Here is an 84579-nt window from a genome sequence, read left to right on the forward strand (position 1 = left end):
AGAGGCCAACGATGCCGAAATCGGGCAGTTTGCGGCTCTGATAGCCGCCGATCCGACTTTTTGAGCCGGAAATCCACTGATGCCTGTGGAAAACTGGCTCGTGGGCTCGTTTTTCAGCAAACTCCTAAGGATCAAACCCCCCGGTGACAATTGCCCCGTTGGCATACGGTCATGTGCCGGTCTGGTCCGTTTTTGCAACCGGGGCGACCGCACAATGGCGGCTGAGCGATCCGCCGCCATGACATCCGATGCCGCCGCTGCTCAGACCTCTGTGGCTCCGGCCGCTGCCGACTGGGTGACGATCCCGGTCGCCGCCTCAGCTGACGTCGCTGCCACCGAGCTGCGTTGCTGGTGGGAACCGGCCCGCGGCGGGTTCTGCCGGGGTGGTGTGCTGGTGCTGCCGGAGGTGTTTGGCGTGAATGGCTGGGTGCGCGGCATGGCCGGGCGCCTGGCGGCCGAGAGCTATGCCGCCCTGGCGATGCCCCTGTTCTCGCGCACGGCGCCGGAACTGGATCTCCCCTACGACGCCGCCAGCCTGGCGGAGGGGAGGCACCACAAGGACCAGACCACCACCGCACAGATCCTTGCTGATGCAGCGGCGGCCGCCGCCTGGCTGACTGGGCAGCTGGAGGCCATGGGCCTCGAGCTGGAGGCCATGGGCCTCGGCGAGGGCTCCAGCGGGGGCCTCAGTGAGTCTGAGGGGCGGTCCGTGGGCCTGGGCTGCCTGGGCTTCTGCTTCGGCGGCCATGCCGCCCTGCTGAGCGCAACGTTGCCGGCCATCGCCGCCACAGCGGATTTCTATGGTGCCGGCGTGGCCAGCGGCCGCCCCGGTGGTGGTCCCCCCAGCCTCAGGGAGGTGGACCGGATTCCTGGCCGGTTGCTCTGCGTCTGTGGGCGCCAGGATCCCCTGATCCCACAGGCCGATGCTGCAGCGATCCGCTCAGCCCTGGAGGCGGCCAACCGGATCAGGGCTGATGGCCCCCCTGAAGCCCGGCACCGCTATCTGGAGGTGGAGGCCGGCCACGGTTTCCTGTGCGATGCCCGCGACGACTACAACTCCACAGCGGCAGCCCTCGGCTGGGCTGCCCTGCTGGAGTTTTTCGCCGAAACCCTCTGAGTCAGGGGCCCTCGGCCCGAACGCCACCAGCTGGTCTTGCAGACGGCCGTGCTTCAGCCGGCGGTGGCTTGCACCCTGGATTCAATCACCCTGGTTTCCGTCTTTTCGGGCTTGCTGATCTCCGCCTTCGGCCTGGGGCTGGCGCTGCCTCCGCCACCGCCGGACTTGGCGACGGCCTGCTTACGTGGCGTCAGGAACATGATCATGTTGCGGCCTTCCCGCTTGGGAGACTGCTGGATCTCGGCCATCTCCTCCAGGTCTTTGGCCATCCGGAACAGCAACTGCTCCGCCAGGGCGGTGTGCTGGATCTCGCGGCCGCGGAAGATCACCGTGCACTTGACCTTGTCGCCGGACTTGAGAAAGCGCAGGGCCTGGCCGATCCGCACCTGGTAGTCGTGCGAATCGATCTTGTAGCGCATCTTGACCTCCTTGACTTCGGTCTGATGCGATTTCTTCTTGGCTTCCTTGGCCTTTTTTTCCTGCTCGAACTTGAACTTGCCGTAGTCCATGATCCGGCAGACCGGAGGATCGGCCTTCTCGCTCACCAGCACCAGATCCAGCTCCCGATCCACAGCCACCGCCAGGGCCGCCTCCCGCGTGATCACCCCCAGCTGACTGCCGTCGGCATCGACCACCCTCAGATTGGGGTAATTGATCCGGTCGTTGATGTTGGGCAGCTCCCGGACGGGAGCACGGCGGTCAAAACGGGGACGGGGAGGCATTCAGAGGGGCGAAGGTTTGCTGGCTTGGACACCTGAGGGACTGCCCAGGGTCTGCAGGCCTTCACCTTAGAACGGCCGCGATCGTCTGTCTGGCCTGTTGCGGGAGATCACCAGCCTGGTCGGCCTGCCCCAGCCAGTGGGGCTGGTGCTGGCGCCGGAACCAGGTGCGCTGCCGCTTGGCGAACTGACGGGTGCGTTGCTCGGTGAGGGCGCGGGCCTCCGCCTCGCTCAGGCTGCCCTGCAGCAGGCTGCGCGCCTCGCCATAGCCGATCGTGTCCAGCAGGGGCAGCGTGCTGCCGTAGCGACCGATCAGCCGTTCGGTTTCGGCCACCAGGCCGGCGTCGTAGAGCAGGCCGGTGCGGCGGGCGATGCGCTGGTGCAGGTCGGCCGGATTGAGGCCCAGTTCCAGCACGCGCCAGGGCGGTGGGTTGCGGCTCTGCTGGCTGGAGAGGGGTTGGCCGCTGGCGTAGAGCACCTCCAGGGCGCGCTGGGTGCGCACCGCGTCGGCCGGGGCGATGCGGGCGGCAGCCTCGGGATCGGCCTGGCTCAGCAGCTGGTGGCAGGTGGGCTGGCCCAGGGCGGTGAGCTGGGCCCGCAGGGCCGGCTGGGGCGGCACCCGCGGTGGTTCCAGCCCCTGGATGAGGGCCTGGAGATAGAGGCCGCTGCCCCCCACCAGCAGGGCCACGCCGCGGCGGGCGTGCTCCCGGGCGATTGCTTCTGAGGCCAGGATGCGGAACTCCTGCAGGTTGATCGGCTGGTCGGGGCGCCGCAGATCCAGCAGCTCATGGCGCACCCGCCGTCGCTGCTCCGGCGTGGGCTTGGCGGTGCCCAGGTCCATCTCGGCATAGAGCTGCCGCGAATCCACCGACAGCACGGCCAGATCGAAGTGTTCGGCCAGCTCAATCCCCAGATCCGTCTTGCCGCTGGCGGTGGGGCCAAGCAGCACGATCACCAGGGGGCGTGGGTCCCCGGCGGTGGCGGCACCGGCGGGCGCGAGGGGCACGGCGGAAAGGGGGCAACCAGGGGCACTCTGCATCCCTGGTTCAAACGGGGCCGCAGAAGCGGCTGAGAGCGCCTGCAGGAAGCCGGTGATAGATTGCCCGCCGCGGCAAGGCCTGAGCAGGGCTTCCGCGCCTTTCTGCCCCGGGATCTCGCCGTCCTGTGCCCACTCCCTGGGGACACCCAACCGCATGAGCGACGCCACCAAAGTCCAGGCCGCCTACGGCGCCGAGCAGATCCAGGTGCTGGAAGGCCTGGAGCCGGTGCGCAAGCGACCCGGCATGTACATCGGTACCACCGGTCCGCGGGGCCTGCACCACCTTGTGTATGAGGTGGTGGATAACTCAGTCGATGAGGCCCTGGCAGGGCACTGCACCGAGATTCTGGTGGTGCTGCACGAGGATGGCTCCTGTGCGGTGACCGATAACGGCCGCGGCATCCCCACCGACATCCATCCCCGCACCGGCAAGAGTGCCCTGGAAACGGTGCTCACCGTGCTCCACGCCGGCGGCAAGTTCGGCTCCGGCGGCTACAAGGTGTCCGGCGGCCTGCACGGCGTGGGTGTGTCGGTGGTGAACGCCCTGAGTGAATGGGTGGAGGTGACCGTCTACCGCCAGAACCAGGAGCACCGCCAACGCTTCGAGCGCGGGAACCCGATCGGTTCGCTCCGGTCCGAGCCCGGCGAGGAAGGCCGTACCGGCACCTCGGTGCGTTTTCTGCCCGACCTGCAGATCTTCTCCACCGGCATCGTCTTCGACTACGCCACCCTGTCGGCCCGCCTGCGGGAGCTGGCCTACCTCAACGGCGGCGTGCGCATCGTCTTCCGAGACGAGCGTGCCGCAGCCCGGGACGCAGATGATGCCGCCCATGAGGAAATCTATTTCTACGAGGGCGGCATCAAGGAGTACGTCGCCTACATGAATGCCGGCAAGGATCCACTCCATCCCGACATCATTTACGTCAACGCTGAAAAGGAAGGCGTTCAGGTTGAGGCGGCCCTGCAGTGGTGCGTGGATGCCTACTCCGACAGCATCCTCGGCTTTGCCAACAACATCCGCACCGTCGATGGGGGCACCCACATCGAGGGCCTCAAGACGGTGCTGACCCGCACCCTCAACACCTTTGCCAAGAAGCGCGGCAAACGCAAGGATGCCGACGCCAACCTCGCCGGCGAGAACATCCGTGAGGGACTCACGGCCGTGTTGTCGGTGAAGGTGCCCGACCCCGAATTCGAGGGCCAGACCAAGACCAAACTCGGCAACACCGAGGTGCGCGGCATTGTCGACTCGCTGGTGGGCGAGTCGCTGAGCCAATACCTGGAATTTCATCCTGCCGTGATCGACCTGATCCTGGAGAAGGCGATCCAGGCCTTCAATGCCGCCGAGGCGGCCCGGCGGGCCCGCGAGCTGGTGCGGCGCAAGAGCGTGCTGGAGAGTTCCACCTTGCCCGGCAAGCTGGCCGACTGCTCCACCCGCGATCCGAGCGAATCGGAGATCTACATCGTTGAGGGGGATTCTGCCGGTGGCTCGGCCAAGCAGGGCCGCGACCGCCGCTTCCAAGCGATCCTGCCGCTGCGGGGAAAGATCCTCAACATCGAGAAGACCGACGACGCCAAGATCTACAAAAACACTGAGATCCAGGCCCTGATCACGGCTCTGGGACTTGGCATCAAAGGCGAAGACTTCGACGAAAAGAATCTGCGCTACCACCGGATTGTGATCATGACCGACGCCGATGTGGACGGCGCCCACATCCGCACCCTGCTGCTCACCTTCTTCTATCGCTATCAGAAGGCGCTGGTGGAGGGCGGTTACATCTACATCGCCTGCCCGCCGCTCTACAAGGTGGAACGCGGCAAGAAGCATTCCTACTGTTACAACGAAACCGACCTCAAGAAGACCCTTGACGGTTTCGGTGAGAAGGCTAATTACACCATTCAGCGCTTCAAGGGTCTCGGCGAGATGATGCCCAAGCAGCTCTGGGAGACCACCATGGATCCAACCACCCGCACGATGAAGCGGGTGGAGGTTGAAGATGCTCTCGAAGCCGATCGCATCTTCACCACTCTGATGGGCGACAAGGTGGCCCCGCGCCGTGAATTCATCGAAAAGAACAGTGCTGAGCTGGATCTTGCCCAGCTCGATATCTGATGGGCGCTGACATCATCAACCCCCCTGCCTCTTCGGGTTGGCGCTGGTCCGTGTTGCTGGGCTTTGCCCTGATTGCCCCTGTCGGTTTGCCGGCCGGAGGAGCTGAGCGCAGTGTGCCCGCCGTGCGACGGCGTCAGCTGGATGAGCCTCTGTTGTCGTCTGGGGTGCTCACGCTCCGCATTGCCCCTGAGCGCAGCGCGCCGGCTCTGGCAACGGTGGCCGTGGGTGAACCCTTGCACGTGCTGCGGATCTGGTCGGGCTTCGGTGGTCGGCGATGGTTGCGCGTCAGGAGCGGATCGGCCTGCGGCTGGTTGGCAGATCTGGGTTGCGGTGAACGAGCCTGAGCCGCCTGCTGATGCGAGATGCCCTGCTGGTTGCCCTCGGGGCGGTGCCCGGAGCCTGGCTGCGTTTCCGGCTGGTGAACCACTTCCAGCCCCTGGTGCCGCGACGTCACTGGGGAACCTTCGGGGTCAATGTGGTGGCCTGCTTTGTGCTCGGTCTGCTCAGCGCCCTGGACGCGCGCTGCGGACCGGCGGCGCCACGGCTGGCTCTGCTGTTGGCCGTGGGATTTCTGGGAAGCCTCAGCACCTTTTCCAGCTTCTGCGTTGAACTGCTGCAGGCGCTGCAATCCGGCCAGGAGCAGCAGGCGTGGCAGCTGGCGGCCGCCTCGCTGCTGGCCGGCCTGGCAGCGGTGGCCCTGGGGCTGGTGATCGGTGGCTGATCCCGATCTGCTGCGCCGCCGCCGGCTTCGCTTCGCCCTGCGAGAGCTGGCGCTGGTGGGGCTGGGCGCCGTGCCCGGAGCCTGGTTGCGCTGGCAGGCCGGGTTGCAGCTGGGCCCGTGGCTGGGGGGGACGGCCTGGACCAACTTTCTGGTCAACCTGGTGGGCTCCTTCCTGCTGGGCCTGCTGAGCGGACCGATCCCGCGGCGCACCACTCTGCTGCTGGCTCTGGGGGTGGGCTTCTGCGGCGCCCTCACCACCTTCAGCAGCTGGATGCTCGACCTGGTGCGCCTGCTGCAGACGGACCAGCCCAAGCTCGCCCTGCTGCTGCTGCTCGGCAGCCTGGCCGGCGGCGTGGCGGCCGCCGCTCTGGGGCTGGCCACCAGCCGCCGCCTCTGGCGTGCCTGACTCAGGCCGCCAGGGCCGCCTCGATCGCGGCGGTGAGTTCAGCGCCATCGGGCTCCACGTTGCTCTTGAAGCGGGCCAGCACTGTGCCGTCCTTGCCGATCAGGAACTTCTCGAAGTTCCAGGCCACATCACCGGCAGGTTCGGCCTGGGTGAGGGTGGTGAAGGGCTCGGTCTTGGCGCCGGTGGCGTGCACCTTGTCGAACAGCTCGAAGCTGGCGCCGTAGGTGGTGGAGCAGAACTGCTGGATCTCCGGCAGGGTTCCGGGCTCCTGGGCGCCAAAGTCATTGCAGGGGAATCCCAGTACGGCAAATCCCTGAGCCCCGTACTGATCCTGTAGCTTCTGCAGACCGGCGTATTGGCGCGTGAAACCGCAGCGGCTGGCCACGTTCACGATCAACAGCACCTGACCATTGCGTTCGCCAAGATCGAGTTCAGAGCCACTGGCTGTTCTGACCTTCACCCCACTGATGTTAATACTCATGCTTTCTGATTCCGTCAGGCCACGCAAGCCTATCCCAGGGCATCGCAGACTGGCACATAAAGGCAACGCACAGACCGGCCTGCTCAATGAATGCTCGGAGCCAAGGGCTACTCGGTTAGCTGTACAAACTGCCGAGGAGTTCATAGTCTTCACACAGGATATGCATGAGTCGACGCACTGCTATCTCGCTGATATCCTGCTTACGCAACTTTGGCCCATCTGTTTTCAGCCGCGGGAATTCCAGCGTCATCCCTGCCCTTGAGTTGATATAGTCTATCGCTGAAGCGAGTTCCTCAACCCTAAAAACCTTGTCATAGTAGCTCAGGTCATTTCCTAGGAAGAACCGCTGAGTCCTTGTGTGGTGAGCTATTTCTGGAATGCTTTGATAGTCATTTAAGTTTGCAAGGAAGGTTTCAAGGTCTGGCTTCGCTGGGAGCCCCATTGATTTGCAGCGCTGAGCGTGACTGGGATTGCGCCAGCGCGAATCCAGTACTCTGTTGGCATAGGCAGAGAGAAAGCGAGAGATCGGATCACGCACCATAGTAATTCTTTCAAAACCTTTCAGCTCGGCTACGGGCTCAAAACGGGTTGGCTGGCCATAGATCATGAAGAGCTCAACCTTGACACCATTGATCAGCATCGGCTCATAGGGTCTGCCGTTGTCGATCCGGAAGAGATGCTGGCGCATGGAAGAGCCTGCATTCTTGGGGGCGGGATGATAGATTACTTTGGCATTGACGCACTTGGCATACCCCATCCTATTCGGCTGGCTATTGCGATGATTTCCGGCAGGATAGCGCATCTGTAACTGCCAGCTCTGGCTTGACTCATTCTTCAGCGATGAAGCCATTGCGGCCCTGCCGCCCGTGCACTCAACCTGCAGTCCGCTGTGATTCAGTACACAGCGCAGCTTCGGGAGCCGGCATCTCGCAGATAGACTTTGCTGACGCTGAGGTTGGCACTGGCTTGTCATCGCTGGTTCGCCCCTTATCAAGAGGTGTGGCGACGATGCCTTCTGGGTGCTTGCAGCAACTGGAGTGTTTGCAACAACCTGTCAGAGCTGGAAAGCTTCCAGGCTGAATCGGAAGACCTCTGTACAGGCCGGATTCACCGGGGCGCTTTGCATGGAGGGTCGTTGTTATGCTGAGTCGCCGTACAAGCCTCTTATAAATCTTGAAAATCCTATGTGTCTGGGAAATGGGTGGCGGACTGGGCCATCTCACACGGCTGAAACCATTTGTTCAATCGGCGCTGGAGGCAGGGCATGAGGTCAGCCTTGTCGTCAAAGAGCTGGCCAATATTCGGGCTGTCTATGAAACGATGCCTCACCACGTGTTCCAGGCGCCATACGAGACAACGCCGGGGTGTGCCATCACGCCGATTTCATGGCCAGAGACGCTGATGGTGAGGTATGGCAGATCCAAAAAACTAAGCTGCTTTCTTGAGGCATGGTATTCCATTCTTGATTTGGTCAATCCCGATCTTGTCATCTACGATGCCTCTCCAACAGCGCTCCTTGCGAGCCTGGAATACTCCTGCATGAAGTGGACCGTGGGAGGGCCGTTCTTCATGCCCAGGACAGATATGCCATTCGTGGGCATCATGCCAAATACCAGTGGGACTCCAGACGTCAAAAAGCGCCTACACGATTCTGAAAGGACATTTTTGGATGTTGTCAATCAGGCGCTGATTCAGACCGGGAGATCAGCAATCGCCAATGTCAAAGATATTATCGACCAAATGGACAAGCAGCTTCTGACTACGATTCCAGAGCTTGATTATTTTGGAGCCAGATCCATAGGAGACTATGTTGGCATGCCGCCATCTGATGTTCCCGGCATTGCGCTGCCTCCCTGGCCTGCAGCGGCAAGGCTCAAAGTCTTTGCGTACCTGAAGATTTTTCCTGGTTGGGAGACATTTCTTGAGGATATGGAAGCGATCGGCCTGCCTGCGCTGATTTATACACGTGATGCCAGCAATGCCTTGAAGGGCAAACTCAAGCGCCATATTTTTCTTGAAAGCCCAGCATCGATGGATGAAGTTTGCAGCCAAGCAGATCTCGTCGTGCATATGGCTGGCAGCCAGACTGTTGCACGATGCCTCCATGCAGGCGTTCCGCAGCTCATGATAGGAACGGGGCTTGAGCAGATCTTCACGGCAAGAGCCGCTGAAAAGATTGGCGCTGGCCTTGTACTCAAACCATCGAAATCTGGCTACGGAGAGCAACTCGAAGCTGCTATTGCCTTGGCGAAGAAGGGTCGGATCAAGTTTCCCGAAGAGCGCAGAGAAATGCTGGACGGAGCCTACTTCAACTCTCACGTCAAAGCTTTCATGCAAGAGCTTTCCCTTTAGCGGCCCCTATCTTCTCGCTGCAGCCGTAGAAAGACGATGCATCTTCATTCGATTTTCAGGTCTTGCTGTGGATGCTTTGACATCTAAGCTCAATCTGTCGTGGCCCATGCCCCCTTTACCAGATGCGTGAGGTCAACGGGGCACCAACTGCCATCGGTCCTTCCACCCCTCTGGCTGGTGCTGGGGGTACGACCAACGGCACCCCACTGGCTGATGTGGTGTCGCAGCAGCTGCTGCGCCTGCTGGAGGCCGGCAACTACGACGCCGTGAAGTTGCTGCTGCAGCCGGTGCAGGAGGTGGATGCAGCTGAGGCGATCGGCCTGCTGCCTCAGACCCTGCAGGCCCTGGCCTTTCGCCTGCTCCCCAAGGATGAAGCGATTGAGGTGTACGAGTACCTCGATCCGAGCGTGCAGCAGAGCCTGCTGGAGCGTCTGCGCTCCAGCGAGGTGCTGGAACTGGTGGAGGAGATGTCGCCCGATGATCGGGTGCGGCTGTTCGACGAACTGCCGGCCAAGGTGGTGCGCCGCCTGCTGGTGGAGCTGAGTCCGGCTGAACGGCGTGTCACCGCGCAGCTGCTGGGCTACGAACCTGAGACGGCCGGTCGTCTGATGACGACCGAGTTCATCGATCTCAAGGAATTCCACAGTGCCGCCCAGGCCCTCAACATCGTGCGTCGCCGGGCCCGCGACACCGAGACCGTCTACAGCCTCTACGTGACCGACGCCTCCCGGCACCTCACGGGGATCCTCTCGCTGCGGGATCTGGTGACGGCCGATCCCGAGGACCGCATCGGTGATGTGATGACCCGCGACGTGGTGAGCGTGTCCACCGAAACCGACCAGGAGGAGGTGGCCCGGGCGATCCAGCGCTACGACTTTCTGGCGGTGCCGGTGGTGGACCGCGAACAGAGGCTTGTGGGGATCGTCACGGTCGACGATGTGATCGACGTGATCCAGCAGGAGGCCACCCGGGACCTCTACGCCGCCGGCGCCGTGCAGGCCGGCGATGAGGACGACTACTTCCAGAGCAACCTGTTCACGGTGGCCCGCCGGCGCGTGGTGTGGTTGTCAGTGCTGGTGGTGGCCAATGGCTTCACCTCCGAAGTGATCGCCATGCAGGAGAAGGTGCTCAGCCAGGTGGTTGTCCTGGCGGCCTTCATCCCCCTGCTGATCGGCACCGGCGGCAACGTGGGGGCCCAGAGCTCCACCGTGGTGATCCGCGGCCTCAGTACCCAGCGCATCCAGGCTCTGGGTCCCTGGCGCACGATTGTCCGTGAAGGCGTGGCCGGTGCCCTGCTTGGCCTGCTGATGCTGCTGGTGGTGGTGCCCTGGGCCTGGTGGCGGGGCGAGGGACCGCTGGTGGGGCTCTCCGTGGGAATCAGCCTGCTGGCGATCACCACCCTGGCCGCGACGGCGGGTGCGGCCCTGCCGCTGCTGTTCGATCGGCTGAAGCTGGATCCGGCCCTGATGTCAGCCCCTTTCATCACCACCGCAACCGACGTGGCCGGGGTGTTCATCTACCTGCAGACCGCCTCCTGGCTGCTGAGCTGGATGGGCCAGGGCTGAGCTGGCTGCTGCCCCGATCCAGCCGGAGCCCCCGTCGCGGCGAATTCTGAGAGGAGTTCACAGTTCTTCAGGTTATGCTGACAGGAACGTGAAGTTCTGTGCCGTGTCCGTAGCCCTCTCGCTCGAAAACGCCCCGACTTCCAGGGTGGTGCCTCTGTCCGGCGGTCGTCCCTCCTCTCGCCCCGCTCCGGTCGATGGCGATCTGGTGCGCTCTTACCTGCGTGACATCGGTCGGGTGCCACTGCTCACCCACGAGCAGGAGATCACCTTCGGCCGCCAGGTGCAGGAGCTGATGGCGCTTGAGGAGCTCGAAACCGATCTGGAGGGCAACCTCGGCAGCAAGCCCAGCCAGTTGCAGCTCGCCGAGGCGGCGGGTCTGGATCCGGCCGTCCTGAAGCGGCGGCTGCACAACGGCCGCCGCGCCAAGGAGCGGATGGTGGCCGCCAACCTGCGCCTGGTGGTGAGTGTGGCGAAGAAGTACACCAAGCGGAACATGGAACTGCTGGATCTGATCCAGGAGGGCACGATCGGCCTGGTGCGGGGCGTGGAGAAATTCGATCCCACCCGCGGCTACAAGTTCTCCACCTACGCCTACTGGTGGATCCGCCAGGGGATCACCCGGGCGATCGCCGAAAAGAGCCGCACGATCCGCCTGCCGATCCACATCACCGAGACACTCAACAAGCTTAAGAAGGGGCAACGGGAGCTCAGCCAGGAGCTGGGCCGCACCCCCACCGTCACCGAGCTGGCGGTGTTTGTCGAACTGCCGGAAGACGAGGTCAAGGAGCTGCTCTGCCGGGCCCGCCAGCCGGTCAGCCTGGAAACCAAGGTGGGCGACGGCGATGACACCGAACTGCTCGACCTGCTGGCCGGTGATGGCGTGTTGCCCGAAGAGCTGGTGGATGGCGAATGCCTGCGCGGCGATCTGCGGGCCCTGATCGAACGCCTGCCCGTGATCCAGGGTCGGGTGCTGAAGATGCGCTATGGCATTGATGTGGAGGAGCCGATGAGCCTCACCGGCATCGGTCGGGTCCTGGGCATCAGCCGCGACCGGGTCCGCAATCTCGAACGCGATGCCCTGGCCGGGCTGCGCCGCCTCAGTGAGGCGGTGGAGGACTACGTGGCCTGCTGAGCTCAGGCCTGGATCGGCGGCCACCAGCAGGTGGTGGCGATCAGGTCCGCTTCCGAGAGATTGGCACTGCGGCGCAGCTCCGCCTCGCGGCTTTCGATCACGGTGTGATGCAGGGCTTCTCCCATCACACCGGCAAGCAGGTCGTCACGGCGTAGGTGCTCCACGGCTTCGCTCAGCTGGCGAGGCAGCCGGGCCGGTGCGGCCGGATTCTCACCGGTGTCAGCCAACCCCAGGCGGGCGGGGTCGCCGACCACCGGCGGCGGCAGGGGGCTCGGATGGTCGATGCCATGGACCATGACCGCCATCAGAGCGCCCAGCAGCAGATACGGGTTGGCGGCGGCATCCACCACCTTCAGCTCCAGGTGGCTGCTTTCCTCAGGGCCGCCCGGGATCAGCCGCAGGGCCGCTTCCCGGTTTTCCACCCCCCAGATCTGGAAGGGAGCTGCCCAACGCCCCGGCACCAGACGCCGGTAGGAGACCGCCAGCGGGGTGGCGATCGCCAGCAAGGCTGGCAGCCGCTCCAGCAGCGCGGCCAGAGCGCCCTGGCCGGGGGTGGTGAGACCTCCCGGACCGTTGCCACCGCCGAACAGGGGCACTCCGTCGCGTTCAAGACTGAGATGCACATGGCCACCGTTTCCGACCCGCTCCGATGACACCATCGGGCTGAAGGAGGCCCGCCAGCCGAAGCGGAGACTCACCCGCTGGATGATCAGCCGGGCGCACACCAGCTGGTCGGCGGCCTGGAGCGGATCGGCAGCCGCCAGGGACAGTTCGAACTGGCTGGCACCGTATTCCGGGTGGATCTGGAGCCAGGGAAGGCCGGCGGCGTCCAGAGCGGCGGTGATCGCGCTGAGGTAGTCGAGCCCCTCGATCAGGCGGTCGGCGCCATAGGGGCTGCCGCCAATGGTGGGGCTGAGATAGCCGCCCACACCGCTGGGACTGCCCACCACCCATTCGATCTCGAAGCCGGCGTTCACCGTCAGGCCCGCCATTGCCGCCGCATCGCCCTGGAGGCGGCAGAAGCTGCGCTGGTCAGCCGCGTAAGGACTGCCGTCCTGCTCGAAGCGATCACCGGCCAGCCAGCCCCAGCCCGACGCGACATCCAGCAGCACCAGGCTGTCGAGATCCGGGATCAGCCGCAGATCCCCGTCCGGGCGGGCCAGGGACTGGAGGCCATCGATGCCGCCGGTGGCACCGAAGCCATCAGACACCGGTGAGAAACCCACCCCACTGGCGGCCACCTGGGGCAGGCGGGCCAGGGGGATCCCTTTGACCAGGGGCAGGCCGCCGTGGTTCACGAAGGTGATCGCCAGCTGGCGCAGGCCGCGCTGCTGCAGCTCCGGCAGCAGGAGCCTGGCGCGGGCCTCCGCTCGCTGGGCGAGGCTCGGGTGACGGCTCCCGGGAATAGCCATGGGCGGGCGGGCTGGAACGTTCAGGATGGCGCCGCCGCCCTGCGCTCGTCAGCCTGGGCGGAGCCGCAACGCCCGTGATGGCCCCCTCGCCCCTGAACTCCAGGCCGCCGGTTCCTGACCGCGCACTCAGGGCCGGCCAGCGGGCCCTGCTGCTGGTCGATCTCCAGAACGGCACCTGCGGTCCCGAGCTGATGGAGCGGCGACCGGCCTTCCTGGAGCGCTTCCAGGCCAGAACGCTGCCATGCCTGGAGCGGACCCTGGCCCTGGCCCGGAACCAGGGCATCGAGGTGATTCACACGGTGATCGCCAACCTCACCCGCGATGGCCGCGACCGCAGCCTTGATTACCAGCGCTGCGGCATGGGCTTTGCGCCAGGTTCCAGGGAGGCACAAGTGATCAGGCCTCTCACCCCTGATCCTGACGAGATCGTGCTGCCGAAAAGCTCCTCCTCCCCCTTCTCCTCCACGGTGCTCGACTATCTGCTGCGCAACCTCGGCGTGCGCGAGCTGATCGTGGCCGGTCTGCTCACCGATCAGTGCATTGACCACACCGTCAAGGACGCGGCCGATCGCGGCTACCAGGTGATCTGTCTGACCGATGCCTGCCAGGCGGAAACACCCGAACGCCATGAGGCCGCCCTGGCCTGTTTCCAGGGCTACGGCCGCCAGTGCAGCGTGGCGGAGTGGGCGGTGTCGCTGGGGGAGGCTTGAAGCCAGAGTGAGGCGACCACGGACGCTTGGTTCTGGCTTCCTCCGTCTCCACCCCCCGGCCGCCGCTGCACCGCAGGGCCTGGTTCTGGTGGCTCACCCTTCTGGCGATCTGGCTGTTGGCCACCCTGTGGGATCGCAGCTGGCTCGCGGCCGATCATTCCATCCCCGACTGGGACGAGGCCGACTACCTCAACAGCGCAGTGGACCACGGCCGGGCCCTCGGGTTGTTGCCTGGCGGTGGCTGGCCGGGCTGGGATGGGCTACTGGATCTCTCCCCCAAGATTCCACCCCTGGCCTCCCTGGTGAACGGCAGCGTCATGGCCCTGGTGGGGGATCGGCCGGATCAGGCGGTCGGCGGCCTGGCGGTGTGGCACGGCCTGTTGCTGGTGGTGGTGGCCTGCTGGGGGCGGCAGCTGGTGTCGCCCGGCTTCGGGTTGCTGGCCGCGGCCCTCACCGCCCTGCTGCCCGGCCTGGCTGAGTTGCGCCTGGTCTTCACCCTCGATCTGTCCCTGGCCGCCACCACGACTTTGGCGCTGTGGCTGCTGGGTCGCTGGCAGGCGCCCCAGGGGGGGCTGTGGCGCCAGAGCCTGCTGGCGGCCTTGGCGGTGGCCGCGGCAGTGCTGGTCAAGCAGAGCGCCCTGCTGGTGCTGCTCGGGCCCTGCTGCTGGGCGGCGTTGCGCGGACTGGGCCAGCCCGGACGGCGGCTCCAGGCGCTGGCGGCGCTGGCGGTGGTGCTGGCGGTCTGTCTCCCCTGGCTGCACCACAACTGGATCACCACGATCGGTGGCACCAACCGGGCCGTGATCGAGTCGGCGGCGGCGGAGGGGGATCCGGCCGTCTTCAGCCTGACAAGCCTGCTCTGGTATCCGCGGCTCTGGCCCCAGCAGCTGGGACTGCCCGTGCTGGCCATCGCCCTGATCGGTGGGCTGATCGGCCTGCTGCCGGTGCTGCGCGATCCCCAGCGCCGTTGGGCCCCCCTTCAGGCTCTGCGGCGACCCGTGCTCCAACTGCCGACGGGATGGCCCTGGCTGATCGGCTGCAGCCTGTCTGGCTGGGTGCTGATCACCCTCAGCCCCAACAAGGATCCCCGCTACATCGCGCCACTGCTGCCGCTGCTGGCCCTGCTGCTGGCCCGTGGCTGGTGGGGCTTCGGCCTGGCCCTGAGACAGCGGGGCGGCCCGCGGCTGGCGGCCGCGGCTCTGGTCGCCGGCCTCGGCTCCACCGCCGCCGCCGTTGCTCAGCCGCGGGCAGACGCGATCGCCCGGCGCCAGGTGTCGCCGTTGCCGCAGGTGATGGCCACGCTCAACCGGATCCAGCCGGGGCAGCCGCTCACCCTGCTGGTGCTGCCGGGCGTGAGCGATCTCAACGACCACACCGCCACCTTCTACGGCCGTCTGCAGGGAGGCCAGGTGCTGGCCCGCAGCCTCGGCCGCAACCCCGCCGACCATGCGCTGGTGCTGCAGCGGGCCGAGTGGCTGCTGCTGGCCACGGGCGATCAGGGTCACCGCCGCGGCGTGGTGCGTCAGCTCAGCAGGCAGGTGCGTCAGGACGGTCGCTTCGAGCGGGTGGCCCAGTGGCCCTGGAGCAAGGGGCGCCAGGTTGAGCTGTGGCGCCGAACCCCCAGCGCACCGCCGGTGCCGCCCTTCGATCGCAGCTTCATCGCGATGGCGTCGGGACTCGCCGATGGCCCGCAGGGGCTGGCGCAGGTGTTCGACGCGATCGGGCCCCAGCACCAGCTCGATGCCCATTTCCTCTACCAGCGCCGGGTCGAAGACTGGGCCCGCCAGCGCCTTGGCCGCGATCCCAACGACATCGAGGCCCTCTGGAGCCTCACCCTGCTCGCGATCCTGCAGGAGCGGCCGCAGCAGGCGGAGCAGTGGCTGGCGCGGCTGGCGCGGCTGCTGCCGGACAACCCCTGGCCCGCCGCCTACCGCAGTGCCGTGTTGCTGATCAACTGGAAGCCCTGGCCGGCGGGCCAGGTGGCCCGCACCCATTCCCGCCACGGCCAGGAGCCGGTGCTGCAGGGCCTCGCAGACCTGGCGGCTGTAGTGGGTGGCGATCTCACGGCGATCGGCTCGGCCCGCCGCACGCTGCCGCAGGCCTATGCCCGCATTGATCAGGCTCTCAAGGCCCCCCCAGGCAAGGCTCAATCGGCCGACGCACCCCCTGGCCAGAAGCCATGAGCGTGTTCGAGGGCTTTGCTGCTGCTGCCGGCCGTGACGCTGGGGGCCTGGGTGGTGTTCGCGGCGGTGATGGTGGCCGGATCCGCCTCTGCCATGGCCTGCTGCTGCTCTGGGGTGTGGCGGTGCTGCTGGCCCTGGTGGGCCTGGGCAACCTGCCCTTGCGCGACTGGGACGAGGGCATCGTGGCCCGGGTGGCCCTGGAGCTGAGCCAGGCCCCCCGCTACGGCGATCTGTTGCCCACCTACTGGGGCGAGCCCTATGCCAACAAGGCCCCGGGGCTGCATCTGCTGATCGCCCAGGCGGTGCAGCTCTGGCGCCTGTTGCCTGGCCAGGCTGCGGTCTCCGGTCTGCCCCCCGAATGGGTGGTGCGGCTGGTACCGGCCCTGCTGTCCACCCTGGTGGTGCCCCTGGCGGGCCTGATCCAGTGGGAGTTGCGGCCGGGCCAGCGCCGCACCGCCCTGGCCACGGCCCTGATCCTGCTGTGCCTGTTGCCGGTGGCGCGCCATGGCCGCCTCGCCATGCTTGATGGCAGCCAGCTCTCGGCCACGGCGCTGCTGTGGTGGAGTCTGCTGAAGGTGCGGGCGCCGCAGCAGCAGCTCTGGCGCTGGAGCGCCATCACCGGCCTGGCCGGCAGCGCCCAGCTGCTGCTCAAGGCGCCGCTGCTGCTGCCGGTGCTGGCGGTGGGTCTCCTGGCCCTGGCCTGCGATGGGGCGATGGACTGGCGCCGCTGGCGGCGGCTCGGCGCCGGCCTGCTGCTGGGGCTGCTGCCTGGGCTGGGCTGGCATCTCTGGCATACCGTGGCCCAGGGCAGCGTCGCCGCCTGGATGTGGTTCGGCGACGGGGCAGGGCGGGTGCTGCTCTCGGCCGGTGAAGGCAGCGATCTGGGCTGGCGTGTTCCCCTGACCGAGGTGCTCGAGGGCGGCTGGCCCTGGTTGCCGCTCTGGCCCTTCGCCATGGGGCTGGCCTGGCGCGAGCGACACCGCGCCGCCGGCCGCTGGTTGCTGGTGCTGCAGCTGGGAATGGCGGCCACCGTGCTGCCCCTGCGCACCCAGCTGCCCTGGTACAGCCATCCCCTCTGGCTGCCCTTCGCCCTGGTCTGCGGGCCGCTGCTGGCCTGGTTGATCGATCCGGCCAGTCAGCCCGTGGCGCCGCCGCTGCGCAGCGTGGTGCTCCGCATCCCCCTGTTCTGGATGGTGCTGGGGATTGCCGGCCTGCTGCTGGCCCTGGCCTCGGCCATCCCCCCGGCCCTGCTGCCACCAGGCTGGCCTTCGGCGGAAGCGCTGGCGCCCCAGCGGATGATTCTGCTGGCCATGGGTGGGGGCTGGAGCCTGGGTGGCGCTCTGCTGCTGCGGGCCCGTGCTCCTGGGGGCCGCAGCCGGGGTGTCGCCGTGGTCGGGGCCGGGTCTGTGCTGGCCCTGCTGGCCCTGTTCTGCAGCCCGTTCTGGTTATGGGAACTGAATGAAACCTGGCCGGTACGGCCGGTGGCGGCGCTGTTGCAGAGCCATCAGGTTGAGGCCGCCGGGATGTGGCGCCAGGATGCGCGACCAAGCCTCAACTGGTACGCGGGCCTGCCGGTCCGCCGCCTGGCGAAGGCCCGGGATCTGCAGGCGGCCGGGCCCGGCGGTGGCGCCTGGGTGCTCAGCCAGGACGGCACCGCTTCGCCCGCCTGGGCCTGCCGGCCTGTCGACGCAGCCGGCGGCTGGCAGTTGCTGCGCTGCCGATCCACCGACGACGCTGACAAGGGTCGGCGCCACCGCCAGCGGGCCGGAGGCCAGGGGCATGGCCGTTAGGGTCCGTTCAGCTGACCAGGGCCGGGTGGCCAACGACCTGTCGATGGAGGTGCAGAGCCTCTTCCCCCGCTATCTGCTCAAGGGCCACCTGGCCGATGCCCAGCTCACCGGCCTGCTGCAGTTGGCTGAGCAGGTGCTGGCCGATCCGCGCGGCACCACCGATGCCTCGGTGAAGCTGGCCGGTCAGCTGGCCCTGCAGCGCGAGCTGGGTCCCCACTTCCCGGCTGTGGCTGGGCTCTGCGCCGATGTGATCCTGCCTGCCTGCGACCGCTGGATCAGCCATGTGATGGAGCAGCAGCCACCCCAGGGCCGCGGGCCCTGGATCCCTGGGCGTTACGGGCTGCAGATGATCGACGTGTGGCTGAACGTGCAGCGTGCCGGCGACTACAACCCCACCCACACCCACGGGGGCAGCTTCTCGGGGGTGCTCTTCCTGAAGGTTCCTCCCCAGATCACCGGCGACCGCTTCGACGGTCAGCTCTGCTTCCACGGTCCGGAGGAGTGGCACATCCAGAGCTTCCGCACCGGCATGGCCCACTACGTGCTGCCTGTACCCGGCGAGTTCTATGTGTTTCCCGCCTGGCAGCCCCATTCGGTCGCCCCTTTCCGCGGCGAGGGGGAGCGCTGGTCCATGGCTTTCAACGTGGCAGCGGTGCCCCGGCCGGTGAATCAGCCTGCTGCCGCCGGATTGGCTGTCGCTCCGCCAGGCAGGGCTGACCAGGCGCCGCCAGCGAATGTGTCGCTCTCGATCGCCCGACCCCGGCCCGGTGGTTTCGGCTGACGCCTCCAGCGCTCCGGTGTGGGTGGAGGTCGATGCCGTTGAGCTGCGCCGCTCCCTGCTGGCCTGGTGGGAGATCCACGGCCGCCATGCCATGCCCTGGAAGCTCAGCTCCGAGGGCCTGCCGCTGGCCGATGGCGAGGAGGGTTGTGCCCTGCGCGCCTGGGTGGCCGAGGTGATGCTGCAGCAGACGCAGCTGCGCGTCGTGCTGCCCTACTGGCACCGCTGGATGGCGGCGTTCCCCACCCTGGAGGCCCTGGCCGCCGCCGAGGAGCACGACGTGCTGCTGCTCTGGCAGGGGCTCGGCTACTACTCCCGCGCCCGCCGGTTGCACCAGGGCGCACGGCAGCTGCTGGCCGCTGACGCCGATGGCGGTGGCGGTGGCGGTGGCGGCGGCAGCGGTACTGGTCGTGACGAAGGCGGTGACGGGCTTCAGCCCGACCCCTTCCCCCGCACGCTCGAGGGCTGGTTGGCGCTGCCGGGGATCGGCCGCAGCACCGCCGGCAGCATCCTGTCGTCGGCTTTTGATCAGCCCTTCGCGATCCTTGATGGCAATGTCAAGCGGGTGCTGGCGCGACTGCTGGCCAGTCCGCGGCCACCGGCGCGGCAGCTGGCCGGGTTCTGGCGGCTCAGTGAGGCCCTGCTCGATCCGCGGCGGCCCCGGGCGTTCAACCAGGCTCTGATGGATCTCGGCGCCACCGTCTGTACGCCCCGTCAACCGAGCTGCGGCGTCTGTCCCTGGCAGGGGAACTGCGCTGCCTACGCTGCCGGCGACCCCGCCCGCTACCCCGTGAAGGATGCCGCCAGACCCCTGCCGTTCCAGGTGATCGGCGTGGGGGTGGTGCTCGACCCCGCCGGCCGGGTGCTGATCGATCAGCGGCTTAACGAGGGCCTGCTGGGGGGGCTGTGGGAATTCCCCGGCGGCAAGCAGGAGCCTGGGGAGGCGATCGCCTCCACCATTGCCCGCGAACTGATCGAGGAACTGGCGATCACGGTGGAGGTGGGCGAGGAGCTGATCACCCTCGAGCACGCCTACAGCCACAAGCGGCTGCGCTTCGTGGTGCATCTCTGCCGCTGGCTGAGGGGCGAGCCGCAGCCGCTGGCCTCCCAGCAGGTGCGCTGGGTGCAGCCGGCCGAGCTGAAGGACTACCCCTTTCCCGCGGCCAATGCCCGCATCATTGCGGCACTGCTGGAACGGTTGGGCTTGGTCGCCGCCTGACGGATCCGCGCTGGAGGAGCACGCTGAAGGGATCGCCGTGCCGTTGATCGATGGATTCCCTGCCCCAGGTGCTCTGTTTCGGGGAGGCCCTGGTGGATCGGCTGGGGCCGCCGGGTGGGGACCCCGCCACCGATCCAGACTGTGATGACCGGCTCGGCGGGGCACCGGCCAATGTGGCCTGTGCCCTGGCCCGGCTGGGCACGCCGGTGGCGTTTCTGGGCCGGCTGGGCCGTGATCAGATCGGTGAGGCCTTCGCGAGTCTGCTGGCCGAACGGGGCGTGAATCGGGCGGCGCTGCAGTGGGATCCGCAGCGGCCCAGCCGCATCGTGCTGGTGCGTCGCGATCTCTCCGGTGAACGCAGTTTCGGCGGTTTCGCCGGGGATCGGGGCGAGGGTTTCGCTGATCAGGCGATCGCGGCGGCCGAGCTCGAGCTGGCCCTGGATCAGCTGGTGGAGCCTGGCTCGGCAGCGGGCCCGGCCTGGTTGCTGATCGGCACCATCCCCCTGGCCAGCCCCTTGGCGGCCGCTGCCCTGGGGTGCGCCCTGGCGCGGGCGGAGGCCCGCGGCCTGCGGGTCGCCCTGGATGTGAACTGGCGGCCCACCTTCTGGGGTGCGGCGGCGGACGACCCTCCGTCTCCCCGTGCCTTGGAGCGGATCCGGCCGCTGCTGGCCCGGGCCGATCTGCTCAAGCTGGCGGCAGAGGAAGCCGAGGGGCTGTTCGGGACCCGCGATCCGGCGGCGATCGCCGCGTCCTTGCCCCAGGCCCCGGCGGTGGTGGTCACCGATGGCGGCGCCCCGCTGCGCTGGCACTGCGCTGGCGTCTCCGGCAGCCTCGCCCCCTACGGGGTGGCGGTGGTGGACAGCACCGGGGCCGGTGACGCGTTCCTGGCGGGGCTGCTCCATGGCCTCTGCCTTCAGCCCGACCTGCTCGACAGCCCCTCGGCTGACACCCTCACGGCAGCGATGCGCTTTGCCAGCGCCTGTGGCGCGCTGGTGTGCGGCGGCGCCGGTGCGATCGACCCGCAGCCCTCAACCGAGGCGGTGCAGCGCTTTCTGGAGGCGTGGGCCTAAGGCGCGATCAGCCGGGCGATCCGCCCCTGCTCGGGATCGGCTGGATCAGCCAGTTCCAGCTGCAGCCGCCAGGCCTCGGCCGGCAGCTGGCTGAGCCGTTCCGGCCATTCCACCGCCAGCAGGGCCCCCAGGGAGCGGGCCTCCTCCTCCTCCTGGGCAAACAGTTCATCGGCCGCCGCCGGCGGCTCCAGCCGGTAGAGATCCAGATGCACCAGGGCCGTGGCACCGGCTTCCCCCTGGCCGGCGTAGTGCTGCGCCAGGGCGAAGCTGGGGCTGGTGATCGGCTCGCTGATGCCGAGCCCTTCGGCCAGGCCCTGCACCAGGGAGGTCTTGCCGGCCCCCAGCTCCCCCTGCAGCAGCAGGATCGGTGCGGGGGCAGCCAGCTGCCGGACCAGGGCGCGGCCGAGGGCACGGGTGGCGGCCAGATCACGCAGCAGAACCGGGTCGGGCATGGCAGGGGGCCTGGGCTCTCGAGAGCCTTGAGGACCCCTGTAGATTCGCGTCTTCGCGAGCCCGAAGCCTCGGCGTCTCCGCAGATATTTCCAACCCACGCCCTCCCAGCCGGGAGTGAGCTGTTTTCAGGAGAACAACCCATGGTGGCAACGCCCACGGCAGCTGTGCTGCAGTCCACGTCGACCTACGTGATCGCCGATATCGGCCTGGCCGATTTCGGTCGCAAGGAGATCGCGATCGCCGAAACCGAGATGCCGGGCCTGATGGCTCTGCGCGCCAGGTTCGGCGCCGAGCAGCCCCTGGCGGGTGCCCGCATCGCGGGATCCCTGCACATGACGATCCAGACGGCCGTTCTGATCGAAACCCTGGTGGCCCTTGGCGCCGAGGTGCGCTGGGCCAGCTGCAACATCTTCTCCACCCAGGATCACGCCGCCGCCGCCATTGCGGCCTCCGGTGTGCCGGTGTTCGCCTACAAGGGCGAGACCCTCGATGAGTACTGGGCCTTCACCCACCGCATCCTCGAGTGGGGCGATGGCGGCACCCCCAACATGATCCTCGATGACGGTGGTGACGCCACCGGTCTGGTGGTGCTCGGCACCAAGGCCGAACAGGATCCCTCTGTTCTCGATCACCCTTCCAACGAAGAGGAGACGGCCCTCTTCAACAGCATCCGCCAGAAGCTGGCCGCCCAGCCCGGCTTCTACTCCCGCATCTACGCCAACATCCAGGGCGTGACCGAGGAGACCACCACCGGTGTGGCCCGCCTCTACCAGATGCAGAAGAGCGGTGAGCTGCCCTTCCCGGCGATCAACGTCAACGATTCGGTCACCAAGAGCAAGTTCGACAACCTCTACGGCTGCCGCGAGTCGCTGGTGGATTCCATCAAGCGCGCCACCGATGTGATGGTGGCCGGCAAGGTGGCCCTGGTGCTCGGCTACGGCGATGTGGGCAAGGGTTCGGCCCAGTCGCTGCGGGGCCTCGGTGCCACGGTGATGATCGCCGAGATCGACCCGATCTGCGCCCTGCAGGCGGCGATGGAGGGCTACCGCGTCGTGCGGCTCAACGACGTGGTGCGCGATGTGGACATCTTCGTGACGGCCACCGGCAACTTCCAGGTGATCCGGCACGAGCACCTGATTCAGATGAAGGATCAGGCGATCGTGTGCAACATCGGCCATTTCGACAACGAGATCGATGTCGCCTCGCTGAAGCAGTACCCCTGGGACAACATCAAGCCCCAGGTGGATCACATCGTGCTGCCCAGCGGCAACAGGATCATCCTGCTGGCCGAGGGCCGTCTGGTGAATCTGGGCTGCGCCACCGGCCACCCCAGCTTCGTGATGAGTAACTCCTTCACCAACCAGGTGCTGGCCCAGATCGAGCTGTTCACCAAGGGTGAGCAGTACGGCAAGGAAGTCTATGTGCTGCCCAAGCATCTCGATGAGATGGTGGCTCGCCTCCACCTCGAGAAGATCGGCGCCAAGCTCACCGAGCTCACCGCCGAGCAGGCCGCCTACATCAACGTGCCGGTGGAAGGCCCCTACAAGCTCGAGCACTACCGCTACTGAGCACTGGCCTGTGGCGGCCAGGGGGAGACGATCGTCTCCCCCGCTCGAGCTCAGTTCAGAAGGGCACTTCCTCCTCACTGGGAGCACCGCCGCCATAGTTGCCGCCGCCACTGAAGCCACCGGCCTCGGCATCGCGCTTGGAGCCGAGCAGCTCGAGCCGGTCGACGCGCACCACCGGCTTGCTCCGCTCTTCGCCGGTGGCCTTGTCAGTCCAGCGGTCGAGCTTGAAGCTGCCGATGATGCCGAGCAGGGATCCCTTGCGGACGTAATCGGCCGCCACCTGGGCCTGCTTACCCCAGATCTCGAGGTTGAACCAGTCGGGTTCATCGTCGCGGCTGCGGCGGTTCACCGCCAGGGTGAGGTTGGCGACGACGGTGCCGGATTCGAAGTAGCGCACTTCGGGATCGCGGCCTGCCCGGCCGACGAGGGTGATGGAATTGACGCTCATGGCGCTGCTCCTGCTGGATCGTGTTGGGTCAATGATGCGGCACCCCTCGGTCAGGCTCCGGGGCCTCCGCTTCCGTTCAGTGCCACCCCCGTCTCATCGGACCATGGCGGGTTCCCGCTGGGGGCCATCAAACGGCCCACCTATGATTTTTTGACGCCCCTGACCCCGCCCGTGTTTTTCCGACGTTTCCAGTTCTCCCGCGATATCGGCATCGATCTGGGAACGGCCAACACCCTCATGTACGTGTCCGGCAAGGGCATCGTGCTGCAGGAACCCTCCGTGGTGGCGCTTGATCTGGAGCGCAACGTGCCCCTGGCCGTGGGAAACGAAGCCAAGTTGATGCTGGGTCGCACCCCTGGCAACATCCGTGCCGTCAGGCCCCTGCGGGATGGCGTGATTGCGGACTTCGACGCCGCCGAGCAGATGATCAAGACCTTCATCCAGAAGGGCAATGAAGGCCGCGGCATCGTGGCGCCCCGTCTGGTGATCGGCATCCCCAGTGGCGTCACCGGTGTGGAGCGCCGTGCCGTGCGCGAAGCCGGCCTGGCCGGTGCCCGGGAAGTGCACCTGATTGACGAGCCCGTGGCGGCCGCGATCGGTGCCGGCCTGCCGGTGACCGAGCCCGTCGGCACCATGATGGTGGACATCGGCGGTGGCACCACCGAAGTGGCGGTGCTGAGCCTCGGCGGCACGGTGCTGAGCGAGTCGGTGCGGGTGGCCGGCGATGAACTCAGCGATGCGATCGGCACCTACCTCAAGAAGGTGCACAACCTGGTGGTGGGCGAGCGCACCGCTGAAGACATCAAGATCCGGATCGGCTCCGCCTTCCCCGACGACGAGCACGACGAAACTTCCATGGATGTGCGGGGTCTGCACCTGCTCTCCGGCCTGCCTCGCACCATCAACGTGCGTGCCGGCGACATCCGCGAGGCCATGGCCGAGCCGCTCAACGTGATCGTCGAGGCGGTGAAGCGCACCCTGGAGCGCACACCCCCTGAGCTGGCCGCCGACATCGTCGATCGCGGCATCATGCTGGCCGGCGGTGGTGCCCTGGTGCGGGGCATCAGCGAGCTGATCAGCCACGAGACCGGCATCCTCACCCACGTGGCCGAGGAGCCCCTGCTGTGTGTGGTCAATGGCTGCGGTATGGTTCTGGAGGACTACAAACGGCTGGAGCGGGTGCTCGACACCCCTGACTTCGCCCGCGCCACGGTCTGATGCCGATGCCGGCCCTGCGCTGGCCCCGGCTTCCCTCGCTCCGCCTGATTCAGCAAGCCGCCCCCTGGTTGCTGCTGTTTCTGGCCCTCGGTGCGATCCGGTTCAGCAAGGGGGCCTTCCTCAACGATCTCTATGCCCTGCTCAGCCGCCCCTTCTGGCCCGGTACGGCCCAGGAGGAGTGGCTCCGTTCGGCTCAGCAACTGGATGACCAGGCGCGGCTGGGTCAGCTGGAGCAGGACAACAGGAGGCTGCGGGGCCTGCTGGATCTCCAGCGAAGCGCTGAGCAGCGCATCACCGCGCCGGTGATCTCCCGCGAAGCGGCGGGCTGGTGGCAGCAGCTGCTGCTGGGCCGCGGTTCCCTGGCGGGCCTCCAGGCCGGCGATGCGGTGCTGGCGCCCGGTGGGCTGATCGGCCGCATCACCCAGGTCACCCCCACCACTGCCAACGTCACCCTGCTCACCGATCCTCACAGCCACCTGGGCGTCTGGGTGGGCCGCACCCAGCGCCACGGGCTGCTCACCGGGGTCGGCACCAGCCGCCCGGTGCTGCGCTTCCTCGAGAAGGACCCTCAGGTGCGCCCCGGCGATGTCGTGGTGTCGTCCCCCGCCAGCACCCTGGTGCCGCCCAACCTCACGGTGGGGGTGATCCAGTCGGTCGACGACAAGGCGGTGCCTGCCCCTGAGGCGGTGGTGCAGCTCAGCGCCCCGGTGGATGCGGTGGACTGGGTGCAGGTGCTGACCCGCTCGCCCTGATGGCCCGTCTTCATCAACAGCGTTGGTGTGTGGCCACGGCTCTGCTGGTGCCCTGGCTCAGTCTCGCGTCGCCCAGCCTGGTGAAGGTCGCGGGCGTGTCCCCGAGCTGGGCCGTGCTCTGGCTGTTGCCCTGGGCCCTGGTGGACGGTCCGGTGTCCGGAGCGTTGGCGGGTCTGGGCCTGGCACTGCTGCTCGATGGACTTCACCCCGGCCCGCTCACCCAGATACCTGCCCTTGTGTTGCTGGGCTGGTGGTGGGGGCGGATCGGTCGCCGCGGCCGGCCGATCGAGCGCAGCTTCAATCTCGGCCTGCTGGCCCTGCTGGGCTGCCTGGCCCTGAATCTCACCCTCTGGCTTCAGCTCGCCCTGCTGGCCTGGCGTGGCGGCCGGACTTCCGGGTTGGCCGGAGACTCTGCCCCCACCCAGGTCGCCGCCGGGGTGGAGGCTGGCGCCGACCTCGGGGTCGATCCCCGTCTGTTCGCCACCCCGGGCTGGCATCTGAGCGACCTGCTGGGGGCCGGGCTGCATACGCTGCTGAGCCAGACCCTGATCACCGCGTTGCTGGCCCCCATGCTGTGTTCGCTGTTGCTGCTGCTCTGGCGGCAGCAGTCCTCTTCCCTGAGGAGCTGAGTTGATCGAGATGCCCGCTGCACCCCGCCCCGAGCCGATGCCTCCATCGGCGCCGCGCCCAAGCCGGCGCTGGGGTCGGCGGGCGCTGCTGCGCCGCCTCAGCCTGGGAGCGAGCCTCGCCCTTGCTGCCGCCCTGGGGCTGGCCGCCTGCAGGCCCGCCCAACCGCCCGAGCCGGAGATCCAGTTCTGGACCCTGGATCTGGCGCCCCGCTTCAACGACTACATCCGTGGGGTGATCGCCGCCTGGGAACAGCGGAATCCAGGTGTGCGAGTGCGCTGGACCGACCTGCCCTGGAGTTCGGTGGAGCGCAAGCTCCTCGCGGCGGTGTTCGCCCGCACCGCGCCGGACGTGGTGAACCTCAATCCGCTCTTCGCCGCCAACCTGGCCAGCAAGGGGGGCCTGCTGCCCCTCGATCCCCTGCTGCCGCCTGATGCGGCCCAGACCTATCTGCCCAAGGTCTGGAAGGCCGGCCAGCTGCCCGGCCCCGGCGGCCCGCCCAGCCAGTTCGCCGTGCCCTGGTATCTGACGGCCCGGATCACCCTGGCCAACCGGGATCTGCTCGCCAAGGCCGGCTACAGCCGCCCGCCCCTGCGCTGGCAGGAGGTGCCTGCCTACGCCGAGGCGGTGAAACGCCGCACCGGTCGCTACGCCCTGTTCGTGACCGTGGTGCCGGACGACTCAGCTGAGTTGCTCGAATCCCTGGTGCAGATGGATGTGCGACTGCTGGACGGACGTCAGCGGGCGGCCTTCAACAGCCCGGAGGGCCGCCGCGCCTTCGCCTTCTGGACCGACCTCTACCGCCGCGGCCTGCTGCCACGGGAGGTGGTGAGCCAGGGCTACCGCCGGGCGATCGAGCTCTACCAGAGCGGGGAGCTGGCCCAGGTGGCCAGCGGCGCCGAGTTCCTGCGCAGCATCCAGACCAACGCCCCCGGCATCGCGGCGGTCACGGCCCCGTTCCCACCACTCACCGGTGCCGGCGGCGAGGCCAATGTGGCGGTGATGAACCTGGCGGTGCCGCGTCAGAGCCGGTTGCCGAAGGAGGCCCTCAGCTTCGCCCTGTTCCTCACGGACGCCACCAACCAGCTGGCCTTCGCCGAGCAGGCACGGGTGCTGCCCTCGGCGACGGGCGCGCTGGACCAGCTGGAGGCGGCATTGGCGCAGGAGCGGCCCCAGGGTCGGCCTGACCAGCTGGTGCGGCAGGCCCGCATGCTCTCCGCCGAAACGCTGGGCCAGGCGCGGGTGCTGGTGCCGGCCAGCCCGGGCGTCAAGCGGCTCCAGGCGATCCTCTACACCCAGCTGCAGCGGGCGATGCTGGGGCAGATGGACAGCGATCAGGCCCTGGCGGCAGCGGAGCAGGAGTGGAACCGCTACGCCGAGGCCCGCTGGCCCTGAGACGCCGTCGAATCCCCCCAGGCGAAGTTCCGCAGAAATCCTTAAGCCTCAACCGAATCACCGGGCTGGCCGGCTGGGTTGGCGGCAGAGGGGGAAAGTGAGCAGGTAGGGTTGCGATTCTTCACTTTGATCGTGGCCCATGCCCGTGGAGCTTCAGCCTCAGCAGCGACCGCAGCAGGCTGAAGGCTTGCCTGGGGGGAGTTTCGATCAGGAGATGCCATCGGATCCCAGGGCCACCCTTCTGGTGGTCGACGATGAAGCTGCCGTGCGGCGGGTGCTGGTGATGCGGCTGCAGATCGCCGGCTATCGGGTGGTCTGCGCCGAGGACGGCGAGGAGGCCCTGGCCCTGTTCCACCAGGAGCAGCCCGATCTGGTGGTGCTCGATGTGATGCTGCCCAAGCTGGATGGCTTCGCGGTCTGCCGCCGGCTCCGGGCGGAATCCTGCGTGCCGATCATCTTTCTTTCGGCTCTCGATGCCATCGCCGAGCGGGTCGCCGGTCTCGATCTGGGGGCCGACGATTACCTGCCCAAGCCCTTCAGCCCCAAGGAGCTCGAGGCCCGCATCGCCACGATCCTGCGCCGGGTAGGCCGCGGTTCGGCCGGCAGTGAACCCCGCGATGTGCCGGTGGGCAGCGGTGTGATGCGCCTGGGTGATCTGGTGGTGGACACCAATCGACGCCAGGTGACCCGCGACGGCGAGCGCATTGCCCTCACCTACACCGAATTCAGCCTGCTGGAACTGCTGTTCCGCGAGCCTGGCCGAGTGGTGCCACGGGCCCAGATCCTCGAGCAGCTCTGGGGCTACCCGCCGCGCCGCGCCGCCGATCTGCGCGTTGTGGATGTCTACGTGGCCCGGCTGCGGGGCAAGCTGGAGCCCGATCCGCGCAACCCTGAGCTGATCCTCACCGTGCGGGGCACCGGATACGCCTCCCAGCGGATGGGTGACGCCAGCCTGGCGGCTGCTGGCTGACCCGGAAGATCGAGGCCTCTGAAGACCCAGACCCCGAGAGATCCAGGTCATCGCCTGACCTTCGATCCTGCAGGATGGGGCGCCATCAGATAGTCGTCAGACCCTTGTCGGAGCTGCGCGAGACCCGCCTGGAGAAAGCCCGGACCCTCGCTGCGCTGGGCCAGGGTCCCTATGCCCTGCGTTTCGAGCCCAGCCACAGCACCGCTGAGCTCCAGGCCGCCCATGCCGATCTGCCCAAGGGCGAGGAGCGTGACCTCAGCGTTGCAATCGCAGGTCGGGTGATGACCCGTCGGGTGATGGGCAAGCTCGCCTTCTTCACCCTGGCCGATCAGAGCGGCCCGATCCAGCTCTTCATCGACAAGGCCACCCTGGCCGCCTCCCTGCCGGAGGACCCTGAGGCCTTTGCCCACCTCACGTCCCTGGTCGATGCCGGTGACCTGATCGGTGTGGAGGGCAGCCTGCGCCGCACCGACCGGGGCGAGCTCTCGGTGAAGGTGAAGCGCTGGTCGATGTTGAGCAAGAGTCTGCAGCCGCTGCCGGACAAGTGGCACGGCCTGGCCGATGTGGAGAAGCGCTACCGGCAGCGCTACCTCGATCTGATCGTGTCGCCCCACACCCGCGAGACCTTCCGGCGTCGTGCCCTGGCGGTGAGTGCCATGCGCCGCTGGCTGGATGAGCGGGATTTCCTGGAGATCGAGACACCGGTGCTGCAGAGCCAGCCCGGCGGTGCCGATGCCCGGCCGTTCGAGACCCACCACAACACCCTCGATCTGCCCCTGACCCTGCGCATCGCCACCGAGCTGCACCTCAAACGGCTGGTGGTGGGCGGCTTCGAGCGGGTCTATGAGCTGGGCCGCATCTTCCGTAACGAGGGGGTGAGCACCCGCCACAACCCCGAGTTCACGTCCGTGGAGGTCTACCAGGCCTACGCCGACTACACCGACATGATGGAGCTCACCGAGCAGCTGATCGCCCACGTCTGTCAGCAGGTGTGCGGCACCACCGCGATCACCTACCAGGGCACCGCGATTGATCTGACGCCGCCCTGGCGTCGCGCCACCATGCAGGAATTGGTGCAGGACGCCACCGGGCTCGACTTCACCACCTTCTCCACGCGGCAGCAGGCCGCCGACGCCATGGAAAGCCAGGGTCTCGTGGCGCCGGCCCTGGCCGATTCCGTCGGCCGCCTGCTGGTGGAGGCCTTCGAGCAGCGGGTGGAGGAGAGCCTGATCCAGCCCACCTTCGTGCTCGATTACCCGGTGGAGAATTCACCCCTGGCGCGGGCCCACCGCAGCAAGCCCGGGATGGTGGAGCGGTTTGAGCTGTTCATCGTGGGGCGCGAAACCGCCAACGCCTTCAGCGAACTGATCGACCCGGTGGATCAGCGCCAGCGCCTGGAGGCCCAGCAGGAGCGCAAGGCGGCCGGCGACCTGGAGGCCCAGGGTGTGGATGAGGATTTCCTGCAGGCCCTCGAGGTGGGCATGCCCCCCACCGGCGGTCTTGGTATCGGCATCGACCGGCTGGTGATGCTGCTCACCGACAGCCCCTCGATCCGCGACGTGATCGCCTTTCCGTTGCTGCGGCCGGAGCAGCGGGCGGAGACCCGCCCCGAGCAGGGCGGTGAGGCCTGAGGGGCGCAATGGGATAATCACTTCGGTAGGCAATCTCCCCCAACGGGGGCAGCGATTCCATGAGTGGCGAGCGCGTCGGTTTCCGCTTCCAGCACGCAGATGCGGTCGTGAAGCGCAACCCCCAGGGTCGTTCGCGCCGGGGATGGGTGATGGAGCCGGTGGAGCAGACCACCAGCCGTGGCACCAAGATGCCGGCCTATCGGATCCGCTGGCGCGACAGCGAACGTCCTGAGATCGTGCTGCAGCACATGTTGATCGCCGATCCCGACCCCACCCCGCCGCCCGAGGGCGTCAGCCTGGTGCCCCCTGCTCCCAAGAAGTGAGCCCGGGCCGGTTCAGCTCCAGCCCTTGAGCCGGTAGACCAGCAGCCCCAGGTGTTCCTTGAGCGTCTGGCTGGTGAGCAGCAGAGCACCGGCATCGGGAGCCAGATCCAGCACCACACTGGCGGCCGTTGGCCTGCCGTAGTTCCTGCGGCTGGTCAGCTGGAAATCGCAGGCCACCGGAATCACCTCCAGGCCGCTGCGGCGCCGGAAGGTGGCCAGCGAGCGCGGCATGTGGGTGGCACTAGTCACCAGCAGGATGCGTGTCCAGCCCCGCTGGCGGCCCAGCTGGCCGATGTCGCGGGCCTCTTCGGCGGTGGTGCGCGAGCCCGGGTTGGTGAGGATCGCCGCGGGGGGAGCCCCCAGATCGATCGCCAGCTGGCGGGCGACCTCCGCCTCGGCGGGGGCAGGGTCGCCGCTGGCGAAGTGCACCTTGGCGCCGCTGGTGAGCAGCACCGGTGCCTTGCCCTGCCGCAGCAACCGCAGGCCGGTGAGCAGCCGGTCGCCCGCCTCGTTGACCTCCACCTGGCGCCGCGGCGCCAGGGCGGGTCTGAGGCCGCTGCCCAGCACCACCACCGCATCGGCGCGGGGGATCACGGCAGGGGTGAGGGCCGCCGCCGGTTCCTCCAGCCCCCAGACCAGCTGACGGCTGGTGTACGGCATCGCCGCGATCCAGAGCAGCAGCACCCCACCGCCCGACAGCCACGGTCCCCAGCGCCGCCGCCGGCCCGCCAGGCCGACCAGTTGCAGCACCAGGGCCAGGCCGAGGGGGTAGAGCCCCAGCGGCAGCAGCTTGCTCAGCAGAAATCCCATCAGGCCGGGCGCCTCCTCAGGTGGTATGGCCCTGGCGGCGCTTGAGGGCCTCCAGCTCCTGCCGGGTCTCGAAGGCGGCCCAGGCGGCCTCCAGGTTGTCGCCGCCGGACGTTGGCGCTGCGGCTTGGGCCGGCTCCACTGGCGCGCCCGCCGCGGGACTGCCGGTGGTCTGCTGGCGGGGCTGTTGGCTTGGGCGGCTCTGGCGTGCGCGCGCGGTCAGCTCCTCGAGGGCGGCCTCGGTGGCGGCAAAGCTCTGGCCCAGGTCCGCCAGCTCCTGCCAGGCGCGGCGCCCCTGCTCCATCAAGGCCTCGCAGCGGGCGGCGGCCTGTTCGGCCAGCTCGGTGGCGCCGGCAGCGCGGGCCCGCGTGATCCGCTCCTGCCACTGGCGAATCTCACCGGCCAGCCGCAGCAGCTCCTGGCGCCGCTGCTCAGCCTGAGCCTGCAGGCTGCGCCGCCGCTTCTGCAGCTCAAGCTGGCGGTCGCGGGCCTCCTGCTCGGCCAGCAGGGCGTCCTGCTCGGGGTTGGCCTGCAGGAAAGCCTCCAGCTGCTGCTCCAGCCGTGCCTCCAGCTCTTCGAACCAGCTGCTAGCCATGCGTCTGGTCTCAGGCCTCGGTGGGTTCGGCAGCGGCTGCCGGGGGTGACTCCCCGGGGGCGCGGGTGATCAAGGGCGCCTCGATTTCCTCCTGCAGCGGCGTGATCGCCGCTTCCCGGGAGCGGAGCAGCAGCTGGGTGAGCCGCGCCACGGCCCCCTCCCCCAGCTCGACGCGGCCGATCCGATCGAAGGCCTGGTGGTAAAGCCCCTCCAGTTCTTCGATCAGCCCTTCGCGCACCTGGCGCATCGCCGCCCGTTGTTCGTCCCGGCTCATGGCTGCTCCTGGAGGCTCATCGCCCCACCGTTGTCGCTGGTTCCGAGTCTGCCTGCACCAGCAGGTGCAGGGACAGGTCGTTGGCCGGATCGCTCCAACGGCGGGTGCCCCGCCAGCCGGCGTCGGCCGCCAGCGCCGCGAACGCCTCAGGCGTGTACTTGTGGCTGTATTCGGTGATCAGCGGCTCCCCGGCAGCGAACGGCCAGCTGGATCCGGCCAGCTGCACCATCTGCTCCCGCCGGCTCACCAGCGCCATGGCGATGCGGCTGTGCTGCGGCTGCCAGCGGGCCTGGTAGCGGAACTGGGTGGGGTCGAAGCTGCCCTGCAGATCCCGATTGAGCCGGGCCAGCAAGTTGAAGGCGAAGGCGGCCGAGACCCCCGCCGCGTCGTCGTAGGCGGCCTCCAGCCGCTGCGGTGCCTTGGGCTGATCGATGCCGATCAGCAGGCGACCGCTCGGGCCCAGCAGCCGGGCGAACTGGCGCAGCAGGGCGCGGGCCTCCTCCGGATCGAAGTTGCCCAGGGAGCTACCCGGGTAGAAGCCCAGCAACGGCTGACCTTCCAGCAGGGGATGGGCGGGCAGCTGCTCCAGCTGGCTGTAGTCGCAGCAGATGCCCAGCACCGGCACGGGCGGATGGCGCCGTTGCAGGGCGTCGCAGGCGTCGGCCAGGTGGTCGGCGCTGATGTCGAGGGCCACGTAGGCGGCCGGCCGCAGAGCGTTCAGCAACGGACCCACCTTGCGGGCGTTACCGGCGCCGAATTCCACCAGCACGCCGGCGCCCAGGGCCGCCGCCAGCTGCGGCGCCATGTCTTCCAGAAGGGCTGTCTCGGTGCGGGTAAGGCTGTATTCCGGCTGGGCGCCGATCGCCTCGAACAGCCGCGAACCCTCGGCGTCGTAGAGCAGCCAGGCGGGCAGCTGCCGCGGCTTGCGGGCCATGCCCTGGCGCACCAGGCGGGCCATGTCGGCCTGCTGCGGATGGAGGTCGATGAAGCGGCGGCTGCAGTCCGGCTGACGCTGCTCGAGGTGGGCCCTCATGCCGCCTCCCCGGCCCGCATGGCGCCATCGCGGGCCAGCCGCAGTCCGGCCGCCATCCAGCGACTGGCGGGTGGATAGAAGTTCCGGTAGGTAAGCCGCTGGTGATCCGGTGGCGTCAGGAAACCGCTGCCGCGCAACACCATCTGGGAGCTCATGAATTTGCCGTTGTATTCGCCCACGGCGCCGGCCGCGGGCTGGAAGCCCGGGTACGGCCGGTAGGGACTGGCGGTCCACTGCCAGAGCAGGCCGAAAGCCTGGGGCAGGCGGCCGCTGGCGGCCGCCACTTCCCACTCGGCTTCGCTGGGCAGCCGCGCCCCGGCCCAGCGGGCGTAGGCATCGGCCTCAAACCAGCTGAGGTGCCGCACCGGGGCCTGGGGATCCCGCGGCTGCCGGCCCGCGAGCGTGAATTCGTCGTCGCCGCGCCAGTAGCGGGGAGCCCGCCAGCCGCGGTCGCGGGCCACCGCCCAGCCTTCGCTCATCCACCACTCGGGCTGCTCGTAACCCCCAGCGGCGATGAAGGCGGCCATCTCGGCGTTGGTCACAAGCCGCTCGGCGATCTGGAAGCCCTCCAACCAGACGCGGTGACGGGGGCCCTCGTGATCGAAGGCGAACCCGCCGGGCGAACCCTCGGGGCCGCCGCTGCCCGGCAGGTGGCCGATCGCCACCAGGCCCTCAGCGAAGCTCAGCCAGCCAGCCAGCCCACTGCCGCCGCCTGCAGCGGCGCCTTCGTGGCCAGGGCCGTCGTGCGCGCGCGCCAGGGCGCGGAAGCGGCCTTCGGGGTCGTCGTGCCAGGCGGGCACGGCCACCGCGCTGTTGTCGAGGCCATCGCTGATCAGTGCAGCGGCTGTCTTGGGCCGGTCACGGCCACCAGTGCCGCGGTAGGCCGGCTCCAGGGGATTGCGGCTGAACCCGTCGAGCAGGTCCATCAGCAGCAGCTCCTGATGCTGCTGCTCGTGTTGCAACCCCAGTTCGAGCAGCGCCAGCGTGGGGCGCGCCCGTTCCTCGGGCCAGACCTCCACTCGGTCGAGCAGGAGCTCGAGGGCCTGATCCACCTGCTGCCGCCAGGCCAGCACCGCGTCGATCGGTGGTCGGCTGAGCAGACCCCGCTGCGGCCGCGGATGGCGCGCTCCCACGGCGTCGTAGTAGCTGTTGAACAGATAACGCCACAGCTCCGGGGCCGCTGCGCCGCTGGTCTGTGCCGGCCGCAGCAGGAATTCCTCGAAGAACCAGGTGGTGTGGCCCAGGTGCCACTTGGGCGGACTGGCGTCGGCCATGCCCTGCAGGCAGAGGTCTTCCGGTTCCAGCGGAGCGATCAGGCGCTCGCTGATCTGGCGCACCTGCCGCAGCCGCTGCCGCAGGGTCACCAGCGATGGCCGTCCACTCGCCGTGCCCGTCCGGGGAACCATCACTGCCGTGCCCTCTGGGCTGACCCTAGGGAGTTGCCTACGATCCGCCCACAGCAACGTTGTTCGAGAAGGCCAGCGCGATGGGCGGTACGACTGAGGGGTTTGTCGGCGCAGTCGGCCACACCCCCCTGATCCGCCTGGCGGCCCTGAGCGCCCTCACCGGTTGCGACATCCTCGGCAAGGCCGAGTTCATGAACCCCGGCGGCTCCGTCAAGGATCGGGCCGCCCTCGGCATCCTGCTGGAAGCGGAGGAGCAGGGGCTGTTGCAGCCCGGCGGCACAGTGGTGGAGGGCACGGCGGGCAACACCGGCATCGGTCTGACCCACCTCTGCAATGCCCGCGGTTACAGGGCCCTGATCGTGATTCCGGACACCCAGTCGGCCGAGAAGATCGGCCTGCTGCGCAGCCTCGGCGCCGAAGTGCGCACCGTGCCGGCGGTGCCCTACCGCGACCCGAACAACTACGTGAGACTCTCGGGCCGCATCGCCGCCGAAACCCCCGGAGCCGTCTGGGCCAACCAGTTCGACAATCTGGCCAATCGCCGCGCCCACTACAACAGCACCGCTCCGGAAATCTGGGAGCAGACCGAAGGTCGGGTGGATGCCTGGGTGGCCGCCACCGGCACGGGGGGCACCTACGCCGGCGTGGCCCTTTATCTCAAGGAGAAGAATCCGGCGGTGCGCTGCGTGCTGGCCGATCCCCACGGCAGCGCCCTCTACAGCTGGGCCAGGACCGGCGCACTGCAGGCCGAGGGCCGCTCGATCACCGAGGGCATCGGCAACAGCCGCGTCACCGCCAACCTGGAAGGGGCGCCGATCGATGACGCCGTGCGCATCGACGATCAGGCCGCCCTCGACACGATCTACCAGCTGCTCTGGCAGGAGGGTCTTTTTCTGGGCGGCTCGGTGGGCATCAACGTGGCCGCGGCCGTGGAAACGGCCCGCCGCCTCGGGCCTGGCCATCGCATCGTGACCGTGCTGTGCGATAGCGGTGACCGCTACCGTTCGCGGCTCTACGACCGCGCTTGGCTGGAGAGCCGCGGTCTGCATCAGCCCGACCGCGACGGCGCTCAATCCCCGTCCTGATGGCGACCCCTTCCGATCCCAGCCCCGCCGAGGCGCCTGCTCCGCCGGAGGTTGGCCATCTGATCGGCGAGCGCTACCAGCTGGAGCAGTGCCTCAGTGCCCCCAGCGATGACGCCGCCCCGGTTCAGGGGCGGTTATGGCGGGCCAGTGACCAGCTGGCTGGCGGGGCCTTGATGGCCCTGCGCCAGCTGGGTCCTGCGGCGGATCAGGAGGGTGCTCGGCGCCGCTGGAGCCAGCTGCAGACGGTGCTCCATCCGCAGGTGCCGCGTTTCGGTGGCGCGATCACCGCTGGCGATGACCTCTGGCTGGTGCGGGAGTGGCAGGACGGGCGCACCTACCAGGAGCTGCTCGAGGCCCGCGCCGAGCGCCAGCTTGTGTTCGGCGGGGGGGAGCTGCTGCTGCTGCTTCGCCAGCTGCTGCCGGTGCTGGTGGCCCTGCACAGCCAGGAGCTGGTCCACGGCGATCTCTGTCCGGCCAATCTGCTGCGCCGCGATCGGGATGGCCAGCCGGTGCTGCTGGATTTCGGCCTGGTGGGCGGCGGCGTCGTGGCCACAGCGGGCTATGCGCCCCCGGAGCTGGCCCAGGGCGGCGCAGCTCAGCCCTGGATGGATCTGCATGCCCTCGGCGTCACGGCCCTGGTGCTGCTGAGCGGCGAGCCGCCGGCCTCCCTGCTCGATCCGGTCAGCCTGGTCTGGCGCTGGCCGGCGACCCTCGACGCCGAACCAGAGCTGCGCCTCCAGCTGGAGCGACTGCTGCAGCGGGATCCGGCCAGCCGGTTCGCCAGCGCCGCCCAGGCTCTGGCCGCACTGCAGGCTCTCCCCATGCCGGACAGCACCGGCCCGGTGCCCCGCGCGGATCGCACGCTGGTGCTGGTGGCGCCTGCACCGTCACCGCTGCCTGGTCCCGTCGCGCCGGAACTGCCCCTTGTCGGCCTGGCCGAGAGCCAGCCGCTGCCCGCCATGGGGGCGGCGGCCCCGCGGCGCAGCCGCCAGGAGGCCAAGGAGGAGGAGGCCGAGAACGGCGTCTGGCCGGTGGTGCTGGCCCTGGTGTTCTCGGCCATCGTGGGCACGGCCGGCGGTTGGTGGTGGCTGAGCCGCGGCCGCACGGCCGCCCCCAGGATCCCGGAGGCGAGTCTGGCCGCCGGCGAGAGCCTGCCCCCCGAGGAGGTGGACCAACGTCAGCAGCTGCTCAATCGGTTGCGGGCCATGCAGGTGGATCGGCCCTGGTTCCTGCGGCTCGTGGATGCCAGCCTGCTGGCCCAGTTCCCGGAGCGGCGCGGACGGCTGCCCAGCGATTCCAGCGAAGACGCGCCGCTGCGCAAGGTGTGGAACGAACTGGCCGAAGAATGGCTGGCACGGGTAGAGCAGTTGCCACTGGCGGTGCGTCGCCGCCTCGGCACCTACAGCCAGGCCGACTGGGAGCAGCGGCAGCAGGCTCTGGTGGGGCAGGGCCTCAGTTCCGCCGTGCTGCGCCAGCTCGTCTCCGGCAGCGCCCAGAACCTGCTGCCCGGTCGCATCGGCACCGAGATTCCGCCGGAGCCCTTCCGCCAGCTCTGGTACGCCGCTGCGGAGCAGGGCCTGGCCGGCATGCGGATCGAGCCGATCAAGACCCGATCCCAGGACGTTCAGGCCCTCTCGGCCGATGTGGACGCCGGTGGTGCCCGTCTGTTTCCGATCCAGCTCCCCGCCAACCACCGCCTGGTGCTTGGCGTGAACGGCTCACCCCTGATGCAGATGGCCGTATTCGCCGCCGATGGCAGTGTGCTCGAGGCCAGTGGTCCTTTGCGCGTGGTGAGTCTGCCGGCGCAGGCCCGCTCGCCCGTGCAGTTGCTGGTCACGAACGAGGGGCTGGCGCCGGCCCAGATCACCCTGTCGCTGCGAGCTGATCCGCCACCCCCCCAGGAGCCGGAACCAGAGCCCCAGAACGCCGTTCCCGAGGCCGAGCCACCCGAGACGCGCATCCCTGGCGCGCCTCAGGAGCAGAGCTCCACCCCATCCCCGACACCCGGCTCTGCGGCCCCCATCCGTCCCACGGTTCCATCCACAGCCCCGATCCAGCCACCACCGCCGCCCACCGACACCCCCTGAGCCCAGGGGCTGGTGCTGATCAGAGGCGGGCGATGGCCGCCCGGGCCTCTTTGGCCTCCTGCTTGCTCTTCTCTTCGTGGCGCTTGTCGTGCAGCTTGCGGCCCTTGCCGAGGCCGAGGGTCACCTTGATCCATGAGCCCTTCAGATGCAAATTAAGAGGGATCAGGGTGAGGCCCTTCTGGTCGAGGGCACTGCGCAGCTTGTCGATTTCGCGCCGGTGGGCCAGCAGCCGCCGCACCCGCAACGGTTCGTGGTTGAAGTAGCGGCCGGCGTGGCTATGGGGCGAGATGTGGACGTTGTGCAGCTGGATCTCGCCGCTGCGGATCAGGCAGAAGCCATCGCGCAGATTCGCCTGGCCCGCCCGCACCGATTTCACCTCGGTGCCCAGCAGCTCGATGCCGCATTCGAGGGTTTCGAGGATCTCGTACTGGTGCCGGGCAAAGCGGTTGTCGGCCAGCAGCCGGTTGGCGGCATCGCGCCGTGCCTTGGCGGCTTTCTTTCCTCCGCCCTTCGCCATCTCCCTGCCGCCTGTCCGTTGGGTATCGCCTACCCCCCGACCCTAGGCAGCGGCCGGTACCCTCCAACCATGGCGATCGTCTCCTCCGGCGCAGGTGCGGCTCCCCGCCGGGGCAGTGTCGCCGCCCGGCTGGTCGATCCAGCCGCCCCCGACACGGGTGAACAGACCGCTCCAGTGCTGCGGGAAGACGGGCTGCGGCCGAAACGCCTGGCCGATTACATCGGCCAGCACGAACTCAAGCAGGTGCTCGGCATCGCGGTGGAGGCCACCCGCAGCCGCCAGGAGGCCCTCGATCACGTGCTGCTGCATGGCCCGCCGGGCCTGGGCAAGACCACCATGGCCCTGGTGCTGGCCGAGGAATTGGGCGTGCGCTGCCGGATCACCAGCGCCCCTGCCCTGGAGCGCCCGCGCGACATCGTGGGGCTGCTGGTCAACCTTCAGCCCCACGATCTGCTGTTCATCGACGAAATCCACCGGCTCAACCGGGTGGCGGAGGAAATCCTCTACCCGGCGATGGAAGACTTCCGCCTGGATCTCACCGTGGGCAAGGGCGCCATGGCCCGCACCCGCAGCCTGCCGGTGGCGCCGTTCACCCTGGTGGGGGCCACCACCAGAGCCGGCGCCCTGAGTTCACCCCTGCGGGACCGTTTCGGCCTGATCCAGCGGCTCGAGTTCTACGACCTGCCCGATCTGCAGGCGATCGTGCAGCGGGCGGCGGGGCTGCTGGCGATCGCGCTGGAGCCGGAAGCCGCGCTCGAGGTGGCGCGTCGCTGCAGGGGCACGCCCCGCATCGCCAACCGGCTGCTGCGCCGTGTGCGCGACGTGGCGGAGGTGGCGGGTCATGGCCGCATCAACGCGACCCTGGTGGATCAGGCTCTGCGGCTGCATCGGGTCGATGGGCGCGGTCTCGATGCCAGCGACCGGCGCCTGCTCGGCCTGCTGCTGGAGGGGTATGGAGGCGGGCCGGTGGGGCTCGACACCCTGGCGGCGGGCCTCGGTGAAGACCCCACCACCCTGGAAGCGGTGGTGGAGCCCTACCTGCTGCAGCTGGGTTTTCTGCAGCGCACCCCACGGGGTCGGGTGGTGACCGAGGCGGGTCGTGCCCATCTCGCCGCGGCCGGCTCTGGCCCTGGCGCGGCCCAGCTCGGCGCGGAGGGGCCGCGATGACTGACGCCACTGTGGCCACCGACGCCACGGACACCACCGACTCCGCCATGCCGTCACCGGCGACCCCGGGCGGGGCTGGGCGTCATCTGGCCGCGGCTCTGCTGATCCTGGCGGTGGCGCTGGCCCTGATCCTGCTGCTACCCCTGCCGGCCCTCGCTGCCGCTCCGATCTCAGCCAGGCCTGGCGTGAGCCTGCCCGAGCAGTTCGAGCAGGCCCTGGCCGCCAGCCGCGACGGCCGCTTCAGCGAAGCCCTGATTCTCTGGGATGGTGTGCTGGAACAGGACCCCAGCCAGGCCGCGGCCTGGAGCAACCGCGGCAATGTGCGGCTGGCCCTGGGCGACCCCGAGGGCGCCATCGAAGACCAGGGCCGCGCCATGGCGCTCGATCCGCTCAACCCCGATCCCCACCTCAACCGGGGAACGGCCGAGGAGGCACTGCAGCGCTGGCAGGCCGCCGCCGCCGACTACACCTGGATCCTGGAGCGGGATCCCGCTGACGCCTCGGCGCTCTACAACCTCGGCAACGTGCGCGGCTCCCAGGGCGACTGGACCGAGGCGCGACGCTGCTATGACGCGGCTGACCTGGCCCGTCCCGGTTTCGCCATGGCTCGCTCCAGTGCTGCCCTGGCCGCTTTCCAGCTGGGGGATCTCGAGGCCGCCGAACGCCAGTTCCGCCAGCTGATCCGCCGTTACCCCCTGTTCGCCGATGCCCGCGCCGGTCTCACCGCCCTGCTCTGGCGGCAGGGGGCTCAGGGGGAAGCCGAGAGCAACTGGGCGGCGGCCTCCGGTCTCGATCCGCGCTATCGCCAGGAAGAATGGCTGTTGCGGATACGGCGCTGGCCACCCGTGCCCGTGCAGGCTCTGGCCCAGTTCCTGGCTCTGGCCTCCTGACAATCCCCTCGATGCCCCTGCCCCTCGCCACCGGATCCGACACCCCCCGAGCCGCGGCGCCCGGTTGCGGTGCCCATCCGCTGGCCGACTGGCAGCGTCTCGGCCTCGAGGCCAGCCTGGCCGAGGTCTTGCCGGAGCTGATTCAGCTGCGCCGCCACATCCACCGCCATCCCGAGCTCAGCGGCCATGAGCAGCAGACCGCTGCCCTGGTGGCCGGCGAGCTGCGTCGCTGGGGCTGGCGGGTACGTGAGGGGGTGGGCCGCACCGGCGTGCTGGCCGAACTGGGGCCTGAGGGGCCGGACGTGCCCCTGGTGGCCCTGCGGGTCGACATGGATGCCCTGCCGGTGGAGGAGCGCACCGGCCTCGACTACGCCTCCACCCGCCAGGGGCTGATGCATGCCTGCGGCCACGATCTGCACACCGCCGTGGGACTGGGGGTGGCGCACGTGCTGGCTCCCCTTGCCGGGCTGCTGACGGCGCGGGTGCGGCTGCTGTTCCAGCCCGCCGAAGAGACGGCCCAGGGTGCAGCCTGGATGCGGGCCGATGGCGCCATGGAGGGGGTACAGGCCCTGTTCGGTGTGCACGTGTTCCCCAGCCTGGCGGTGGGTTCGATCGGGGTGCGCTGCGGCAGCCTCACCGCCGCAGCCGGCGAGCTGGAGGTGGAGGTGCTCGGCGAAGGAGGTCATGGCGCCCGCCCGCACCAGTCCACCGATGCCATCTGGATCGCGGCGCGGGTGGTGAGTGGTCTGCAGGAGGCGATCAGCCGGCGGCTCGATGCACTCCATCCCGTGGTGGTGAGCTTCGGCCGGATCGAGGGGGGCAAGGCCTTCAACGTGATCGCCGATCACGTGCGTCTGCTCGGCACCGTGCGCTGCCTGGATCTGGAGCTCCATTCCCAGCTGCCTGGCTGGATCGAGGACACGGTCCAGGCCCTCTGCCGGGGCCATGGCGGCGAAGCCCGGGTGCGCTACCGCTGCATCTCACCGCCGGTGCACAACGATCCGGAACTCACCGAGCTTGTGGCGGAGGCCGCCACCGAACTGCTGGGACGCGATCAGGTGCGCTGGCTGGAGCAGCCCTCGCTGGGGGCGGAGGATTTTGCCGAGCTGCAGCAGGGCACCCGCGGCACCATGTTCCGCCTCGGGGTGGCCGGTGCCACGGGTTGCACGCCCCTGCACAGCAACACCTTCGCGCCGGATGAAGCAGCCCTGGCTGTCGGGGTGAAGGTGCTCACCCTCAGCCTGCTGCGCTGGATGGAGCGCCAGGCCAGTGCCGGCCCGTTGGCATGACGCTTCCTCCCGCCGGCTCGCCGGCTCGAACAGTCCGCCCGTTGCTGGCGCTGTCGTCGCTTCTGCTGATCCTGCTGGCCCTGGTGGCGCTGCTGCTGCGCCAGGGGGCAGACCGGTTGCAGGCGATTCCGGCCCTGTTGATCGGGGTGGGGCTGCAGGCCTCCAGCCTGGTGGGCCGCCGCCGACGTCGCGCCCAGCTCCTGGGTGACCTAAGACAGGACAATGGCTGAGTCGATCGATCTTGATGCCCTGCGCCAGGCAATCGCCTCCGGCGACCCCAGCCGGGCCATGCCCGCACTGGCGGGACTGAGGCAGGTGCCGGCGGAGCAGGCCATTCCCCTGCTGCTGCTGGGTCTGGAACAGACCACCTTCATGATCCGCTCGCTCAGTTGCGCCGGCCTGGGGATCAAACGCAGCGATGCCGCCCGCCAGGCCCTGGTGCAGGCCCTTCAGCACGATGAGGACGCCAACGTGCGCGCCGAAGCCGCCAATTCCCTGGTGAGCTATGGCCATGTTGAGGCCTGGCCTCTGGTGCGCCAGGCTTTTGTGGTGGATCACCAGTGGCTGGTGCGCTGCAGCATCCTTTCGGCCCTGGCCGAACATCCGGAGATGCCGGATGCCTGGCTGCTCGATCTTGCCCAGCTGGCGATCGCCGATGGCGACGGCACCGTACGGGTGGGGGGTGCCGAGATCCTCGGACGGCTGGTACAGAAGCCGGGTCTGCCATCGTCCCTGGCACCGGCCTCCGCAGCGGCACCGTCCAGCGACGTCGCCCGTCGTCTGCTGGTGGAACTGCAGCAGGACCCCGACCATCGCGTCGTCGCGGCGGCTCTCAACGGTCTGCAGGGCAGCTGATCAGCCTCCTCTTCGTTTCAGCCTTGCTAGGTTTCCAAAGTCACTAGGGGTGCCCGGCAAACGCCTTCCCGGCTGTCTGCCCAGGGCTGAGATCACACCCTCCGAACCTGATCCGGGTCATGCCGGCGCAGGGAAGTGAGAACGAACTCCAGCTGCGCCCCAATCCGTCCGTGTCCGTTGTTCTGCATCGGTCCGCTGGGATGTTGTCCACCTTTGCCCGCCCCCTCATGCGCAGCGCCTGGATTGAGAAGCGTCGTGGTCACGCCAATGTGAGCCAGATGCACTACGCCCGTCAGGGTGTGGTTACCGAGGAAATGGCCTTTGTGGCCCAGCGGGAAAACCTGCCCGAATCACTGGTGATGGAGGAGGTGGCGCGGGGTCGCATGATCATCCCCGCCAACATCAACCACGAGAATCTGGAGCCGATGGCGATCGGCATCGCCAGCAAGTGCAAGGTGAACGCCAACATCGGTGCTTCCCCCAATGCCAGTGATGTGAGCGAAGAGCTGAAGAAGCTCGAGCTGGCGGTGAAGTATGGCGCCGATACCGTGATGGATCTCTCCACCGGTGGCGTCAACCTGGATGAGGTGCGCACGGCGATTATCCAGGCGTCGCCGGTGCCGATCGGCACGGTGCCCGTCTATCAGGCTCTCGAGAGTGTGCACGGCTCGATCGAGAAGCTCTCGGAAGATGATTTCCTCCACATCATTGAAAAGCACTGCCAGCAGGGGGTTGACTATCAGACCATCCACGCCGGTCTGCTGATTGAGCATCTGCCCAAGGTGAAGGGACGCCTCACCGGCATCGTGAGCCGCGGTGGTGGCATCCTGGCCCAGTGGATGCTTTACCACCACAAGCAGAATCCGCTGTTCACCCGCTTCGACGACATCTGCGAGATCTTCAAACGCTACGACTGCAGCTTCTCGCTCGGTGATTCCCTGCGGCCCGGCTGCCTGCACGATGCCTCCGATGAGGCCCAGCTGGCCGAACTCAAGACCCTCGGAGAACTCACCCGCCGCGCCTGGGCCCACGACATCCAGGTGATGGTGGAGGGTCCGGGTCATGTGCCCATGGACCAGATCGAGTTCAACGTCCGCAAGCAGATGGAGGACTGTTCCGAGGCACCCTTTTACGTGCTCGGTCCCTTGGTGACCGATATCGCCCCTGGTTACGACCACATCACCAGCGCCATCGGCGCGGCCATGGCCGGCTGGTATGGCACGGCCATGCTCTGCTACGTGACGCCCAAGGAGCACCTGGGTCTGCCCAACCCGGAAGACGTGCGCAATGGCCTGATCGCCTACAAGATCGCCGCCCACGCCGCCGATATCGCCCGCCATCGCCCCGGTGCCCGCGACCGCGACGACGAACTCAGCCGGGCCCGCTACGCCTTCGACTGGAACAGGCAGTTCGATCTTTCGCTGGATCCGGAACGGGCCCGCGAGTACCACGACGAAACCCTGCCGGCCGATATCTACAAGCAGGCCGAGTTCTGCTCGATGTGTGGACCCAAGCATTGCCCGATGCAGACCAAGATCACCGATGCGGATCTTGAGGGTCTGGCTGAGGTGCTGGCTGAACAACAGTCTGAGCAGCAGAATCAGGCCGGGATCACCGTTTCGGTCTGAGTCGCTCTTCAACGGCTGACTGGTTCGCTCGCGTGGGGCTGCCTGCTTGGCTGTGTGACGCCTGCATCGATCACCGTCCAAGGACGCAGGTCACGCTCGCGGCTGCAGGCACCGAGCCTGGTGTCGCTGAGGTCTTTCTCCAGTTGCACAGGCTCGTCGCGGGCGCGAGCCCGTGCCGAGAGACTGGTCAGCCTGGCAGAAAGCAGGAGCATATGTACGCCATTGTTTTTCTGTCCAAGACCAGAACACATTTTCGATGATTGCCAATCTCTAACCCTCCAATACATGCGCTAATCTCCTATCGATGGCAACCAGCCATGAATCACGTCGTCTACCAAAGTGACAGGTGAATCAGTCTGCCGCGCAGCATCCAGTGCAGCTTCCACGCGTGAGTCTCTGCACGGTCACGCATGGTCCTGCCGGACTGCTGCCACTCTTGCAGCAGCAGATCTTGACACAGACCTATCCTCGCGAACTGCTGGAATGGGTGATCGTAGACAACAGCGACGACAGCACACAAGCTTTTCAGCCGGATCCCCACCAGGGTCTCACGATTCGCTATGAGCGCCTGAAGCAGAGGCTGCCGTTGGGCCAGGTGCGCAATCTCAGCCATGGATTCTGCAGCGGCGAGATCATCGTGGTGATGGACGATACTGATTATTACCCGACCGGCCGGGTGGCCCATGCGGTGCAACGACTCAGCGGAGGCGATGGCTTGATGGCGGGCTGCAATCAGCTGCCAGTGCTGTTCCTGCCGGAGCGAGAGCTGTGGCTGGCTGGCCCGTTTGGCAGCAACCAGGCTACGGCGGCCACCTGGGCCTTCAAGCGGGAACTATTGCTGCAAACGCGCTGCTCCGACAGTGTCACCTCCGGCGAGGAAAAAAGTTTCCTGAAGGACTTCACGCTACCACTGGTACTGCTAGATCCAGATCACACGATTCTTTGCATCTCTCACAATAATCATCGGCCTGATTTTCGAACGCTCAAAGCCGCTGGCGATACCGATCAGCTCCGGCCAGTTGGCGCTGCACTGCAAGCCAATGTGATAAGACACCTGAGATCTATATTATCGCGCTACGAGCAAGCCATTGCCGGTGCCAATCGGGCTGACGGCGAAAGAAATACTCCCAAAGGCAAGTCTGTCTCTCCATGGCAGAGGCTAGGATTACAGCATGCTTGGTGCATTTCGATTGAAGGAAATTCTCAGCGCCAAGAGATCATCAATGCAAGACTTGCGCAGGCGGGGCTTGACTGCTTTTTCTTCAAAGCAATCACGCCTGAGACACTGCCACAAGTTAGCACTGACATGCCTGTATATAATCGCCCAGCTCAACTCGCGTGTCTGTCCAGTCATTTGATGCTGTTTAAACTTCTTGCCAGCGAAAGCGGTCCAAACAACCAAGTCTTTCTTGTGCTTGAAGATGACGCCATTCTTCGTGATGACTTTAATTCGGCTGCTTTCCTCAAGCAACTTCCCGCGGACTGGGAGATCATTCAGCTTGGAACAAATAACCCAAGCTTCCTAACACGCCTGCTTGAGCTGGCTGACCATGACATCCCTTTCATCCGTTGGGAGCACGAATTCTGGGGGACCTATGGCTATCTAATCAAGAAGAAGATTGCTCGACGATTGGCCAATCGCTTTCTGCGCGACTCTACTTGTCTTGATCTAAAGAAGTTGTATCGGCCAACTCGGTGCGTTGCCGACTTTTTAATTTACGAAGAGGCGATAACTTACACGGCCTGTGATCCGGTCGTAAGCTTTGACTGCAAATTTTCCAGCACTGTCAATGATAGCGATGTCGTGGCCTCCCTAACGGCGCAAGCACACAAGATGACCTCTCAACGTTGGAGCAGTCACTGAGGACACTCTTCTATTCACGGCCAATAGCAATACGATGTGGCCATATGCTCTCTGTGGTGACAGCAGAAGATCATCAACCGACTGGCATGGCAGCATATTGCACATAGCTAGTTTCGCAGCAGTTTCCATAGTGCTGGCGTAGCTGCCTATCGGCACAGCAGATTCAAGTCATTGGATTTCAGCCAATCACACTGATGCCAATCTCAAGATAGAATCCCGACAGATCAAGCTGGCTCATGTCGAAAAGTGTTCACCTATTTCTTGACGAAAGATCATCCGGCAATGTGCTGAGAAGAGATCTCACAATCGAGTGCTTCGATAACAACAGATCCATCTCAAGGGATTCCATCTACTACGAATTTTTCGGCCATTCTAAGTCGACTGCAAATTTAGACTTTGCAATAGTGGCCGTTCTTTTTGCATCCATGAAGACCGGCAGAGACATTTATGTTCATGGAAGCGCAAGCCAATCCCTGATGCGTAATCTCGAAGAGTTTCAACATGTTTTTTGCTCATGGTTTCCCAATCTATATCAATGCGTGGATATCAATGCAGACCACATTGACAAGAAAGTAGTGGTTGACACTGGCCAGTCAGCAGTTCTTCTCTTCTCAGGAGGGGTGGATAGCTGTTTCAGCCTCTTCAAGCACGTTAATCGATCCCCTGGAAAATATCACGTAAACATTGATGCTGCCGTTCTCGTGCATGGATTTGACATTCGTCTTGAGGCTCAGGCAGCTTTTGACCAAGCCGCCAAAAGTTGCCGCAAGATTCTTGCGGCAACAAATATTCCTCTCGTCTGCGTCAAGACCAACGCAAGGCTGGCGCTGCCCGACTGGGAGCAGAACTTTGCAGCCGCTTTCGCTGGTGTATTACATCAATTCAATGGCAGTCATTCCATAGGCATACTCAGCAGTGACGCGAGATACGACGCACTGACTCTGCCTTGGGGCTCTAATCCCATATCCGATCACATGCTTTCCAGTGATATCTTCTCTATCATGGCTGAAGGACATGCTTTTTCGAGAACCGAGAAAGTAATGCACATCTCAGAGACTTTGGAGTGTGTCAATAATCTGCGAGTCTGCTGGGAAGGGCCGCAGACAGGCGCGAACTGTTGCGTGTGCGAAAAGTGTATTCGGACCATCCTGAACTTTCGCGCAGCCGGCAAGCCACTGCCCTCGGCTTTTGAGAAGGATATTACAGATGAGCAGATCATGAGGCTTGGAGATAAGCTGATGAACGTGGCAAAACTAAATGAACTAGTCAGTATTTACACTTTTGCAACGAAACATGAGATTGCAGGTACCTGGCTGGAGACACTGCAAAAAGTGATCAGCAAGCAGGTAGCGACAAGATCTCAGTCAAATCATTCATCCTTATGATGTCAGGAACGCCAAGACGAAACACAGGCTATCCAGAGCCAGATCGATCGTTTCCGAAGGGAGCTCCGCCTGAAGTGACCATCCCAGCATTACCGAAAATCCTGAAAGATCTCAACCTAGTCTAATATTCAAGCCGGGCCTATTTTTCAATGAGAATTCATACACGGCGCTAATCTTCTTGTAGCAGTTATCGTACAAATAAACCTCTTTGCCAAGCAGTGCTGCTGCGATGCCGACATGCAATCTATCCGTATGGATCACTGCAGCGGGCGCCAGCAGCGAGAGAAACCACGACACGCAATTAAATACCAAGGGAGCATCAAGATACGTCACTCCAAAGCCCCTGCTGGGGAATCCCTTAGGCCAAAGGTTTGATATGTCTATGCTATTTTTGCCTGCAAGCAAGGGATTGGCTACGGATTCGCAATCATTTCGCAGAATACAAAGTGACTGCCCTCTGCCTGCATTGCCATACAAGGCGTTAAAAGTTCTCGGCATTGCAAGACGAGGGTCTTCCATGTCCAAGGATAAACCAATATCATGGTCTATCTTGATCGTAAGATGCCGAGCATCTAGGCTCCGTAAATAGTGTTGAGTCGTGGCCTCTCTGGCAAATATCGTAAGATCCCCTTCATAGAGCTGAAGGACGCTGTCGACACCAAAGCAGCTATGAGGGAGCACACACAAACCCGCCTTTTGCCTTGACAAGCTTGCCAGCACCTTGGCGGCATCGGCATAGAAAGGAACGAGATTACCGCCGCCACTATAAATATAGTAATTACTCGGCTTATGCTGCATACCGCTCCTTGCAAGCGTGCATCGAATCCTGCGCTTCTCAAGTTGCTGTATTGTTGCGCATGCAATGACTGCGTCTCCAGAGTTTCCTGGATTCGGGAAGAAAATCAGGTCATACCCTTGGTCCTGTTTTGTCTTGATAAATTCAAAACAGTCTTCAATCTCTGATCTGTCGCTTGGCACCCCTTTGCTTTCATATAATTTACTCTTTGGCAGCTTACCACGATACCAGTCAATCCGAATACTCCTTGTCTGTGGGCTGTTGGCTTTCCGGCAAGCGCCGCTCCCAGCCTCTCAGATTCAGCTCAAGCCTTGACTACAGCTCCTGTGACGCAGGTGACCAGAATCATTACATAGAATTCGGGAAAATCTTGACGAGTCGAATCCGGCCTTTTCAGGGCCGCTTGATTGCCCCGCGACATGGCTCGATGACGACCTCGCTCCAAGGCGCGTCAACATCTCAGACCAGGGTGAATCTGGCGACCTGATTCGCAGCGGCACACCAGCAGACGCACCAGCACATGCAACTGAATCAGGCCGCCAGATTGCGGAAGCGGGTGAACTGCGGCTCGAACAGCAGCTTCACCGTTCCCACCGGCCCGTTGCGGTGCTTGGTCACAATCACTTCGGTGATGCCACGATCGGGCGTATCGGGGTTGTAGTACTCGTCGCGGTAGATCATCAGCACCAGGTCGGCGTCCTGCTCGATCGAGCCCGATTCCCGCAGGTCGCTGAGCATCGGCCGCTTGTTGGTGCGTGACTCCACCCCACGGCTGAGCTGGGAGAGGGCCACCACCGGCACGTTGAGCTCGCGGGCCATCTGCTTGAGGCCGCGGGTGATACGGGAGAGTTCCTGGACGCGGTTATCGGAACCCGATCCCTCCATCAGCTGGAGGTAGTCGATCACCACAAGACCTAGCTCCTTGCCGCTCTCGGCCATCAAACGGCGGCAGAGGGAACGCATCTCGAGCACGCCGGCATTGGGCTTGTCGTCGATGAAGATCGGCATCTGGCCCAGGGTGTTGATGCCCTGCCCCAAGAGCGGCCACTCCTCCTGCTGCAGGCGGCCGGTGCGCAGACGACCGCTCTCGATGCCCACCTCCATGGCCAGCAGCCGGTAGGTGAGCTGCTCCTTGCTCATCTCCAGCGAGAACACGCACACCGGCAAGTTGTGGAGCTGGGCCACGTTCTTGGCCAGATTCAGGGTGATGGCGGTCTTGCCCATGGCGGGGCGGCCGGCCACGATGATCAGGTCACTGCGCTGCAGCCCCTGGGTCATGGCGTCGAGGTCGTAGAAGTTGACTGGGATACCGGCCACGGCCGTGCCCAGGGAGCGGCTCTCGATCTCGTTGAAGGTGCTGGTGAGGATCTCGGCGGTGGGGGTGAGGCCGGCGCTGGGTTTCTGCTGGCTGATCGCGAAGATCTTCTGCTCAGCCTCATCGAGCACCTGCTCCATCGGCTTGCTCTGTTCGAAGCCGAGCCGGATCACCTCATTTCCCGACTTGATCAGCTGGCGGCGCAGGTACTTGTCCATCACCAGGCGTGCCACCTGGTCGATCGAGGCGGTGGAGAGGGTGCGCTCCACCAGCTCCACCAGCCGTCCGCTGCCGCCCACCTTCTCCAGGTGGCCTGTGTCCGCCAGCCAGGCCGCCATGGCGGTGAGGTCGGTGGGCTTGCCCTGGCTGTGCAGCATCAGGGCGGTGCGGTAGATCTCGCGATGGGCACCCAGGTAGAACGCCTCCGGCTGCACCACGTCAGCGATGCGGCCGATCGCATCGGGATCGAGCAAAATGCCGCCCAGAACGGCTTCCTCGGCCTCCAGGTTCTGGGGTGGCACCGAATCGGGCAGCGCCTCGAAGCTCGCCTCTGCGGCGGCCCGGGCGCGGCGGCGCGGGCCAGGATCGGCCGCATCGCTGGGAATCGGAGGCGCGCTCACCATCGGCGGCAATGGGAGGGTGTGACAACAGCACCGTAGACGGCCCACACCACAACGCCGTCAAGGCCCGAAGGCCCCGACGGCGTGACGTTGGCGGCAGCCATGGTCGCCGCAGCGATCAGTAGCTGACCACTTCGAGATTGAGCTCGGCGGTGACGTCGTGGTGGAGCTTCACCTGCACCTTGTAGGAGCCGGTGCGATGGATCTCGGGCACCAGGATGTGGCGGCGGTCCACCTCTTTCTTGGTGGCGGCTTCGATGGCCTCGGCCACATCGCCGTTGGTCACCGTGCCGAAGATCACATCGTCGTTGCCGGCCTGCTTCTTGATCGTGAAGCGGCCGATCGTGGCCAGGGCGGTGCGGAAGGCTTCCGCCTCGGCCTTGAGGGCGGCCTGGCGCTCGGCCTCCTTGGCCCGGCGGGCCTCCACCTGACGCATCACCGCGGGGGTCACGGGGATGGCCTTGCCGGTGGGAAGGAGGAAGTTACGGGCGTAGCCGGGGGCCACATCCACGAGATCGCCGTCCTTGCCCAGGCTGAGGACGTCCTCGTTCAGTACGACTTGTACGCGCTTGGCCATGGATTCGAAACCGACGCTCTGACGAAAACCGATTGTTCAACCTACGCCACCGACCGCACCCCGCTCCTGGGCATCCGCCAGGGTGGGGCCGCCGAGGGCCGCCTTGGGCAGCCGCACCTTGGTGGCCAGGCCCAGGGCCCGCATCAGGCGGATGTGCTCCCAGGTGAGATCGATCTGACCGGGCTCCAGACCCTGGCGGGCCGAATGGGGGAAGGCATGGTGGTTGTTGTGCCAGCCCTCACCGAAGGTGAGCGCCGCCACCCAGGGGTTGTTGCGGGAGGCATCGCCGCTGGCATGGCTGACGCGACCCCAGCAATGGGTGGCGGAATTGACCAGCCAGGTGGCGTGATAGACGAGCACCAGACGCAGGGGGATGCCCCAGAGCACCAGGGCCCAGCCGCCGGCACCGGTGACGGTGCCGATCCAGAACAGCAGGCCGGCCAGGGGGAGCTGCAGGGCCAGGAACCAGTTGTTCAGCCAGCGGTAGTAGGGATCGGCAGCGAGATCACCCGTGAGCCGAGGCACGGCTCCCATGGCCGGGATCTCCTTGAACATCCAGCCCATGTGGCTCCACCAGAAGCCACGGTGGCTGTTGTGATGATCCGCATCCGTATCGGAAAACTTGTGGTGGTGACGGTGCAGACCCGCCCAGTCGATCGGGCCGTGCTGGCAGCTGAGGGCGCCACAGGTGGCGAAGAAGCGTTCCAGCCACTGGGGCACGCGGAAGGCCCGATGGCTGAGCAGCCGGTGGTAGCCGATCGTCACGCCCAGGCAGGCGGTGACCCAGTAGAGAACCACCAGCGAGGCCACGGCGGGCACGCTCCAGAAGCGAGGCAACAGGGCCACCAGGGCCAGAACGTGGATCGTCGCCATGAAGCCGATGGTGACCCAGCTGCGGCCACTCGGAATTTCCGGGGTGGGCTCACCGCGGCGGGGGCGACGCAGCCGGGCGGAGCGCTGCAGGGCATCCACCGCGGCGACGGACGCCGCCTGGTGGCTGCGCAGACCGGCAGCAGAGGCGGCAGCCGCGGCGACCGGAGAACGTGTAGCTGTGGCGGTCATAACGGACCGGCTCCTGATCAATCGATAAGATGGTAGCAATACGGATCCTGATCAGCAAGTGGGCTATCGAGACAAGCTCGGTGCGGGCCGCGCCGCCTTCGCCCATCTGATCAAGGTGTGGCATGAGCGCAACGACTGGAGTCACCGCGTCTTGCCGGGCCTGGCCGAGGCCCTCGATCTGGGCAAGGTGCACAACTCCCAGATCTCGATGCTGCGCAACGGCAAGCTCGCCTCCCCCGGGCCGGAGGTGTTTCTCGCCCTCGGCAGCGTCAACCAGTGGCTGGCTGCCCAGCCACCCGGGCAACCGCTCACCGCCGAACTGCGCCAGTTGCTGCTGGACACCCCCGAAGCCCTGGAGGCGCTGGCGGTGTCCGCCCAGCCCGTGACCGATCCCCACGGCGGTGTGCTTGGCCCCGGGGAGCTGCTGGAGGTGTTCGTGGGCGTGCGCCAGCCGCCGCCGGCCTTTGACCTGCGGATCGCCGATGCCGAGGCCGCCGGCCTCAGTGCCGCCCTGGCAGGGCTGTTCACCGCTGGCCAGCCGTGGCGGCAGTGCCGCACGCTGCTCCTGGAGGCCTATCCGGTGGCCCGTCGCCAGCGGCGCGAACGCTTCGCGGAGGTGATGGCCGGCCAGAGCGATTACAACGCCAGCGAACTGGATGCCGAACTGCCCGATCTGCGTCGCACTCTGGCGGCGCTGGGGGTGGCGGGAGAGCAGGAGCTGAGCGCCGATCAGTTCCTGGAGCTCCTGCGCGACAGGGCCCGGCAGCAACGGCTCGGAATGAACGGCCATTCCCTCGACCTGGCGGCGGCGATCCGGAGGGAACTTGGGGCGATGCCAGGGCCGCAGAGAGGATCAGGCGAAGCCTGAAGGAACAGGCAGCGCGGCGGCAGCTGAGGCTTCAGGCCCGGTAGTGGGCCACACGGACGCGTCGCGCCCAGCCGAAGGCCCGTAGCAACTTGATGTGCTGCCAGGTGATGTCGAACTCGAACCAGCGCAGGCCGTGGCGGGCGGAGTGGGGATGGGCGTGGTGGTTGTTGTGCCAGCCCTCGCCGAAGCTGAGCAGCGCCACCCACCAGCAGTTGCGCGACAGATCCGGGCAATCGAAGTTGCGATAGCCGAAGGCATGGGTGGCCGAGTTCACCAACCAGGTGACGTGATACACGAGCACCAGGCGCAGCGGAATCGCCCAGAGCACCAGGCCCAGGCCACCGCCCCGCACGCCGGCCCTTTCGCCGTACCAATACAGAGCCGCCCCGAGGGGCAGCTGCAGCAGCAGGAACCAGCGGTCGAGCCAGCGATAGAAGGGATCGCGCTGCAGATCGCCGGTGAAGCGGGCCACGTGCTGCACCGCCGGAATCTCGTGCAGCATCCATTCGCTGTGGGCCCACCAGAGGCCGCGGGCGGCGTCGTGGTGGTCGTTGGGCTGGTCGGAGAACTTGTGGTGATGGCGATGCAGACCCACCCATTCGATCGGGCCGCTCTGGCAGGCCAGGGTGCCCATCAGCACCAGGGTGCGCTCCAGCCAGAGGGGCGCCACGAAGCTGCGGTGCGCCACCAGGCGATGCAGACCCAGGGTGACGCCCAGCACCGTGACCCAATAGAGCAAGGCCAGCGCCGCCAGCCCCTGCCAGCTCCAGAACTGCGGCAGCAGGGCAAACACGGCCCCCACATGGATGGCCAGCATGAAACCGGTGGTGCCGAGCTTGAACTTGCGTTGCCGCGGCGGCAGCGGCAGGCGCCGGGCCGCCAGGGCGGCGCGGATGCGGGCCTCCTTGCGCTCGCGATGGGCGGTGCTGAGGGCTTCAGCCCCGTCGGCGGGATCAACACTGTGAACCAGCACGGGCTCACCGGATCGCGGCGCGTTGGGCACTGAACTCAATGCTTCTGGACTGGAAACCAAGGAACTCTCCGGGTGTCTGGTGCCTTGGCTTCTCCGTTCTGTAGCCAATGCAGCTAGAGAAATCTAACGGGCGGCAGCATGGGGCCTGCCGATGCACCGTTCGCCGATGGGCCTGCCCGCCGCCAAGCCCAGCGCTGCCCAGCGGGACTGGGCCCGGCAGCGGGTGGAGACCGCCCTGCAGCGCATCGCCCCCCAGATGGCGGCCCGCACGGCTGGGGTGCGTCCCCGCCTCGAACGGGTGCTGGAGGCCTTTGCGGCGGAAGGACTGGGAGTGCAGCACTTCGCCTCGGTGAGCGGCTATGGCCACGGTGATCTGGGCCGGGAGGTTCTGGATCGGGTCTTCGCCAGGGTGCTGCAGGCGGAGGCGGCCGCGGTGCGGCTGCAGTTCGTGAGCGGCACCCACGCCATCGCCGCGGCCCTGTTCGGCGTGCTGCGCCCTGGTGATCGACTGCTGGCCCTCACCGGCCGCCCCTACGACACCCTCGAGGAGGTGATCGGCATCCGAGGCAGCGGCCAGGGATCGCTGGCCGAGTTCGGCATCACCTACGACGAACTCGCCCTCACCCCGGATGGACGGGTGGACACCGATCGGCTGGCGAAGGCCCTGGCCCTGCCCACCCGCATGGTGCTGATCCAGCGCAGCTGCGGCTACAGCTGGCGGCCTTCGCTGGACGTGGCGGAGATCGGCCGGCTCTGCGAACGGGTCAAGGCCCTCCAGAGCGGCGTGGTGTGCTTCGTGGACAACTGCTACGGCGAGCTGGTGCAGGAGCAGGAGCCAACGGCGGTGGGAGCGGATCTGATCGCCGGCTCCCTGATCAAGAACCTGGGCGGCACCATCGCCCCCAGCGGCGGCTACGTGGCCGGCCGCGCCGATCTGGTGGAGCAGGCCTGCTGCCGCCTCACAGCGCCGGGCATCGGCAGCGAGGGCGGCAGCGGCTTCGACCTGCACCGTCTGCTCTTCCAGGGCCTGTTCCTGGCCCCGCAGATGGTGGGCGAGGCGCTGATCGGCGCCGATCTGGTGGCCACGGTGTTCGCCGAACTGGGCTACGCCACCAACCCCGGCCCCGGAGCCAGCCGCAGCGACATCATTCAGGCGGTGCGGCTGGGGGATCCCGATCGGCTGCGGCAGATCTGCCGCGCTTTCCAGGCCGCCTCACCGGTGGGGGCCTATCTCGATCCGGTGCCGGCGCCGATGCCCGGCTATGCCAGCGAGCTGGTGATGGCCGGCGGCACCTTCATCGACGGCAGCACCAGCGAGTTTTCAGCCGATGGTCCCCTGCGGGAGCCCTACGTGCTCTACACCCAGGGAGGCACCCACCACGCCCACGTGGCCATCGCCCTGGAGCGGGCCCTGGCGGCCCTGAAGGCGAACGACCTGATTCCCGAGTAACCACAACCGGCGCCAGCACCGGCGGGCGCTGCCCTCCTCCAGACTGAGCCTGCACAGCCCCGCCTCCGGCCATGGCACTCCACTTCCCCGACGACTGCCGCTACGCCGACAGCCACGAATACGTGCGCGGCGAAGGCGACCAGCTGCGGCTTGGACTGAGCGCCTTCGCCATCGACCAACTCGGCGACATCGTCTTCGTGGAGCTGCCCGAGGTGGGGGCATCCCTGAAGCGGGGCGAGAGCTTCGGCAGCGTCGAATCGGTCAAGGCGGTGGAAGATCTGATGGCGCCGATCAGCGGTGTGGTGGAGGCGCGCAACGAGGCAGTGCTGGCCAGCCCGGAGGAACTGCAGAACGATCCCTACGGAGAGGGCTGGCTGCTGGTGGTGCGTCCCTCCGATCGCGGTGAGCTGGACGCCCTGCTGGAAGCCCCCAGCTACCGGGCCAAGGTGGAAGGCGCCTGAGCCTGCAAGGGAGCTGGCGAGCCTCCCTAGGATCCCGCCCGACCTTGGGCGCAGCTGCGGTGAGCACGGACTTCCTGGAGCGTCATCTCGGTCCGGGGCCCTGGGAGCAACAGCGCATGCTCGAGGAGCTCGGCCTGCCGAGCCTGGACGCGCTGACGGCCTCCGTGGTGCCGGCCGACATCCTGCTGCAGGAGGCGGAGGCCTCCGAAGGCCTGCCGACCGGCTGCGGCGAAGCCGAGGCCCTGAAGGAGTTGGCAGCGATCGCCGCGGCCAATCAGATGCATCGCAGCCTGATCGGCCTGGGCTATCACGCCACGGCCACGCCGGCTCTGATCCAGCGTCACGTGCTGGAGAACCCCTGCTGGTACACCGCCTACACCCCGTATCAGGCGGAGATCGCCCAGGGCCGCCTCGAAGCCCTGCTCAACTTCCAGACCCTGGTGAGCGAGCTCACCGGGCTGCCGATCGCCAACGCTTCGCTGCTGGATGAGGCCACCGCCGCCGCCGAGGCGATGGCCCTGGCGCTGGCGGTCTGCAAGCGACCGGAGGCCCACCGCTTCCTGGTGGACCGGGCCGTGCTGCCCCAGACCCTGGCGGTGCTGCAGACGCGGGCCGAACCGCTCGGCATCCGCCTGGAGCTGATCGACGCGGCAGGCTGGCGGGGTGACGGGTCATCAGCGCTCGCAGCTGATCTCTTCTTGGCCGATCTCTTCGCAGCCGATGTCTTCGGACTGGTGCTGCAGCTGCCCGGCAGCGACGGCCACCTCTGGGACCCCACGGCCCTGCTGGCCGCCGCCCGGGCGGCGGGGGTGATCAGCACCGTGGCGATCGATCCGCTGGCCCAGGTGCTGCTGGAGCCGGTCGGCGACCTGGGGGCGGACATCGCCGTGGGCAGCCTGCAGCGCTTCGGTGTTCCGATGATGGGCGGCGGCCCCCACGCCGCTTTCTTCGCCACCCGCGACGCCTACAAACGCCAGATTCCCGGCCGGTTGGTGGGACAGTCGCTCGATGCGGAGGGCCGGCCGGCCCTGCGGCTGGCGCTGCAGACCCGTGAACAGCACATCCGCCGCGACAAGGCCACCAGCAACATCTGCACCGCTCAGGTGCTGCTGGCGGTGATGGCCAGCTTCTACGCCGTGCACCACGGCCCCGAAGGGCTCACCGCGATCGCCCGGCGGATCGTGACGCTGCGCGCCCGTCTGGCCGAGGGCCTGAGCGCAGCCGGCCTGCCGCCGGACCCCGGCACCGGCTTCGACACCCTGGTGGTGCACAGTCCCGACGCCGACGCCCTGATGGCTCGGGCGGCCGGAGCCGGCTTCAACCTGCGGGCCGGCATCGACGGCAGCGGTGTGGCGTCAGGGGCCGCGCCGACAGGAGCCATGCCAGCCGTGGCCATCAGCCTCGATGAGCTCAGCAGCGAGGCTGAAGTCGAGCGCCTGCTGGCCGCCCTGGCCGATCCGGATGCGGCCGCCACACCAGCCATGCCGGCGGAGGCCTCCGCCACCAAGCCAGGCCAGGCCACGGCCAGCCCCGGCACAACCGGCAACCCTGAGCCCCCTGCGCTCGCCAGCCTGCTGCCGGATCTGCCCCTGCGCCACCGCCCCTGGCTGACCCAGGAGGTGTTCCACTGCTACCGCAGCGAAACGGAGTTGCTCCGCTACATCCAGCGCCTCGCCAGCAAGGATCTCTCCCTGGTGCACGGCATGATCCCGCTGGGCAGCTGCACCATGAAGCTGAACGCCGCGGCGGAACTGGCGCCGGTCAGCTGGCCCGCCTTCAGCCAGCTCCATCCGTTCGCACCGGCCGAGCAGCTGGCCGGCAGCCGCCGGCTGGTGGACGACCTGGCGCGCTGGCTGGCGGCGATCACGGGCTTCGCCGGGGTGTCGCTGCAGCCCAATGCCGGCTCCCAGGGGGAATACGCCGGACTGCTGGTGATCCGGGCCTGGCATGCCAGCCGCGGCGAGCAGCACCGCAACGTCTGCCTGATTCCCACCAGCGCCCACGGCACCAACCCGGCCAGTGCGGTGATGGCGGGTCTGCGGGTGGTGGCCGTCGCCTGCGACTCCGACGGCAATATCGACCTCACCGACCTGGAGGCCAAGGCCTCGGTCCACGCCGGCGAGCTGGCGGCCCTGATGGTCACCTATCCCTCCACCCACGGTGTGTTCGAGACCGGCATCCGCCGCATCTGTGACCTGGTGCATGAGCACGGCGGCCAGGTCTATCTCGACGGCGCCAACCTCAACGCCCAGGTGGGGCTGTGCAAGCCGGGGCTCTACGGCGCCGACGTCTGCCACCTCAACCTCCACAAGACCTTCTGCATTCCCCATGGCGGCGGTGGACCCGGCGTGGGCCCGATCGGCGTGGCGGCCCATCTGGTGCCGTTTCTGCCCGGCCATCCCCTGGCGGCCTGCGGCGGCACAGCCGCGATCGGCCCGGTGAGCGCCGCCCCCTGGGGCAGCGCCGGCATCCTGCCGATCAGCTGGATGTACATCCGGATGATGGGAGGAGCCGGCCTGCGCCGCGCCAGCCAGGTGGCCCTGCTGGCGGCGAACCTGATCGCCGAGCGACTGGATTCCCATTTCCCGGTGCTCTACCGCGGTGCCAACGGCCGCGTCGCCCATGAATGCATCCTCGACCTGCGGCCACTGAAACGCTCGATCGGGCTGGAGGTCGACGACCTGGCCAAGCGGCTGATGGACTACGGCTTCCATGCCCCCACCGTGAGCTGGCCCGTGGCCGGCACGGTGATGGTGGAGCCCACCGAAAGCGAGGCGCTGGCGGAGATCGACCGCTTCTGCGCCGCCATGGTGGCGATCCGCGCCGAGGCGGCCGCGATCGAGAGCGGCGACGCCGACCGGCTCGACAACCCGCTCAAGCGCGCGCCCCACACCCTGGCCGTGGTGACCGCCGACAGCTGGGAGCGGCCCTACAGCCGCAGCCAGGCGGCCTTTCCGGCCGGCCCCCAGCAACGGGAGAACAAGTTCTGGCCGGCTGCCTCCCGGATCGACAACGCCTACGGCGATCGCCATCTGGTGTGCACCTGCCCGACAGTTGAGGAACTGGCCTCCTGATCGTTCGAGGGGTTACATCTTTTGGCGTAATAGCGCATCATTGCGTCGTTTCGGGGCCAGTTCCATGGGTAGCGGAGGCAACAGCGAAGACGGCTGGGGGACTCAGACCAACTCAGGGCGCTCGCTGCGCGCCCTGAACCGCCCTGAGTCCGAGGCGGTGCCGGGCCCCTCCCTGCCCCCTCTCCCCAGCATCAACCGCAGCAGCGGCAGCGAAGCCACCACCCGCAGCGATGGCACCAACGTGGTGCGGGTTCCCTTCGGTGTGCGCCAACCCCGCCGTCTCCGGCCGACTCGGCCCGATCACTGGGCCACCCTGGTCCTGCCGTTCCAGGTCGGGGGCTCCACCCCTCCACCCCCTCAGGCCGCCTGAGGGCGAGGACAAGACACGATCCATCCCGCCCTGAGAACTGGCACGAACCAGCTCAGGTCGGGAACTTGCCCACGACTGATGGGCGGCTCGCCTGCTGAGCCGGCTCAGGCTGCGAAGCCCTGATCAGCAGCCAGGCTCTGATCCAGGAGGCGCCCGTCGATCTCTGCCTTCAGCTGATCGAGTGACGCGGCAGGAAACCGGAAGGGAAGAACCACCATCGGGCTGCGCTCAGGACGCACCAGCCAACCGGCTGGAACCATCGGAATCAGCACGAATCCTCGATAGCGCACCACCACGTTGTCCCGGATGACTGGAGCCATTGACGACAGCACTGATGCGGCGGAGCGGCCTCGGAGTTGCCACTCCGCGCACACACAACGCCCTAAAGAGCGTTACAACGCCATCGTGAAGCAACAACCGCCTGTGCATTGGTCGCGGATGTATCGGATTACGGGTCAAGCACGTCACATTGGGATGAAGAAATCAGAAGCACTATTGCCCATGATGAAGCGACCTGGATGAACAGAGGCTTCCATCCAGGTGTACTGAGCCGAGCCTCGACCCATCGCCGATGACTCAGGCCGCCAGCAGTTCGGGCTCGCGATAAGGGATGAAATTGGCCTTGCGGGTGCCGCAGATCGGGCAGGTCCAGTCGTCTGGGATGGCCTCGAAGGGGGTGCCGGCGGCGATTCCGGAATCGGGATCCCCTTTGACAGGGTCGTAGATCATCGAACACACCTTGCAGATCCACAGCCCGGGCAGCGGGGCCGTCTCGCCGGCCTGGCCCTTGCCCTGCAGCGCTTCGAGGGCAACGCCATAACGGTCGGCATGGTGGTGCTCGATCGGCGTGAGCAGGCCGAAGTTGCTGGCCGCCTTGCGGAAGATGCCGGCGTGTTCCTCGGATTCGTCGATCTGGTCCTGGAATTCAGCCGCGGCATCGGCATCGCGATCCACACGGGCCTGGGCCTCAAACCCCGGGTACATGGTGGTGTACTCGTAGGTTTCGCCCTCGATCGCCAGCTCCAGGCAGCGGGCCAGCACAGCCTGCTTCTGCTCCTCGCTCAGGCCGGCGGGATCGGCCACCACCAGCTCGGGATGGAGCAGGCGGAAATGGGCGAAGGCATGCTCGGTTTCCTGATTGGCCGTGTCGCGGAAGAGCTTCGCCAGCTCGGCATGGCCCAGCTGCTTGGCCACATCGGCGAAGAAGAGATACTTGCGGTTGGCCATGCTCTCACCGCCGAAGGCAGCCTCGAGGTTGGCCTGGGTGGAGGGGTTGGACAGATCCATGACGGAAAAACGCAGAGGATGGAGCGCGGCAGAAAAGGACCCGGAAGGATCAACCCGATCAGGATCGAACGCGAGAGGGATGGAGACCGGGCCCACCGTTCTACAGAGCTTACACGAAGTCATAACCACTTCGGGTTAGAGCGCGAACAGTGTTGGCGAGGGGCTGCCTCCTGCGGCCCCCTCAGTAGTTGGCCCCGCTCCGGCGCTGGTGGACGGCCGTGACTCCCGTGGGATCCAGCAGGCCGCCACTGCTGAGCTCGGCATAGACCAGCCAGTGGTCGCCGCACTCCATCCGCTGCTTCACCCTGCCCTCCAGCCAGGCCAGCGCCTCCGGCAGCACCGGATAGCCCCCAGGACTCTCCTGGAGCTCCAGGCCGGCGAAGCGATCCGCTCCCGGCGGGAACGGCTGCAGAAACTGCTTCATCGGGCCGCTCTGCCGGCCCGCCGCCAGCACGTTGAGCGCAAAGCCATCGCCCACGTGCAGCAGGCTCTCCAGGGCCCGGTCCCGTGCCACCGCCACCGTGAGACCGGGCGGCGAGAAGCTGGCCTGGCTCACCCAGCTGGCCACCATCGCCCCGCTCAGGCGCGTCTCCCCCTCCCCCTTTCGGGTGGTGAGCACACACAGGGAGCCCACCAACCGGCCCAGGGCCAGCACCGCCGGATCGCTGCGGCTTTCGCTCAGACCACCGGCGGCGCTGCGGCGCTGGCTGCGGCGCTGCTCCACCAGCAGGCTGCGGCCCAGGGCCGTTCCGGTTTCCTCGATCGTTTTGATCGTGGCGGCATCGGGACTGAACTTGACCTTGATCGGCTCGAAGGCGAACTGGAAGCCGCCATCGCGCAGCTTGCTCTCGAGCAGATCGAGCGCCTCACCACTCCAGCCGAAGCTGCCGAACACCCCCACCGGCTTGGCCCGATCCCCCTCCGCCAGCAGGGTGCCCAGAGCCGACACAATCGGCGTGGGCGCATGCCCCCCCAGGGTGGGGGAACCGATCAGGACTGCGTCACAGGAGCGGATGGCGGAGAGCAGCTGGTCAGCGGGCGCAAATTCGCAGTTGATGCTCTCGACGCGCACGCCGGTGCGTCCCACCCCCTGGGCCAGGGCATCGGCGATGGCGGCGGTGTTGCCATAGGCGCTGGCGAACAGCAGGGCCACCGACAGCCTGGCGCGGTCCTGGGTTTCGCCCCAGCGGCGGTAATCGGCCAGCAGGCTGCGCCAGCTCTCGGCGATGGCGGGTCCGTGGCCGGGGGCGATGGTGCGGATCGGCAGCTCATCCAGCCGGTTGACCACGACCTCCACCTGGCGGGCGATCGGCGCCATCAGGCAGTCGTAGTAATAGCGGCGGTCTTCCTCGGTGCTGTTGCGGTCGCTTTCGGCCAACACCTCGCTGCAGAGGTGGGCGGCGAAGAACTTGCCGCTCATCAGCAGGCCGGTCTTCTGCTCGAAGGCGATCAGGGCCCCAGGCCAGCGGGGCGTGGGGGTGGGGATCAAGGTGAGCTCATGGCCATCCCCAAGCGGACGGGTCGCCTCCTGCTTCACCACATCGATGGCGGGCAGGGGGGGAATCACCGGTTCGGGCTGGGTGATGCCCGGAGGGGCCGGTTTGCGCTGGTCCCACAGCTCCGCCAGCAGCTTGGCACCGGTATTGGAGGCCACCAGCATCAGCTGGGGCCACTGGCTGGCCAGGCGCCGCAGCAGGCTCACCCGGTTGGGGTTGACGTGACCCACCACCACCTTCAGGGCCGCCTCGGCAGGCACCAACCCGGCCAACTGCTCCAGGAACGGGGCGGCGAAGGATTCCCCGGGCGGATGGACCAGCACCGGCGGTACCGGCTGGCCAGTCGCGGTGGTTCCGGCGGTGAACAGAAAGCTGTTGGCGCTGGTGCCCCGCTCCAGGCCGTACTCCACCTCGAAGCGCAGCCGCTTGGGACTGAGCCCCCGCAGGCAGACCAGACCGGGTTCGATCGCCAGCTGGATCACCCGGCGTTCTGCGTCACTCGCGCCCATGCTTCGCCGTACCGGTGGCGGTGACTCTAAGGAGGGGCGACGATCTCAATCCCGCCTGGGTTGACACCACTGACTGATGGTGCTGTCCCAAGGCCATGGGTAAGGTCGGCCATCCGGGCAGGGCCGTGCATGGAACCGTTGTTCATCGAACTGCAGCTGGCAGGCAATCCCGTTGCATCCATTCTGGCCGGGTTTGGCTACGGGCTTGATTCAAACGGTGGTGGACTGTCGTCCGATCAGGAGCCGATCGTGATTGGTCTGGAGGCCCCGCTGAGCGGCTCCCAGAAAGCCAATGGGCGCGACATGTGGCGCGGCGCCAAACTGGCAGCTGAGGAGCTGAATCTCGAGGGCGGAATTCTGGGACGCCCGATCGAGCTGGTGAAGGCCGACGACAGGGCCGATCCGGAGCGGGCTTTGCCCGTGGCCCGGAAGCTCAAGCGCCTGGGGGCCGATGCGGTGATCGGCCCCTACAACTCCGGCGTGGGCATCCTCAACCTGCCCTACTACCTCGAGAATGAGATCGTTCCTGTACATCTCACGTCCACGGATGACACCGATGGCGAGGGTGTCACCGTGCAGCCCAAGAACAGCCAGATCGCTCCGGTGGAGGAGGCCTACATCCTCTCCCAGGGCATCAAGGGCACCACGAAAAATACCGATTTACCTTGGAAGCAGCGATTGAGACTCATGTACTGGCCGGCGTCGGCATTGGCCAATGGTCGCGACAAGGCCGATTTTTCGTGGTGCCCTCAAGACGGTGTCGATGCTGGTGGATCCTTCCACCTTCACCACGGGGATGGCGGATCGGCTTGAGGCGGCCCTCAGGGCAAATGGGGTGGACGTGGAGCGATTCAGCATCACCCCGGGGGCCGAGGACTACAGCGCCGCGATCCAGCAGGCCCTGGCCAGTGACCCCGGCCTGGTTTACGTGAGCACCTATTTCCCGGAGGGCAGTGTCATCGCCAAAGGGCTGGCCGCCAGTGGCAGCGACGCCCAGCGCTTCATGGGTCTGGCCAACGTGGATCCGGCCTTTGTGAAGCTGGCCGGGCTGGAGGAGGCCCAGTCCCTTGTGTTCAGCGGTACCCCTGAAGCCGCCCAGTTACCCACGGCCAAGGTCTACGTGAAGGCCTATGAGCAGCGTTTCGATCGCACCCCTGGCGTCTGGGGCACCTTCACCTACGACTCCCTGCAGGTGCTGGCCGAAGCCATGGAGCAGGCCGGCAGCAACCGGTTTGAGCCTGCCCTTGATGCGCTGTTGCAGACCCGCAACTACCAGGGGGCGACCGGCACCATCACGATCGACCCGATCACCGGCAACCGACTGAAGGTGCCCGTGTTCATCCTTCAGGTCAACGCGGAGGGGGTCTACACGATCAAAGGCTGAGGCATGGGTGGGCTTGGGCCCCCCTTGCCCCACTTCAATAGTGGTTGCCCACCTTGCGGTGGTGCACGGCGGTGGAGGCCTCCAGATCGGAGACGGTGCCCTGCTCCACGGCGGCGTAGATGATCCAGTGATCCGGACCCTCCATCCGCTGAACAACGCGGCAGCCGAGGTAGGCCAGTGCATCGCCGAGCACCGGGCCGCCAGCGGCGACGCCGTCCAGGGTGGTGACGCCGGCGAAGCGATCGGCACCGGGGGGGAAGCGCTTGAGGAAATGGCGCAGCAGCACCTGGTGGTTGTCCTCCCGCAGGATGTTGAGCACGAAGCGGTCGCCCACCTGCATCAGGGCCTCGATGGCGCGGTCTTTGGCCACCGCCACGGTGAGCCCCGGGGGATCAAAACTCGCCTGGCTCACCCAGCTGGCCACCATCGCACCACTGCGGCTGCCGCCCTCGGCATCGTCCTGGCGTGCCGTCACCACATAGAGGCCTCCTGAAAGGCGGCCAAGCGCTTTGTCGAGGTCGCCGTCAAGGCTCTTCATGGCCGCGATCGTCTTCTCGCGGGTCAGCAGCTGGCCCAGATCGGTGCCGGCCTCCTCGCAGCGCTGGTAATCCTGGCCGTCCGGCACCTGACGGATGCGCAGCGGATCGAAGGCGCTCTTCTGGCCGAGGCTGCGCAGCTGGGCCGCGACCGTGTCGATCGGCTCGTCGTTGCCGCCGTAGGCGTCGTAGCAGGCGACCCACTGCTTCGGCTTGAGGGCCGCCAGCAGGGTGCCCACCTGGGCCTGAAGTTCAGCGTCGGGCGCGGCTGGCCAGGTGGGTACCACCACAGCACTGGCCTCGCCGATCAGCGCAGTGAGTTCCTGGGCATCGGTGGCACGCAGATCCACCAGCTGCACCTGGGCCTCGGCCTTGCCGATGCCACGGGCGATCGCCTGGCTGAGCCGATCGCAGAAACCGTACTGGCTCAGATAACAGACAGCGGCATAAGCCTCCCCCTTGCTGCGCTGGCTGCTCCAGTCGCGGTAGTCACCCACCCAGAGGCTGAGGTGCTGGCGCAGCAGGGGGCCATGGCCCACGGCAATCGTGGTGATCTCCGGCAACCCCTCCATGCGCTTGAGCGCCTGCAGCACGCTGCGGGCGTTCGGCCCCATCAGGCAGTCGTAATAAAAACGGAAATCCGGGGCGATGGCGCCGGGATCGCTGTCGAACAGCTCCTGGCTGCAGTAATGCAGCCCGAAGGCGTCGCAGGTGTAGAGGATACCGGTGCCGTGATCGAAGGAAAAGATCGTGTCCGGCCAGTGCAGGTTGGGAGCACTGAGAAAGTCGAAGCGGTGCTGAATCCCGCTGGCGGAATTGGTACCCAGATCGAGCGTGTCACCGCTCTTCACGGCACGGCTGCGGAACGGGCGGTGGACCTGGTCTTCAAGGAACTGGATCGCCACCTTGGAGGCCACGATCTCGATCTCGGGATTGCGGTCGAGCAGATGGCCGATCAGGCCGGAATGGTCTGGCTCGGTATGGGACACGATCAGATGATCGATCGCCAGAGGATCAATCTCCTGCTCGAGCAGCGGCAGCCAGGTGTCGGCGAATTTGAGGTGGCTGGTGTCGATCAGGGCCGTGCGCTCTCCCCGCACCAGGAAGGCGTTATAGGTGGTGCCATTGCGCAGACCGAACTCAATATCGAAACGGCTGCGATCCCAGTCGAGGGAGCGGATCGTGGTGGTATCGGCGGCGATCACCTCGCACTGGAGGCTCAGGCGCGGCGGTGCGACAACGCTCATGATCGTCTCCTCCGGGGGCCAGAACTGTAGGCAAACCGGCCCTTCGGCTGGCGGCATGGGGCGAGCTCTCGGTCAGCCCTCGATGCCAGCCGGCCAAGGCGCCGCCAAGCTGGAGCGCACCCTGGGGGCGTCATCACAATGGTGGCAGGCGAAGCCGGACCGCCGGATCCGAACGACCAGTCGCAGGCGGCCCCGAAACCGGGCAGGCCGCTCACCGTCAAGGGCTTTCGGCAGAGCCTGGGGCCCGGCATCCTGCTGGCCGGCGCCGCCATCGGCGGGTCTCACCTGGTGGCCTCCACCCAGGCGGGAGCCCGCTTCGGCCTCGGCCTGCTGGGTTTCGTGCTGCTGGCCAACCTGTTCAAGTACCCCTTCCTGCTGGTGGGCAGCCGGTTCACGGCCGTCACCGGGCTGAGCCTGCTGGAGGGCTATCAGCGCCAGCGGCCCTGGTACCTGCCCCTGTTTCTGCTGATCACCCTGGCCACCGGCGTGGCCAATATCGCGGCGGTGGCCTCCGTCTGCGGCAGCCTGGCCACCAGCATGGTGCCGATGAACCTGCCCGGTGGGCTGAGCACGCCGGCGGGGCTGGCCCTGCTGATCGTGGGGGTCTGCGTGGCCGTGCTGCTGCTCGGCCACTACCGCAGCCTCGATCGACTCAGCAAGGGCATCGTGCTGCTGCTCACGATCAGCACGGTGGTGGCAGCTTTGGCCGTGCTGGGCCGGGGACCGGTCGCCGGCAACGCCGACCTGTTCAGCCCCAGTCCCTGGAGCCTGACGGCCCTGCCGTTCCTGGTGGCCCTGATGGGCTGGATGCCCTGCCCGCTCGATCTGGCGGCCTGGTCGTCGCTGTGGATCTTCGCGCGGCAGGACGACTCGGGCCATCGCGGCTCCCGCGCCGAAGTGGAAGCCGACTTCAACCTCGGCTACCTGCTCACGGTGGCGATGGCGGTGCTGTTTCTGTTGCTGGGCGCCTGGGTGATGCACGGCACCGGGCAGGCGTTCTCCCCCAGCGGCGCGCGCTTTGCCCAGCAGCTGATCACCCTCTACACCGCCAGCCTCGGTGGCTGGGCCTATCCGGTGATCGCAATCGCGGCCTTCACCACGATGTTCAGCACCACACTCACCTGCCTGGACGGCTATCCCCGCTCCACCTCCGCCGGCTTTCGGCTGCTGCGCGGCTTCCGCGGCCACGCCGTCCATGACCGGCGGGATCACGGCATCTGGATAGTGCTGCACGGTGTCGGAGCCGCCGCGGTGCTCGCCTTCTGGCCCGGTTCGATGGGAGCGCTGGTCCAGCTGGCGATGGTGGTCTCGTTCCTCACCACTCCCGTGCTGGCCTGGATGAACCTGCGGGTGATGCAGGACCGCCAGGTGGCCCCTGCCGATCGGTTCGGAACCCTGCAACTGCTGGTGGCACGCATCAGCCTGATCGTGCTCAGCGCCTTCGTGGTGCTGTTCGGCGTCAGCCTGGCGCAGCGCTGAATCCAGCCTCCTACAACCAGTACCAATCGCCGAAACAGGCGGCCTGACCGCGGCGCTGGCCAGCGGCATCGCGCAGGGTCCAGAGGCGGGCTCCGCGAATCTGGAAGCGGCGGCCGTGGCTGTCGATGCGCACACCGCTGTAGTGGGCGATCGCCTCGTCGCGCCAGGCCTGCCGCAGAGCGCGGGCCCGCTCCGCCCGCGCCACCGGCTCGGCCGTGAGCCGCGAGGGCAGGCCCACCATCGTGGCCCAGGGGCGACGCCAGAGCCGCAGGGCGGCGGCGTTGGCATAGATCAGCCGCGGCCCGATCGGATCCTCACCAGGATCGTCATGGGCGAGCACCACCACCGGGGCCACGAACAGCTCCTGGGCCGCCAGGCGCCGGTTGGCCGCAGCCGGAATCAGGGGGCGACCGAAGGCCGCCTGGTGGGAGGCAAGGATCCAGGCCACCCGTTCCAGCACGGGATCGGCCAACCAGGCGGGCTCCAGCGCTGAACCCAGCGCCGAGGGCGGCTCAGCCAGCAGATCCGGCTCAGCCACCGGCAACCCCGGCGCCCATGGCCAGGGCCATGGCCTGGTTGGCCTTGTCCTGGCCCTGGCTGCGCAGATGGTCGAGGAAGCGACGGTTGGCCTCCGGGAAGCGGGGTTCCTCCGCCAGGGGCAGCGGACCGGCGGCATCGAGCCCCGTGTCCCCCTCCAGGGCCGGCGTGATCACCACGAGATCCGGATCGAGGGCTGCGTCGTAGCGCCACCAGCGGCTCGGATCCCCGATGGCTGGATGGGTGGGATGGGGCGACTGGCCGGCGTCCGGGGCCGGGAGCGATCCGGCTGGAGTGCCGTCCGCAGCACTGGCCCGCAGCGCCGCCGCCCGTTCCGCCAGAGCCTTGCGGCGGCGCACCGCCAGATCGGCCAGCAGCTGGGATCGGGTGCGGCCCCGCAGCTGGAACAGCACGAAGGGATCCTCGCTGAAGCGATCCCCCATCAGGTAGTAGACGGCGCTGGTGTGCTTGCAGGGGTTGGCCTTGTCCGGGCAGGTGCATTCACTGCGCACCTCCTGCAGCTTGAACGGAAACAGGCGCTTGCCACTGGCGGCGAAGGCGCGCTCGATGTCCTGCGGCATGATGCCGGCCAGCAGCTGGGCCGACCAGCGGGCCTTCTGGGTGAGTGCCTCGAGCACGTAGCCCCAGTCTTCCTCGCTGAGCACATCGAGCCAGAGCTTCACCTTGTAGGGCTCGGGTTCGGTGCCCTGCACGCGGGCATGCACCCGCCTCCCCTCGAAGCGGATCGACAGGACGTTGCCCTCGCGGGCGTAGGCCCAGGCGCGCTCCAGCCGTTTCTTGTAGCGGAAGGAGTTGATCAGCTCCATCCATTGCTCCACCCACCAGGGCTGCTGTCCCAGTCCCTGGTCTCCCAGCTGGGTGGTGATGGCTGGGGTGGCGGACACGGGAGCGGGCATGGCTGGAAGGGTGCCGAGCCCAGACAGTCCAGGCCTCAGCCACCAGTCTTGCCGAAGGGAGGCCCGAGCGACACAGCGGCGCCGGGGCTGATGCTCAGAAAGGAATCGGCATCTCGGCATCGGCCGGCGCGGGGGCGCAGGCCGCCACCCGTTCCGCCACCACCTGCCCCACCACCACGATCGAGGGGGACACGAACCCCTGCTCCGCCACCCGATCGGCCAGCTCGCCCAACGGGGCCACCAGATCCCGCTGCCCCAGCACCGTGCCCTGCTGGATCACGGCGGCCGGGGTGTCAGGCGCCAGGCCACCGGCGATCAGCTCGTTGCAGATGCGGCTGAGGTTATGGAGGCCCATGTAGATCACCAGGCCGTCACTGCAGCGGGCCAGCCCCTGCCAGTCGACGCCGGGGCGCGCCTTGTCAATCTCCTCGTGCCCGGTCACGAAGGTGACGCTCGAGCCCGCCCGGCGGTGGGTCACCGGAATGCCGGCATAGGCCGGGGCGGCGATCCCCGCCGTGACACCGGGCACCACCTGCACCGGGATGCCTCGGGCCGCCAGGTGGGCCGCCTCCTCGCCGCCGCGACCGAACAGGAAGGGATCACCCCCTTTGAGCCGCACGACCGTGCGATGGCGACCGGCCAGCTCCACCAGCACCGCATTGGTGCTCGGCTGCGGCACCGAGTGGTAGCCGCGGCGCTTGCCGACGAACTGCCGCTCGCAGCCCTCCGGCACCAGATCGAGCAGGGCCTTCGGCACCAGGGAGTCGTAGACGAGGGCGTCGCAGCAGCGCAGCAGCCGGTGGGCCTTGAGGGTGAGCAATTCGGGGTCGCCCGGACCAGCTCCCACCAGATAGACGGTGCCCGGCGAGGGGGGCGTGGTCATGGCAGGGCCTCAAGCTGCGTCAGCAGCAGCTGACGGAAGCGGAAGCGCTGCAGCAGGGGCTGCCCGAGCCATTGCGGAAGACTGTCGGTAAGGCGATTGGCAGCCAGGACCAGCGGCAGCACGGGCGCTCCGTCCTCAATCGCCGGCAGCGGCTCCTGCCCATCGGCAACAGCGGACCGGCAACGGACCCCCAGACTCCGCTCCAGATACCGCAGATACCGAGATCCCAGCTTGCCGTCCATGGGGTGATGGATGAGCCAAGGGGATGATCCCACTGCAGCCGAACCGGCCAGCTCGGCCAGCTCCTCACGCAGGGCCTCCTGCCAGCAGGGCCAGGCCCCCAGGAAGGGCACGCGACCCACGGCACCGCGGCCTCGCCATCGGGCCGCAACCGCAACCAGGTCGTGGCGGACATGGGTGCCCGGCAGCAGGAAGAGGGGCACCAGGGTGAGGTCCCCGCCGTCGCCCGGCGCGGGGCAGGGGTCTGCAGTGAGGGCGTGCAGATGCACCGGGGTGCCCCGCAGACGCTCCACCTCCCGGGCCAGGGTGCCGAGTTCCTCGGGGATCACACCCCCCCGCCGTCCATGCACGACCAGCAGCAGGGCACTGCGGCGCAGACCGGCCAGGCGCCGCTGCCGCCGCCTGGCCACGGCCCCGTCCAGCCGCGACGGATCGAGGTGAGACAGGCTGCGGCGGCCGTGCGGCAGCCGGGCCAGAAGGTCCACGGCTGCCCCCGCCAGGAGGGGATCGAGATCAACGGCGCAGCTCCGCAGCACCTGCCGCAGGGATTCGGAGGGCCATGCCGGCAGTCCCAGGGCCAGACCCTCGAGTGCTGCCCGGCGCAACAGCAACGGCCCTGGCTCGAGGGCCAGGGAGCGCAGCCGGTTGAAATCAGCTGGATCCCGCTGATGGCCGAGCAGCGGCACCAGCAGCTCCTGACGGTCGGAGGAAGCCGTCGCCAGGGCCTGGCGCAGCAGCCCAGCACAGCTGGGATGGCGCAACCGAGCGATCACGGACAGGCACTCCGGATCGGCGCTGGGCTCCGCCAACCACCAGGCCAGCAGGCGCACCGTGGCCTGGCCGTCGACGCGTTCCGCCAACACGGCCAGAAGATCGGCCTCCGGCTGCAATCGGCCCGTTTCAATCGCCACCAACCAGGGCTCAAGATCCAGACTCGGCCGGCGGCGCAGCTGCTGAAGCCAGGGCCAGCGTTCCGGACTGCCCGGTGGCGGCAACAGCTCCGGCGTGGCACGGGGATGGGGCGGGCACCACCCTGGCTCAGAAACCGTAGCCATCGATACGTTTGATGTGATGGAGAGGGTGGTGGCGTCCATGGCATCTATCACAAGTGCAGGCTTGCTCGAACGACCCCATGGCCAATCGCATGATCCGGACCACCGCAGACCCAGGGCTCGATCGGGCACGACAGCGCGGCGTTGGGGTGCAATCGGCCAGCGTTTCGGCGTCAGGGGCGGAGCTCGACGGACTGGATGCGCTCAAGGAGCGGCAATTGCTGTTCCGATGGGTGCGCGATCTCGATCGAGCCCAGTTCGCCCTCGGCGATAAGGCCCGCAGCAGCCGCCTTTGGCAGGAAGCGGCCTTGATGGGATTCGACCCTGAGCGGCTCACCCGTCTCCTCTACGGCGGGCAGGACCCCCACGACACCGCCGCACTGGAGGCGATCGATCGGGTCTGGCGGCAGGAGCAACGCCAGCAGCACGGCTGGCGTCGCCCTGCCTGGTGGCCGGGGGCGGTCAGGCAGCCTTCGGCGTGGCACCGAAGCGCTCCAGGAGCAGCTGCTCCAACACATCGGTCAGGTCGGTGAGCGGGACCCCCTTATCGTGGAGCTCCGCCAGCTTCGGTTCCTGGCCGATGGAACCTCCCAGGAAGATCTTGGCGGCCTCCACCATCTCGCCATCCTTGCGAGCCTTGGCACCCATCAGGCCAATCTGACCCATGTAGGGCTGGCCGCAGGCGTTGGGGCAACCGGTCCAGTGCATGCGGACAGCCTCAGGGAGATCGATTCTCGTCTCCAGCGCATCGAGAACATCCTGGGCCAGGCCCTTGGTGGGGATCAGGGCAAAGCTGCAGTAGGCATTGCCGGTGCAGCTCACCGACTCGGCCTGCAGGGCTCCGGGATCGAGACGGAAGCGTTGTAGCAGCGGCTCCTGCTGCAGCGCCTCCAGGCGGTCAGTCGGCACATTCGGCAGCAGCACGTTCTGGGCTTCGGTCAGACGCAGCTCTCCGCTGCCATAGGTGCGCGCCAGGCGCGCCAGCTCAAACAGGTCGGCGCCACGGAACCGGCCCATCGGCACATGCAGGCCCACCCAATGCAGGCCGTCCTGCTTCTGGGCATGCACCCCCAGACCATCACGCGGGGCGCGGCAGACGAGGTTGCTGCCATCGTGCGGCCGCACCGTGTCGGCCGCCGCGGTACCGGCGAATGCAGCGAACCGGGCGAGCACGGCGGTGCGGTAGTCGTCGAGCCCCAGGGCATCAATCAGATACATCAACCGGCTCTTGTTGCGCACCTCCCGGTTGCCCTGATCCTCGAAGTGGCGCAGCACCGCAAGCGTGAATGTGGGCAAGTGCTCCGGAGGAAGCCACACGCCCAGCGGGAGAGCCAGGGCATTGCGCTGGGCGGAGAAGAAGCCTCCAACCATCACCGTGAAGCCAAGCTCACCACCACTGGCCCCACCGCTCCAGGCCGGAAGAAAGGCAAGATCGTTATGCAGAAGGAAACTGTCTGGCGCCCCTCCCACCGCCACATTGAACTTGCGGGGCAGGTTGCGAGGACCATCCGGAGCGAAGAGCCGCTCCTGAATCGCGCTCACCAGTGGTCGTGTATCGAAAACCTCCTCGGGATCGATGCCGGCCAATGGATTGCCGGTGATGTTGCGGGGATTGTCGTGGCCGGATTGACGGCTGGTGAGGCCCACCCGCTCCATCGCCGCCAGCAGCGGCGCCATGTCTTCGAACAGCAACCCCCGCAGCTGCAGGTTCTGGCGGGTGGTGATGTCGGCGCTGCCATGCTCGCCGCAGCGATCCACGGCTTCGGCCAGCACCTCCAACTGCTCCGCCTGAATCACACCATTGCGCAGCCGCAGCCGCAGCATGAAGCGCCCCGGCGTGACCGGCCGGAAGAAGATGCCCAGCCACTTGAGATGAATGGTGAGGGTGGCCTCATCCAGAGATTCCCACCCCTGTTGACCGAGATCTGCCAGCTGGGGCTCCAGATCGAGGCCACAGAAGTTGGCTTTGGCCTGCTCAAGTTTGCTGAGCGTGGGCTCAGCGGACAGATCGGATACGGGAGGGGTCTGCATAGAGAAGTAGCGCGCCCATACGGCGCCGGAACAGGAAGCGGCGGAGGGATGACGTGACCTCGAAAGCCCCAGCTCGCCAGCATCCAGCGGAGCGGTGGGGCCGGCGAGCGCCAATGAGGGATACGCAGCCGGCAAGAGTCGTCGGAGACGGCAGCCGGAACAGCAGCGCCAGTGCCCGAATCACGTGATGCGCTCATCCTGAGGCGGAACCTTCTGGGCTCGTGTCACTACCGCTACGGAATCTCGCCGCGCCCCCATCCCAGCTCCCAGACCAGGCTGGCCCGGGACACTCCCTGAATCCGACCCGCCGAGACTCAGCGTTCGCCGAGGGTCTGCCAGAGCGTCGCCTGATGGGCAATCACCGGCACCGGACCCGACCGGGAAGCCCCTCCCGAGGAGCGCGGCAGCGAAGCCAGCAGCTGAACAGCGAGCGAGCCCACCACGAACATGCCAAGGAAGGCGAGGGCCACCCCCAGGGGCGAGGCCTGGGCGCGGGTGACCTGCAGCGGCGCAGCCATGGCAGCAACCAAGCTGATGAATGGCGTCAGTATGAGCGGCCCGAATCCTGGAGAGGCGCCGCCTCCGAGAGGCCTGCGAAGGGGGCGGCCGCCTGGGAGGCCCTCAGATCCAGAACGCTCCAGCCATGCAGGACACCGAGCAACAGTCCAAAGGAAGCGGCGAGACGCACGGGAACAGGGGACGTTCGGGTGACTCTCTCGGCCCACGACGCGCCTTGATGCAATGGTTGGTACCGAACCGATCGACCTGATCGCCCCCTCGCATCTTCAGGAAAGAATCAGTATCGCTTGATACTTCTTCGCAGTGATGGGCTGACACCGTGCGCTTGGGCCCCGTGCGGCTCAGGCCACAACCCGCACAGTTCCGCATTCAGCTGTGGAAAATACTGGTGCTGGTGGATTCAGTGCCGACCGTCCATGTTGATGCCAGCCACCTCGAATCCCGCGCCAGATCCCACGACCACCCTGGAAGCCGCAGCAGCATTTGCCAGACAGCCCAGTGATGAACGCCAGCGATTCAAGCTCTATCTCAAGAAAATCGGCAGCGGTGAGCACACCAGCCAGGGTCTCAGCCGCAGCGAAGCGCGGGATGCTCTGGAGCTGATGCTGCGCGGCCTGGCCAGTCCAGCCCAGATCGGTGCCTTCCTGATCGCCCACCGGATTCGACGACCGGAGACCCAGGAACTCGCCGGCATGCTGGATCTCTACAGGGACCTCGGCCCCGCCCTCCACACCACCGAGCGAGCGGTCAGCTTCGGCATGCCCTTTGATGGCCGCACCCGCACAGCGCCGATCTACCCGCTGACCAGCCTGGTGCTGGCTGCCGCCGGCCTGCCGGTGGTGCTGCAGGGCGGAAGCCGGATGCCGGTCAAATACGGGGTGACGGCCATGGAACTGTTCGCCTCCCTGGGCCTCGATCTGCTGCACCTGCCGCTGGCCACCGTTCAGGAGGGGCTCACTCAGCAGCGGTTGGCCCTGATCCATCAGCCCGATCATTTTCCCCTGGCGGAGCGGCTCACCGAGATTCGGGAAGATCTGGGGAAGCGCCCACCCGTCGCCAGCCTCGAACTGCTCTGGACCGCCCACCGCGGTCCCCATCTCCTGGTGAGCGGCTTCGTGCATCCCCCCACCGAATCGCGGGCATGGAAAGCACTGGATCTGGCGGGCGAGGAGGAGGTGATCACCGTGAAAGGCCTGGAAGGCAGCACAGACCTGCCGATCAGCCGGGCCTGCATCACCGCCCGTGCGCGGGGTGACCAGATCGAGCGGATGATCCTCCATCCCCGTGACCATGGCTGCTACGACAACGATGTGCCCTGGCTCGAGCTGGACAGCTGGAGTCAACAGGCGCTGGCGGCCCTGGGCGGACAGGGCCCGCTGACAACGGCTCTGATCTGGAATGCAGGCGTCTATCTCTCTCTGGCGGGGGTGCAGGCCGATCTCGAGCGTGGCCTGGCCATGGCCCGGAACCTGGTGAACAGCGGCGCCGGTCTGACCCAGCTGCAGCGTCTGATCCAGTGGAGGGCCGATGCGTCCTGACCAGGCCAGTCAGGGCAGCCATTGCTTTGATTTTGAGCACGACTTCGTCGGCAACTGGCGCTGCATCCCTCTCTGTGTGAGGCGCAAACTTGATCTGGCCGGCATCAAACTTCGCCTCAGCCACTGGCTGGCGATGCCCGAAGCGGAGCGGCAGGAGCTGGTGCTCTGGGGCGACGATGCCGAGGCACTCCGGGCCCTGGCCACCCATCTGAAGCAGCGCACCCGGGACCTGCCGGATGGCGAAGCCACAGACCTGCCGATCGCCAGCCAGGAACCCTGGCAGCGGGGAGGTGAACCGCCCGTGGCGGTCACGACGGCCGCCGCCGAACTGGGATACAGCCTCAGCCCGGAGTGCTGGCTTGCCCTGTCAGAACTGGAGCGCTTCGCCCTCTGCAAGCTGGCCCGCCCCGGGCACGACCATCACAACCTGGCGGCTGCGCTGGCGGAAATCTTCCCCTGAAGCTGCTCGCGACTGCGCCGCCGCACACACACCGCCGCTGCCTTGAGTTCAGGCTGCTTCGAGATCGGGCAGGCCTGCTCATGCAACAGGGCATTCACTTCACAGGCCTGCTCCTGCATGAATCCCCAGTGCATCGGCAGAAAAACCGTGCCTGGCCGAATCCGTTCGGTGATGTCGACCCTGGCGGTGATGCTGGCCCGCCGCGAGGTGATCGAGGCCAGGGCTCCGCTCTCCAGCCCCAGGGACTCCGCATCGTCGGGATGGATCTCCAGCAGGGGTTCGGGATGCATCGCCGTGAGCCGGGGAACACGGGCCGTGCGGGTCATGGTGTGCCAGTGGCCGAGGTAGCGCCCCACCGTGAGCACCAGGGGATAGGCCTCACTGGGGGGCTCGGCCAGCCCCATCGGCTGTTCGGCGATCAAGCGGGCGCGCCCACTGGGGGTCGCAAAGCACCAATCGGTGTACAGCCGCCGCGCTTCGGTGGTGGGCTCCGCGTCCTTCGGGTAGGGCCACTGCTGGGGACCCTCACGGCGGAGCAGGTCGTGGCTCAGGCCGGAGACATCACAGAGACGGCCGGCCGTGAGCTGCACGAACTCGGCATAGACCTCGGCGGCTGAGGCATAGCTGAACTGATCCACGAAGCCAAGCCGGCGGCCCACCTCGGCGAACACCTGCCAATCGGCCCGCGCCTGGCCGGGGGCAGGGCGGAAGCCGGGGCAGAGGGTGACGCGCCGCTCGGAGTTGGTCATGGCACCCTCCTTCTCGCTCCACTGGGCAGCGGGCAGAACCAGATGGGCGTACTGAGCCGTTTCCGTCTCCGCATAGGCCTCACTCACCACCACCAGGGGACAACGCCGCAGCGCCGCCTTGACCCGTTCGAGATTGGGCAGGCTCACCAGCGGATTGGTGGCGGCGACCCACCAGAGATCGAGCTCGCCCGCCTCCATCGCTTCCACCTGCTGCCAGGCCGCAAGCCCGGGGGCAGGGCTGATCGCACCAGGTCCGAAATCCCAGACCTGCTCCACCTCGCGGCGATGCAGAGGATCCACCACCGTGCGATAGCCGGGCAGGAGATGGGAGAGGCCTCCCGCCTCCCGCCCCCCCATCGCATTGGGCTGACCCGTGAGCGAGAACGGGCCGGCGCCCACACGGCCGATCTGGCCGGTGATCAGATGGAGGTTGATGATTCCCGCCACGGTGGCGGTGCCCTCGACGCTCTGGTTGACGCCCATGGACCAGAGGCTGAGCACCGGACCGTCACCACCCCACAGGGAGGCCACAGCCTGCAACTGGTCTTCTGTGATGCCGCAGATCCGGGTCACCCGATCGGGAGTCCAGGCCTGGAGCAGTTGGGCATAGGCCGCAAACCCCTCGGTTTCCCCCTCGACGAACTCAAAATCGATCAGCGCCTGACGCAGCAGCAGATGACCCATTCCGTGCAGCAGCACCAGATCAGTGCCCGGACGAATCGGCAGATGCAGATCGGCAGCGGCAGCGGTGGCGGTGGCGCGCGGATCCACCACCACCATCTGCAGGGATCCTGGCTGGCGTCGTTTGCGTTTGAGCAGCCGTTGAAACAGCACGGGGTGGCATTCCGCCAGGTTGGTGCCGATCAGAAAGGCGACGCCGCAGTGATCGAGGTCGTCATAACTGCAGGGCGGGCCGTCAGAGCCGAGGCTGCGGGTATAGCCGGCCACGGCCGAACTCATGCAGAGGCGTGAATTGGCATCAAAGTTGTTGGTACCGATCGCCCCCTTCAACAGCTTCTGGGCGAGGTAATAGTCTTCGGTGTGAAACTGGCCGGAGCCATACATGGCGATCGCGTCTGCCCCCTTGCCAGCCAGACTCGCCTTGATCTGGTGCACAATCCGATCCAAGGCCAGATCCCACGAGATCGGCGCCAACGGATCATCCAGGCTGGCGCGATAGAGGGGCTGCAGCTGCCTTCCCCCATCCAGCGTGTCGCAGACCGTGGCTCCCTTGACGCAGACCTGTCCGAGACTGGAGGGATGCTGCCGATCGCCCCGGGCACCCCAGACCGGCAGGCCATCGTCACCTCGACGGGTGGGCTTGCCTTTCGAGGCCGGCGGCATCAGCTCAAGCCCGCACCCAACTCCGCAATAGGGGCACTGGGAGCGCAGGGAAGAGGCAGCGGAATCAACCATGAACAGACAACGATCACAATGGAAAAGGCAGGCCATCGGCCTGCCAGATGTCGACGGTCGTGGTGGAGAGCCAGGCCTCAAAACAGCGGGCAATCAGCCCGCGGTGGAGGCGGCAGCAACGGCTTCACCCTCATGCTGATCAGCGAAGGAGCCCTTGGGCTCATTGAGGAAGAAGTAACACATGAAGCCCACGATCAAGCCAGCCACTCCCAGGATCTGGAAGAAGGCACTGTTGGAGGCAGCAATCACTTCAGGCGAAGGCTCCGCCGAAGCGCCACCCATCCAGACGGGCAGCAGGCTGTAGATCGTGAGGTAAGCCACGGCCCCCACATTGCCGTAAGCCCCGACCATACCGGCGATCTGGCCGGTGACCCGGCGCTTGACCAGCGGCACCATGGCAAAGGTGGAGCCTTCGCCAGCCTGCACAAAGAACGAGCAGGCCATCGTGAGCACCAGGGCCAGGGCAATGCCAGCATTGCCGGTGAAAGTGCCGGGCTTGATCATGCTCATCACCAGATAGCCGATACCCAGGCCGATGGTGAGAAATCCCATGGTCGACTTGCGTGAACCGAGCTTGTCGGACAGCAGGCCGCCGCCAGGACGGGCGATCAGGTTCACGAAGGCAAAAGCTGAGGCCAGGATGCCCGCCGTTGCCTTGGGAAGGTCAAAGGTGGTTTCAAAGAAGGTGGGAAGCATCGACACCACCGCCAGCTCGGACCCGAAATTGACGATATAGGTGAGCTCCAGGATCGCCACCTGCTTGAACTGGTAGCGGTCTTCCTTGTCGTAAGTGCGATTCCCTTGAATCAAGTCTTTGTTGGTACGAATAATGCCCCAGGTCTGGAAGACGAAGAAAGCCAGCACCAGGAGCAGGGCAATCGTATATCCACCTGCATCAAGGAACTTCACTTTCTGGAGGCGCCATGCCAGCACCGCCAGGATCGCCGCGAAGGGCACATTCATGCCGATCAGACCCCAGAAATCCTTGATCGATGTCACCTCGAGACCAGCAGTCTTAAGGGGCTTCTGATAAGTTTTTCCGGGGGGAGTATCGGTTACATTAAAATAATAAATCAATCCATAGACGGCCGAAATGATGCCCGTCAAGGCAATTGCACCTCGCCAGTTCAGAACAGCACCATCCACTTCAAAACCGCCGGAGAATGACAGCCAGCCGGCCACGATCACCAGGGTCAAGGCAGAGAAAGCCGAGCCGAAATTTCCCCAGCCGCCATAAATCCCTTCGGCAACGCCAATCTCCTTGGGGGGAAACCATTCAGCCACCATTCGGATGCCGATCACAAATCCGGCGCCCACGATGGAAAGCAACAAGCGGGCCAAAACCAGCTGGTTGAAATCCTGAGCGGCCGCAAACATCAGGCAGGGGATCGCCGAAAACACCAACAACGTGGAGTAGGTAATTCGGGGTCCAAACTTGTCGAGCAGCATTCCAATCAGAATGCGGGCGGGCACTGTCAGGGCAACGTTGCAAATCGCCAGGGTGCGGATCTGAGGAACGCTGAGCCCAAATTCGGCCTTGACCGTGGTGGCCAGGGGTGCAAGATTGAACCAGACAACGAAAGTAAGGAAAAAGGCAAACCAGGTGAGATGCAGTGTCTTATATCTGCCCTGGAGTGACCAGAGTTCGGCAAGCATGTGAAATCAAGATGGCGACCCTCACCTCTCGAAAATCGGGCGGAGCCTTTGAGCGGCGCACAATGCCAACCGCTCAGGCATTAGACCAGCTCACACCAAACCCGCGATGTAGCCACAGCTACGGATGGTCATCGAGCAGCCTTCATGCCGGACTGCATCGCTGCTTGTATCGATCCCGGAAGACAGAGCAATGGTTCAGCCACCCTCCTTGGCATTCTCAAGCCATCTGATCAGCGAATGTCATGACCAGACCTCTGACGATTGTGTGCGGCAGCGTGATCCTCCCAAGCAGCAGCTACTGCCGAAATCCACCGGCTGAGCAGTGCTGATCCTTGCTGCGCAGCTGCCTGCTGAGCGGTGGTGACAGCCGCCGCATGGGCCGCGACAAGGCCCTGTTGCCCCATCCGTCCGGCGGCCCCTGGCTGGAGCGGGGGCTGCGACGGCTGGCGTCCCTGGGCCGGCCGATCACCCTCTGCAGCCGCCATTCGTCCCACCTGGCCCTGGCCGCAGGGTTGGCGCAGCCCCTGGGCGTGCCATTGGATTGCTTCGAGGAACCACCCCCCTCGCGAGGGCCGCTGCGGGCCTTGGCGCGGCTGATGCACCGCCACCCGGACGACGCAATCCTGCTGCTGATGCCGGTGGACATGCCCTGGCTGGAGACCCAGAGCCTGCGGCAGCTGCTCGAGGCCGCAGACCAACACCCCCACCAGTTCTGCCTCGCCCACGACGGCCAGCGCCTGCAGCCGCTGCTGGGGGCCTACCCGAACACGGCAACGCTGCGCCGCGATCTGGAGGATTGGCTGGCGCTGGACCATCGCCGTCTTCATGGCTGGCTGGATCGCCAGCCGGTGCTGCCGGTGAGGCTGGAGCCCTCCCAGCTGAGGAACTGCAACCATCCGCACGACTGGCCACACGACGGGCCAGCCGCACGACCGGACAAGGCAGCCGGGCCGTGACTCGCCAGCCCAAGGCGGAACCCGGCAGGCTGGGCGGAGCCGAAGCCTCAAGGGCTGATGCCCGCGTGGACCCTGCCGCCTCAGACCCCCCAGTCCCTCTGCTCGATCGCCACCACCGCGCGCCGGGGGTGCTGCGGCTGTCGCTCACGGCCCGCTGCAACCTGGCCTGTCCCTACTGCTGCCCGGACGATCGGGATCCGCCCGAGCTGCTGACCCTGGCGGAGCGGCGGCAACTGGTCGAGACCGCCGCCGGGCTGGGCTTCTCCTCCCTGCGGCTTACGGGCGGGGAGCCACTGCTCTATGCACCGCTCGAGGAGCTGATCAGCAGCCTGCAGCCCTTGAAAGGCGGTGAGCCCGGCGGACACGGCAACCGTGGCCCGGACGGCCAGCTGCGCGAGATCGCCCTGACCAGCAATGGGGCGCTGCTCACGGCGGAACGGGCCAGGGCGCTGCGGCAGGCCGGGCTGGATCGGATCACGCTCAGTCTCGATGGCACCGATGGCGCCAGCGTGGCCCGGATGGCCGGTCTCGCCAGCACCGCCCCGCCCGCAGAGGCCGAGGCGGCACGGGGGGAGCGACTGCTGCAACGGGTGCTGGAGGCGATCGAGCATGCCCGCGCCGCCGGCTTCGATCCGGCCCGGGGGGAGCTGAAGCTCAACGCGGTGATCGCCCGCGGCCGCAACGACGACCAGCTGATCCCGCTGGCGGCCCTGGCGCGTCAGCGGGGGGTGGAGTTGCGCCTGATCGAGTTCATGGATGTGGGCAACCGCAACGGCTGGGACCCGCAGCAGGTGCTCAGCGCCGCCGAGATGGTGCGGCACATCGGAGCCCACTGGCCGCTGCAACCGGTGGGGCGTCCGGCCCAGGGCACCGCCAGCCGCTGGCGCTACCTCGACAACCCGGGGTCTTCAGCCGGCGCCGCGCCGCTGCATGTGGCGGTGGTGGCCTCGATCAGTGCCCCCTTCTGCGGCGATTGCAATCGCCTGCGGGTCACCTCCGACGGCGTGGCCTACACCTGCCTGTTCGCCAGCGGCGGCAGCGACCTCAAACCCTGGCTCCGGCCGGCCACAGGAGCATCAGCGGATGCGGCGGGACTGCGGGCTGCGATCGGGGCACTCTGGCAACAGCGGCAGGACCGCTACAGCGAAGACCGTAGGGAGGCCGTTGGCACGACCGCGGGCCGAGCCACTCCGGCAGAGATGGCCTACCTCGGCGGCTGAAACGGCTCAAGCGGCTGAAGCGACTACGACGCAAGTCGGCCCTGCAGCCAGTACGTGGTCATCTCCCCCACGCCCTTGATCGGCACCTGGCCGCGACGTTCGGTGGCATAGGAGCCGGCCAGCTTGCGGCAGGTGGCTTGACTGATCTGGATCCGGCCCGGCTCCCCGTTCGATTCCATGCGGCTGGCCACGTTCACGGTCTCGCCCCAGAGGTCGTAGATGAACTTGCGGCGCCCGATCACGCCGGCCACCACGGGCCCGCTGTGGATCCCGATGCGGAGAGCGAGCGACCCTGCCACCGGAGCCTCGACCTGGGCGATCGCCGCCTGCATCGCCAGGGCCATCTCCGCCACGGCCTCGGCGTGATGGTCGAGTGCGGTCGGCAGGCCGCCCACCACCATGTAGCTGTCGCCGATCGTCTTGATCTTCTCGAGCCCGTGGCGCTCACTCAGATCGTCGAAGCTGGAGAAGACGCGGTTGAGCAGCACCACCAGGGCGTCGCCATCAATCCGGGAGGAGAGAGCGGTGAACCCCACGATGTCGGCGAACAGCACCGTCACATCAGCGTGGGTCTCGGCGATCGTGTGGCTGCCACGCTTCATCTGCTCGGCGATCGGCGCCGGCAGGATATTGAGCAGCAGCGACTCGGACCGGTCCCGCTCAGCCTGGGCGGAGATCTCCGCCGCGATGCGACGCTCCATCTCGCCACTGGTGCGCTGGAAGGAACGGTTGAAGGCCTCGATCACGTCGGTGAGTTCATCGGTGCGGCGCGCGGCGGCGACCGGGATGAGAAAACTGTCTGGATCGGCTGGCATCCCCTCCTCAAAGGCGGTGCCGGATCGGAGCAGGTGATCATGCAGCAGCAGCACCCGGCCGATCACGAGGCGCTGCATCACCACCATCGTGATCAGGGTGAGAACGCTGGCGATGCCCAGCACGATCAGCACGATGTTGCGCACGTAGACCAGCAGGCCCTGGCGCAGGGCGGCATCGTTGTGCCGCACGATCAGCACCAGGTCGTTGCCCCGCAGAACCTGGGGTCTCCAGCGGCCGTCGTAGGCGTTCTCGCCGGGAAACCAGCGCCCCTGCAGCGAAGCATCGGCAGCCGCAGCCGAGCGGAGGCTGGGTTTGGAACCGAAGCCCCCCAGGAGCTCCCCGGTGGAGGCGCGGTAGAGCGCCGCGCCGTTCAGATCGGCCACCATGGTTGGCCCCTGCAGCCGCTTCACCTCCTGCAGCAGGGCCTCAGGACTTCCTGGCGCCTGCATGGTGACCAGCCACTGGATCTTGGCGCTGGTAATCTCCCGCAGCTGCAGGCCCAGCCGCTCGGCCTGGCGCAGCACCGACGGCACCAGCACGATCGCCTCCACCACCAGAAAATTGAGGAAGATCCAGAAGGCGATGCGGCGCGACAGGCGCGCCCGGACCCACGGGAAGGTGGCGGTCATGGAACAACTCAGGCAGGCTCAGCCCAGCACCGCCTCCACCACGCTGATCGGCGACGGCGTGGCGGTGATCGTCTCGAGACGCAGGCCGGCCCGCTCCAGCAGCCGGGCGTACTCACCGGGGGTGCGCTCGCGTCCGCCTTCGGTCATCACAAGCATGTTCAGATCGAGCATCTTGGCGGGGGCCGGATCGTTGCCTGGCGGAATCACCTGCTCGAGGATCAGCACCCGACCGCCGGGGGCGAGGCCGGCGCGGATCTGGCCCAGGATCGTGAGGCAGGCGTCATCGCCCCAGTCGTGGAGGATGTGCTTGAGCAGGTAGGCGTCGGCTCCGGCCGGCACGGAATGGAAGAAGTCGCCGGAGGCGACCTGAAAGCGCCCCTCCAGCTCCGGCGGCACCGTCACCGGTTCCACCACGGAGGGCTGATCGAACAGGGTGCCGCGCAGGTGGCCGTGGTGGTGCAGCACCGCCTGCAGCAGCTGACCCCGGCCACCGCCCACGTCGACCAGGTGGGTGAGGGAGCTGAAGTCGTAGGCCGCCAGCAGGCCCTGGGTCTCCACGCGGGAGAAGTCGGTCATGGCGCCGTCGAAGATGGCGCCGCGCTCGGGGTTGTGGCCGTACCAGGGGAAGACGGGTTCGCCGTAGTGGTGGCGGAAGGCGCTCTCGCCGGTGCGCACGCTGTGCAGCAGGTCGGCCCAGGCGTCGTAGTGCTCACCGCCGAGCATGCGAACGAACTGGCGCTGGGAGGCGGGATGGTCGCTGCGCAGCAGGTCGGCCAGGGGGGTGAGCACGAAGCGGCGCGGCTCGGTTTCGGCGAACAGGCCCAGGCTGGCCAGGCCCCGCAGCAGCCGGAACAGGGCATCGGCATCGGCGCCGCATTGGGCGGCGAGCTCCTCGGCGGTCAGGCCCTCGGGGTTGGCGGCGGCCAGATGGTCGGCGAGCTCCAGTTCGGCAGCCACGTGGATCATCTTGGTGACCCAGTTACCGCTGGCGAGCTGGAGAAAGTGGCTGGTGAGATCCGCGCGGGGGTCCATCGGGCCGGAACAGGGTGCCGTTGCTCTATAGCCCCAGCACCAGACCGTGGGCCAGAGCGGAGCGATCCACCAGGCTGAGGGTGGTATTGCCTCACCGCCATGGCCCGTGCGAGCGAGCGCCTGGCCGCCAATGCCGGCGGCCCCTTCTACGTGGATGCCAACTGCATCGACTGCGGCACCTGCTGGCAGTTCGATCCGGCCCACTTCGCCCCCACTGGCAGCACCTCGCACGTCTGGGCCCAGCCCCAGGGCGATGCCGAGACCCGCGCCGCCCTGCTGGCGCTGCAGGCCTGCCCGGTGGCCGCGATCGGCACCAGCCGAGACCTGCTGGCGCTCACTCCAGCCGATGGCTTCCCATCGCTGGTGGTGAGCCTGCCGCAGGGGGAGGTGCACTACTGCGGCTGGGCGTCGCGCCAGAGCTTCGGGGCGAGCAGCTGGCTGATCACCCAGCGACGACCCGATGGCAGCTCAGACAACGTGCTGATCGATTCACCGCGCTGGAGCGCAGCGCTGGCCCGCCGGATCGAGGCCCTGGGCGGCGTCAGCCGCATCCTGCTCAGCCACCGCGACGATGTGGCCGACCACCAGGCCTGGGCCAAGCGGTTCGGCGCCGAACGCTGGATCCACAGCGCTGATGCGGAGGCCGCGCCGCAGGCGGAGCACCGCTTCGAAGACACGGAGCCGATCCGGCTCGATGCCGACCTGCTGGTGCTGCCGGTGCCGGGACACACGGCCGGCTCAGTGGCGGTGCTGTTCGCCGAGCAGGTGCTGTTCAGCGGCGACCACCTCTGGTGGGGCGTGGCTCCGCCGGGGGTGGTGGCCTCCCAGCGCTATTGCTGGTGGAACTGGCCGGAGCAGCTGTATTCAGTGGAGCGGTTGCTGGATCTGGACGTGCGCTGGCTGCTGCCCGGCCATGGGCGTTGGCACAGCTTCGCGCCGGGCGAGTGGCGTCGGGAACTGGAGACAACACTGGCGCGAGCGCGGCAGGGACCGGGCGGGGAACCCTGAAGGTGGTTCCGCACCGCAGACATGAATCATCATCAAGTTCTGCACGTTCACGGGATGCGCCATCCGCGTGAGATGGGCGAGCAGGAGATCAATGCGTTCCTTTCGCATCTGGCCACGGTGGGACAGGTGTTCACGGTGACGGAGACGAAGGCTGTGCTGCAACAACTCGAGGGCACCGAACAACTCGTGGAGCAGATGCTGTATGAAGGCGGCCTTAAGAGTTTGCTGAAAAACGAGCCCACGAGCCAGTTTTCCACAGGCATCAGTGGATTTCCGGCTCAAAAAGTCGGATCGGCGGCTATCAGAGCCGCAAACTGCCCGATTTCGGCATCGTTGGCCTCT

General features: G+C 67.0%; 79 protein-coding genes, 1 pseudogene and 1 riboswitch. Of the genes and pseudogenes, 46 read left to right on the forward strand and 34 right to left on the reverse strand.

Going from position 1 to position 84579, the window contains the following annotated elements; genetic code table 11:
- Nucleotides 1-238 precede the first annotated feature (238 nt).
- Nucleotides 239-1117, forward strand: a complete 879-nt coding sequence (locus VB777_RS00995; RefSeq protein ID WP_323246474.1) for a dienelactone hydrolase family protein — start codon at nt 239-241, stop codon at nt 1115-1117.
- A gap of 53 nt (nt 1118-1170) precedes the next feature.
- Here the strand turns inward: VB777_RS00995 and infC are convergent, their stop codons facing one another.
- Together infC and miaA are read right to left on the reverse strand one after the other, a co-directional pair.
- Nucleotides 1171-1839, reverse strand: a complete 669-nt coding sequence (gene infC, locus VB777_RS01000) for a translation initiation factor IF-3 (protein WP_322757840.1) — start codon at nt 1837-1839, stop codon at nt 1171-1173.
- Nucleotides 1840-1900: 61 nt separating this feature from the next.
- The gene (gene miaA / locus VB777_RS01005) at nt 1901-2842 is read right to left on the reverse strand and encodes a tRNA (adenosine(37)-N6)-dimethylallyltransferase MiaA (RefSeq protein WP_323246476.1); all 942 of its coding nucleotides are present in this window, start codon (nt 2840-2842) and stop codon (nt 1901-1903) included.
- Between the two features lie 187 nt (nt 2843-3029).
- On the opposite strand from miaA, the gene gyrB reads away from it, so the two are divergent.
- Genes gyrB through VB777_RS01025 form a run of 4 tightly spaced genes read left to right on the forward strand, consistent with a single transcriptional unit; the run spans nt 3030 to nt 6115 of the window.
- Nucleotides 3030-4988, forward strand: a complete 1959-nt coding sequence (gyrB, locus tag VB777_RS01010; RefSeq protein ID WP_323246478.1) for a DNA topoisomerase (ATP-hydrolyzing) subunit B — start codon at nt 3030-3032, stop codon at nt 4986-4988.
- Nucleotides 4988-5332: an SH3 domain-containing protein gene (locus VB777_RS01015; protein ID WP_323246480.1), complete on the forward strand. Its 345-nt coding sequence runs from the start codon at nt 4988-4990 to the stop codon at nt 5330-5332. Before gyrB ends, VB777_RS01015 begins: the two co-directional genes overlap by 1 nt.
- Nucleotides 5333-5343: 11 nt before the next feature.
- Entirely contained in the window at nt 5344-5709 is a 366-nt protein-coding gene (locus tag VB777_RS01020) for a CrcB family protein (protein ID WP_323246482.1), read from the forward strand.
- On the forward strand, nt 5702-6115 hold the full coding sequence (locus VB777_RS01025) for a CrcB family protein (RefSeq protein ID WP_323246484.1): 414 nt from the start codon (nt 5702-5704) through the stop codon (nt 6113-6115). Before VB777_RS01020 ends, VB777_RS01025 begins: the two co-directional genes overlap by 8 nt.
- Before the next feature lies 1 nt (nt 6116).
- Here the strand turns inward: VB777_RS01025 and VB777_RS01030 are convergent, their stop codons facing one another.
- Together VB777_RS01030 and VB777_RS01035 are read right to left on the reverse strand one after the other, a co-directional pair.
- Complete coding sequence (locus VB777_RS01030) at nt 6117-6596, reverse strand: glutathione peroxidase (protein WP_323246485.1); 480 nt, start codon at nt 6594-6596, stop codon at nt 6117-6119.
- 115 nt (nt 6597-6711) lie between these two features.
- On the reverse strand, nt 6712-7398 hold the full coding sequence (locus tag VB777_RS01035; RefSeq protein ID WP_323246487.1) for a sulfotransferase family 2 domain-containing protein: 687 nt from the start codon (nt 7396-7398) through the stop codon (nt 6712-6714).
- 395 nt (nt 7399-7793) lie between these two features.
- Between VB777_RS01035 and VB777_RS01040 the strand changes: the two genes are divergently transcribed.
- From VB777_RS01040 to VB777_RS01050, 3 genes are all read left to right on the forward strand, one after another.
- The gene (locus VB777_RS01040; protein WP_323246489.1) at nt 7794-8948 is read left to right on the forward strand and encodes a glycosyltransferase; all 1155 of its coding nucleotides are present in this window, start codon (nt 7794-7796) and stop codon (nt 8946-8948) included.
- 122 nt (nt 8949-9070) lie between these two features.
- Nucleotides 9071-10513: a magnesium transporter gene (mgtE, locus tag VB777_RS01045; RefSeq protein WP_231598149.1), complete on the forward strand. Its 1443-nt coding sequence runs from the start codon at nt 9071-9073 to the stop codon at nt 10511-10513.
- 145 nt (nt 10514-10658) lie between these two features.
- Nucleotides 10659-11645, forward strand: a complete 987-nt coding sequence (locus VB777_RS01050; RefSeq protein WP_304623210.1) for an RpoD/SigA family RNA polymerase sigma factor — start codon at nt 10659-10661, stop codon at nt 11643-11645.
- A gap of 2 nt (nt 11646-11647) precedes the next feature.
- Here VB777_RS01050 and VB777_RS01055 read toward each other — a convergent pair whose 3' ends face one another.
- On the reverse strand, nt 11648-13057 hold the full coding sequence (locus tag VB777_RS01055; protein WP_197157597.1) for a glutamine synthetase family protein: 1410 nt from the start codon (nt 13055-13057) through the stop codon (nt 11648-11650).
- Nucleotides 13058-13134: 77 nt separating this feature from the next.
- Between VB777_RS01055 and VB777_RS01060 the strand changes: the two genes are divergently transcribed.
- From VB777_RS01060 to VB777_RS01085, 6 genes are all read left to right on the forward strand, one after another.
- Nucleotides 13135-13767, forward strand: coding sequence for a cysteine hydrolase family protein (locus VB777_RS01060; RefSeq protein WP_197157599.1), 633 nt, complete (start codon nt 13135-13137; stop codon nt 13765-13767).
- A gap of 26 nt (nt 13768-13793) precedes the next feature.
- On the forward strand, nt 13794-15950 hold the full coding sequence (locus VB777_RS01065) for a glycosyltransferase family 39 protein (protein ID WP_323246492.1): 2157 nt from the start codon (nt 13794-13796) through the stop codon (nt 15948-15950).
- Nucleotides 15947-17740, forward strand: a complete 1794-nt coding sequence (locus VB777_RS01070; protein WP_323246494.1) for an ArnT family glycosyltransferase — start codon at nt 15947-15949, stop codon at nt 17738-17740. The genes VB777_RS01065 and VB777_RS01070 overlap by 4 nt, the downstream gene beginning before the upstream one ends.
- On the forward strand, nt 17730-18521 hold the full coding sequence (locus tag VB777_RS01075; protein ID WP_323246496.1) for a putative 2OG-Fe(II) oxygenase: 792 nt from the start codon (nt 17730-17732) through the stop codon (nt 18519-18521). The genes VB777_RS01070 and VB777_RS01075 overlap by 11 nt, the downstream gene beginning before the upstream one ends.
- Nucleotides 18522-18612: 91 nt before the next feature.
- Entirely contained in the window at nt 18613-19737 is a 1125-nt protein-coding gene (gene mutT, locus VB777_RS01080; RefSeq protein WP_323246577.1) for an 8-oxo-dGTP diphosphatase MutT, read from the forward strand.
- Between the two features lie 50 nt (nt 19738-19787).
- Entirely contained in the window at nt 19788-20807 is a 1020-nt protein-coding gene (locus VB777_RS01085) for a carbohydrate kinase (protein ID WP_323246498.1), read from the forward strand.
- On the opposite strand, the gene tsaE is transcribed toward VB777_RS01085, so the two are convergent.
- Complete coding sequence (gene tsaE / locus VB777_RS01090) at nt 20804-21259, reverse strand: tRNA (adenosine(37)-N6)-threonylcarbamoyltransferase complex ATPase subunit type 1 TsaE (RefSeq protein ID WP_197157607.1); 456 nt, start codon at nt 21257-21259, stop codon at nt 20804-20806. The genes VB777_RS01085 and tsaE overlap by 4 nt on opposite strands.
- 141 nt (nt 21260-21400) lie before the next feature.
- Here tsaE and ahcY point away from each other — a divergent pair, with 141 nt between their 5' ends.
- Complete coding sequence (gene ahcY / locus VB777_RS01095) at nt 21401-22828, forward strand: adenosylhomocysteinase (protein ID WP_197157609.1); 1428 nt, start codon at nt 21401-21403, stop codon at nt 22826-22828.
- Between the two features lie 55 nt (nt 22829-22883).
- On the opposite strand, the gene VB777_RS01100 is transcribed toward ahcY, so the two are convergent.
- Entirely contained in the window at nt 22884-23276 is a 393-nt protein-coding gene (locus tag VB777_RS01100) for a single-stranded DNA-binding protein (RefSeq protein WP_259721168.1), read from the reverse strand.
- Nucleotides 23277-23447: 171 nt separating this feature from the next.
- On the opposite strand from VB777_RS01100, the gene VB777_RS01105 reads away from it, so the two are divergent.
- The 7 genes from VB777_RS01105 to VB777_RS01135 all read left to right on the forward strand — a co-directional run bounded on the left by VB777_RS01105 (nt 23448) and on the right by VB777_RS01135 (nt 30192).
- On the forward strand, nt 23448-24494 hold the full coding sequence (locus tag VB777_RS01105; RefSeq protein WP_323246503.1) for a rod shape-determining protein: 1047 nt from the start codon (nt 23448-23450) through the stop codon (nt 24492-24494).
- 5 nt (nt 24495-24499) lie between these two features.
- Entirely contained in the window at nt 24500-25246 is a 747-nt protein-coding gene (mreC, locus tag VB777_RS01110; RefSeq protein ID WP_197157615.1) for a rod shape-determining protein MreC, read from the forward strand.
- A complete protein-coding gene (locus VB777_RS01115) occupies nt 25246-25875 on the forward strand; it encodes a rod shape-determining protein MreD (RefSeq protein ID WP_197157616.1) in 630 nt (209 codons plus the stop codon). Before mreC ends, VB777_RS01115 begins: the two co-directional genes overlap by 1 nt.
- Before the next feature lie 37 nt (nt 25876-25912).
- Nucleotides 25913-27268, forward strand: coding sequence for an extracellular solute-binding protein (locus tag VB777_RS01120; protein WP_416238291.1), 1356 nt, complete (start codon nt 25913-25915; stop codon nt 27266-27268).
- Between the two features lie 214 nt (nt 27269-27482).
- Nucleotides 27483-28238, forward strand: a complete 756-nt coding sequence (gene rpaB, locus VB777_RS01125; protein WP_323246579.1) for a response regulator transcription factor RpaB — start codon at nt 27483-27485, stop codon at nt 28236-28238.
- Between the two features lie 104 nt (nt 28239-28342).
- The gene (lysS, locus tag VB777_RS01130) at nt 28343-29869 is read left to right on the forward strand and encodes a lysine--tRNA ligase (RefSeq protein ID WP_197157618.1); all 1527 of its coding nucleotides are present in this window, start codon (nt 28343-28345) and stop codon (nt 29867-29869) included.
- A gap of 59 nt (nt 29870-29928) precedes the next feature.
- Nucleotides 29929-30192: a hypothetical protein gene (locus VB777_RS01135; RefSeq protein WP_035832975.1), complete on the forward strand. Its 264-nt coding sequence runs from the start codon at nt 29929-29931 to the stop codon at nt 30190-30192.
- A gap of 12 nt (nt 30193-30204) precedes the next feature.
- On the opposite strand, the gene VB777_RS01140 is transcribed toward VB777_RS01135, so the two are convergent.
- Genes VB777_RS01140 through VB777_RS01160 form a run of 5 tightly spaced genes read right to left on the reverse strand, consistent with a single transcriptional unit; the run spans nt 30205 to nt 34307 of the window.
- Nucleotides 30205-31002, reverse strand: coding sequence for a YdcF family protein (locus VB777_RS01140; RefSeq protein WP_323246508.1), 798 nt, complete (start codon nt 31000-31002; stop codon nt 30205-30207).
- 16 nt (nt 31003-31018) lie between these two features.
- Nucleotides 31019-31594: a hercynine metabolism protein gene (locus VB777_RS01145; protein WP_197171449.1), complete on the reverse strand. Its 576-nt coding sequence runs from the start codon at nt 31592-31594 to the stop codon at nt 31019-31021.
- A gap of 10 nt (nt 31595-31604) precedes the next feature.
- Entirely contained in the window at nt 31605-31868 is a 264-nt protein-coding gene (locus VB777_RS01150) for a hercynine metabolism small protein (RefSeq protein WP_323246511.1), read from the reverse strand.
- 16 nt (nt 31869-31884) lie between these two features.
- The gene (egtD, locus tag VB777_RS01155) at nt 31885-32901 is read right to left on the reverse strand and encodes an L-histidine N(alpha)-methyltransferase (protein WP_323246512.1); all 1017 of its coding nucleotides are present in this window, start codon (nt 32899-32901) and stop codon (nt 31885-31887) included.
- Nucleotides 32898-34307, reverse strand: a complete 1410-nt coding sequence (locus VB777_RS01160) for an ergothioneine biosynthesis protein EgtB (RefSeq protein WP_323246514.1) — start codon at nt 34305-34307, stop codon at nt 32898-32900. The genes egtD and VB777_RS01160 overlap by 4 nt, the downstream gene beginning before the upstream one ends.
- An 80-nt stretch (nt 34308-34387) precedes the next feature.
- Between VB777_RS01160 and VB777_RS01165 the strand changes: the two genes are divergently transcribed.
- Both VB777_RS01165 and VB777_RS01170 read left to right on the forward strand, forming a co-directional pair.
- Complete coding sequence (locus VB777_RS01165) at nt 34388-35392, forward strand: cysteine synthase A (protein WP_197157630.1); 1005 nt, start codon at nt 34388-34390, stop codon at nt 35390-35392.
- Entirely contained in the window at nt 35392-37479 is a 2088-nt protein-coding gene (locus VB777_RS01170; protein ID WP_323246516.1) for a protein kinase domain-containing protein, read from the forward strand. The genes VB777_RS01165 and VB777_RS01170 overlap by 1 nt, the downstream gene beginning before the upstream one ends.
- A 19-nt stretch (nt 37480-37498) precedes the next feature.
- Here VB777_RS01170 and smpB read toward each other — a convergent pair whose 3' ends face one another.
- On the reverse strand, nt 37499-37996 hold the full coding sequence (gene smpB / locus VB777_RS01175; protein WP_197157634.1) for an SsrA-binding protein SmpB: 498 nt from the start codon (nt 37994-37996) through the stop codon (nt 37499-37501).
- A gap of 69 nt (nt 37997-38065) precedes the next feature.
- Here smpB and ruvB point away from each other — a divergent pair, with 69 nt between their 5' ends.
- The 8 genes from ruvB to VB777_RS01215 all read left to right on the forward strand — a co-directional run bounded on the left by ruvB (nt 38066) and on the right by VB777_RS01215 (nt 47074).
- Entirely contained in the window at nt 38066-39163 is a 1098-nt protein-coding gene (gene ruvB, locus VB777_RS01180; protein ID WP_323246518.1) for a Holliday junction branch migration DNA helicase RuvB, read from the forward strand.
- Between the two features lie 47 nt (nt 39164-39210).
- Nucleotides 39211-40053, forward strand: a complete 843-nt coding sequence (locus VB777_RS01185) for a tetratricopeptide repeat protein (RefSeq protein WP_197172056.1) — start codon at nt 39211-39213, stop codon at nt 40051-40053.
- An 11-nt stretch (nt 40054-40064) separates the two neighbouring features.
- Nucleotides 40065-41342: an amidohydrolase gene (locus tag VB777_RS01190; RefSeq protein ID WP_197171439.1), complete on the forward strand. Its 1278-nt coding sequence runs from the start codon at nt 40065-40067 to the stop codon at nt 41340-41342.
- Nucleotides 41339-41572, forward strand: coding sequence for a DUF3188 domain-containing protein (locus VB777_RS01195; RefSeq protein ID WP_323246520.1), 234 nt, complete (start codon nt 41339-41341; stop codon nt 41570-41572). The genes VB777_RS01190 and VB777_RS01195 overlap by 4 nt, the downstream gene beginning before the upstream one ends.
- On the forward strand, nt 41565-42197 hold the full coding sequence (locus VB777_RS01200) for a HEAT repeat domain-containing protein (RefSeq protein WP_323246521.1): 633 nt from the start codon (nt 41565-41567) through the stop codon (nt 42195-42197). Before VB777_RS01195 ends, VB777_RS01200 begins: the two co-directional genes overlap by 8 nt.
- A gap of 35 nt (nt 42198-42232) precedes the next feature.
- A riboswitch (TPP riboswitch) is annotated at nt 42233-42348 on the forward strand.
- A gap of 76 nt (nt 42349-42424) precedes the next feature.
- Nucleotides 42425-43825 carry a phosphomethylpyrimidine synthase ThiC gene (gene thiC, locus VB777_RS01205; protein ID WP_197158963.1) on the forward strand — a complete coding sequence of 467 codons (1401 nt, stop codon included), beginning with the start codon at nt 42425-42427 and terminating at the stop codon, nt 43823-43825.
- Between the two features lie 346 nt (nt 43826-44171).
- Nucleotides 44172-45689, forward strand: a complete 1518-nt coding sequence (locus VB777_RS01210) for a glycosyltransferase family 25 protein (protein ID WP_323246523.1) — start codon at nt 44172-44174, stop codon at nt 45687-45689.
- A 404-nt stretch (nt 45690-46093) separates the two neighbouring features.
- The gene (locus VB777_RS01215) at nt 46094-47074 is read left to right on the forward strand and encodes a hypothetical protein (RefSeq protein WP_323246525.1); all 981 of its coding nucleotides are present in this window, start codon (nt 46094-46096) and stop codon (nt 47072-47074) included.
- Nucleotides 47075-47185: 111 nt separating this feature from the next.
- Here the strand turns inward: VB777_RS01215 and VB777_RS01220 are convergent, their stop codons facing one another.
- From VB777_RS01220 to VB777_RS01235, 4 genes are all read right to left on the reverse strand, one after another.
- Nucleotides 47186-48052 carry a polysaccharide pyruvyl transferase family protein gene (locus VB777_RS01220; RefSeq protein WP_323246527.1) on the reverse strand — a complete coding sequence of 289 codons (867 nt, stop codon included), beginning with the start codon at nt 48050-48052 and terminating at the stop codon, nt 47186-47188.
- Between the two features lie 349 nt (nt 48053-48401).
- Nucleotides 48402-49808 (reverse strand): replicative DNA helicase, encoded by a 1407-nt coding sequence (gene dnaB / locus VB777_RS01225; RefSeq protein WP_323246529.1) that lies wholly within the window; start codon nt 49806-49808, stop codon nt 48402-48404.
- A gap of 115 nt (nt 49809-49923) precedes the next feature.
- Nucleotides 49924-50382 carry a 50S ribosomal protein L9 gene (gene rplI / locus VB777_RS01230; protein WP_197157652.1) on the reverse strand — a complete coding sequence of 153 codons (459 nt, stop codon included), beginning with the start codon at nt 50380-50382 and terminating at the stop codon, nt 49924-49926.
- 36 nt (nt 50383-50418) lie between these two features.
- Nucleotides 50419-51444 carry an acyl-CoA desaturase gene (locus VB777_RS01235; protein ID WP_322757860.1) on the reverse strand — a complete coding sequence of 342 codons (1026 nt, stop codon included), beginning with the start codon at nt 51442-51444 and terminating at the stop codon, nt 50419-50421.
- Between the two features lie 58 nt (nt 51445-51502).
- Between VB777_RS01235 and VB777_RS01240 the strand changes: the two genes are divergently transcribed.
- On the forward strand, nt 51503-52312 hold the full coding sequence (locus tag VB777_RS01240) for a hypothetical protein (protein WP_197157656.1): 810 nt from the start codon (nt 51503-51505) through the stop codon (nt 52310-52312).
- Nucleotides 52313-52343: 31 nt separating this feature from the next.
- On the opposite strand, the gene VB777_RS01245 is transcribed toward VB777_RS01240, so the two are convergent.
- The gene (locus tag VB777_RS01245) at nt 52344-53207 is read right to left on the reverse strand and encodes an acyl-CoA desaturase (RefSeq protein WP_323246582.1); all 864 of its coding nucleotides are present in this window, start codon (nt 53205-53207) and stop codon (nt 52344-52346) included.
- Between the two features lie 229 nt (nt 53208-53436).
- Between VB777_RS01245 and VB777_RS01250 the strand changes: the two genes are divergently transcribed.
- The 4 genes from VB777_RS01250 (at nt 53437) to VB777_RS17345 (ending at nt 58640) form a co-directional block, all read left to right on the forward strand.
- Nucleotides 53437-54735, forward strand: a complete 1299-nt coding sequence (locus VB777_RS01250; protein WP_323246533.1) for an aminotransferase class I/II-fold pyridoxal phosphate-dependent enzyme — start codon at nt 53437-53439, stop codon at nt 54733-54735.
- 71 nt (nt 54736-54806) lie between these two features.
- Nucleotides 54807-55196, forward strand: a complete 390-nt coding sequence (gene gcvH, locus VB777_RS01255) for a glycine cleavage system protein GcvH (RefSeq protein WP_197157659.1) — start codon at nt 54807-54809, stop codon at nt 55194-55196.
- A gap of 59 nt (nt 55197-55255) precedes the next feature.
- The gene (gcvP, locus tag VB777_RS01260; RefSeq protein WP_323246535.1) at nt 55256-58270 is read left to right on the forward strand and encodes an aminomethyl-transferring glycine dehydrogenase; all 3015 of its coding nucleotides are present in this window, start codon (nt 55256-55258) and stop codon (nt 58268-58270) included.
- Between the two features lie 172 nt (nt 58271-58442).
- The gene (locus tag VB777_RS17345) at nt 58443-58640 is read left to right on the forward strand and encodes a hypothetical protein (protein WP_231598237.1); all 198 of its coding nucleotides are present in this window, start codon (nt 58443-58445) and stop codon (nt 58638-58640) included.
- 104 nt (nt 58641-58744) lie between these two features.
- On the opposite strand, the gene VB777_RS01270 is transcribed toward VB777_RS17345, so the two are convergent.
- The 3 genes from VB777_RS01270 to VB777_RS01280 form a co-directional block, all read right to left on the reverse strand.
- Nucleotides 58745-58960 (reverse strand): hypothetical protein, encoded by a 216-nt coding sequence (locus VB777_RS01270; RefSeq protein ID WP_197157663.1) that lies wholly within the window; start codon nt 58958-58960, stop codon nt 58745-58747.
- Between the two features lie 256 nt (nt 58961-59216).
- Nucleotides 59217-59927, reverse strand: coding sequence for a rubrerythrin family protein (locus VB777_RS01275; RefSeq protein ID WP_323246537.1), 711 nt, complete (start codon nt 59925-59927; stop codon nt 59217-59219).
- 181 nt (nt 59928-60108) lie between these two features.
- Complete coding sequence (locus tag VB777_RS01280; protein WP_323246539.1) at nt 60109-61932, reverse strand: diflavin flavoprotein; 1824 nt, start codon at nt 61930-61932, stop codon at nt 60109-60111.
- Between the two features lie 129 nt (nt 61933-62061).
- On the opposite strand from VB777_RS01280, the gene VB777_RS01285 reads away from it, so the two are divergent.
- Both VB777_RS01285 and VB777_RS01290 read left to right on the forward strand, forming a co-directional pair.
- Complete coding sequence (locus VB777_RS01285) at nt 62062-62745, forward strand: ABC transporter substrate-binding protein (RefSeq protein WP_323246541.1); 684 nt, start codon at nt 62062-62064, stop codon at nt 62743-62745.
- Nucleotides 62702-63316 carry an ABC transporter substrate-binding protein gene (locus VB777_RS01290; RefSeq protein ID WP_323246543.1) on the forward strand — a complete coding sequence of 205 codons (615 nt, stop codon included), beginning with the start codon at nt 62702-62704 and terminating at the stop codon, nt 63314-63316. Before VB777_RS01285 ends, VB777_RS01290 begins: the two co-directional genes overlap by 44 nt.
- 34 nt (nt 63317-63350) lie before the next feature.
- On the opposite strand, the gene VB777_RS01295 is transcribed toward VB777_RS01290, so the two are convergent.
- Entirely contained in the window at nt 63351-65099 is a 1749-nt protein-coding gene (locus tag VB777_RS01295) for a diflavin flavoprotein (protein WP_323246545.1), read from the reverse strand.
- A 138-nt stretch (nt 65100-65237) separates the two neighbouring features.
- Between VB777_RS01295 and VB777_RS01300 the strand changes: the two genes are divergently transcribed.
- Nucleotides 65238-66578 carry an NRAMP family divalent metal transporter gene (locus VB777_RS01300; protein WP_323246547.1) on the forward strand — a complete coding sequence of 447 codons (1341 nt, stop codon included), beginning with the start codon at nt 65238-65240 and terminating at the stop codon, nt 66576-66578.
- 10 nt (nt 66579-66588) lie between these two features.
- Here the strand turns inward: VB777_RS01300 and VB777_RS01305 are convergent, their stop codons facing one another.
- The 8 genes from VB777_RS01305 to VB777_RS01340 form a co-directional block, all read right to left on the reverse strand.
- Entirely contained in the window at nt 66589-67116 is a 528-nt protein-coding gene (locus tag VB777_RS01305) for an MEKHLA domain-containing protein (RefSeq protein WP_323246549.1), read from the reverse strand.
- A complete protein-coding gene (locus VB777_RS01310; RefSeq protein WP_416238292.1) occupies nt 67109-67942 on the reverse strand; it encodes an SWIM zinc finger family protein in 834 nt (277 codons plus the stop codon). Before VB777_RS01310 ends, VB777_RS01305 begins: the two co-directional genes overlap by 8 nt.
- 184 nt (nt 67943-68126) lie before the next feature.
- A complete protein-coding gene (gene cobA, locus VB777_RS01315; RefSeq protein ID WP_197157675.1) occupies nt 68127-68915 on the reverse strand; it encodes a uroporphyrinogen-III C-methyltransferase in 789 nt (262 codons plus the stop codon).
- Nucleotides 68912-70210, reverse strand: a complete 1299-nt coding sequence (locus tag VB777_RS01320; protein ID WP_323246553.1) for a hypothetical protein — start codon at nt 70208-70210, stop codon at nt 68912-68914. The genes cobA and VB777_RS01320 overlap by 4 nt, the downstream gene beginning before the upstream one ends.
- Before the next feature lie 170 nt (nt 70211-70380).
- Nucleotides 70381-70635: a hypothetical protein gene (locus VB777_RS01325; RefSeq protein WP_323246555.1), complete on the reverse strand. Its 255-nt coding sequence runs from the start codon at nt 70633-70635 to the stop codon at nt 70381-70383.
- Nucleotides 70636-70669: 34 nt separating this feature from the next.
- Nucleotides 70670-72238 carry a ferredoxin--nitrite reductase gene (locus VB777_RS01330; protein WP_323246557.1) on the reverse strand — a complete coding sequence of 523 codons (1569 nt, stop codon included), beginning with the start codon at nt 72236-72238 and terminating at the stop codon, nt 70670-70672.
- Between the two features lie 314 nt (nt 72239-72552).
- A complete protein-coding gene (locus VB777_RS01335) occupies nt 72553-72756 on the reverse strand; it encodes a hypothetical protein (RefSeq protein WP_323246558.1) in 204 nt (67 codons plus the stop codon).
- 26 nt (nt 72757-72782) lie between these two features.
- On the reverse strand, nt 72783-72926 hold the full coding sequence (locus VB777_RS01340; protein ID WP_323246560.1) for a hypothetical protein: 144 nt from the start codon (nt 72924-72926) through the stop codon (nt 72783-72785).
- 253 nt (nt 72927-73179) lie between these two features.
- Between VB777_RS01340 and VB777_RS01345 the strand changes: the two genes are divergently transcribed.
- Both VB777_RS01345 and VB777_RS01350 read left to right on the forward strand, forming a co-directional pair.
- Entirely contained in the window at nt 73180-74295 is a 1116-nt protein-coding gene (locus VB777_RS01345) for an anthranilate phosphoribosyltransferase family protein (RefSeq protein WP_197171408.1), read from the forward strand.
- On the forward strand, nt 74285-74755 hold the full coding sequence (locus tag VB777_RS01350; protein WP_323246562.1) for a nitrate reductase associated protein: 471 nt from the start codon (nt 74285-74287) through the stop codon (nt 74753-74755). The genes VB777_RS01345 and VB777_RS01350 overlap by 11 nt, the downstream gene beginning before the upstream one ends.
- Here VB777_RS01350 and VB777_RS01355 read toward each other — a convergent pair.
- Both VB777_RS01355 and VB777_RS01360 read right to left on the reverse strand, forming a co-directional pair.
- Nucleotides 74716-76920, reverse strand: coding sequence for a nitrate reductase (locus VB777_RS01355; RefSeq protein ID WP_323246564.1), 2205 nt, complete (start codon nt 76918-76920; stop codon nt 74716-74718). The two genes, VB777_RS01350 and VB777_RS01355, sit on opposite strands and share 40 nt — an antisense overlap.
- 93 nt (nt 76921-77013) lie before the next feature.
- A complete protein-coding gene (locus VB777_RS01360; RefSeq protein WP_323246566.1) occupies nt 77014-78576 on the reverse strand; it encodes an MFS transporter in 1563 nt (520 codons plus the stop codon).
- 332 nt (nt 78577-78908) lie between these two features.
- Between VB777_RS01360 and VB777_RS01365 the strand changes: the two genes are divergently transcribed.
- Complete coding sequence (locus tag VB777_RS01365) at nt 78909-79532, forward strand: molybdenum cofactor guanylyltransferase (RefSeq protein WP_323246568.1); 624 nt, start codon at nt 78909-78911, stop codon at nt 79530-79532.
- Between the two features lie 98 nt (nt 79533-79630).
- Nucleotides 79631-80752, forward strand: a complete 1122-nt coding sequence (locus tag VB777_RS01370; RefSeq protein WP_323246584.1) for a GTP 3',8-cyclase MoaA — start codon at nt 79631-79633, stop codon at nt 80750-80752.
- Nucleotides 80753-80775: 23 nt separating this feature from the next.
- Here the strand turns inward: VB777_RS01370 and VB777_RS01375 are convergent, their stop codons facing one another.
- Together VB777_RS01375 and VB777_RS01380 are read right to left on the reverse strand one after the other, a co-directional pair.
- Entirely contained in the window at nt 80776-82197 is a 1422-nt protein-coding gene (locus VB777_RS01375) for an adenylate/guanylate cyclase domain-containing protein (protein ID WP_323246570.1), read from the reverse strand.
- Nucleotides 82198-82215: 18 nt separating this feature from the next.
- Nucleotides 82216-83229, reverse strand: a complete 1014-nt coding sequence (locus VB777_RS01380) for a methyltransferase (RefSeq protein WP_323246573.1) — start codon at nt 83227-83229, stop codon at nt 82216-82218.
- Between the two features lie 99 nt (nt 83230-83328).
- On the opposite strand from VB777_RS01380, the gene VB777_RS01385 reads away from it, so the two are divergent.
- Nucleotides 83329-84237, forward strand: a complete 909-nt coding sequence (locus VB777_RS01385; RefSeq protein WP_323246575.1) for an MBL fold metallo-hydrolase — start codon at nt 83329-83331, stop codon at nt 84235-84237.
- Between the two features lie 21 nt (nt 84238-84258).
- Nucleotides 84259-84579, forward strand: a pseudogene (locus VB777_RS01390) (hypothetical protein); the annotation flags it as partial.

Origin of the sequence: Synechococcus sp. CCY9202 (assembly GCF_034931685.1) — a bacterium.
In the GTDB taxonomy this organism is placed as follows: domain Bacteria; phylum Cyanobacteriota; class Cyanobacteriia; order PCC-6307; family Cyanobiaceae; genus CBW1002.

What these genes read in the sequence shown, in the direction of transcription:
- VB777_RS00995 (WP_323246474.1), top strand. Translation starts at nt 239, where the DNA reads ATGACATCCGATGCCGCCGCTGCTCAGACCTCTGTGGCTCCGGCCGCT.
- infC (WP_322757840.1), bottom strand. Translation starts at nt 1,839, where the DNA reads ATGCCTCCCCGTCCCCGTTTTGACCGCCGTGCTCCCGTCCGGGAGCTG.
- gyrB (WP_323246478.1), top strand. Translation starts at nt 3,030, where the DNA reads ATGAGCGACGCCACCAAAGTCCAGGCCGCCTACGGCGCCGAGCAGATC.
- VB777_RS01015 (WP_323246480.1), top strand. Translation starts at nt 4,988, where the DNA reads ATGGGCGCTGACATCATCAACCCCCCTGCCTCTTCGGGTTGGCGCTGG.
- VB777_RS01020 (WP_323246482.1), top strand. Translation starts at nt 5,344, where the DNA reads ATGCGAGATGCCCTGCTGGTTGCCCTCGGGGCGGTGCCCGGAGCCTGG.
- VB777_RS01030 (WP_323246485.1), bottom strand. Translation starts at nt 6,596, where the DNA reads ATGAGTATTAACATCAGTGGGGTGAAGGTCAGAACAGCCAGTGGCTCT.
- VB777_RS01035 (WP_323246487.1), bottom strand. Translation starts at nt 7,398, where the DNA reads ATGCGCTATCCTGCCGGAAATCATCGCAATAGCCAGCCGAATAGGATG.
- VB777_RS01040 (WP_323246489.1), top strand. Translation starts at nt 7,794, where the DNA reads ATGGGTGGCGGACTGGGCCATCTCACACGGCTGAAACCATTTGTTCAA.
- mgtE (WP_231598149.1), top strand. Translation starts at nt 9,071, where the DNA reads ATGCGTGAGGTCAACGGGGCACCAACTGCCATCGGTCCTTCCACCCCT.
- VB777_RS01055 (WP_197157597.1), bottom strand. Translation starts at nt 13,057, where the DNA reads ATGGCTATTCCCGGGAGCCGTCACCCGAGCCTCGCCCAGCGAGCGGAG.
- VB777_RS01060 (WP_197157599.1), top strand. Translation starts at nt 13,135, where the DNA reads ATGGCCCCCTCGCCCCTGAACTCCAGGCCGCCGGTTCCTGACCGCGCA.
- VB777_RS01070 (WP_323246494.1), top strand. Translation starts at nt 15,947, where the DNA reads ATGAGCGTGTTCGAGGGCTTTGCTGCTGCTGCCGGCCGTGACGCTGGG.
- VB777_RS01075 (WP_323246496.1), top strand. Translation starts at nt 17,730, where the DNA reads ATGGCCGTTAGGGTCCGTTCAGCTGACCAGGGCCGGGTGGCCAACGAC.
- mutT (WP_323246577.1), top strand. Translation starts at nt 18,613, where the DNA reads ATGCCCTGGAAGCTCAGCTCCGAGGGCCTGCCGCTGGCCGATGGCGAG.
- VB777_RS01085 (WP_323246498.1), top strand. Translation starts at nt 19,788, where the DNA reads ATGGATTCCCTGCCCCAGGTGCTCTGTTTCGGGGAGGCCCTGGTGGAT.
- tsaE (WP_197157607.1), bottom strand. Translation starts at nt 21,259, where the DNA reads ATGCCCGACCCGGTTCTGCTGCGTGATCTGGCCGCCACCCGTGCCCTC.
- ahcY (WP_197157609.1), top strand. Translation starts at nt 21,401, where the DNA reads ATGGTGGCAACGCCCACGGCAGCTGTGCTGCAGTCCACGTCGACCTAC.
- VB777_RS01100 (WP_259721168.1), bottom strand. Translation starts at nt 23,276, where the DNA reads ATGAGCGTCAATTCCATCACCCTCGTCGGCCGGGCAGGCCGCGATCCC.
- mreC (WP_197157615.1), top strand. Translation starts at nt 24,500, where the DNA reads ATGCCGGCCCTGCGCTGGCCCCGGCTTCCCTCGCTCCGCCTGATTCAG.
- VB777_RS01115 (WP_197157616.1), top strand. Translation starts at nt 25,246, where the DNA reads ATGGCCCGTCTTCATCAACAGCGTTGGTGTGTGGCCACGGCTCTGCTG.
- VB777_RS01120 (WP_416238291.1), top strand. Translation starts at nt 25,913, where the DNA reads ATGCCTCCATCGGCGCCGCGCCCAAGCCGGCGCTGGGGTCGGCGGGCG.
- rpaB (WP_323246579.1), top strand. Translation starts at nt 27,483, where the DNA reads ATGCCATCGGATCCCAGGGCCACCCTTCTGGTGGTCGACGATGAAGCT.
- VB777_RS01135 (WP_035832975.1), top strand. Translation starts at nt 29,929, where the DNA reads ATGAGTGGCGAGCGCGTCGGTTTCCGCTTCCAGCACGCAGATGCGGTC.
- VB777_RS01140 (WP_323246508.1), bottom strand. Translation starts at nt 31,002, where the DNA reads ATGGGATTTCTGCTGAGCAAGCTGCTGCCGCTGGGGCTCTACCCCCTC.
- VB777_RS01145 (WP_197171449.1), bottom strand. Translation starts at nt 31,594, where the DNA reads ATGGCTAGCAGCTGGTTCGAAGAGCTGGAGGCACGGCTGGAGCAGCAG.
- VB777_RS01150 (WP_323246511.1), bottom strand. Translation starts at nt 31,868, where the DNA reads ATGAGCCGGGACGAACAACGGGCGGCGATGCGCCAGGTGCGCGAAGGG.
- egtD (WP_323246512.1), bottom strand. Translation starts at nt 32,901, where the DNA reads ATGAGGGCCCACCTCGAGCAGCGTCAGCCGGACTGCAGCCGCCGCTTC.
- VB777_RS01160 (WP_323246514.1), bottom strand. Translation starts at nt 34,307, where the DNA reads ATGGTTCCCCGGACGGGCACGGCGAGTGGACGGCCATCGCTGGTGACC.
- VB777_RS01165 (WP_197157630.1), top strand. Translation starts at nt 34,388, where the DNA reads ATGGGCGGTACGACTGAGGGGTTTGTCGGCGCAGTCGGCCACACCCCC.
- VB777_RS01170 (WP_323246516.1), top strand. Translation starts at nt 35,392, where the DNA reads ATGGCGACCCCTTCCGATCCCAGCCCCGCCGAGGCGCCTGCTCCGCCG.
- smpB (WP_197157634.1), bottom strand. Translation starts at nt 37,996, where the DNA reads ATGGCGAAGGGCGGAGGAAAGAAAGCCGCCAAGGCACGGCGCGATGCC.
- ruvB (WP_323246518.1), top strand. Translation starts at nt 38,066, where the DNA reads ATGGCGATCGTCTCCTCCGGCGCAGGTGCGGCTCCCCGCCGGGGCAGT.
- VB777_RS01185 (WP_197172056.1), top strand. Translation starts at nt 39,211, where the DNA reads ATGCCGTCACCGGCGACCCCGGGCGGGGCTGGGCGTCATCTGGCCGCG.
- VB777_RS01190 (WP_197171439.1), top strand. Translation starts at nt 40,065, where the DNA reads ATGCCCCTGCCCCTCGCCACCGGATCCGACACCCCCCGAGCCGCGGCG.
- VB777_RS01195 (WP_323246520.1), top strand. Translation starts at nt 41,339, where the DNA reads ATGACGCTTCCTCCCGCCGGCTCGCCGGCTCGAACAGTCCGCCCGTTG.
- VB777_RS01200 (WP_323246521.1), top strand. Translation starts at nt 41,565, where the DNA reads ATGGCTGAGTCGATCGATCTTGATGCCCTGCGCCAGGCAATCGCCTCC.
- thiC (WP_197158963.1), top strand. Translation starts at nt 42,425, where the DNA reads ATGCGCAGCGCCTGGATTGAGAAGCGTCGTGGTCACGCCAATGTGAGC.
- dnaB (WP_323246529.1), bottom strand. Translation starts at nt 49,808, where the DNA reads ATGGTGAGCGCGCCTCCGATTCCCAGCGATGCGGCCGATCCTGGCCCG.
- rplI (WP_197157652.1), bottom strand. Translation starts at nt 50,382, where the DNA reads ATGGCCAAGCGCGTACAAGTCGTACTGAACGAGGACGTCCTCAGCCTG.
- VB777_RS01235 (WP_322757860.1), bottom strand. Translation starts at nt 51,444, where the DNA reads ATGACCGCCACAGCTACACGTTCTCCGGTCGCCGCGGCTGCCGCCTCT.
- VB777_RS01250 (WP_323246533.1), top strand. Translation starts at nt 53,437, where the DNA reads ATGCACCGTTCGCCGATGGGCCTGCCCGCCGCCAAGCCCAGCGCTGCC.
- gcvH (WP_197157659.1), top strand. Translation starts at nt 54,807, where the DNA reads ATGGCACTCCACTTCCCCGACGACTGCCGCTACGCCGACAGCCACGAA.
- VB777_RS01270 (WP_197157663.1), bottom strand. Translation starts at nt 58,960, where the DNA reads ATGGCTCCAGTCATCCGGGACAACGTGGTGGTGCGCTATCGAGGATTC.
- VB777_RS01275 (WP_323246537.1), bottom strand. Translation starts at nt 59,927, where the DNA reads ATGGATCTGTCCAACCCCTCCACCCAGGCCAACCTCGAGGCTGCCTTC.
- VB777_RS01280 (WP_323246539.1), bottom strand. Translation starts at nt 61,932, where the DNA reads ATGGGCGCGAGTGACGCAGAACGCCGGGTGATCCAGCTGGCGATCGAA.
- VB777_RS01285 (WP_323246541.1), top strand. Translation starts at nt 62,062, where the DNA reads ATGGAACCGTTGTTCATCGAACTGCAGCTGGCAGGCAATCCCGTTGCA.
- VB777_RS01295 (WP_323246545.1), bottom strand. Translation starts at nt 65,099, where the DNA reads ATGAGCGTTGTCGCACCGCCGCGCCTGAGCCTCCAGTGCGAGGTGATC.
- VB777_RS01300 (WP_323246547.1), top strand. Translation starts at nt 65,238, where the DNA reads ATGGTGGCAGGCGAAGCCGGACCGCCGGATCCGAACGACCAGTCGCAG.
- VB777_RS01310 (WP_416238292.1), bottom strand. Translation starts at nt 67,942, where the DNA reads ATGGAGCTGATCAACTCCTTCCGCTACAAGAAACGGCTGGAGCGCGCC.
- cobA (WP_197157675.1), bottom strand. Translation starts at nt 68,915, where the DNA reads ATGACCACGCCCCCCTCGCCGGGCACCGTCTATCTGGTGGGAGCTGGT.
- VB777_RS01320 (WP_323246553.1), bottom strand. Translation starts at nt 70,210, where the DNA reads ATGGCTACGGTTTCTGAGCCAGGGTGGTGCCCGCCCCATCCCCGTGCC.
- VB777_RS01330 (WP_323246557.1), bottom strand. Translation starts at nt 72,238, where the DNA reads ATGCAGACCCCTCCCGTATCCGATCTGTCCGCTGAGCCCACGCTCAGC.
- VB777_RS01335 (WP_323246558.1), bottom strand. Translation starts at nt 72,756, where the DNA reads ATGGCTGCGCCGCTGCAGGTCACCCGCGCCCAGGCCTCGCCCCTGGGG.
- VB777_RS01345 (WP_197171408.1), top strand. Translation starts at nt 73,180, where the DNA reads ATGCCAGCCACCTCGAATCCCGCGCCAGATCCCACGACCACCCTGGAA.
- VB777_RS01350 (WP_323246562.1), top strand. Translation starts at nt 74,285, where the DNA reads ATGCGTCCTGACCAGGCCAGTCAGGGCAGCCATTGCTTTGATTTTGAG.
- VB777_RS01355 (WP_323246564.1), bottom strand. Translation starts at nt 76,920, where the DNA reads ATGGTTGATTCCGCTGCCTCTTCCCTGCGCTCCCAGTGCCCCTATTGC.
- VB777_RS01360 (WP_323246566.1), bottom strand. Translation starts at nt 78,576, where the DNA reads ATGCTTGCCGAACTCTGGTCACTCCAGGGCAGATATAAGACACTGCAT.
- VB777_RS01375 (WP_323246570.1), bottom strand. Translation starts at nt 82,197, where the DNA reads ATGACCGCCACCTTCCCGTGGGTCCGGGCGCGCCTGTCGCGCCGCATC.
- VB777_RS01380 (WP_323246573.1), bottom strand. Translation starts at nt 83,229, where the DNA reads ATGGACCCCCGCGCGGATCTCACCAGCCACTTTCTCCAGCTCGCCAGC.
- VB777_RS01385 (WP_323246575.1), top strand. Translation starts at nt 83,329, where the DNA reads ATGGCCCGTGCGAGCGAGCGCCTGGCCGCCAATGCCGGCGGCCCCTTC.